General features: G+C 64.1%; 99 protein-coding genes and 6 pseudogenes (1 of these 105 running past the window's edge). 70 read left to right on the top strand and 35 right to left on the bottom strand.

Going from position 1 to position 115343, the window contains the following annotated elements; all coding sequences use genetic code 11:
• The 17 genes and pseudogenes from dinG to DNK34_RS10555 all read left to right on the top strand — a co-directional run.
• A protein-coding gene (dinG, locus tag DNK34_RS10635) for an ATP-dependent DNA helicase DinG (RefSeq protein ID WP_131174692.1) crosses the window boundary here: on the top strand, nt 1–1322 show its 3' portion. 823 nt of this gene lie to the left of the window's left edge; only the last 1322 of its 2145 coding nucleotides appear in the window; its start codon lies off the left edge, out of view; it ends in the stop codon at nt 1320–1322.
• Nucleotides 1323–1723: 401 nt separating this feature from the next.
• Entirely contained in the window at nt 1724–3994 is a 2271-nt protein-coding gene (locus DNK34_RS10630; RefSeq protein WP_131174757.1) for a beta-agarase, read from the top strand.
• Between the two features lie 72 nt (nt 3995–4066).
• Nucleotides 4067–5212, top strand: coding sequence for a serine hydrolase domain-containing protein (locus DNK34_RS10625; RefSeq protein WP_131174691.1), 1146 nt, complete (start codon nt 4067–4069; stop codon nt 5210–5212).
• A gap of 95 nt (nt 5213–5307) precedes the next feature.
• A pseudogene (locus DNK34_RS10620) lies at nt 5308–5988 on the top strand (OmpA family protein); the annotation flags it as partial.
• Between the two features lie 66 nt (nt 5989–6054).
• A complete protein-coding gene (pdxH, locus tag DNK34_RS10615) occupies nt 6055–6702 on the top strand; it encodes a pyridoxamine 5'-phosphate oxidase (RefSeq protein ID WP_131174689.1) in 648 nt (215 codons plus the stop codon).
• 128 nt (nt 6703–6830) lie between these two features.
• Nucleotides 6831–7952, top strand: coding sequence for a sugar diacid recognition domain-containing protein (locus DNK34_RS10610; RefSeq protein ID WP_131174688.1), 1122 nt, complete (start codon nt 6831–6833; stop codon nt 7950–7952).
• A 100-nt stretch (nt 7953–8052) separates the two neighbouring features.
• Complete coding sequence (locus tag DNK34_RS10605) at nt 8053–9411, top strand: GntP family permease (protein WP_131174687.1); 1359 nt, start codon at nt 8053–8055, stop codon at nt 9409–9411.
• Between the two features lie 106 nt (nt 9412–9517).
• Nucleotides 9518–10657 (top strand): glycerate kinase, encoded by a 1140-nt coding sequence (locus DNK34_RS10600; RefSeq protein ID WP_131174686.1) that lies wholly within the window; start codon nt 9518–9520, stop codon nt 10655–10657.
• A 550-nt stretch (nt 10658–11207) separates the two neighbouring features.
• Nucleotides 11208–11672, top strand: a complete 465-nt coding sequence (locus DNK34_RS10595) for an outer membrane lipoprotein (protein ID WP_131174685.1) — start codon at nt 11208–11210, stop codon at nt 11670–11672.
• Between the two features lie 518 nt (nt 11673–12190).
• Nucleotides 12191–14983: a monovalent cation/H+ antiporter subunit A gene (locus tag DNK34_RS10590; protein WP_131174684.1), complete on the top strand. Its 2793-nt coding sequence runs from the start codon at nt 12191–12193 to the stop codon at nt 14981–14983.
• Nucleotides 14983–15309, top strand: coding sequence for a Na+/H+ antiporter subunit C (locus tag DNK34_RS10585; RefSeq protein ID WP_131174683.1), 327 nt, complete (start codon nt 14983–14985; stop codon nt 15307–15309). Before DNK34_RS10590 ends, DNK34_RS10585 begins: the two co-directional genes overlap by 1 nt.
• Nucleotides 15309–16811, top strand: a complete 1503-nt coding sequence (locus DNK34_RS10580; RefSeq protein ID WP_131174682.1) for a monovalent cation/H+ antiporter subunit D — start codon at nt 15309–15311, stop codon at nt 16809–16811. The genes DNK34_RS10585 and DNK34_RS10580 overlap by 1 nt, the downstream gene beginning before the upstream one ends.
• Nucleotides 16808–17311: a Na+/H+ antiporter subunit E gene (locus DNK34_RS10575; RefSeq protein ID WP_131174681.1), complete on the top strand. Its 504-nt coding sequence runs from the start codon at nt 16808–16810 to the stop codon at nt 17309–17311. The genes DNK34_RS10580 and DNK34_RS10575 overlap by 4 nt, the downstream gene beginning before the upstream one ends.
• The gene (locus DNK34_RS10570; protein ID WP_131174680.1) at nt 17296–17565 is read left to right on the top strand and encodes a K+/H+ antiporter subunit F; all 270 of its coding nucleotides are present in this window, start codon (nt 17296–17298) and stop codon (nt 17563–17565) included. Before DNK34_RS10575 ends, DNK34_RS10570 begins: the two co-directional genes overlap by 16 nt.
• A gap of 15 nt (nt 17566–17580) precedes the next feature.
• Complete coding sequence (locus DNK34_RS10565; RefSeq protein WP_131174679.1) at nt 17581–17913, top strand: Na+/H+ antiporter subunit G; 333 nt, start codon at nt 17581–17583, stop codon at nt 17911–17913.
• 67 nt (nt 17914–17980) lie between these two features.
• The gene (locus tag DNK34_RS10560) at nt 17981–18253 is read left to right on the top strand and encodes a CopG family ribbon-helix-helix protein (protein WP_131174678.1); all 273 of its coding nucleotides are present in this window, start codon (nt 17981–17983) and stop codon (nt 18251–18253) included.
• Nucleotides 18253–18528: a type II toxin-antitoxin system RelE/ParE family toxin gene (locus tag DNK34_RS10555; RefSeq protein ID WP_131174677.1), complete on the top strand. Its 276-nt coding sequence runs from the start codon at nt 18253–18255 to the stop codon at nt 18526–18528. Before DNK34_RS10560 ends, DNK34_RS10555 begins: the two co-directional genes overlap by 1 nt.
• A gap of 31 nt (nt 18529–18559) precedes the next feature.
• Here the strand turns inward: DNK34_RS10555 and DNK34_RS10550 are convergent, their stop codons facing one another.
• From DNK34_RS10550 to DNK34_RS10530, 5 genes are all read right to left on the bottom strand, one after another.
• Complete coding sequence (locus tag DNK34_RS10550; protein ID WP_131174676.1) at nt 18560–20182, bottom strand: NAD(P)/FAD-dependent oxidoreductase; 1623 nt, start codon at nt 20180–20182, stop codon at nt 18560–18562.
• 379 nt (nt 20183–20561) lie between these two features.
• Nucleotides 20562–21233 carry a COG3650 family protein gene (locus DNK34_RS10545; protein WP_131174675.1) on the bottom strand — a complete coding sequence of 224 codons (672 nt, stop codon included), beginning with the start codon at nt 21231–21233 and terminating at the stop codon, nt 20562–20564.
• Nucleotides 21234–21440: 207 nt separating this feature from the next.
• Complete coding sequence (locus DNK34_RS10540) at nt 21441–21755, bottom strand: NIPSNAP family protein (RefSeq protein ID WP_131174674.1); 315 nt, start codon at nt 21753–21755, stop codon at nt 21441–21443.
• A 51-nt stretch (nt 21756–21806) separates the two neighbouring features.
• Nucleotides 21807–22037: a hypothetical protein gene (locus DNK34_RS10535; RefSeq protein WP_131174673.1), complete on the bottom strand. Its 231-nt coding sequence runs from the start codon at nt 22035–22037 to the stop codon at nt 21807–21809.
• A 113-nt stretch (nt 22038–22150) separates the two neighbouring features.
• Complete coding sequence (locus DNK34_RS10530) at nt 22151–23026, bottom strand: LysR family transcriptional regulator (protein ID WP_131174672.1); 876 nt, start codon at nt 23024–23026, stop codon at nt 22151–22153.
• Nucleotides 23027–23113: 87 nt separating this feature from the next.
• On the opposite strand from DNK34_RS10530, the gene DNK34_RS10525 reads away from it, so the two are divergent.
• The 6 genes and pseudogenes from DNK34_RS10525 to DNK34_RS10500 all read left to right on the top strand — a co-directional run bounded on the left by DNK34_RS10525 (nt 23114) and on the right by DNK34_RS10500 (nt 26845).
• Nucleotides 23114–23539 carry a multidrug/biocide efflux PACE transporter gene (locus DNK34_RS10525; RefSeq protein ID WP_131174671.1) on the top strand — a complete coding sequence of 142 codons (426 nt, stop codon included), beginning with the start codon at nt 23114–23116 and terminating at the stop codon, nt 23537–23539.
• Nucleotides 23540–23722: 183 nt separating this feature from the next.
• Nucleotides 23723–23956 (top strand): annotated as a pseudogene (locus DNK34_RS10520) (sugar ABC transporter ATPase); the annotation flags it as partial.
• 202 nt (nt 23957–24158) lie between these two features.
• Entirely contained in the window at nt 24159–24731 is a 573-nt protein-coding gene (locus DNK34_RS10515; protein WP_131174670.1) for a hypothetical protein, read from the top strand.
• A 91-nt stretch (nt 24732–24822) separates the two neighbouring features.
• A complete protein-coding gene (locus DNK34_RS10510) occupies nt 24823–25965 on the top strand; it encodes a hypothetical protein (RefSeq protein WP_131174669.1) in 1143 nt (380 codons plus the stop codon).
• Nucleotides 25965–26330, top strand: a complete 366-nt coding sequence (locus tag DNK34_RS10505; RefSeq protein WP_131174668.1) for a hypothetical protein — start codon at nt 25965–25967, stop codon at nt 26328–26330. Before DNK34_RS10510 ends, DNK34_RS10505 begins: the two co-directional genes overlap by 1 nt.
• An 11-nt stretch (nt 26331–26341) precedes the next feature.
• Nucleotides 26342–26845: a hypothetical protein gene (locus DNK34_RS10500; RefSeq protein ID WP_131174667.1), complete on the top strand. Its 504-nt coding sequence runs from the start codon at nt 26342–26344 to the stop codon at nt 26843–26845.
• A 13-nt stretch (nt 26846–26858) separates the two neighbouring features.
• On the opposite strand, the gene DNK34_RS10495 is transcribed toward DNK34_RS10500, so the two are convergent.
• Complete coding sequence (locus DNK34_RS10495) at nt 26859–28469, bottom strand: hypothetical protein (RefSeq protein ID WP_242675313.1); 1611 nt, start codon at nt 28467–28469, stop codon at nt 26859–26861.
• Nucleotides 28470–29072: 603 nt separating this feature from the next.
• Here DNK34_RS10495 and DNK34_RS10490 point away from each other — a divergent pair.
• The 8 genes and pseudogenes from DNK34_RS10490 (at nt 29073) to DNK34_RS10455 (ending at nt 38608) form a co-directional block, all read left to right on the top strand.
• Nucleotides 29073–29816 carry a hypothetical protein gene (locus DNK34_RS10490; RefSeq protein ID WP_131174666.1) on the top strand — a complete coding sequence of 248 codons (744 nt, stop codon included), beginning with the start codon at nt 29073–29075 and terminating at the stop codon, nt 29814–29816.
• Between the two features lie 39 nt (nt 29817–29855).
• The gene (locus DNK34_RS10485; protein ID WP_131174665.1) at nt 29856–30320 is read left to right on the top strand and encodes a hypothetical protein; all 465 of its coding nucleotides are present in this window, start codon (nt 29856–29858) and stop codon (nt 30318–30320) included.
• 9 nt (nt 30321–30329) lie between these two features.
• Nucleotides 30330–31391, top strand: a complete 1062-nt coding sequence (locus tag DNK34_RS10480) for a hypothetical protein (RefSeq protein ID WP_131174664.1) — start codon at nt 30330–30332, stop codon at nt 31389–31391.
• A 198-nt stretch (nt 31392–31589) separates the two neighbouring features.
• Nucleotides 31590–31898, top strand: a pseudogene (locus tag DNK34_RS10475) (sugar ABC transporter ATPase); the annotation flags it as partial.
• Nucleotides 31899–32139: 241 nt separating this feature from the next.
• Nucleotides 32140–33609, top strand: coding sequence for an IMP dehydrogenase (guaB, locus tag DNK34_RS10470; protein ID WP_131174663.1), 1470 nt, complete (start codon nt 32140–32142; stop codon nt 33607–33609).
• A 105-nt stretch (nt 33610–33714) separates the two neighbouring features.
• On the top strand, nt 33715–35295 hold the full coding sequence (gene guaA, locus DNK34_RS10465; RefSeq protein WP_131174662.1) for a glutamine-hydrolyzing GMP synthase: 1581 nt from the start codon (nt 33715–33717) through the stop codon (nt 35293–35295).
• Nucleotides 35296–35428: 133 nt separating this feature from the next.
• Nucleotides 35429–35773: a DUF3363 domain-containing protein gene (locus DNK34_RS10460; protein ID WP_207401590.1), complete on the top strand. Its 345-nt coding sequence runs from the start codon at nt 35429–35431 to the stop codon at nt 35771–35773.
• Nucleotides 35774–35890: 117 nt separating this feature from the next.
• Nucleotides 35891–38608 (top strand): AAA domain-containing protein, encoded by a 2718-nt coding sequence (locus DNK34_RS10455; protein ID WP_131174661.1) that lies wholly within the window; start codon nt 35891–35893, stop codon nt 38606–38608.
• Between the two features lie 471 nt (nt 38609–39079).
• Here the strand turns inward: DNK34_RS10455 and DNK34_RS10445 are convergent, their stop codons facing one another.
• Nucleotides 39080–40009, bottom strand: a complete 930-nt coding sequence (locus DNK34_RS10445) for a LysR family transcriptional regulator (protein ID WP_131174660.1) — start codon at nt 40007–40009, stop codon at nt 39080–39082.
• 123 nt (nt 40010–40132) lie between these two features.
• Here DNK34_RS10445 and DNK34_RS10440 point away from each other — a divergent pair, with 123 nt between their 5' ends.
• From DNK34_RS10440 to DNK34_RS10430, 3 genes are all read left to right on the top strand, one after another.
• Nucleotides 40133–41362, top strand: a complete 1230-nt coding sequence (locus DNK34_RS10440; protein ID WP_131174659.1) for an MFS transporter — start codon at nt 40133–40135, stop codon at nt 41360–41362.
• Complete coding sequence (locus DNK34_RS10435; RefSeq protein ID WP_207401589.1) at nt 41359–43077, top strand: MFS transporter; 1719 nt, start codon at nt 41359–41361, stop codon at nt 43075–43077. Before DNK34_RS10440 ends, DNK34_RS10435 begins: the two co-directional genes overlap by 4 nt.
• Before the next feature lie 431 nt (nt 43078–43508).
• On the top strand, nt 43509–44144 hold the full coding sequence (locus DNK34_RS10430) for a hypothetical protein (RefSeq protein ID WP_131174658.1): 636 nt from the start codon (nt 43509–43511) through the stop codon (nt 44142–44144).
• 91 nt (nt 44145–44235) lie between these two features.
• Here DNK34_RS10430 and DNK34_RS10425 read toward each other — a convergent pair whose 3' ends face one another.
• On the bottom strand, nt 44236–45138 hold the full coding sequence (locus DNK34_RS10425) for a LysR family transcriptional regulator (protein WP_131174754.1): 903 nt from the start codon (nt 45136–45138) through the stop codon (nt 44236–44238).
• A 123-nt stretch (nt 45139–45261) separates the two neighbouring features.
• Here DNK34_RS10425 and DNK34_RS10420 point away from each other — a divergent pair, with 123 nt between their 5' ends.
• The 8 genes from DNK34_RS10420 to DNK34_RS10385 all read left to right on the top strand — a co-directional run bounded on the left by DNK34_RS10420 (nt 45262) and on the right by DNK34_RS10385 (nt 54068).
• Nucleotides 45262–46128 (top strand): pirin family protein, encoded by an 867-nt coding sequence (locus DNK34_RS10420; protein WP_131174657.1) that lies wholly within the window; start codon nt 45262–45264, stop codon nt 46126–46128.
• Nucleotides 46129–46472: 344 nt separating this feature from the next.
• Nucleotides 46473–47492 carry an extracellular solute-binding protein gene (locus tag DNK34_RS10415; RefSeq protein ID WP_131174656.1) on the top strand — a complete coding sequence of 340 codons (1020 nt, stop codon included), beginning with the start codon at nt 46473–46475 and terminating at the stop codon, nt 47490–47492.
• A gap of 2 nt (nt 47493–47494) precedes the next feature.
• On the top strand, nt 47495–49069 hold the full coding sequence (locus DNK34_RS10410; RefSeq protein ID WP_131174655.1) for an ABC transporter permease: 1575 nt from the start codon (nt 47495–47497) through the stop codon (nt 49067–49069).
• 568 nt (nt 49070–49637) lie between these two features.
• On the top strand, nt 49638–51011 hold the full coding sequence (locus DNK34_RS10405) for a multicopper oxidase family protein (protein ID WP_131174654.1): 1374 nt from the start codon (nt 49638–49640) through the stop codon (nt 51009–51011).
• 1 nt (nt 51012) lies between these two features.
• On the top strand, nt 51013–51489 hold the full coding sequence (gene tadA / locus DNK34_RS10400) for a tRNA adenosine(34) deaminase TadA (protein WP_131174653.1): 477 nt from the start codon (nt 51013–51015) through the stop codon (nt 51487–51489).
• Nucleotides 51490–51723: 234 nt separating this feature from the next.
• The gene (locus DNK34_RS10395; protein WP_131174652.1) at nt 51724–52404 is read left to right on the top strand and encodes a hypothetical protein; all 681 of its coding nucleotides are present in this window, start codon (nt 51724–51726) and stop codon (nt 52402–52404) included.
• Nucleotides 52405–52601: 197 nt separating this feature from the next.
• The gene (locus DNK34_RS10390) at nt 52602–53405 is read left to right on the top strand and encodes an AadA family aminoglycoside 3''-O-nucleotidyltransferase (protein ID WP_131174651.1); all 804 of its coding nucleotides are present in this window, start codon (nt 52602–52604) and stop codon (nt 53403–53405) included.
• Nucleotides 53406–53609: 204 nt separating this feature from the next.
• Nucleotides 53610–54068, top strand: coding sequence for a hypothetical protein (locus DNK34_RS10385; RefSeq protein WP_131174650.1), 459 nt, complete (start codon nt 53610–53612; stop codon nt 54066–54068).
• Between the two features lie 90 nt (nt 54069–54158).
• Here the strand turns inward: DNK34_RS10385 and DNK34_RS10380 are convergent, their stop codons facing one another.
• Complete coding sequence (locus tag DNK34_RS10380) at nt 54159–55742, bottom strand: rhodanese-related sulfurtransferase (RefSeq protein ID WP_131174649.1); 1584 nt, start codon at nt 55740–55742, stop codon at nt 54159–54161.
• Nucleotides 55743–55745: 3 nt separating this feature from the next.
• A complete protein-coding gene (locus DNK34_RS10375) occupies nt 55746–56348 on the bottom strand; it encodes a cysteine dioxygenase family protein (RefSeq protein WP_131174648.1) in 603 nt (200 codons plus the stop codon).
• A gap of 398 nt (nt 56349–56746) precedes the next feature.
• On the opposite strand from DNK34_RS10375, the gene DNK34_RS10370 reads away from it, so the two are divergent.
• Nucleotides 56747–57838 (top strand): LLM class flavin-dependent oxidoreductase, encoded by a 1092-nt coding sequence (locus DNK34_RS10370; RefSeq protein WP_131174647.1) that lies wholly within the window; start codon nt 56747–56749, stop codon nt 57836–57838.
• A 160-nt stretch (nt 57839–57998) separates the two neighbouring features.
• Entirely contained in the window at nt 57999–58988 is a 990-nt protein-coding gene (locus DNK34_RS10365; protein WP_131174646.1) for an ABC transporter substrate-binding protein, read from the top strand.
• 66 nt (nt 58989–59054) lie between these two features.
• Here DNK34_RS10365 and DNK34_RS10360 read toward each other — a convergent pair whose 3' ends face one another.
• Both DNK34_RS10360 and mltF read right to left on the bottom strand, forming a co-directional pair.
• A complete protein-coding gene (locus tag DNK34_RS10360) occupies nt 59055–59534 on the bottom strand; it encodes an REP-associated tyrosine transposase (protein ID WP_131174645.1) in 480 nt (159 codons plus the stop codon).
• A 117-nt stretch (nt 59535–59651) separates the two neighbouring features.
• A complete protein-coding gene (gene mltF, locus DNK34_RS10355; RefSeq protein ID WP_131174644.1) occupies nt 59652–61112 on the bottom strand; it encodes a membrane-bound lytic murein transglycosylase MltF in 1461 nt (486 codons plus the stop codon).
• Nucleotides 61113–61318: 206 nt separating this feature from the next.
• Here mltF and purL point away from each other — a divergent pair, with 206 nt between their 5' ends.
• Complete coding sequence (purL, locus tag DNK34_RS10350; RefSeq protein WP_131174643.1) at nt 61319–65215, top strand: phosphoribosylformylglycinamidine synthase; 3897 nt, start codon at nt 61319–61321, stop codon at nt 65213–65215.
• Between the two features lie 268 nt (nt 65216–65483).
• Nucleotides 65484–65801, top strand: a complete 318-nt coding sequence (locus DNK34_RS10345) for a YqfO family protein (RefSeq protein ID WP_131174642.1) — start codon at nt 65484–65486, stop codon at nt 65799–65801.
• A gap of 45 nt (nt 65802–65846) precedes the next feature.
• Here DNK34_RS10345 and tatC read toward each other — a convergent pair whose 3' ends face one another.
• Genes tatC through tatA form a run of 3 tightly spaced genes read right to left on the bottom strand, consistent with a single transcriptional unit; the run spans nt 65847 to nt 67113 of the window.
• Entirely contained in the window at nt 65847–66596 is a 750-nt protein-coding gene (gene tatC, locus DNK34_RS10340; RefSeq protein ID WP_131174641.1) for a twin-arginine translocase subunit TatC, read from the bottom strand.
• Nucleotides 66593–66880 (bottom strand): Sec-independent protein translocase protein TatB, encoded by a 288-nt coding sequence (tatB, locus tag DNK34_RS10335; RefSeq protein WP_042551978.1) that lies wholly within the window; start codon nt 66878–66880, stop codon nt 66593–66595. The genes tatC and tatB overlap by 4 nt, the downstream gene beginning before the upstream one ends.
• Complete coding sequence (gene tatA / locus DNK34_RS10330) at nt 66880–67113, bottom strand: twin-arginine translocase TatA/TatE family subunit (RefSeq protein WP_131174640.1); 234 nt, start codon at nt 67111–67113, stop codon at nt 66880–66882. The genes tatB and tatA overlap by 1 nt, the downstream gene beginning before the upstream one ends.
• Before the next feature lie 138 nt (nt 67114–67251).
• Here tatA and gspK point away from each other — a divergent pair, with 138 nt between their 5' ends.
• Nucleotides 67252–68223, top strand: a complete 972-nt coding sequence (gene gspK / locus DNK34_RS10325; RefSeq protein WP_131174639.1) for a type II secretion system minor pseudopilin GspK — start codon at nt 67252–67254, stop codon at nt 68221–68223.
• A gap of 594 nt (nt 68224–68817) precedes the next feature.
• On the opposite strand, the gene DNK34_RS10320 is transcribed toward gspK, so the two are convergent.
• A complete protein-coding gene (locus tag DNK34_RS10320; RefSeq protein WP_131174638.1) occupies nt 68818–70863 on the bottom strand; it encodes a PhoX family protein in 2046 nt (681 codons plus the stop codon).
• A gap of 244 nt (nt 70864–71107) precedes the next feature.
• Between DNK34_RS10320 and DNK34_RS10315 the strand changes: the two genes are divergently transcribed.
• From DNK34_RS10315 to DNK34_RS10260, 12 genes are all read left to right on the top strand, one after another.
• The gene (locus DNK34_RS10315; protein ID WP_131174637.1) at nt 71108–72745 is read left to right on the top strand and encodes a bifunctional UDP-sugar hydrolase/5'-nucleotidase; all 1638 of its coding nucleotides are present in this window, start codon (nt 71108–71110) and stop codon (nt 72743–72745) included.
• Nucleotides 72742–73167, top strand: a complete 426-nt coding sequence (locus DNK34_RS10310) for a pilus assembly protein PilZ (protein WP_131174636.1) — start codon at nt 72742–72744, stop codon at nt 73165–73167. Before DNK34_RS10315 ends, DNK34_RS10310 begins: the two co-directional genes overlap by 4 nt.
• A gap of 3 nt (nt 73168–73170) precedes the next feature.
• Nucleotides 73171–75123: a type II secretion system secretin GspD gene (gene gspD, locus DNK34_RS10305; RefSeq protein WP_131174635.1), complete on the top strand. Its 1953-nt coding sequence runs from the start codon at nt 73171–73173 to the stop codon at nt 75121–75123.
• 5 nt (nt 75124–75128) lie between these two features.
• A complete protein-coding gene (locus tag DNK34_RS10300; RefSeq protein WP_131174753.1) occupies nt 75129–76577 on the top strand; it encodes a GspE/PulE family protein in 1449 nt (482 codons plus the stop codon).
• A gap of 2 nt (nt 76578–76579) precedes the next feature.
• Nucleotides 76580–77782, top strand: coding sequence for a type II secretion system inner membrane protein GspF (gene gspF / locus DNK34_RS10295; protein ID WP_131174634.1), 1203 nt, complete (start codon nt 76580–76582; stop codon nt 77780–77782).
• A 14-nt stretch (nt 77783–77796) separates the two neighbouring features.
• The gene (gene gspG, locus DNK34_RS10290; RefSeq protein ID WP_131174633.1) at nt 77797–78231 is read left to right on the top strand and encodes a type II secretion system major pseudopilin GspG; all 435 of its coding nucleotides are present in this window, start codon (nt 77797–77799) and stop codon (nt 78229–78231) included.
• A gap of 138 nt (nt 78232–78369) precedes the next feature.
• On the top strand, nt 78370–78819 hold the full coding sequence (gene gspH, locus DNK34_RS10285; RefSeq protein WP_131174632.1) for a type II secretion system minor pseudopilin GspH: 450 nt from the start codon (nt 78370–78372) through the stop codon (nt 78817–78819).
• A complete protein-coding gene (locus DNK34_RS10280) occupies nt 78816–79181 on the top strand; it encodes a type II secretion system protein (RefSeq protein WP_131174631.1) in 366 nt (121 codons plus the stop codon). The genes gspH and DNK34_RS10280 overlap by 4 nt, the downstream gene beginning before the upstream one ends.
• Complete coding sequence (locus DNK34_RS10275; protein ID WP_131174630.1) at nt 79178–79768, top strand: prepilin-type N-terminal cleavage/methylation domain-containing protein; 591 nt, start codon at nt 79178–79180, stop codon at nt 79766–79768. The genes DNK34_RS10280 and DNK34_RS10275 overlap by 4 nt, the downstream gene beginning before the upstream one ends.
• A complete protein-coding gene (locus tag DNK34_RS10270) occupies nt 79765–80871 on the top strand; it encodes a GspL/Epsl periplasmic domain-containing protein (protein WP_131174629.1) in 1107 nt (368 codons plus the stop codon). Before DNK34_RS10275 ends, DNK34_RS10270 begins: the two co-directional genes overlap by 4 nt.
• The gene (gene gspM, locus DNK34_RS10265; RefSeq protein ID WP_131174628.1) at nt 80868–81254 is read left to right on the top strand and encodes a type II secretion system protein GspM; all 387 of its coding nucleotides are present in this window, start codon (nt 80868–80870) and stop codon (nt 81252–81254) included. Before DNK34_RS10270 ends, gspM begins: the two co-directional genes overlap by 4 nt.
• Nucleotides 81251–81910 (top strand): general secretion pathway protein GspN, encoded by a 660-nt coding sequence (locus tag DNK34_RS10260; protein WP_131174627.1) that lies wholly within the window; start codon nt 81251–81253, stop codon nt 81908–81910. Before gspM ends, DNK34_RS10260 begins: the two co-directional genes overlap by 4 nt.
• A 10-nt stretch (nt 81911–81920) precedes the next feature.
• On the opposite strand, the gene DNK34_RS10255 is transcribed toward DNK34_RS10260, so the two are convergent.
• The 3 genes from DNK34_RS10255 to DNK34_RS10245 all read right to left on the bottom strand — a co-directional run bounded on the left by DNK34_RS10255 (nt 81921) and on the right by DNK34_RS10245 (nt 84320).
• The gene (locus DNK34_RS10255; protein WP_131174626.1) at nt 81921–82424 is read right to left on the bottom strand and encodes a L,D-transpeptidase family protein; all 504 of its coding nucleotides are present in this window, start codon (nt 82422–82424) and stop codon (nt 81921–81923) included.
• A 266-nt stretch (nt 82425–82690) separates the two neighbouring features.
• Nucleotides 82691–83422, bottom strand: coding sequence for a pirin family protein (locus DNK34_RS10250; protein ID WP_131174625.1), 732 nt, complete (start codon nt 83420–83422; stop codon nt 82691–82693).
• Between the two features lie 121 nt (nt 83423–83543).
• Nucleotides 83544–84320: an IclR family transcriptional regulator gene (locus DNK34_RS10245; RefSeq protein WP_131174624.1), complete on the bottom strand. Its 777-nt coding sequence runs from the start codon at nt 84318–84320 to the stop codon at nt 83544–83546.
• Nucleotides 84321–84462: 142 nt separating this feature from the next.
• Between DNK34_RS10245 and DNK34_RS10240 the strand changes: the two genes are divergently transcribed.
• The 4 genes and pseudogenes from DNK34_RS10240 to DNK34_RS10230 all read left to right on the top strand — a co-directional run bounded on the left by DNK34_RS10240 (nt 84463) and on the right by DNK34_RS10230 (nt 88050).
• Complete coding sequence (locus DNK34_RS10240; protein WP_165497298.1) at nt 84463–85875, top strand: amidase; 1413 nt, start codon at nt 84463–84465, stop codon at nt 85873–85875.
• Nucleotides 85876–85974: 99 nt separating this feature from the next.
• Entirely contained in the window at nt 85975–87276 is a 1302-nt protein-coding gene (locus DNK34_RS10235) for an MFS transporter (protein WP_131174623.1), read from the top strand.
• Between the two features lie 103 nt (nt 87277–87379).
• A pseudogene (locus tag DNK34_RS25415) lies at nt 87380–87535 on the top strand (IS3 family transposase); the annotation flags it as partial.
• Nucleotides 87536–87654: 119 nt separating this feature from the next.
• Nucleotides 87655–88050, top strand: coding sequence for a DUF4280 domain-containing protein (locus tag DNK34_RS10230; RefSeq protein ID WP_131174622.1), 396 nt, complete (start codon nt 87655–87657; stop codon nt 88048–88050).
• Here the strand turns inward: DNK34_RS10230 and DNK34_RS10225 are convergent, their stop codons facing one another.
• The 12 genes from DNK34_RS10225 to tssB form a co-directional block, all read right to left on the bottom strand.
• Nucleotides 88051–88596, bottom strand: a complete 546-nt coding sequence (locus DNK34_RS10225) for a toxin-antitoxin system YwqK family antitoxin (protein WP_131174621.1) — start codon at nt 88594–88596, stop codon at nt 88051–88053.
• Between the two features lie 10 nt (nt 88597–88606).
• On the bottom strand, nt 88607–90616 hold the full coding sequence (locus tag DNK34_RS10220) for a type VI secretion system Vgr family protein (protein WP_131174620.1): 2010 nt from the start codon (nt 90614–90616) through the stop codon (nt 88607–88609).
• Between the two features lie 43 nt (nt 90617–90659).
• Nucleotides 90660–91445 carry a hypothetical protein gene (locus DNK34_RS10215; protein WP_131174619.1) on the bottom strand — a complete coding sequence of 262 codons (786 nt, stop codon included), beginning with the start codon at nt 91443–91445 and terminating at the stop codon, nt 90660–90662.
• 112 nt (nt 91446–91557) lie between these two features.
• Entirely contained in the window at nt 91558–92112 is a 555-nt protein-coding gene (locus DNK34_RS10210) for a hypothetical protein (protein ID WP_131174618.1), read from the bottom strand.
• 69 nt (nt 92113–92181) lie between these two features.
• Nucleotides 92182–92694 (bottom strand): hypothetical protein, encoded by a 513-nt coding sequence (locus DNK34_RS10205; RefSeq protein WP_131174617.1) that lies wholly within the window; start codon nt 92692–92694, stop codon nt 92182–92184.
• A 64-nt stretch (nt 92695–92758) separates the two neighbouring features.
• Nucleotides 92759–95302: a type VI secretion system ATPase TssH gene (tssH, locus tag DNK34_RS10200; protein WP_131174616.1), complete on the bottom strand. Its 2544-nt coding sequence runs from the start codon at nt 95300–95302 to the stop codon at nt 92759–92761.
• 2 nt (nt 95303–95304) lie between these two features.
• Nucleotides 95305–96324, bottom strand: coding sequence for a type VI secretion system baseplate subunit TssG (gene tssG / locus DNK34_RS10195; RefSeq protein WP_131174615.1), 1020 nt, complete (start codon nt 96322–96324; stop codon nt 95305–95307).
• Entirely contained in the window at nt 96288–98081 is a 1794-nt protein-coding gene (gene tssF / locus DNK34_RS10190; RefSeq protein WP_131174614.1) for a type VI secretion system baseplate subunit TssF, read from the bottom strand. The genes tssG and tssF overlap by 37 nt, the downstream gene beginning before the upstream one ends.
• Nucleotides 98074–98505 carry a type VI secretion system baseplate subunit TssE gene (tssE, locus tag DNK34_RS10185; protein ID WP_131174613.1) on the bottom strand — a complete coding sequence of 144 codons (432 nt, stop codon included), beginning with the start codon at nt 98503–98505 and terminating at the stop codon, nt 98074–98076. The genes tssF and tssE overlap by 8 nt, the downstream gene beginning before the upstream one ends.
• Before the next feature lie 12 nt (nt 98506–98517).
• On the bottom strand, nt 98518–99018 hold the full coding sequence (locus tag DNK34_RS10180) for an Hcp family type VI secretion system effector (protein ID WP_131174612.1): 501 nt from the start codon (nt 99016–99018) through the stop codon (nt 98518–98520).
• Between the two features lie 67 nt (nt 99019–99085).
• Nucleotides 99086–100567 carry a type VI secretion system contractile sheath large subunit gene (tssC, locus tag DNK34_RS10175; protein WP_131174611.1) on the bottom strand — a complete coding sequence of 494 codons (1482 nt, stop codon included), beginning with the start codon at nt 100565–100567 and terminating at the stop codon, nt 99086–99088.
• Nucleotides 100568–100595: 28 nt separating this feature from the next.
• Nucleotides 100596–101150: a type VI secretion system contractile sheath small subunit gene (tssB, locus tag DNK34_RS10170; RefSeq protein ID WP_131174610.1), complete on the bottom strand. Its 555-nt coding sequence runs from the start codon at nt 101148–101150 to the stop codon at nt 100596–100598.
• A gap of 216 nt (nt 101151–101366) precedes the next feature.
• Between tssB and DNK34_RS10165 the strand changes: the two genes are divergently transcribed.
• The 5 genes from DNK34_RS10165 (at nt 101367) to tssA (ending at nt 108930) form a co-directional block, all read left to right on the top strand.
• A complete protein-coding gene (locus DNK34_RS10165) occupies nt 101367–101837 on the top strand; it encodes a type VI secretion protein (protein ID WP_131174609.1) in 471 nt (156 codons plus the stop codon).
• A gap of 45 nt (nt 101838–101882) precedes the next feature.
• On the top strand, nt 101883–103217 hold the full coding sequence (gene tssK / locus DNK34_RS10160; RefSeq protein ID WP_131174608.1) for a type VI secretion system baseplate subunit TssK: 1335 nt from the start codon (nt 101883–101885) through the stop codon (nt 103215–103217).
• Between the two features lie 72 nt (nt 103218–103289).
• The gene (locus tag DNK34_RS10155) at nt 103290–104057 is read left to right on the top strand and encodes a DotU family type IV/VI secretion system protein (RefSeq protein ID WP_131174607.1); all 768 of its coding nucleotides are present in this window, start codon (nt 103290–103292) and stop codon (nt 104055–104057) included.
• Complete coding sequence (locus DNK34_RS10150) at nt 104054–107863, top strand: type VI secretion system protein (protein ID WP_131174606.1); 3810 nt, start codon at nt 104054–104056, stop codon at nt 107861–107863. The genes DNK34_RS10155 and DNK34_RS10150 overlap by 4 nt, the downstream gene beginning before the upstream one ends.
• A complete protein-coding gene (gene tssA / locus DNK34_RS10145; protein ID WP_131174605.1) occupies nt 107860–108930 on the top strand; it encodes a type VI secretion system protein TssA in 1071 nt (356 codons plus the stop codon). Before DNK34_RS10150 ends, tssA begins: the two co-directional genes overlap by 4 nt.
• Nucleotides 108931–108951: 21 nt before the next feature.
• Here tssA and DNK34_RS10140 read toward each other — a convergent pair.
• A pseudogene (locus tag DNK34_RS10140) lies at nt 108952–109123 on the bottom strand (IS5/IS1182 family transposase); the annotation flags it as partial.
• A 284-nt stretch (nt 109124–109407) separates the two neighbouring features.
• On the opposite strand from DNK34_RS10140, the gene DNK34_RS10135 reads away from it, so the two are divergent.
• Complete coding sequence (locus tag DNK34_RS10135) at nt 109408–111603, top strand: glycoside hydrolase (protein ID WP_131174604.1); 2196 nt, start codon at nt 109408–109410, stop codon at nt 111601–111603.
• A 158-nt stretch (nt 111604–111761) separates the two neighbouring features.
• Here DNK34_RS10135 and DNK34_RS25700 read toward each other — a convergent pair whose 3' ends face one another.
• Together DNK34_RS25700 and DNK34_RS10125 are read right to left on the bottom strand one after the other, a co-directional pair.
• A complete protein-coding gene (locus DNK34_RS25700; protein WP_131174603.1) occupies nt 111762–113255 on the bottom strand; it encodes a sensor domain-containing diguanylate cyclase in 1494 nt (497 codons plus the stop codon).
• A 427-nt stretch (nt 113256–113682) separates the two neighbouring features.
• On the bottom strand, nt 113683–113958 hold the full coding sequence (locus DNK34_RS10125; RefSeq protein WP_131174602.1) for a hypothetical protein: 276 nt from the start codon (nt 113956–113958) through the stop codon (nt 113683–113685).
• Nucleotides 113959–114308: 350 nt separating this feature from the next.
• On the opposite strand from DNK34_RS10125, the pseudogene DNK34_RS10120 reads away from it, so the two are divergent.
• Nucleotides 114309–114970, top strand: a pseudogene (locus DNK34_RS10120) (IS5 family transposase); the annotation flags it as partial.
• Between the two features lie 119 nt (nt 114971–115089).
• Here DNK34_RS10120 and DNK34_RS10115 read toward each other — a convergent pair.
• A partial coding sequence (locus DNK34_RS10115; RefSeq protein ID WP_131174601.1) for an IS30 family transposase occupies nt 115090–115343 on the bottom strand: 254 nt, incomplete at its 5' end.

Here is a 115343-nt window from a genome sequence, read left to right as displayed (position 1 = left end):
CCCACTTCACCCGCCTGCGCTCAACGGCCGACTGGCTGGAGCAGACCGCCAAGAACCTGAGCAAGCTGCTTGCCCAGCACCCCCTGCCGGGGGATCTGGGGCGGCTGATCGAACAGGTGCCGGAGTTGGCGCGCGAGCTCAAGAGCCACCAGCAGTTCATGTTCAGCGCCTGCGAACAGCTGGCCGATTTCAAACCCGGCGAGGACATGGAAGGTCGCGAGCGCCCCCGTCACCGGTTCGTCGGCGGCGTGGTGCCCGGGCATCTGATCGAACTGGGCCTGGAGTTGAAGAAGGGTTTCTCCAAGCTCACCGAGCTGTTCACCGGGGTGACCGAGCGCCTCAAGGAGGCCATGGATGGCGAGACCAGCATCGGTATCGCCAGCCACCAGGCCGAAGAGTGGTATCCGTTGTTCGGCAGCCTGCTGGCACGGGCCCAGGGGACCTGGGAGCTGTGGTTGGCGTTCACCGCCGAAGACCCCGAGAACAGCCCGCCCATGGCGCGCTGGTTGACCCTGGCCGAGAGCGGCGCGCTGTTCGATATCGAGGTCAATGCCAGCCCGATCCTGGCGGCGGAGACCTTGCGCCGCAATCTGTGGAACGTGGCCTATGGCGCCCTGGTGACCTCGGCGACGCTGACCGCGCTGGGCACCTTCGACCGTTACCGCATGCGTGCCGGCCTGCCGAAAGGCGCGGTGACGGCGGTGGTGCCCAGCCCCTTCCACCATGCCGATGCCGGCGTGTTGCGGGTGCCCGACCTCAAGGCCGACCCGCGTGACGCCGCGCTGCATACGGCGGCGATCATCCGTGAGCTGCCGGCCTTGGTGCAAGGCTCGCGGGGCACCCTGGTGCTGTTTTCCTCGCGCAAACAGATGCAGGACGTGTTCGACGGCCTGGAGCGCGACTGGCGCAAGCGGGTGTTCATCCAGGGCAACCTGTCCAAGCAGGAGACCCTGAACAAGCACAAGGCGCGGGTCGACAGCGGCGAGGAGAGCGTGCTGTTCGGCCTGGCCAGCTTCGCCGAAGGGGTCGACCTGCCGGGCGCCTATTGCGAGCATGTAGTGATCGCCAAGATCCCCTTCGCCGTGCCGGACGATCCGGTGGAAGCGGCATTGGCCGAGTGGATCGAGGCGCGTGGCGGCAATCCGTTCATGGAGATCGCGGTGCCGGACGCCTCGCTGCGCCTGGTGCAGGCCTGCGGCCGGCTGCTGCGTACCGAAGAGGACCGCGGCACCATCACCTTGCTGGATCGGCGTGTGGTGACCCAGCGTTATGGCAAGGCGATTCTCAACGCCTTGCCGCCGTTTCGTCGGGAGATCGCCTGACGACCCGGGCACAGGCTGGCGGGGAAGTCAGGCCGCCCAGCGTGATCCGCTCGAAAGCCATTGGCCGCCAACGCGCCCCGCGTGCGCAGCGACTCGTGTTCGTGGGGGAGTTCCTCGCCTGTTTCTTGCTCTTGCATGGCGCTGGCTGGCGATACGTCGAGCGGGTTGGCCCGGATCGGGTGCGAGCGGGTCTGGCGGATGTGCGTTGGTCGGCGCCCGCCGGCAGGCTTTGCGGTCAGTCGCTCAACAGGCGCACTATGGCGCCGGCGCGAGCGCCGCTGGCGGCATCGGCAAGTCCGTGGCGATTGCGCCGTGGGTCATCCAGTAACCATGAGTGGCGGGGAGAAGCGGTCTTGAAGGTCAACACCTGGCGGCTGCTAACCGATCGCGCCCAGCACGCGATGCCCGTTCAACGGGTTGCCAAAGTCCTTGCGCCGATCACGCTGGTCGCGTTGCTGGGCCTGTCCCCGGCTGCACTGGCGGTCGAGGACAAGCGGGAACTGTTCAATTTCGTCCGGCCCCTGGATGCGGTTCAGATCACCACCCGCGATGCCGCTCTACCGAGTGTCACGGCCGAGAGCACGCCCGCGGGCGAGGTTTTGCGCCGTGCCACCTTCAACCCCGCCGAGCGGCCCAGCCTGCGCCTGGCGCCACAGCACGGCAGTTGGGACTGGTCGTCACTGAGCGCCGTGAGCCTGCGCGTGCAGAACGCCATGGACTGGGCGCTGACCCTCGACGTGGCGATCGAAAGCGTCGACGGCAAACGTCTGACCACGCAGATCGCGCTGCCCGCCGGGCCGGCGCAGACGCTGCTGATCCCGCTGGGCGCGACGTCGCCAAGGGCCCAGGGCATGCGCGCCGGCGTGCCGATGCCATGGCGGCGGGACGGCCGCCTGCTGTTGCTGGCCGAAACCGTGAATGGCGAACTGGACCGCTCCAGGGTCGCCTCGGTGACCCTCTCCATGCCCCGTCCGCAGGCCGCCCAGCACCTGTTGCTCGGGCGCTTCGACGTGCGTGGCAGCGGCGACCTGGAGCAGGCCTACCTCGCTATCGTCGACCCCTATGGCCAGTTCAGCCGGCGTGACTGGCCGGGCAAGATCGACCGCGACGAGCAGTTGCGCCAGGCCGCGGCCGAGGAACAGCAACTGTTGCGCGGCTGGCTCGCCGACAGGCCACGGCAGGACAGCTATGGCGGCTGGAGCGGCGGGCCCGGCTTCGCGGCCACTGGCTTCTTCCGCACCGAGAAGCGTGCCGGGCGCTGGTTCCTGATCACCCCGGAAGGCAACCCGTTCTATTCCCTGGGGGTGAACACCGTCACCGGTTCGCAAAGCCAGACCTATATCGAGGGCCGTGAAGCGATGTTCGCCGGGCTGCCGGCCACGGGGGAGCCGCTGGCGGCCTTCTATGGCAGCGGCGACAGCCAGGCCGATACCGGCGCCAGTCGCGGGCGGGCCTTTGCCAGTGGCCGCTGGTACGACTTCTACAGCGCCAACCTGCAGCGCAGTTATGGCGCCCAGGAGCCACGGGCCTGGCGGGCGCTGGCCCAGGATCGCCTGCAGGCCTGGGGTTTCAACACCCTGGGCAACTGGAGCGACAGCGCTTTCGCCGAGGATCGGCGCATGCCTTACAGCATCCCGCTGTCCATCCGTGGCGACTACGCCACCATCAGCACCGGCGTCGACTGGTGGGGCGGCATGCCCGATCCGTTCGATCCCCGTTTCGCCATGGCTGCCGAGCGTGCCATCGCCATCGCCGCGCGCGACCACCGTGACGATCCCTGGCTGGTCGGCTATTTCGCCGACAACGAACTGGCCTGGGCGGGCCGTGCGGAAGATCCCCAGGCCCGTTACGCGCTGGCTTATGCGACGCTGCGGCTGAGCACGGACGTGCCGGCCAAGCGCGCCTTCCTCAAGCAACTGCGCGACCAGTACCGCAACCAGGATGGCCTGTCGCAGGCCTGGGGCATCACCCTGGACGCCTGGGAGCTGATGGAGGACCCGGGCTTCGAGGCACCGCCGATCAGTGCCGCGTACCCGGCCATCGAACGCGACATGCAGCGCTTCCTGCGCCTGTTCGCCGATAGCTACTTCAAGACCATCGCCGATTCCCTGAAATGGCATGCGCCGAACCACCTGTTGCTGGGCGGCCGCTTCGCCAACAGCATTCCGGAGGCCGTGGCCGCCTGTGCCGCGTTCTGCGACGTGCTGAGCTTCAACTTCTATACCCGCGAGCCGCAGCATGGCTACGACTTCACCGCCCTGCGCGCGCTGGACAAGCCCTTGATGATCACCGAGTTCCACTTCGGTTCACGGGATCGCGGGCCGTTCTGGGGTGGCGTCTCCGAGGTGGGCAAGGAGGAAGAGCGGGGGCCGGCCTACGCGCATTTCCTGGCAAGGGCGCTGGAAGAACCGCAGATCGTCGGCGTGCACTGGTTCCAGTATCTCGACCAGCCCGTGACCGGGCGCCTGCTCGACGGCGAAAACGGCCACCTGGGGTTGGTGGCGATCACCGACAGACCCTGGGAGGGCTTCGTCAGAGCCGTGCGCACGGCCAATCTGGCGGTGGCTGCGCGGCTGCTCGACGCGGCGGCCCAGGAGGCGCAGCCCGACACGGCCGACGTCGCGCCGGGCGCAGGCGCCCCGGATGCGCCTGCAGAATCGGGCAAACCATGATATTCATGCACCTTCGTTTCGCCCGGGTATTGGGCAGGCCGCTGTTCCGCGGTCGCAACATGGGAGTCTGATGTGCAGATACAGGGATACTTCGATCTCAAGTTCGAGGCCTTGAAGGACGCGTTCGCCGCGCTCTTCGACAATCCACAGGAGCGCGGGGCGGCGCTCTGCGTGCAGATCGGCGGCGAGACCGTGGTCGACATCTGGGCCGGTGCCGCCGATAGGGACGGCCAGCAGGCCTGGCACAGCGATACCATCCTCAACCTGTTTTCCTGCACCAAGACCTTCACGGCCGTCACCGCGCTGCAACTGGTCGGCGAGGGCAAGCTGGAGCTGGATGCCCCCGTGGCGCGCTACTGGCCGGAGTTCGCCGCCGCCGGCAAGGCGCACATCACCCTGCGTCACCTGCTCTGCCACCAGGCCGGCCTGCCGGCGTTGCGCGAACAGCTGCCTGCCGAGGCCCTCTACGACTGGCAGACCATGACCGCGGCGCTGGCGGCCGAGAAGCCCTGGTGGCAACCGGGGGAGGGCCACGGCTATGCGCCGATCACCTATGGCTGGCTGGTCGGCGAGGTGCTGCGCCGTGTCGAAGGTCGTGGCCCGGGGGAGTCGATCGTGGCCCGTACGGCCAGGCCCCTGGGGCTGGACTTCCATATTGGCCTGGACGATGCGGAGTTTCATCGCGTGGCGACCATCGCCCGCGGCAAGGGCAATGTCGGCGACGCCGCTGCCCAGCGCCTGCTCAGGACCATGATGACCGATGCCCAGGCCGTGACCACACGGGCCTTCACCAACCCGCCGTCGATCATGACCAGCACCAACAAGCCCGAGTGGCGGCGCATGCAGCAGCCCGCCGCGAATGGCCATGGCAATGCCCGCAGCCTGGCCGGTTTCTACAGCGGTCTGCTGGACGGGAGCCTGCTGGACAGCGAGCTGCTGGCTGAACTCACCCGCGAACACAGTGTCGGTGAGGACAGGACATTGCTCACCTCGACCCGCTTCGGTCTGGGCTGTATGCTCGACCAGCCCGGCGTCGCCAATGCCACGTACGGCATGGGCCCGGAGGCGTTCGGCCACCCCGGGGCGGGCGGTTCGACCGGTTTCGCCGACCCGCAGCGGGATGTCGCATTCGGCTTCGTCACCAACAATCTTGGGCCGTTCGTCTTAATGGACCCGCGAGCACAGCAACTTGCGGTTATCTTATGCGAGTGTTTTTAGAAACCTCGGCTAAACTCTTGCACAGCATGGCGTTTTGGCCTTCGGTTCCGGATAGCTCCGGTTTTCTTTTGACTGACTGACAATGTGGATGACCGATGTTTTCCAACAAGACTTTCGCGCTCGCACTGTGCGTATTGCTGACAGGTTGCTCCCTGTTCGACAAGAAAAAGGAAGAGCCGGCGCCGATGCCGCCGCCCGCCGTGACCCAGGCCTGGCTGGACGAATACGAGCCGCTGGTGCGCGAAGCCATCAAGGACAGCAACTTCGAGATGGAACGTCGCGAGAATCTGCTGGTGGTCACCGCGCCGGTGCAGGGGTCGTTCAACCCGGATCGCCCGGGCATGCTGCTGCCCGTCACCCTGGGGCCCATCACCCGGGTCGCCAAGGTGCTGGAGAACGACAGCAAGGTCGGTGTGCTGGTGCTCGGCCACGCCGACAGCAGCGGTTCCCTGGAAACGAATCGTGAGCTGAGCCACGAGCGTGCCCGGGCCTTCACTGCCATTTTCCGCCTCAGCGGTCTGAAGCAGGATCGTCTGATGGTTCAGGGCATGGGCCCCGACATGCCGCGTGCGGCCAACGACAGCGCCAAGGGCCGTGAGCTGAACCGCCGCGTGGAAATCCTGCTGACCAGACAGGACACCCTGAAAGCGCTGATCGCCCAGTACAGCAAGCCGGCACCGGCAGCGCCGGACACCGCTACCGCGGTCGCCGCGGCTGACGAGAAAGAGGCGGCCAAGCCGGCGACCAAGCTGGCCGACGGCAGGAAAGTGGTTGTCGCAGATCAAGTCAAGTAGGGAGCGGGCAGTTAAGCTAGGGTCTTCGTCATTCCCGAGGGCTATGTGATGACCCAGACCCTGGCCGATATGCGCCGTGATTACACCCGCGAGGGTTTGAGCGAGCAACAGGCTCCGCTCGAACCCTTCAGCCTGTTCCAGCGCTGGTTCGCCGATGCGGTGAAAACCGAGCAGCTTCCCGTGGAACCCAACGCCATGACCCTGGCTACCGTCGACGCCGACGGCCGCCCGCACTGCCGCGTGCTGCTGCTCAAGGGCGTGGACGGGCAGGGCTTCACCTTCTTCAGCAATTACGACAGTGCCAAGGGCCAGCAGCTCAAGGCCAACCCCTTTGCGGCGATGACCTTCTTCTGGCCGTCCCTGGAGCGTCAGGTGCGTGTCGAGGGGCAGGTCGAGCGGGTGTCCGCGGCCGAATCCGATGCCTATTTCCAGGTGCGTCCGCTGGGCAGCCGTATCGGTGCCTGGGCCTCGCCGCAGAGCCGGGTGATCCAGGATCGCGCCGAACTCGAGGGCCTGCTCGCCCAGACCGAACGGCGTTTTCTCGACCAGGCGCCCAGCTGTCCACCGCACTGGGGCGGTTACCGCCTGCTGGCCGAGCGCATCGAGTTCTGGCAAGGGCGCGCCAGCCGCCTGCACGACCGCCTCGATTACCGCCTGCAGGGCGAAGCGTGGATCCGCCAGCGCCTGGCGCCCTGACAGTGCAACGAGAATGCACAAGGACGCTCTGAAGCTTGAAGCTTGAAGCTTGAAGCTTGAAGCTTGAAGCTTGAAGCTTGAAGCTCCTGTTATACCTACAATGGCGGCTTTCTTTCGGAGGCCGTGCGATGCTCGAACTCGATTCCACCCTGGCCCAGCATATCGTCGACCGCGCCATGGCCATCCTGCCCTACAACATCAATGTGATGGATGCCCAGGGCATGATCATCGGCAGCGGCGATCCGGCGCGCCTGCACACGCGCCACGAAGGCGCGCAACTGGTGCTGGCCAATCGGCGGGTGGTGGAAATCGACGAGCAGGCCGCCGCCTGTCTGCGCGGCGTCAAACCGGGTGTCAATCTGCCCTTGCTGCAGGCCGACGGCTTGATCGGCGTGCTCGGCATCACCGGCGCGCCCGAGGTGGTACGCCCTTACGCCGAACTGGTGCGCATGGCCGCGGAGATGCTGGTCGAGCAGCGCCAGCTGCAGGCCGAGCGGCACTGGCAGCGCCACCAGCTGGATGCCTGGCTGCGTCAGCTGTTCGATCCTGGCGTTGCCCCGGCGACCCTGGCGGCGGATGCCGAACGCCAGGGCCTGAGCCTGACCTGGCCACGCCAGGCCTGCCTGCTGGAGCTGCAGGAGCAGGGCGAGCCACTGGCCCAGCAGGCGCGCCTACTCGGGGCGCTGAGCGGCAAGAGCGAGCACCTGTGCGCCCCCCTGGGCGTGCGTGAACTGCTCTGGTGCCGGCCGTTGCTGCCGGGGCGTAGCGACAGCCAGTGGCTGGAGCTGGCCGACGAGCGCGGCTGGGGCGTCGCCCGCCTGCTGCTCAGCGATCCGCTGCATTCCCTGGAGCAACTGCAGCAGGCCTGCCTGGCGCTGCGCGATCTGCAGGCTTTCGCCCGTGCCCGTTACCCGGCGCAACGCGTCATCCACCTGGCGGAGCACCGCTTGCCGACCCTGTTGTATGCGCAGCGCCATAGCTGGCTGTTGCAAGGCTGGCTGGCCCCGCTGAAGCAGGTGCTGGCGCAGGACGGCAATGGTGTGCTGCGCGCCACCCTCGAGGCCTGGTGTGCCCATGATGGCCAGGTGCAGAGCTGTGCCGCCGCCCTGGGCATTCACCGCAACACCTTGCGCTACCGCCTGGAACGCATTGCCGAACTCAGTGGTGTGGAACTGACGCGCCTGGATCGGCGCCTGCAGCTGTCGCTCGGCTTGGGTCTTATCGAGCCTGATGGTGCGTCTGCACAATAACGACGCATGCTTGTGGCGATCTTGTGGTGCGTTCGAACAGGGCGCTTCCCGGCTGCGCTGAGTGACAATGCCGTGCCATAACAACAATGAGGACACCGGCATGGTTCTGGTTCTGATCCTGGTCGCGCTGATCGCATTCATCGTGCTGTCGACCACCCGTCTCAAGTTGCATCCCTTCCTCGCGCTGCTGGCGGCCGCCCTGATTGCCGGCTTCGCCTACCAACTGCCTCATCAGGACATCCTCAAGACCATCGCCACCGGCTTCGGCGGCATCCTGGGCAATATTGGCATCGTCATCGTGCTCGGCACCATCATCGGGGTGATTCTCGAACGTAGCGGTGCGGCCATCACCATGGCGGAGACGGTGATCAAGCTGCTCGGTGAGCGTTTCCCGACGCTGACCATGTCGATCATCGGCTATATCGTTTCCATCCCGGTGTTCTGCGATTCCGGCTACGTGATCCTCAACTCGTTGAAGAATGCCTTGGCGACGCGTATGAAGATTTCCGTGGTGGCCATGAGTGTGGCCCTGGCGACCGGCCTGTATGCCACTCATACCTTCGTGCCGCCGACCCCTGGCCCGATCGCCGCTGCCGGCAACCTTGGCCTGGGTTCGAGCCTGGGGCTGGTGATCGCCGTCGGTCTGGTGGTGGCCTTGGTCACTGCGCTGGCCGGCATGCTGTGGGCCAATCGCTTCATCGGCAAGGACATTGCGCTGGAGGACGACGGCACGCCGCTGCCGGCCGCCGATGATTTCGCAGTCCTCAAGGCGCAGTACGGAAAGCTGCCCGGCGCCATGCAGGCATTTGCCCCGATCTTCGTACCGATCCTGCTGATCTGCCTGGGCTCCATCGCCGTATTTCCGAGCAAGCCACTGGGCGACGGTGCGCTGCTGTCCGTGCTGAGTTTCCTCGGTCAGCCGGTGATGGCGCTGCTGGTCGGTCTGGTGCTGGCTTGTACCCTGCTCAAGGGCAACGGCAAGCGTCAGCAACTGCACGACCGTGTCGCCGATGGCATTCTCTCCGCGGCGCCGATCATTCTCATCACCGGCGCCGGTGGGGCCTTCGGTGCCGTGCTCAGCGCCACGCCGCTGGGCAGCTACCTGGGCAATACGCTGTCGGCGCTGGGCATCGGGCTGTTCATGCCGTTCCTGGTCGCTGCCGCGCTGAAGACCGCCCAAGGCTCCACCACCGTAGCACTGGTTACCACCTCGGCGATGGTCGCGCCCTTGCTCGGTCAACTCGGTCTGGACAGCGAGATGGGGCGGGTGCTCACGGTGATGGCCATCGGTGCCGGCGGCATGACTGTGTCCCATGCCAACGACAGTTTCTTCTGGGTCGTCACCCAGTTCAGCCGCATGCCGGTGGCCGTGGCCTATCGCGCGCAAACCATGGCGACGCTGATCCAGGGCGTGGTCGGCATCAGTACGGTATGGCTGCTGAGCCTGGTGTTGCTGTAAGAACAGGTTCTAAGAACCTGCTCAGGATCCACTGCGCGTGGATCCGCTTCTGAATCGTTTCCCCCGGGACGCCTGTCGGGCGTCCCGCCGTTACCGAGGTCACCCTATGAAAATCGTCATTGCTCCTGATTCCTTCAAGGAGAGCCTGAGCGCGCCCGACGTCGCCGAGGCGATTGCCCGGGGTTGGGCGAGCGTGTATCCGCAGGCCGAACTCTGTCTCTGCCCGATGGCCGACGGTGGCGAAGGCACGGTGGATGCCGTGCTGGCGGCCACCGGCGGCGAGCGCCGCGAGCTGGCAGTGCGTGGCCCGCTGGGCACGCCGGTCACGGCGCATTGGGGCTGGCTGGACAAGGCCACGGCGGTGATCGAGATGGCCGCCGCCAGCGGCCTGCACTGGGTGCCGAGCGAACAGCGCGACGCCACGCTGACCAGCAGCTACGGCACGGGGGAGCTGATCCGCGCCGCGCTGGATGCCGGTGCCGAACGCATCATCCTCGGCCTGGGCGGCAGCGCGACCAACGACGGTGGCTGCGGTTTGCTGCAGGCGCTGGGCGCGCGTTTCCTCGACAGCCGGGGACAGGAACTGCGGCCGGGCGGCGCTGCGTTGCTCGAGCTGCAGCGGATCGACCTGAGCGCTCTCGACGAGCGCCTGGGGCGCGTGCAGGTCGAAGTGGCCGCCGATGTCGACAACCCGCTTTGCGGGCCTCGTGGGGCGTCGGCGATCTTCGGCCCGCAGAAGGGCGCCAGCCCCGAGCAGGTCAAGCTGCTGGATGCGGCCCTGGCCCGTCTGGCCGAGGTCGTCGGAGCTGCGCTGGGCGAGGACTTCAGCAACGTCCCCGGGGTTGGCGCCGCCGGTGGACTGGGCTTCGCCGCCAAGGCCTTTCTCGGTGCCAGCTTCCGGCCGGGGATCGAACTGGTCGCCGAGCTGTCCGGGCTGGCCACGGCCACGGCGGGGGCCGATCTGGTGATCACCGGTGAGGGGCGTCTGGATGCGCAAAGCCTGCACGGCAAGACGCCGGTCGGCGTGGCGCGGGTGGCGCGTGCCTGCGCAGTGCCGGTGATCGCCCTGGCCGGCAGCCTGGGGGAGGGCTATCAGGCCCTGCGTGAAGCCGGCATCGACGCCGCCTTCAGCCTGGCGCCCGGCCCGATCACCCTGGAACAGGCCTGTGCCGACGCGGCCCTGGAGCTGGAAGCCCGCGCCGCCGATCTCGCCCGCTTCTGGCGCCTGGCGCAGGCGGCCCGCTGAGTGCCGCCCGGCCGCGTGCTTGCGCGGCCGTCGCGGGAGGTCCGCTGGTGTCGTCTTGATCCCTGGCCTGCAAGAGCCCGTTCGCAATCAGGGTTCGCCTGTAGGCGCGTCGACCCCGGCGCGATGCGCTGGCGGCCATGCTGCAAAAACGCGCGATGGCCACGATTCGCCGCGAGGTCGTGACTCCTACACGAATGTGGCCATGCTGCACGCTTATTGCTGAATCCCGTGTAGATACCGCGCGACCGACCTTTGATCGGTGTCGCGACACGAATGCGTGGCTTGTGCGTGGCATGGCCGGGCGGTGACAATGCCCGGCAGGGCAATCGTGTCTGCCATCCCCCCTGGTCGGTCTCGTAAGCAGGCCGTCCACAGCCTGCACGGCTACACTGATAGCAGTGGCTCGCCTCAGGGATGGCACGTCTGCTTGCAAGGCTCGTGGGATGCCGCTGTACCGCTGCTGAACGAGTCGCAATTTATTCGACAATCAGGGTGAGCGTCTTGAAGGCGGCGCGGTCTATACGCTATCAGTCAAGTCTGGAGAATCGTCATGCATAAACCTGGTATTTTCGCCGTCCTGTTTGCCGCAGCGACGCTCACTCTGGGCGGCTGTGCCTCGAGCCTGACCGGTGATACCTATTCACGCGACGAAGCCCGTACCGTACAGACGGTGCGCATGGGCACCATCGAATCCCTGCGGCCGGTGAAGATCGAGGGCACCAAGACCCCGATCGGCGGTGGCGCCGGTGCGATCATCGGCGGTGTCGCCGGCAGTGGCGTCGGCGGCGGTCGCGGTTCGGCCGTGGCGGCTGTCATCGGTGCCGTGGCGGGTGGCTTGCTGGGCGCCGCGTCGGAAGAGGGCCTGACCCGTACCCAGGGCGTCGAGATCACCGTACGTGAAGACGACGGTAGCATGCGTGCCTATGTCCAGGCGGTAGAGAAGGACCAGATCTTCCGGGTGGGCGAGCGTGTGCGCATTCTCACGGTCGATGGTACCAGCCGCGTTACTCATTGAAGCCGCATGGCCTCACTCAGGCATCTATAGCCGGGTAACCTTCCATCGAGCCGGATCAGCCTCGCGTTGATCCGGCTTTTTATTCGTCCTCGGTTCGCTCCGAAGCATCGAGCGAACTCGGCATCTGGTATCCATCGCCATGCTCATGGACAAAGACTAAACGCTCTATCAGTGAATGGCGGACAGGTGATATTTTTTAGTAATAATTCTATTCATGACCTGGTAACGATAGTTAAGGATAATCGACAAGCTTTTGGCTGAAAGGCCCTGAAGGCCTGTTTTAAACGCTGCGGCGCGGTAAAAAGGTGTCGAACGCCTGGGCGTTTCCACAGTCAGTTAGACCGGGCCGCAAGGAATGCCAGTCCGCAGACAATTGCTGTCAGGCTGAGCTGGCCTGTTCGAATCGGCATCACGCACACCATTGCAGGGATAGACCGGCGCACAACGCGGCAGGTCGCTCGTGCAGGCACTGACTGGCCGCCAGGCCGTATGGCGGGCTTGTATAAGGAGTTTAGTGGATGGCGCTTGCGCTGATCATCGCCTTACCCTTTCTAGGAATCTGTTTGCCGCTCCTGGCCGACCGCCTGGGGCGTTCGTTGTGCGCGCTGGCTGCTGCGGTGGGCCCGGCGGCGGCGTTGACGCTGTTGTGGATGCAACAGCCGGCGGTGTTCGCTGGCGAGTTGCAGGTGGTGAGCCTGGAGTGGCTGCCGGCCCTGGGCCTGAATCTGAGCCTGCGCCTGGACGGGCTGGGATTTCTCTTCGCCCTGCTGATTCTCGGCATCGGTCTGCTGGTCATTCTCTACGCGCGCTACTACCTGGCCAAGCATGAGCCCATGGGGCGCTTCTTCGCCTTCCTGTTGCTGTTCATGGGCGCCATGCTGGGCGTGGTGCTGTCGGAAAACCTGTTGCTGATGCTGGTGTTCTGGGAACTGACCAGCCTGTCTTCGTTTCTGCTGATCGGCTTCTGGAACGGCAGCTCCGATGCCCGCCGCGGCGCCCGCATGGCGCTTACCGTGACCGGCGGTGGCGGTCTGGCGCTGCTGGCCGGGATTCTCCTGCTCGGCCACATCGCCGGCAGTTTCGAACTGAGCCAGGTGCTGGCCGCCGGCGATGCGATCCGCGCCCATGCCCTGTATCCGCTGGCGCTGATCCTGGTGCTGCTCGGCGTGTTCACCAAGTCGGCACAGTTTCCCTTCCATTTCTGGCTGCCCCAGGCGATGTCGGCACCGACCCCGGTGTCGGCCTATCTGCATTCGGCGACCATGGTCAAGGCCGGGGTGTTCCTCCTGGCCCGCCTGTACCCGGCGCTGTCCGGCACCGACTGGTGGTTCTACCTGGTCAGCCTGACCGGCATGGCGACCCTGCTGTTCGGTGCCGGCATGGCGCTGTTCCAGCATGACCTCAAGGGCCTGCTGGCCTACTCGACCATCAGCCACCTGGGCCTGATCACCCTGCTGTTCGGCCTGGATACCGAGCTGGCGACCGTGGCGGCGGTGTTCCACATCATCAACCACGCGACCTTCAAGGCATCGCTGTTCATGGCCGCCGGGATCATCGACCATGAAACCGGCAGCCGCGACATGCGCCGTATCGCCGGCTTGTGGAAGTACATGCCGCACACGGCGATTCTGGCCATGGTGGCGGCCTCGGCGATGGCCGGGGTGCCGCTGCTCAACGGCTTCCTGAGCAAGGAGATGTTCTTCAGCGAAACCCTCAGCCAGGATCTGCTGGGCAGTTTCAACTGGATGATTCCGGCGGCGGCGACCCTGGCCGGGGTGTTTTCGGTGGCCTATTCGCTGCGCTTCATCCATGACGTGTTCTTCAATGGCGAGCCGGTCGACCTGCCCAAGTACCCGCCCCACGAGCCGCCGCGCTACATGAAGATCCCGGTCGAGGTGCTGGTGTTCATGTGCCTGCTGGTGGGCATGTTGCCGGCCTATACCGTGGCGCCGCTGCTGGCTTCGGCCGCCTCGGCGAGCCTGGGCGGCGAGCTGCCCTATTACAGCCTGGCGGTCTGGCACGGGCTCAACCTGCCCCTGGCGATGAGCGTGGTCGCCCTGGTTGGCGGGATCATCGTCTATGCCTGCCGCGAACCGTTGTTCCGCTGGTACAACGGCATGCCGGAAATGGACGCCAAAGTGCTGTTCGAGCGTGCCATGGGCCTGTTGGTCAAGAGTGCGCGCTGGCTGACCGGCCTGCTGGAAAGCGGTTCCCTGCAGCGTTACATCGCGCTGATGCTGCTCAGCGCCCTGGTGCTGATCGCCGTGGCCCTGGCGCCGCTGCGGCGCCTGGCCGGCGACCTGCCGCTGACGCCGCTCGATGGCATCACCGTGCTCGGCATGCTGGTGTTGTGCGTGATGGCGGTGCTCACCGTGGTGTTCCACCGCAATCGCCTGAAAGCGCTGATGACCCTCAGTTGCGCGGGGCTGATGGTGGCCCTGGCGTTCGCCCGCTACTCGGCGCCGGATCTGGCCCTGACCCAGCTCTCGGTGGAGGTGGTGACCATCATCCTGCTGGTGCTGGCGCTGTTCTTCATGCCCGACCGCACGCCGATGGAGTCCAGCAGCCTGCGTGGTCTGCGCGACGTGCTGCTGGCCGGCGGCAGTGGCGTCGCCGTGGCCATGCTGGCCTATGCGGTCATGACCCGGCCCTACGACAGCATCGCCTCGTTCTTCCTGGAAAACAGCGTCAGCGGTGGTGGCGGCACCAACGTGGTCAACGTCATCCTGGTCGACTTCCGCGGCTTCGATACCCTGGGCGAGATCAGCGTGCTGGCCATCGCCGCGGTGGGCATCTACGGTTTGCTGGCCGGCCTGCACCTGCCGCATCCGGAGCATGACCCTAACGGCAAGGCCTGGTCGCGCGACAGCCACCCGATGATCCTCGACAGCATCGCCCGGGTCCTGCTGCCGTTGGCGCTGCTGGTGTCGGCGTTCATCTTCCTGCGCGGGCACAACCTGCCAGGTGGCGGTTTCATCGCCGGCCTGATCACCGCCATCGCCCTGATCCTGCAGTACGTGGCCCATGGTGTGGAGTGGACGCAGCGGCGCCTGCCCTGGAGCTTCCACAGCATCGCCGGCCTCGGCGTGATGATCGCCGGGCTCACCGGGCTGGGCAGTCTGGCCTTCGGCTTCCCGTTCCTGACCTCGGCCTTCGATCATTTCCACATTCCACTGCTCGGTGAAATCGAGCTGGCCAGTGCATTGTTCTTCGATCTGGGCGTGTACCTGGCGGTGGTCGGCGCGACGCTGCTGATCCTGTCCAACATCGGTCACGTCAGTCAGGACGAATCGAGCAAGGAGGTACTCTGATGGAAGCGTTGTTCGCCATGACCCTGGGCGTGCTCACCGCCAGCGGCGTGTACCTGTTGATGCGCGCGCGCATCTACCCGGTGGTCATGGGTCTGACCCTGATCTCCTATGCGGTCAACCTGTTCCTGTTCGCCATGGGCCGGCTGGATACCGGGGTGCCGGCGGTGATCGGCAAGAGCGCCGAGTACGGCGATCCGATTCCCCAGGCCCTGGTGCTCACGGCCATCGTCATCGGCTTCGCCATGACCGCCTTCGTCGTGGTGCTGTCGCTGCGGGCCCTCGGTGAGCTGCGTACCGATCACGTGGATGGCGAGGAGCCACGTTGATGAATCATGCGTTGATCCTGCCGATCCTGTTGCCGCTGTTCGTCGGCAGCTTCCTGTTGATCCGTTCGCGGCTGTCGCTGACCAGCAAGCGCTGGATTTCCCTGCTGGCCACCTGGGCCCTGCTGCCGATCAGCGCCTGGCTGGTGCTGCAGGCCGATGGCGGTACGTTGCAGGTGTATGCCCTGGGCAACTGGCAGGCGCCATTCGGCATCGTGCTGATGCTCGATCGCCTGGCGGCGCTGATGCTGCTGGTGACCGCCGTGCTCGCCGGTTTCGCCGTGCTCTACGCGGTGCGTGGCGATGACGAGCGCGGGCCGAACTTTCACGCCTTGCTGCAGTTCCAGCTGTTGGGCATCAACGGCGCCTTCCTGACCGGCGATCTGTTCAACCTGTTCGTGTTCTTCGAGATCCTGCTGATCGCCTCTTACTCGCTGCTGGTATACGGCGGCGGCCCGGCGCGGATCAGGGCAGGGATGCATTACGTGGTACTGAACCTGGTCGGTTCGGCGTTCTTCCTGATCGGCGTAGGCATGCTCTATGGTCTGCTCGGCACCCTGAACATGGCCGACCTGGCGCTGCAGGTCGCCGCCGCCGATGCCGACCGTGCGCCCCTGCTGGCCGCGGCCGGATATCTGCTGCTGATCGTGTTCGGCCTCAAGGGCGCGATCCTGCCGCTGTACTTCTGGCTACCCAATGCCTATGCCGCGGCCACGGCGCCAGTGGCGGCGCTGTTCGCGATCATGACCAAGGTCGGCCTGTACGCGATCATCCGGGTGTTCACCCTGATCTTCGGCGCCGAGGCCGGCGGCCTGGCCAACCTGATCCTGCCCTGGCTGTGGCCGCTGGCCATGCTGACCCTGGCCGCCGGCGTGGTCGGCGCCCTGGCGGCGCGCAACCTGCAGGTGATGCTGGGGTATCTGGTGATCGTCTCGGTCGGCACCCTGCTGGCCGGCGTGTCCCTTGGCAGCGCGCAGGGCCTGAGTGCCACGCTGTTCTACCTGATCCACAGTTCCTGGGTGTGCGGGGCATTGTTCCTGCTGGCCGACCTGCTGGCGCGCCAGCGCGGCGAGCTGGGCGCCGCGTTGCGCAAGGGACCGGCACTGCTGCACCCCTTGTTGCTCGGCGGCCTGTTTTTCGCCGCTGCCATCTCCGTTGCCGGCCTGCCGCCGTTCCCCGGTTTCCTCGGCAAGCTGATGCTGTTGCGCTCGGTGGAAAACTGGCAGCAGGCGCTGCAGCTGTGGCCGGTGGTGCTGGTCGGTGGCCTGGGCATGGTCATCGCCCTGGCGCGTGCCGGCAGCACGCTGTTCTGGCGGTCGACGGGTGAGCCATCGCCGAGCGCCGAGTTCGATCGCGTGCGCGCCCTGGCGGTGCTCGGGCTGCTGGCCTGCAGCCCGCTGCTGGTCGTCGCTGCCCAGCCGGTGCATGACTATGTACAGGCGGCGGCGCAGCAGTTGCTCGATGTCGACAGTTACCTGCAGATCGTCCGTGGAGGTGGCGCATGAGCCTGTCCAGATGGTTGCCGCACCCCATGCTGACCCTGCTGTTGACGGGCGTCTGGCTGTTGCTGGTCAATGCGCCGAGTCTCGGGCACCTGCTGCTGGGGGCCTTTCTCGGCTGGGGCATCGCCCTGCTGTGCAGTGGCTTCATGCTCGAAGTGCCGCGCCTGCGCCGGCCGCTGCGCCTGTGCACCTACATGCTGATGGTGCTGTGGGACATCGTGGTCGCCAACCTGCACGTGGCGCGCCTGGTGCTGGGCAGTACGCGCAAGCTGCGGCCGGCGTTCGTCGAGGTGCCCATGGACATCGAGAACGAGTTCGTGCTGTCGGTACTGGCCTGCATCGTCTCGTTGACGCCGGGTACGGTGTCGTCCGGACTCAGCGCCGATCACAAGACCCTGTTGCTGCACGGCCTGGACGTGGCCGATGACGAGGCGCTGATCGCCCAGGTCAAATCGCGCTACGAAGCCCCGCTGATGGAGATTTTCGAATGCTCGACTACGTGATTCCGCTGTGCCTGACGATGATGGGCGTGGCCGTGCTGCTCAATGTGATCCGCCTGATCCGCGGGCCCGATATGCCGGATCGGGTGCTGGCGCTCGACACCCTGTACATCAACGCCCTGGCGTTGATCGTGGTGTTCGGCATCTGGCTGCGCTCGGATCTGTTCTTCGAGGCGGCGCTGCTGATCGCCGTCATGGGTTTCGTCGGCACGGTGGCGGTGGGCAAGCACCTGCTGCACGGCGAGATCATCGACTGACTGGAGGTATTTCCCATGCCATTGTGGATCGAAGTACTGGTCGCCTTTTTCCTGCTGGTGGGCTGTTCCTTCGCCCTGATCGGGGCCATCGGCCTGTATCGCCTGCCGGATTTCTTCACCCGCCTGCACGGGCCGACCAAGGCCACCACCCTGGGGGTGGGCAGCATGGTCATCGCCTCGATGATCTTCTTCGGCAGCTACAGCGAGGGCCTGAGCTTTCACGAACTGCTGATCACCCTGTTCCTGTTCATCACCGCGCCGGTCAGTGCGCATATGCTGGCCAAATCGGCCATGCAGCAGAAGGTCAAGCTGCTCAAGCGCACCCGGGGGCGCCCCTGGGAGTCTTGATCTCACTCGTTCATGAGATATGATTCATTTTCAATCGTATCTCATAATTTATCGGCAGGAAGGCACCATGACTGCTCCCGCTAAAACGCGATCCGTTACCGCACACGTTCCGGTGCAACTGGCCGATCAGATCGACCTGATGGCGGAGCGTCTCGAGCGCTCCAAGAACTGGATCGTCAGGCAGGCGCTTGTGGCCTGGATCGAGCAGGAAGAGGAGCGCAGCCGTCTCACTCGCGAAGCCTTGGCTGATGTGGATGCGGGGCGAGTGATCGACCATCAGGCTGTTCAGGCCTGGGCCGACAGCCTGAGTACCGACACCCCACTGCCAGCGCCGCGCTGATGGCATTGCGGTGGACGGGCAGGGGACTTTCCGACCTCGCCAGGCTCTATGACTACCTGGCGCTGGTCAATCAGCCCGCTGCTGCAAGAACGGTTCAGCAACTCACTGCCGCACCCGTTATCTTGTTGAGCAACCCGCGTCTCGGCGAACGCTTGGAAGAGTTCGAGCCTCGGGATGTGCGACGCATTCTGGTCGGGCGCTACGAAATGCGTTATGAGATTGTCGATTCGACCCTCTACCTGCTGCGCGTCTGGCACACCCGCGAAGATTGCTGATCGCCGCTGGCCAGCGGGCCGGCGTATCACCTTATGACTCTGGCTGCTCGGCCAGAATTGTCCGCGCCACCCCTTCCGCCACGCGAATGCCATCGACACCCGCCGAGAGGATGCCGCCGGCGTAGCCCGCGCCCTCGCCGGCAGGGAACAGGCCGCGCACGTTGAGGCTCTGCAGGTCTTCGCCACGGGTGATGCGCAGCGGCGACGAGGTGCGCGTTTCGATGCCGGTCAGTACCGCATCGTGCAGGTCGAAGCCCTTGATCTGCTTGCCGAAGGCCGGCAGGGCCTCGCGGATCGCGGCGATGGCGAAGTCCGGCAGCGCCGGCGTCAGGTCGCCCAGCCTGACCCCTGGCTTGTACGACGGCTCGACGCTGCCCAGGGCGCTGCTCGGCCGCCCGGCGATGAAATCACCGACCAGTTGCCCCGGCGCTTCGTAGCTGCTGCCGCCGAGCAGGTACGCCTGGGATTCCAGACGTTCCTGCAGTTCGACCCCGGCCAGCGGGCCGCCGGGATAGTCCTGCTCCGGGGTGATGCCGACGACGATGCCGGCGTTGGCATTGCGCTCGTTGCGCGAGTACTGGCTCATGCCATTGGTCACCACCCGGTGCGGTTCGCTGGTGGCGGCGACCACGGTGCCGCCCGGGCACATGCAGAAGCTGTATACCGAGCGGCCGTTGCTGGCGTGGTGCACCAGCTTGTAGTCGGCGGCGCCGAGCTTCGGATGGCCGGCGTACTTGCCCAGACGGGCACGGTCGATCAGCGTCTGCGGGTGCTCGATGCGGAAGCCCACCGAGAAGGGCTTGGCCTCCATGAACACGCCCCGTGCATGGAGCATGCGGAAGGTATCGCGCGAGCTGTGGCCGAGGGCGAGGATGACGTGGTGGCTGAGGAGCCGCTCGCCGTTCTCCAGTTGCACACCGGTGAGCTGGCCGTCTTCGATGAGGACATCGCTGACCCGTTGCTGGAAGCGTACGTCGCCGCCCAGCGCCTTGATCTCCTCACGCATGCTGGCGACCACGCCGGTGAGGCGGAAGGTGCCGATATGCGGCTTGTTGACGTAGAGGATCTCCTCCGGCGCGCCGGCCTTGACGAACTCCTCCAGCACCTTGCGCCCATAGTGCCTGGGGTCCTTGATCTGGCTGTACAGCTTGCCGTCGGAAAAGGTGCCCGCGCCGCCTTCGCCGAACTGTACGTTGGACTCGGGATCGAGCACGCCCTTGCGCCACAGGCCCCAGGTGTCCTTGGTGCGCTGGCGCACCTCCTTGCCGCGCTCGAGGACGATCGGACGCAGGCCCATCTGCGCCAGCAGCAGCGCGGCGAAGATGCCGCACGGGCCGAAACCGACCACCAGCGGGCGCTGCTCGGGGCGCGCCTCGGCGGGGATGCTCAGGGGCTTGTAGCGGGTATCCGGGGCGATGCCGATCTGCCGGTCATCGGCGAAGCGGGCCAGCAGCGCCGCTTCGTCGCGCACCCGGAAGTCCAGGGTGTAGATGAACGGCATGTCGCCGGACTTCTTGCGCGCATCGTAGCTGCGCTTGAACAGGGTGACGTCGAGCAACTCGTCATCGGCGATGCCCAGGCGCTGCAGCAGGGCAGGGCGGATGGCGTCGTCGGCGTGATCCAGGGGCAGTTTCAGTTCGGTGATGCGCAGCATGGGGAGTCCACCTTTCAGGGCCGGAGGCAACCCGGCAGCTTTTTCGAGGGCGGCGATTATGGACGAAAAAGCGCGCTCAGGCTGCAGGCAGGATGCCTCCGACGGCGGTATCGGTCACGGACGTACGCAGGAATGGCCTGGATCGGGGTGCGTATCACGCCGGCAGAGCTGGCGCCTAATACTGATCGGATAAGGGTTTGCCTTATCTCCCATTGCGCAGAGCGGGCTTTTTGTAGGAGCGCCGACCTCGGCGCGATGCGTTGGTGGCCATTTCACAAAGCGTGTCATGGCCACCAATCGCCGCGGGGTCGCGGCTCCTACAGGGCCCAGGCGCTTAACCGACCGGCATTGGCCCGACGCCCGCTATCCCGAGGCGCGGTCAATCGTCGCGCGCGCCGCCGAAGTAGGCGCAGCCGCGCATCAGTTGGCCGTTGAGGCGCAGCTCGGCGCTCATGTGCTGCACGGCGCCGCTCATGCTGTCGACGCAGTGCTGGGGCGCGATCCACAGTTCGACCCGCTGGCCGTTGGCTTCGCTGCTCAGGTTGAGACGGCCTTCGGGCAACTGTTCTTCCATGTAGGGCAGCGCCAGGGGCTGGCGATCCGGGCCGCTGAGCACCATGCCCTGGTTGCTCACGGTGACGCTCCAGAACGGCTCCTGGCCGCTGGCGCGCAGGATGGTGCGTTTGAAGTTGGGGTCATCGCAGCCATGGCCCTCGAGCTGCAGGCGGTAGACGCGGCTGAGCTCCAGCTGCCCGTCGCTGCCGCTCAACTGGCTGGCGCCCAGGCGCCCGCGTACGTCGGCGAACAAGGGGCCGCTGCCATCCGCCAGCAGCTCGCGACTGTCCTGGGCGATGCCGGTATCGCCTTCGGCGATGACGAAACGGCGCTGTTCCTGGCAGGGCTTGAGCCACAGCTGGCCGCCTTCGCGGCTCAGTTCGCCCTGCAGCCGGGTCTGCTGGCTGGCCGGATCCACCGGTTTGCCCTGGTACACCTGGCAACCGGCGAACAGTGGCAACAGGCTGAGGACTATGAGTTTGCGGCTGATGTGCATCGTGGCTCTCCGATCGGCGAGCGGCCACGTTACCGAGGCGGCGGGGCAATCTCAAGGGAGATGGAGGCGATGATCCAGGGCCGGCGGGTTCGCCGCGAGAAGGTGGACGGTGTGGTCGAACGCCCTGGCCGCAAGAACGCGCTGAAGCATGACGCCTTGGCCATCGTAGTTGCGGCGGCGCTTCGGCCACCGCCGTGAGCTGCAGGCTTAGCGCGACTCGATACCGAGCGGGCGCATGAAGCTGCGTTCATAGCTGAGGATGCAGCGGGTCTGTTCGGCGTAGGCGAAGGCGGCCAGGCATTCCGGGTCGGCCATGGAGAGGCCGCGATAGTGCTCGTAAGCCGCCAGGCTGGGGAAGCTGAACAGCGCCAGGGCGACGTTGTTGCTGCCTTCGCTGGGCAGGAAGTAGCCATGGTGCTGGCCGCCGAACTTCTCCACCAGGGGGATCCACAGCTTGGCGTAGTGTTCGAATTCGGCGAGTCGGTAGGGGTCGATGATGTAACGCAGGTAGCAGGTGATCATGTACGTTTCCTCAGGCGGGGCGGGCAGCATAGCCCAGCTCGCACTTCCTGGTCAGAAGCGGTACTCGGGTTTGCACAGCGCGACGATGAAATACAGGGTGGTCAATAGCCACATGATCACGGCGTACAGGCGAATCTGCTCGGCCGTCCAGTGCGCGGCGAACCAGTCGATGATCAGGTAGGCCTTCCAGCCTTCCAGCCAGCGCGCGCCGCCCCAACTGATCAGCCATTTCCAGAACAGGCTGTTGAGCAGGTAGAACAGAATGAAGGTGTAGGTCTGCATGGTCGATCCATCGCTGCAAGGATTTTCGCCTGTGCGAGTGTGCCTGGCATCGGGCAACGCTACGCGGTCGTGCCGCATATTCCGCTGCAGCCGTTACCGCCTTCGGGGCCGTCTCAGCTGTTCAACAGGCGCTCCAGCAGCCAGGAGGCCGCCGGGCCGAGTGGGCGTTCCCGCGACCAGACCACGTCCACCGGCACCTGCTTGGGCCAGCCGTTGACCGGCAGTTCCCGCAACCGGCCCTCGGCGTAGGTGCTCACCAGGTGCCGCGGCAACGCCGCCCAGCCGAAGCCCAGGGAAGCCATCTCCAGCAGCATCAGGTAATCGGGCGCCGACCAGCAGCGTCCGCCGCTGCCGGGTAGATCGTCCAGCGGCGTTTGCTGATCCGCCACGCTGCTCAGGCGCAGCACGCGCCAGTTGGCCAGATCCGCCAGGCCGACCCGGGGCAGTCGCGCGAGGAGGTGAGTGTGGGCGACGAACAGGCCGAAGTCCGCACAGCCGGCCACGCTGGCGGAAGCCAGCTCCGGCGGGTAGCTGCTCTGCGCGGCGAGCAGGCCAAGGTTGCCGCGGCCCTGGCCAACCAGATCGAGGACGTCGCCCTGTTCGGCGATCACGCACTCGAATTCCAGATCTGGATAGCGCTGGTCCAGTTCCTTCAGGCGCGCTTCGTATTGCCCCGACTGGTAGGCGTCCGAGAGCACCAGGGTGAGCTTCGCTTCCAGCCCCGCGGCCAGTTGCCCCGCCTGGCGGGCCAGGCGATCCGAGGCGGCTAGTACGTCCTGTACCCGGGCCAGCAGGCTGCAGCCGGCGTCGGTCAGGGTCAGTTGGCGGGGGCCACGCACGAACAGCTCGACGCCCAGGTCGATTTCCAGGCGGGCAATGGCTTCGCTGACGGTCGACTGGCTCTTGCCCAGGCGCCGTGCCGCGGCGCTGAACGAGCCGGTGGCGGCGGCCTGGGCGAAGGCCTGGAGAGATTCGGGAGAAAAGTTCATATCGGTTTTACCGATGGCAGTTAACTTTTGGCTGGCAGTTTTTCCGATGAGAATAGCGCCTCGTTCAGCGCCTTGCGAGTAACAGACATGAGTCAGTCCCAACCGATCGCCAAACGCTCCCTGAAGGAGCGCGTACTGCACGCCAGCCTCTTCGAAGTGATCGCCGTGGTGGTCTGTGCGCCCTTGCTGGCCTGGTTGATGGGCAAATCCCTGGCCCATATGGGCGCCCTGACATTGATGTTCTCGGCCATCGCGATGCTGTGGAACATGCTGTTCAACCTGCTGTTCGATGCCGCCCAGCAGCGCATGGGCTTCCAGCGCGGGCTGTGGGCGCGCCTGAGCCATGCCGCGCTGTTCGAGGCGGGGCTGATCCTGGTACTGGTGCCGCTGGCGGCCTGGTGGTTGTCGATCGGCCTGCTGCAGGCGCTGTTGCTGGATATCGGCCTGATCCTGCTCTTCCTGCCCTACACGCTGGGTTTCAACTGGGCCTATGACGTCCTGCGTGCGCGTTAAAAGACAGCCGCAAGCCATAAGCTTCAAGCTTCAAGCGAAATGCGCTTTTATCTGAACCTGTGGCTGGCAGCCCTGCGGCCATGATCGTTGCGACTAGGACTAGACTGAGACAATAGCGCGCAGCTTGACCCGATGCGTTCGAGCGGTAAGCTGCGCGCCCTCGGACCCCGACAAGGTAAGGGCATGGCCAGTCAAAGCATCATCGTTCCACAGATTTCCAGCTTCCCCGGCCACGAAGGCAAGGCGCGGCTGATACTGCGCTGGCTGAGCAAGCGCGAGATCATCGCGCCGCTGGCGTCCACCTGCGGCCGAGGCCCGGGCGGCATGGCCTATGCCATCGCGCCGGGGGCCAGGCGCATCGTCGAACACCCCGAGTTGCTGCCGTTCGGGCAGGCCATCAACGGCCTGGAAATCGTCTATTGCCCGTGACGGTCTCCATGCAGGTCGGAATGTGAAACCAAGAGTCTCACTGGATGACCCGGGTTCGCATCCCGATGATGGGACGTCATGGTAATCGCTATCCTTGGTGGCGTTGACATTTTTTCGGGGAGCGCAGCCAAGCCTTGCCGTTTCCCGGTCGTCCCACACCCGAACGCAACCCGAACCGGCGGCCTCTACAATGATCGATCCCCACTTGCGCACCGCCCTGCAGCCGCTGGCCTTTCCCGCAGCGGCAGCCGGCGTATTCATCGTGGTGGCATGGATGTTCTTTTCGATGGCTGGACAGGTGCGCATCCCCTACGATCCCGAAGCCCTGTTCACCCGGTCCGTCTATGTCGACCGGATCGAAAACCATCGCGAACGGGTCCCGCATAAATCGCAACGGCCGGGATATTTACATCGACCGGCCAGATCCCTTCTGGCCGATGCCTATCCGGGCGTCTCCTTCAGGCTGAGTGGGCCCGCCGTTTCCATTTCCGTGCCGGTGGAGACCTATCTGGACCTGACCCTGACGCGCGATCCGGTCGAAGCCAGCCGCATGCACCGCGAGAATCCCGGCTCCACATTCGTCATCGATGTGGTCGGGGTCCGTCACAATGGCAGCGTGCTCGCCGAACCCGTCGCGGAATACGAGCAGCTGGCCGCCCGCAAGGCGAGCTACGGCAATCTCGGCATCGCGGCCCTGCTGCTGGCGCTTGTCCCGGCCGGCATTCTCGTCCTGCGTATTCGCAGATTTGTCGCGGCCCTCTGAACGCGTGCAGAATCTTCCGGGAATTCTTCGCCCGGGGCCAAGGTCGGCGCGCCTCCGGGCGTCTGGTATGAAAACAGGAAAGGAGAACCCCATGCGTCTTGCCCTCTTCGCCACTGCCATCTTGATGACCACGGGCGCCCTGTGCCACGCCCAGGACAGCACCGCCACCTTGCGCGAGGCGCTCGGCCAGCTTCCCGAGATCGTCCTCACCAATCCCGTTGCGGATCAGGCCTATTTCGTCGACATGGCGGCGCTCTGGCAGTTGAACCCTTCCGCATCGCCTGCCGAGGCCTTGAACCGGCTCAACTTCGGACGCTTCGTCGCGCCGGTCAATGTCATGGCCAGCGCGCTGCCGGGCTTTCCCGAGGAGTGGAAGGAAAAGGCCGGCATAGACGCAAGGGAGATCAGGTATTTTGCCGGTTTCGGGCAGTCGCATTTCGCGGTCAGCTATTGGGGCCTCGCCGATGAGGCGGCCGCCGGCGAGATGATGACCGGGCTCGCCGGCCTTGGTTTCGTTTCCGCGGGCGACGGCGTGCTGGGCAATGGCAAGCCGAACGCCCTCGACCCCTCCGCGATCGATCCGCGCAATCCCTGGCGGGGCGCCGTCGGCCAGGCCAGTTTCGTCGCCCGGCAGGGCAGCGTCCTGATCCAGGCGCCGGCACCCGAGGCGATGGCCAATCTGCTTTTGGGGGAAGGCGATGCCGGCGCCGCCGGCAACATCGTCGTGGCAACGGCACTCGACGGCATCGACGGTGCCTTGACGGACGGCACGCTGATCCAGGCCATGCTGATCTCGCCCGTCCTGGGATTGGCCTCCATCGATCCGGACCGGATGCTGGTCCCCGATGCGCAGAACATCGATGATATGCGCGCGGCGATCGAGGCGCAGATGGAAACCGCACAAAAGGGTATTCCGCCCTATCTGGGCGGCCTTCTGGTTGATGCGCAGGCTGGCGATACGCCTGCATTGGTGGTGTCGCTCGCCTATCAAGACTGCGCCATCGCCGATACGGCGATCGCGCAGATCGAGGCGCGGTGGAACCAGACCATGCAGGAGCGGAACCCGGCGGAAATCTCGGGGACGTCGGTCGAGAGCGGAAGCGGATTGTGCGCCGCGACCGTTACCTTTATCGACGCCGCTCCCGACGCGGCGTCCCCGGTTCTGGCGCGTCGTGTCTTGGACGCTGTCATGCGCCGGGAATTCACGGTGCTACAGATCGGTGAAACGCAGTGATGCGCCTGTCGTCCAGGCTACCAGGCACCATCGTCTTGCTGGGAATGCTGGGAATGGTTGGCGTGACAACTGCGTCTCCTGCCGCCGATCAGGCGATTTTGATGCGCATCGGCGACACGGGCATCCTGTGTGTCAGGGAGCCATGTCCCCGCAGGGGCATCATCGAAGTCCATGAAGACGGCCGGTCTCACCCTTCCGTGCCGCTGTGGTCGGGCACGCAACTGCCGGCCTTGTCCGGCTCGGCCGCGCACAGGCATCTCATCGAGCAGGCATGGCAGACGCCGCAGGGGTCAATCCTTGCCTATGGATACTTCGAGGGCGGCCGGCTTGTGATTGTCGGCCTTGCCGACGGTCAGGGCGAATAGGGAGAAGCGCCATGTGGAAAAAACTGTTCGGCGGAAAGAAGGATGGCGGCGTCACGGCCGGAAACCCGCCGCGCGCCTCCGCGCCCCCCACCGAAATCGAGATCTGCCAGACCGAGCTCGTGCGGGCCGTGGCCGCGAGCATCACGGATCTGTACGACGGTGAATGGGAGGATCGCGACTGGCTACGGATCGTCGTCAATCACGAGGCGCTGTGGGATCAACCGCAAGTTCGCACCAGCAGCCTGAATTTCACCATCGCCAGACGTCCCAACGAATCGCTGGAGAAAATCGGCTTCCGGCTTTCACCCGCGGCTCGTAAAGGCTTCCAGCGGCTGGCCGCGCTCATGCAGGCCCAGAGCGGGAACTGGTGGACGGTCTGCGATCTCGTGATCGAGCGCGACGGCCGCTTCGCCTTCACCTTTTCCTACGATCAGCCCTACCGTATCGACGGCAACCCGAACGATCAGCGGTTCAGGGACTATCTCGAAAGATACCGCGCCGAAACGGGAAACTGATCAGGCTGCCGTCCTATTCCTCTTTGGCCTTGCGGGTCCAGTAGACCACGCCATCTATGATCACATCGTCGGGATCGCTTTTCTCGGCGCTCCCGAACACGGCGAAGAAACGACGTTCCTCTCCCTCCGGATGTGACAGGACGAGCGCGTAATCCTCGAAGCGGTAGGTCGAGGTGACGCTGTTGTCGCGATTGCTGGTGACGATCATGTAGCTGGTGGCGAAATTGCCGGCGACGAAGCCGCCGCGCGCATGGGTGACGGTTCCGTCAGGATTGAACACGAAGGACCGGTCACGCCGGATGCCGCCCATGCCGACATTGAGGAAATAGTAGCTGTGGTCGAGACGCGTATCCGCCGGCAGCGACGCGAGTTCCTGCGCCTTCGAAAGGTCGATTTCGTCTCCGTCCTGCGACAGCGTGACCTTTCCCGTCCAGCCTTTCGACCATGTCATCCAGCGCCCCGGTTCACGCTCTTTCGACGTTGCCACATCGAGGTCCGTGAAGGGGAAGCTCCACGCATGCCGATAGGCCGTCCCGTCCCTCAGCAGGACATAGACATTTTCCTCGCGATGGGTGTAGCCGTTGCCGAAGCCGTCCAGGCGGTTCTCGAATTCCGCCACGTAGAGAACGCGATCGATATCCTTCATGGCCATGCCCTTGCCGGGGCCGGCATAGACCTCGTCGGCTTCCGGCGGCCTGTGTACGAGGCCGGCCTCGTCATCCGTTTCAGCGATGGTCTCCCTCGTTTCCTCCAAGGTGAAGAGCCGGCAGTCGCGAAGGTTTATCCGGGCATTTTCTCCGTCGACCACGCTGCGCGGCTGGCCGACCACGACCATGTTCTGCCCGCGCGCATTCTTCATGCGCGCCTCTTGCGCCTCGTCGCGGAAGCTGCGGCAGGACAGGGAGAAGCGGGATTGCTTGGCTCCGCGCCACTCGCGCAACGCGTCGTCGGAGACCACGCGGCCGTATCCCGCGACAGCCCCTTGCCTTTCGAGGTGGTCTTCCAGCCGGGCTTCACGGGCTCTACGCAGATCGCGATCCTTGAGCGCACCCTCATGGGAGCCGACGGCGGCCATCTCCGCTTCGGCCAGAACCGACAGATGCGCCAGCCCCACAAGCTTCGCCGTCACCTCCGGCGCGTCCGGCTGCGGTGTCGCCATGTCCAGATCGAAGTCGCGCGCCATTCTGCGCAGCGTCCGCACGACCGGCTTGATCGTGTATTTTTCGTCGGCAAGAAAGGCGGTGAGGTCTCCGCAATGCGTCGCATCCTCATCGAGCGCCTGCCCGATCTGCGTGCGCGCACGGGCCAGATTGTCTTCTATCTCCTTTCGCAACCCATCGCTCCTGCGCTCGAGCGCGGCCATGACCGCATCGTAGTCGGCGATATCGTTGCGTTGGGTCCAACTCGCCAGCGCATCGCGCCGGGCGCTTTCGTCGGCAGGGTCCCGCTCGTCGCAAAGCGTCTTGAGCGTACGCGCCGTCACCACCCGGCTGGCCGCCTCCGACAGTGCAGCGTTGAATTCCGCCTCGGTCGTGGCACGTGCCTCAGAGGCTATGAGCGCCAACGAAAAAGCAAGGGCCAGAGCGAGGACCTCGCGCCGCCGTTTTCTTCCGGACATCATCATATCGCTCGTCCTTTCAGTGGTTTCCCCTGCAATGACAGACGCTGACGAAACTCTCAAACTTGGTGGCCACTTGCAATTTCCTTAAAAAAAAGTCGCAAATGGCAAAGGTCGTTACAGTTCCAAACGTCGAAATATCATCAAGGGTCAGGGCGACGGTTACAAGATGTGCCATTGTTCCGAACATCGCGAACACGGGTGGAAAAGCAGATCAGCAATGACGTCATACAGATTGGGAATAGTTTCGCTCACGGTTTTTGCCCTGTTCTCGTTCATCGATCGCGGCATGGCATATGACATGAACACTCTGGACCGGCATCTGGATACCCAGCGGTGGAACCGGCTGCAGGACCACCAGAACAGCCAGAGAACGAAACCTGCGTCACGAAAGAATACCCCGACAAACCGCAAGGCGTCGAAGCCGGCTTGCTCCGCCGACTCCATGCCCCCTGCCGAGCGCCGCAGGATGGAAGCACAGGCCATGCGGATCATGCAGCGGGAAGGGCGGCGGCGGTTGCCTACGCCCGCAAACAGGGCATGGCCTACCACCAGAAGCTCAAGAAGCAGGGTATCTGCCCCTGATCATTCATGATCTGAAGGCCTCACATGGCCGAGACAGGCCTGTTACTGCTGGAATATGAAATGTCTCATTTGAAGAAACCTCTCATTGCCATCATTCTTGCGATCATCCCGTTCTTTGTCTTTCTCGGGTCGCAGGACACGGTCCGGGTCAACGGCGTCGTGACGGCGGACAACCGCTTCAACATCCTCGGCGTCGTTCTGGGCCTGGTTGCCGTCGGCATGGCTTTGTCGATCCTGAAGCCTTCGGCATCCGGCAGCGTGGCGCGAAAGGCGCTCGGGGCATTGGCCGGTTTGCTTGGCGTCGTTCAGGTTGTTGCCGCTTTCGATGTCGTGCGGATAGACCCCTGGGACTGGCTGCTGCCAGACCGGAACCTGCCCGAGCTCACGTACACGCGGCTCGGGCCGGATGCGCGGCCCCAGATCCTCGTTAGACCCGATACTGCCGAAGGCTATTCCGGGGCGCTGCGCAGGAATAAAGTCCTCATGATCATCTATACGCGTTCCCACATGGACTATGCCGACCTGTGCCACGGGGGCCGTTACCGGGTGGATACACAGGAGGCCCTCAGCATTCCCGATTTCCTTCCGCAGGAAGAACAGGACGCGATCGTCGCGGAGACCGAACGCCGCCGATCCGATCCTCCGGCCGAATGCGGCCCAGGGCAAACAGCGCGGCAGATGGGCTCCCTCGTGGACGAGATCAACCGGGATCTCGACGCATCTGTATTCCTGAAGGAGGAGTACCTGAAGCGCGCGCAGGCGCAATGATCCGGCCGAACGGCGAATGAGCATGATGGAGAACCGACCATGCCAATCAAACCCTCAGCCTTCCTGAGCATCATGGCGATGGCGCTCGCCGCCCTCCCTGCCCGTGCGGACTGGGAAACGACACGATGGGGCATGTCGCCCGACGAGGTGCTGTCCGCTTTGGCGAATGCAAAGGCGCATGCGCCTGCGGCGAGCGAACTCTACGAGGAAGGGGATGCGACCTATGCGCCGCTCGTCAAGACCGATTACCGGCTGGCCGGCATCGCGACGACGGTCTCCCTGCTCTTCGACACCGATGACCGGCTGGCTTTTGTCCTGATCAACCCCGTTTCGGCGGATGACTGCAAGGCGTTGCACGACCATCTGGTGCAGGAACATGGCCCTGGAACCAGCATGAGTGCGGGCACCATCACAATCACCGACTGGACCGGCGGGACCGACGACATCAAGCTGACGGCGTTTGAGAATGGCGAATTGTGCAACCTCTCCTACCGGGCCCGGTAAGACAAGCCCATGATTGCCCTCTTCGCGACCCGCCGCCGAAACCCTATTGCGCGCCAGGTGATGCGGGGATTGGCCGTCATTGCCGTGATGGCGCTCGCCAGCGGTTGCGGGGCCGGGCGCGAAGAGGCGGGGCAAGCAGCCATGAAACTGGCCGAAGCGATCTATCCGGGTCAGCTCGAGCTCTACGACACCCATCTGCAAAAGGGCTACTATGACGTCACGCTCGCTGTCAAAGGCGATCCCGTCACCCGCATCCGTTTCGCGATGGACCGCAACCCCGCCGATTGCACGCTCGGAACGCCATGCGAGGAGCGGCTGCGAAAGGCTTATGACAGCGGCATCGCCTTTGGGCAGGAAATCAACGCGCTCGATACGACCTTCCGAAACTGCGGCATTCCCGTTCTTGCCGTACATTGGTACGGCGGCACGTCCGGTCTTGTCCCGATCATCGAGCAACGCCTGACCAACGAAAACCAGCACAAGGTGGTCGACGCGCTCGCCGCCTGCGTCACGACGTTCCGGACGGCGTATCTCGACTCGGCATGGTGGGACCAGCGTTCCGCCATCAGGATCATCATCAGCAGCAACGACACAGGGCGGAAAGCGCAAGCACCCGATCCCCTGAACTTCGAGGCCTCCGTTCCCGACTTCTTGCAAAGCGCCCCGGCTTATTCCGTCACTTTTTCCCTGGATCGGCCCGACGTCGAGGCTGGCGCATTGCGATTTCTGCCGTTCTACGCGCTCAACGACGAACTCAAAAAAGCCATAGGGAAGGAAGCCGAGAGCTTTCTGCGAAAACATGACGATGTGATTCTGGAAACCTTTGTCATGCTTTGGGAGACCGAACTCGACCCGGAGCGGGTGGATGTGATCCGCACCTATGTGCTGGCATGCACGCATGCCACGCGCGACGGAAAGCGTTGCCGAAAGGGCGACGTTGCCCTTCGGGTGCAATATGATCTGAAAAACGAACAGGTGACGGACATTCAACGGATGCCGCTCGCCAGGGATCATCACGGCTCTGCCATTTTTGCGCCTCTCCCGCGTCGGGCCGATCCAACGACTCCCTGACGGCACGATCGCCACGCCCGCGCTCGTCATGTGAAGCTGCCATCGACCTCACCGGCGCAGACGCACGGTGTGATCGAAACGGGATTTATGAGCGGGCGAAACGTATCAGCAGTGATGAGGTACTTGTTCTTCTCACAATCTAAAGACAGCAGAATGATTGAGGAGGAACCAGAATGGTCCGGCTGAGGGCGTTACCGACGCTGTGTCTACACGCCGACCGAGGCTTTTCTCGAGGAGGCCGGTTGTCCCGAGTGCCGCGAGGAAGTCGGCGAGGCGCTGTTCGACAGCCTGGAGGCGTGGATGCCAGGGGAAACCGACAATTTCACCTGCCCCGAGTGCGGCCACGAGGACGACATCAACGGCTTCCTGTTCCTGCAGCCCTGCGCTTTTTCCAACCTGGGCTTCATCTTCAACGACTGGGCCGCGGCACGCCTGCGGCCGGCGTTCATCGAGGAGTTCGCCGAGCGCCTGGGTCATCCGGTGTCGCTGGTGCAGGTGAGGGTATAGCGCTTGAAGGCGCTGAAAGAGGGGAGCTCTTCCCTGAGCCTGAATAGATCAGGCTGCTTTAATCTCATTCGGTTCCCTGTCTGTGGAAGAAAGCTTCAAGCTTCGAGTCGCAGACAGGGCGAGTGAGTGCCGGGCGTCGTCGGCAGCGCAATTGTCGTTGTATCGATTCTTTACATTGAGTGACAAGGGCCGCCTGGGTATAATGGCGCGCTTCCAATTTTCCCGTCTGGGAGCCCCCGCCATGCTGCGTATCAGTCAAGAAGCCCTTACCTTCGACGACGTTTTACTTATTCCCGGTTTCTCCGATGTTCTGCCGAAGGACGTCAGCCTCAAGACTCGCCTCACCCGTGGCATCGAGTTGAACATTCCGCTGCTGTCCGCCGCCATGGATACCGTGACCGAAGCCCGCCTGGCCATCGCCATGGCCCAGGAAGGCGGCATCGGCATCATCCACAAGAACATGACCGTCGAGCAGCAGGCTGCCGAAGTGCGCAAGGTCAAGAAGTTCGAGTCCGGCGTGGTCAAGGATCCGATCACCATCGAAGCCGACGCCACCGTGCGCGACCTGTTCGAGCTGACCCGCCTGCACAACATTTCCGGCGTGCCGGTGCTGAGCAACGGTGACCTAGTCGGTATCGTCACCTCCCGCGACGTGCGTTTCGAGAACCGCCTGGACGCCACCGTGCGTGAAGTGATGACGCCCAAGGAGCGGCTGGTCACGGTCAAGGAAGGCGCCACCAAGGAAGTGGTTCGCGAGCTGCTGCACAAGCACCGCATCGAAAAAGTCCTGATCGTCGACGACGCCTTCACCCTCAAGGGCATGATGACCGTCAAGGACATCGAGAAGGCCAAGGCCTACCCGCTGGCCAGCAAGGACGACCAAGGCCGTCTGCGCGTCGGCGCGGCCGTCGGTACCGGCGCCGATACCGCTGACCGCGTCTCGGCGCTGGTCGCCGCCGGCGTCGACGTGGTGGTGGTGGATACCGCCCACGGCCACTCCAAGGGCGTGATCGACCGCGTACGCTGGGTCAAGCAGACCTTCCCGGACATCCAGGTGATCGGCGGCAACATCGCCACCGGCGACGCCGCCCGCGCCCTGGCCGAAGCCGGCGCCGATGCGGTCAAGGTCGGTATCGGCCCGGGCTCGATCTGCACCACGCGCATCGTCGCCGGTGTCGGCGTGCCGCAGATCTCCGCCGTGGCCAACGTCGCCGCGGCACTGGCAGGCACCGGTATCCCGCTGATCGCCGATGGCGGCATCCGTTTCTCCGGCGACCTGTCCAAGGCCATCGTCGCCGGCGCCTCCTGCGTGATGATCGGTTCCATGCTCGCCGGCACCGAAGAAGCGCCGGGCGAGATCGAACTGTTCCAGGGCCGCTCCTACAAGGCTTACCGCGGCATGGGTTCGCTGGGCGCCATGTCCCAGGCCCAGGGCTCGTCGGATCGCTACTTCCAGGATTCCTCCGCCGGCGCCGAGAAGCTGGTGCCCGAGGGCATCGAAGGCCGCGTGGCCTACAAGGGCGCCATGGGCTCCATCGTCCATCAGTTGATGGGCGGGCTGCGTGCCTCCATGGGGTACACCGGTTGCGCGACCATCGAAGAGATGCGCACCAAGCCCGAATTCGTGCGCATCACCGGTGCCGGCATGGCCGAATCCCACGTGCATGACGTGCAGATCACCAAGGAAGCGCCCAACTATCGCGTCGGCTGAGCGAAGCTCAGCCGACTAGCTGCAAGCTACAAGTCAACGGCCGCTTTTGCTTGCGGCTTGAAGCTTGGAGCTTGTGGCTTAATCTTTTCTTGTGAGAGCCCGAGTATGTCCAGCCCTGACATCCACGCCCACCGCATCCTGATCCTCGATTTCGGTTCCCAGTACACCCAGTTGATCGCCCGCCGCGTGCGCGAGATCGGCGTGTATTGCGAGCTCCATCCTTTCGACATGGACGATGACGCCATCCGCGCCTTCGCTCCGCGCGGCATCATCCTCGCCGGTGGCCCCGAGTCGGTGCATGCGGCCGACAGCCCGCGCGCGCCGCAGGCGGTGTTCGACCTCGGCGTGCCGCTCTTCGGCATCTGCTACGGCATGCAGACCATGGCTGAACAGCTCGGTGGTCGCGTCCAGGGTTCCGATCTGCGCGAGTTCGGCTATGCCCGCGTCGACGTGGTCGGCAAGAGCAAGCTGCTCGATGGCATCGAAGACCATGTCGACGCCGATGGCGTACTGGGCCTGGACGTGTGGATGAGCCACGGCGACAAGGTCACCGAGATTCCGCCGGATTTCCACCTGCTGGCCAGCACCCCGAGCTGCCCGATCGCCGGCATGGCCGACGACAGCCGCAGCTACTACGGCGTGCAGTTCCACCCGGAAGTGACCCACACCAAGCAGGGCGGTCGCATCCTGTCGCGCTTCATCCTCGACATCTGCGGCTGCGAGGCGCTGTGGACCGCTTCGAACATCGTCGAAGACGCCATCGCCCAGGTGCGTGCGCAGGTCGGCGACGCCAACGTGCTGCTCGGCCTGTCCGGCGGGGTCGATTCCTCGGTGGTCGCGGCGCTGCTGCACAAGGCCATCGGCGATCAACTGACCTGCGTGTTCGTCGACAACGGCCTGCTGCGCCTGCACGAAGGCGAGCAGGTGATGGCCATGTTCGCCGAGAACATGGGCGTCAAGGTGATCCGCGCCAACGCCGAAGCGCAGTTCCTCGGCAACCTGGCCGGCGAAGCCGACCCGGAGAAGAAGCGCAAGATCATCGGCCGCACCTTCATCGACGTGTTCGATGCCGAAGCCAGCAAGCTGCAGAACATCCAGTTCCTCGCCCAGGGCACCATCTACCCGGACGTGATCGAGTCGGCCGGCGCCAAGAGCGGCAAGGCCCACGTGATCAAGTCGCACCACAACGTCGGCGGCCTGCCGGAAGAGATGAACCTCAAGCTGGTCGAACCGCTGCGCGAACTGTTCAAGGACGAAGTGCGGCGCATCGGCCTGGAGCTGGGCCTGCCCTACGACATGGTCTACCGGCATCCGTTCCCGGGCCCGGGCCTGGGCGTGCGCATCCTCGGCGAAGTGAAGAAGGAGTACGCCGACCTGCTGCGCCGTGCCGACCACATCTTCATCGAAGAACTGCGCAAGGCCGACTGGTACCACAAGGTCAGCCAGGCCTTCGTGGTGTTCCAGCCGGTGAGATCGGTGGGCGTGGTCGGCGACGGCCGTCGCTACGCCTGGGTCGTGGCCCTGCGTGCGGTGGAAACCATCGACTTCATGACCGCCCGCTGGGCGCACCTGCCCTACGAGTTGCTGGAAACCGTCAGCGGCCGGATCATCAACGAAATCGACGGCATCTCCCGCGTCACCTACGACGTGTCGAGCAAGCCGCCGGCGACCATCGAGTGGGAGTGACGGAACGTCCTTCGCGGACTATCGCCAGCTATCGAAAAATCGTCGTAACGGATTGATTTGAAATAACGGCGTGATGGGGAGCCACCTGGCTCGACCAGCAACTGATCGGTGGCGGCCGAGGGGCGAGCAAGCCTTGCAACAGCGGGCCGGCTTCCTTGAAGAACAAGGGCTGGCCCAGCGGCGCGGGCAGCGCGTGGCCGGTATCTACCAGCGCGACATCATGCTCGCCAGCGGACGCTACGCGATGCTCGATGGCGGCATGGGCTTCTCGCATGCCGTGGCGGTCGGTGATCGAGCAGCGGCTGGGCAGCAGTTCTCCGCGACGGTGCGCTGCGGCCGGATGTCGTGGGAGATTGGACGACAGCCTGGGCCTGCCAGCGCCCGAGCTTCAAGCCAGATGCTGCGTCTCCCGCACGGGCCAAAGTCGCGCAGCATTCCGTCGCGAGTGCTGAAGATTGGCAGATGGCCAATTGCATGAGCCGGCTATCGGCCCTGCACGCAATGATGGCAAGATGTTCCTTATTGGAGAAATAACGGCATTCGATACTCGGCGTGAGGCGCAGCCGGATGCCGTGCGCATACGGATAAGGTATGTATGGTTTCGATTCAGATGGGTGGTGAGGACAAGACCGCCAGGATCAGCGACTGGTCGATTTACTGGAGCGACAAGTACGAAGCCCTGCAACTGACCTGTTATTACCCCTCCAAGAAAACGTACACGCGCCCGCTCAGCGACTGTCGTGTTTCTCCCACCCGCGAGCTGGGCGAGATGTTGCTGACCAAGCCCGGCAGCACGATCGTCACGCCCATCGCCAAGGCGACGATCTACGGCGAGCGGTATGCCGTCGTGCACTATCCGGACGCCGACAAACCCTATGTCTACAAGATGGACGGCATCGGCTTTACCGCGCCGACGGCGATGAAGGACGCACCGGTCTTCCACTATTTCTCAGCCGTGGCGAATGCCCGGCAGGATCGCGCCACTTCGAAAACCGACCGTGAGATCGCCGCCAATGTCGTGCGCCAACTGGAAAAACTGCCCGCCAGTACCGACACCGCCTTGCAGGCCTACTGCACGGGCCGCAACGGCGCGCTGGCGCCGGGCCAGGGGCTGATCTATCCGTTCGGGCTGAACGAGAGCCAACTGGCGGCGGTCGAGCAAGCCTTCCGCGCGCAGGTCAGCGTGATCGAGGGCCCACCGGGAACCGGCAAGACCCAGACCATCCTCAACATCCTCGCCAATATCCTGCTGCGCGGACAGACGGTGGCGGTGCTGTCCAACAACAATGCGGCGGTGGAAAACGTCTACGAGAAGCTGGAGAAATGCGGCCTGGGCCATCTGTTCGCCAGACTCGGCAACCAGGACAACCGCAAGGACTTCTTCGCCGACCTGCCGCCTTGGCCTTCGAGCGAGCCCGAGCCCGCTCCGACGCTGGACGAGATTCAGGCCCTGCTGGCCCGCGTGCAGCAGCACTTGCACGATCACAATCGGGCGGCGCAACTGCAGGTCGAACTCGATGAGCTGAGCATCGAGCGGCGCTACCTGCAGCAATGGCAGGCAGACAGCGGCGTACAGGCCGCCGCCTCGCTGGACAAGTACGGACTGTCGCCGCGCAAGACCTCGGACCTGATGGCCTACCTGGCCTATCTGGGTGAGCAGCGCATCCGCCTCAAGGACCGCATCGAGCTGCTGTTTCACTTCAGGATTTTCCGCGCCAAGCCATTCGCCCAGGGCGATGCGCGCCTGGCCGTTTTCCATGCCCTGCAGATGCACTATTACGACAAGGCGCTGCGAGACAAGGAAGCGCAGCTGCAGGCGTGCCGCGAATCGTTGGCGCGCGGCAATTTCGAGGCCTTGCTGGAGGCATTGAAGACGGCGTCGATGCGCCACCTGAAGCAGCATCTGCACCGTCAGGCGCGGCCGTCGGACAGCCTCGATGCCAAGACGTACCGGCATCCGCAACAGTTCGATGCTTTCGTGCGGCGTTTCCCGGTTCTGGGCAGTGGCACGCACTCTATCGTCAACTCGATCGCGCCAGGGGCGATCCTCGACTACGTGATCATCGACGAGGCCTCGTTGCAGGACATCGTGCCGGGCATTCTGGCGCTGGGCTGTGCGAAGAACCTGATCGTCGTCGGCGACAACCGCCAGTTGGCGCACATTCCCGTGAAGCTGGGCCTGCCGGCGCCCGCCGAAGCCTACGATTGCGAGCGCTACAGCCTGCTCGATTCGTGCATCGGCGTGTTCAAGGAGGCGCTGCCCAGAACCCTGCTGAAAGAGCATTACCGCTGCCATCCCAGGATCATCCAGTTCTGCAACCAGCAATTCTACGACAACGCGCTGGTGCCCATGACCAAGGACAAGGGCGAAGCGCCATTGCGCCTGGTGGTAACCGCCAAGGGCAACCACGCCCGCCAGAACACCAACTTGCGTGAGCTGGACTCCCTGCTCAAGCTGCTCGACGACGAGGGCGAGCCGATCGGCGTGGATGGCGACGGACGCGGGTTCATCGCGCCGTTCCGGGATCAGGTCAACCTCTCCGGTACGCGCCTGCCGGCGGATTTCGCCAAGGACACCGTGCACAAGTTCCAGGGCCGGGAGTGCGACGAGATCATCTTCTCCACCGTGCTGGACAAGAAACGCTACAACCAGGAGAGCAAGCGCATGGACTTCGTCGATGACCCACGCATGATCAACGTGGCGGTATCGCGGGCCAAGCACCGCTTCACCCTGGTGACGGGCGACGAGGTGTTCACCGCCAATAACGGCCACATCGCGGCGCTGATGCGCTACGTCACCTATTACGCGCAGGACGAGCAGATCGTGCGCGCGCCCGTGGTATCGGCCTTCGACCTGCTGTACCGGGAATTTGACCAATCCCTGGCGCGCTTGAACGCCCGTTTGCGGCCCGAGGATTCACGCTACAGATCCGAGCAGATCGTGGCGCAGCTGCTGCGCGAGGCGCTGTCCGATCCGTCGTGCCAGGCGTTGATGTGTCACGACCAGGTCAAGCTGGATCAGGTCGCATCACCGAGCAACCCGGATTTGACGCAACGCGAGCGGGCCTTCATGAAGCGCGCCAGTTGCGATTTCGTGATCTATTTCAAGGTGGGCAAGACCCCGGTGGGGGTAATCGAGGTCGATGGCGGCTCCCACGACCGCCCCGATCAGGCGGCGCGGGACGCCTTGAAGAACGACATCCTGGCGAAAAGCGGCATTCCCATCCTGCGTCTGCGCACCGTCGACAGTCGCATCGAAGAGAGAATCGCCGACTTTATCGCCCTGTGGGCGAGCCCGGTGCTCGGCGCGTAAGGCGGCGTCGGAGCGCCCCATCCTCGGCAGTTTCCTCGTAGATGGGGGCCGAGCAGCATCGCGTCTAGCCGTCAAGGCGTCTTCATTGAGGGACCTGGCGCAGAGTGGCCGTCCGGGGCGAGGCTCTGGTAGCAGCCCCGGGCGTCGATGTGCGTGTCCTCGTACTTCAGGCGTGCATTGGCGGCCTGGAAGGCAATGCTCTCCGGGGGGCGGCGTGCCGATGACGTGGACATCGCTTCCACCATCAGCGTGGCGGCGGCAAATGCCGGCATTGCGCTTGGCGCTGTCATCGGTGGGTTTCCCGCCTGGGCCTGGGCGCGACGCCGTGGGTCGCGCGATCATGGTCGGCATTGGCCTGCTGCTGACGGTGTGGAGTGGCTGGCTGGACCAAAGAGAGACAGGTGCAGGCTCAGTGCTCTCGAGCGCTGTTCGAGAGCACTGAGCTCAGGAGGCGGCATGGGCCACGCCTCGTTATCGATTGCGCTGACTTCTGGGTTCGGGTGTCGTGCTCTTCGTGGCTGGGAACACCCGTGCGCACAGGAAATCGACCAGCGCCCGGACCTTTGGCGAGGGATGCTTGCTCGCCGGCCACAGCACATGGAAAACCCCGCTGCGCTCCACATGCTCGGCCAGGATCGGCTTGAGTCGACCATCGGCCAATGGCTCGCGGATGGCGAAGTCCGGCAGGTAGGCGATCCCCAGTCCCTGCAGTGCGAAACATACGCGCGTCTCGATGTTGTTGCAGATCATCGAGGTGGGCAGTTGCAACTCGGGTTCGCCGGGCGTTTGCCGCAGCGCCCAGATCTCCAGCTTGCCGCTGTTGGGAAAGCGATAGTGCAGGCAGCTGTGCTGCCGCAGATCGGCCGGTGTCCGCGGTGTACCCCAGCGTGCCAGGTAGTCCGGCGAGGCCACCAGCCGCATCTGGAAGGAGCCCAGACGACGGGCCGACAGCCGCGAGTCGGCCGGTTCGCCCGTACGCACCACGGCATCGAAGCCTTCCTCGATGACATCGACCAGCCGGTCGGTGAAGTCCAGGTCCAGCTCGATCTCGGGGTACTCGCGCATGAACTCGCCGAGCACTGGCAGCACCAGCGAGCTGACCAGTGGCAGGCTCACCCGCAGGCGCCCGCGCGGTGCGGCGGTGGCTTGCGACAGCTCCAGTTCCGCCGCCTCGATCTCGGCCAGGATGCGGCGGCTGCGCTCCAGGAACAGCGTGCCCTCGGCGGTCAACGTGACGCTGCGCGTGCTGCGGTGGAACAGGCGCACCCCCAGCTTCTCTTCCAGCCGCGCCACGCTCTTGCCGACGGCCGAGGCCGACACGCCCAGCAGCCGGCCGGCGGCGACAAAGCTGCGCGTTTCGGCGACCTGCACGAACACCACGAAGCCATTCAGGCTGTCCATTGATCGGTTCCTCTCGCAATTGCGGACACTTTGTTCCGCACATCGAGGAACTGTAGCCTGCTTTTTCTTTAATCGAGAGGTTTCTATCGTCGCGGCATTGCCCATTGAATCGAGGCGCTTGCCATGACGAATTCCACCACGGCCCATGACCGCCTGCCGCTGGCCTCGCTGCTGGCGCTGGCCATGGCGGCCTTCATCACCATCCTGACCGAAGCGCTGCCGGCCGGTCTGCTGCCGCAGATGGCGCAGGGCCTGGCGGTGTCCGAGGCCTGGGTCGGTCAGACCGTTACGATCTATGCCATCGGTTCGCTGGTGGCGGCCATTCCGTTGACCGCCGCCACGCAGGGCGTGCGGCGCCGCCCGTTGCTGCTGGCGGCCATCGCGGGCTTCGTCGTCGCCAATACCGTCACCACGTTCTCCGGCAGCTATGCCCTGACCCTGGTGGCGCGCTTCCTGGCGGGTGTGTCGGCCGGGCTGCTGTGGGCGCTGCTGGCGGGTTATGCCGCGCGCATGGTGCCCGAGCATCAGAAGGGCCGGGCCATCGCCATTGCGATGGTCGGCACGCCATTGGCGCTGTCGCTGGGCGTGCCGGCCGGCACCTTCCTTGGCAATCTGCTGGGCTGGCGGATGTGCTTCGGCATCATGAGCGCACTGGCGCTGGTGCTCATGGTGTGGGTGCGCATCAAGTTGCCGGACTTCGCCGGCCAGGCGGCGGGCAAGCGCTTGTCGCTGGGGCAGGTGTTCAGGGTGCCCGGCGTGCGCCCGGTGCTGTTTGTGGTGCTGGCCTTCGTGCTGGCGCACAACATCCTCTATACCTACATCGCACCGTTCCTGTCGGCGGCGGGCATGGCCGAACGGACGGATCTGGTGCTGCTGGTGTTCGGCGTCTCGTCCCTGCTGGGCATCTGGATTGTTGGCGCGCTGATCGACCGCCACCTGCGTGTGCTGACGCTTGCCTGTACGTTCGTGTTCGGCCTGGCCGCGCTGGCACTCGGCGTGGCGGGCGATGCGCCTGGCGTGGTGTATGCGGCGGTGGCCGCCTGGGGCCTGGCCTTCGGCGGCTCGGCGACGCTGTTCCAGACGGCACTGGCGAAAACGACAGGCGACGCTGCGGATGTCGTGCAGTCCATGCTGGTCACCGCCTGGAACACGGCGATTGCCGGTGGCGGCATCGTCGGCGGCGTGCTGCTCGAACGCCTCGGCGTCGGCGCCTTCGCACCTGCCTTGCTGGGTCTGCTGGCGGCAACGCTGGTGGTGGTGTGGGCCGCCAGACGGCATGGCTTTCCCGACCCGGCGCTGGCGGCCGGTACATGCCCGGCGATGCCCGATCGACAGACCGAGGCGCGGCCATGAACGGCACCCGGCCACTGTTCTTCATCGCACTGGGCCTGTTCGGCCTGTATGCGGTCGAGTTCGGCGTGGTCGGCATCCTGCCGGCCGTCGTCGAGCGTTACGGCATCACGGTCGCACAGGCCGGTTGGCTGGTGGCGCTGTTCGCGGGCGTGGTCGCGGTCTGCGGGCCGGCCATGGTGTTGTGGCTGTCGCGCTTCGACCGGCGCAAGGCGCTGACCGCCTCGCTGCTGGTCTTCAGCCTGTGCAGCCTGCTGTCGGCCTGGGCGCCCAGCTTCGGCGTGCTGCTGGCGCTGCGTGTGCCGTCGGCGCTGCTGCACCGGCCGCGCACGGACCAGCGCGTCGCACTTGGCGCCACCGCCGACGGCAGGCTCACGAGCATCATCCACGAAGCCTTCGCCGAGACGAGCCGCTACGAGCAGTTCTTCGAGGGCATCACCAACCAGTCCGAGTTTCTCTATTCCTGCCCGAACGTTCGCACCCGCTACCGGATCGTGCCCACCGATACCTCCACTCCGACGCCAATGCGCGCGCCAGGCGAGGCCAGCGGCGCCTATGCGCTCGAATGCGCCATGGACGAGCTGGCCGTCGCCCTGAACATCGATCCGATCGACCTGCGCCGGCGCAACGAGCCGAAGATGGATGAGCGTTCGGGTCGGCCGTTCTCGAGCCGCTCGCTCCTGCAGTGCCTCGATCTTGGCGCGGAACGCTTCGGCTGGGCGCGCCGGGACCCCATGCCAGGGTCCATGCGCGACGGTCGGCTCCTGATCGGCTGGGGCGTAGCGACCACCACCCGATCGGCCGCGCAAGCGCCATCCGACGCTGTCGCGCGATTGATGCCGGATGGCACGGTGGAGATCGAGGTCGCAACCGCCGACATGGAGCCCGGCACCTACACGTCGATGACCCAGGTCGCGGCGGACACCCTTGGCCTGCCCATGGACCGGGTGCGCTTCACGCTGGGACGTTCGGACCTGCCGACGGCCCCCTCGCATGGCGGATCGTGGACCATGGCGTCGGTCGGCACCGCGATTCGCGCGGCGTGTCTTGCCGTCCAGGCCGAGGCGGCAAGGCAGGCGACTGGCGATCGCCGGTCGCCGTTCTTCGGGATGTCGACCGAACAGCTCGAATGGGCGGGGGGCCGGTTGCGCCGCCGTGGCGAAACCGAGCCCGGCGAAACCTACCGCGATGTCGTCGGCAACCAGGGGCCCATCCAGTCCAGGGCGTCGACCGCAAGATCGCCCGACATTGCGAGCAGGTTCTCGATGTATGGCTTTGGAGCCTTCTTCGCCGAGGTCGCCGTCGATCCCGACGTCCGCACGGTCCGGGTCCGCCGGTTGGTCGGCGTCTATGGCGTGGGGCGGATCATCAATCCGCGCCTGGCAACCAGCCAATGCATCGGCGGCATGGTCGGCGGCATCGGGCAGGCCCTGATGGAGCGCACGGTACTGGATCCGCGCAACGGGCTTCCGGTCAACGCCCACATGGCCGATTACCTGGTGCCGGTGAACCTCGATATCGGCTCGCTCGAAACGCACTTCCTCGAAGAAGAGGATTCGGCGGTCAATCCCCTCGGTGCGAAAGGGATCGGTGAACTTTCCATCGTCGGTGTCGCCCCGGCCATCGCCAATGCCGTCTACCACGCGACAGGCAAACGTGTGCGCGAGCTGCCCATCCGTATTGAAAACCTGCTCGAGACATGGGCCTTGGCGGCTTGACGCTAGCCCGTGTCCTGCACGTCAACGGCATTCCCGCCACGCTCTTCGAGGCCGAGGCTTCGCCCGGACAGGTGCCGAATAGCGCTTGAAACGGTCTGCCGCGGCGGTAACGACGCAACAGTTGGAGATCTTCGTCGGACAGGGGCAGGTCGCGTGTGCGCATTGACAGGGGCATCGGGCAGGCAAGGATAAATGGAGGTCAGTATGGCGCTGGCCCGAACATCGAGGGTCCGTTAACACAATCTCAGTGTAGCGACGGTGAGGGCGACGATGACGCAGGAACACCGTGTCGAATCGAGAGCAGACACGCCTGAAGCCCACTCGGCCCCGTGTCCGACGATGTAAAGGATCGCGTTGAGACGCCAGTGCCGTGCGTTCGCCGCAGGTTTGGCTATGGTTAAGGCGCTGTCCATGGACGAAGGAGAATCCCTATGTTCCGTTACCCACGCTGCAAGGTGACGGCCACCGCCGGCCTCGCTCTACTGGGCGCTGTGCTGCTGAGCCTGGCACCGAGCGCCGGGGCGCAGGATGTACTCGAACGTTTCGGCGAGCGCCCCTACACCGGTCGGGTCGACTTTCACGTTGCGCCGCCCAGCGGCAAACCGAGCACTCTGTACGGCAGGGGTAGCGTGCACCTGGTGCGTACGGAGCCAGGCAAGGCCACCCTGCAATTGCAGGGCAAGGTGCCGGACACCGCCAGCCAGACCGATCTCAACGTCTCCGGTCGCTACGATGCCGACGGCTGGCGCAGCGATCCGGGGGACGTGCAGATACGGATCGACGCGGATGGCCGCATCAGCGGTGGCGGGGCCAGCGCAGGGCGGACCTTCCACTTTGCGGGCAACGCCAGCCCGACCGACCTGCGCCTGGAAATGCGGGTGACGGTGGCGGCGGCCGAGAACGGCGTGCCCGCCGGCACCACCCTGACCTTCGACTACCGCGTCGCGCGCGACCTGCCGCGTGCCGCGGCCGATGACGGCGAGGAGGGCGGCTGCCGCATGGTGATGCGGCCCATCGCCAACTTCGGCGGCGGCATGACCATGGCCCAGGTGCCGGAGTGTGACTGAGCCGTCAGCCGCCTACAGCGGTTGATCGCGCCCCGGTTCCCGCAGGCTGCGCTGTATCGCGCGAACGCCTCCGGGACGCCATCCGGGCCGTTCAGTCCTCGTCCAACTCCCGAAAGCGTTCCGCCAGAAAATCCACCAGCGCCCGGACCGACGGCAACAGCCCCCGGCGCGAAGCGAACACGGCATGAATGATCTCGCGCCGCGGCGCCCAGCCGGGGATCACTTGCACCAGTTCGCCGCGCGCGATCTGCCCGCGCACCATCATCGAAGGTAATTGCACGACGCCCACGCCGGCGACCGCCGCCGTGCGCAGCGCGAGCATGCTGCGGGTGATCAGGCGGGGCTGGTGGCGGATGGCGGCCTGCGTCCCGTCGGGGCCGATCAGGTTCCATACATGTTCGTGCTGGGGCAGGCCCAGATCCATGCTCGGCAGACCCGACAGGTCGGCGGGCACGGTGGGAATGCCGCCTTGCAGCAGGTGCGGACAAACCACCAGACACTGCCGGCGATCGGCGAGCACGCGCATCACCAGATCGCTGTCTTCGAGCGGCGGCGGCCGCACGCGGATGGCAATGTCGATGCCTTCGCCCACCACGTCCACGCGCCGGTTGGTTTCCTCCAGATGGATCTGCACGCGCGGGTACGCGACCATGAACGCCGCCAGCATGTCGGCGATGCGCGCATCGAGCAGCGCCACCGGACAGGTCATGCGCACGGTGCCGCAGGGCTCGGCATGGGTCAGCGCGATGGCCTCGTCGGCGGCGTCGGCTTCCACCAGCATGGCCTTGCAGTGATCGTAGTAGGTCTGGCCGCTGTCAGTGACCGTGAAGCGCCGCGTGGAGCGCTGGATCAGGCGTGTGCCCAGGCGCTCTTCGAGCAGTGCGATGCGCCGGCTCAGCTTGGACTTGGGGATGCCCAGCGCGCGCCCGGCTGGGGCGAAGCCGCCGTGATTCACCACCTGCACGTAGTAGTAGAGATCGTTCAGGTCTCGCATGGCTGCATCGTTCATTCAGTAGGACTCTGAGGCCAAATAATAGCGACTACCGGGTTTATCGTTCCACTTCTATCCTCTCCCCATCGCCAACGCATCCCGCCGCGGCACACGCAGGAGATCGGCATGAAGAAGATCCTCGGTGTCTACAGCGCCCCCCGTCCACATTGGGTAGGGGACGGTTTTCCGGTGCGTTCGCTGTTCGGCTACGATGGCCTCGGCAAACACCTGAGCCCGTTCCTGCTGCTCGACCACGCGGCGCCCACGCACTTCGAGCCGGCCGCGCGCCCGCGCGGCGTCGGCCAGCATCCGCACCGCGGTTTCGAGACCGTGACCGTCGTCTACCAGGGCGAGCTGGAGCACAAGGATTCCACCGGCGCCGGCGGACTGATCGGCCCCGGCGACGTGCAGTGGATGACCGCCGGCGGCGGCATCCTGCACGAGGAGTTCCACTCGCGGGCCTTCACCGAACGTGGCGGCACCATCGAGATGGTGCAGCTCTGGGTCAACCTGCCGGCGAAGGACAAGATGACCGAGCCGGGCTACCAGACCCTGCTGGATGCGCAGATCCCGTCGGTGGAACTGCCTGACGGCGTGGGCCGGGTACGGGTGATCGCCGGCGAGTTCGACGGCCATCGCGGCCCGGCGCGCACCTTCACGCCGATGGATGTATGGGACGTGCGCCTCGGCCAGGGCGGCGTGGGTCGCTTCGAGGCGCAGGACGGCCATACGCTGGCGCTGGTGGTGCTGCACGGCACGCTGCTGATCAACGGCAACGCGGTCGCCAGTGAAGGGCAACTGGTGCATCTCGACCGCGCCGGCAGCGGCGTGGAGCTCGAGGCCAGCAGCGATGCAACCGTACTGTGGCTGTCCGGCGAGCCGATCGACGAGCCCGTGGTGGGCTACGGCCCGTTCGTGATGAACAGCGAGAGCGAAATCCATCAGGCCATGGCCGACTTCAACAGTGGCCGCTTCGGCCGCATGGCGCGCTGAGTCAGGAAGCCCCGATAGCGGGGCTTCTTCAATGCCTGGGGCAACGAGGGTTTCGTCAAGGCGGTGAAAGCCACTGGCAAGAAGCAGCCCATCGTTCGCCCCCTGATACAGACCATGTTCCCTGAAGCGATTCAGAACCACGGGCCTGGGCGCTGAGAGGCTCGGCGCCCGTGAGCGGAGGCATTTCGCTGCGCTCGACGAGTTTTTGAGAACAATGCGCAATTGGCCCGTATAATCACCTGTAACTTTTTGTGACCGCCATCCCTGGCGGCCACCCGGGGGCCGTCGCGAGCGACGACAGACAGCGCTCCCGGCGACTTTTTCGTTTCAGAGGAAAGTGGTTTATGTCGGCACATCGAGTAACCGGTCTGGCGCGCGCGGTCGGCGCCGCTGTTCTGTCTTGCGGCCTGCTGCTGGCCTGCGGCGCACGCGCCGATGATCCGGTGACCCTGACGCTGTACAACGGCCAGCATGAGGCCACCGGCAAGGCCGTGGCCGAGGCCTTCGAGAAGAAGACCGGCATCAGGGTGCTGATCCGCAAGGGCGGTGGCGGCCAGTTGGCCAATCAGATCGCCGAGGAGGGCGAGCGCTCGCCGGCGGACATCATCTACACCGAAGAAGCACCGCCGCTGATCAAGCTGGGCAGCCAGGGCCTGCTGGCCAAGGTGGACGAGAGCACGCTGGCGCAGATCGACGCGAAGTTCTCCGACGACAACGGCAACTGGATCGGCATCACCTCGCGCGTGCGCGTGCTGGCCTACAACCCGGATCTGGTCAGCGAGGCCGAACTGCCGAAAAGCGTGCTGGAAGTGGCCGACCCGGAGTGGGCGGGCAAGATCGCCTTCGTGCCGAGCAGCGGTGAATTCCTCGGGCAGACGGCCGCGGTGATCCGCCTCGATGGCCGCGAGGCTGCCGAGGAATGGCTGACCGGCCTCAAGGCGTTCGGCGCCACCTACACCAACAACGTCATCGCGATGAAGGCGGTGGAGAACGGCGAAGTCGGTGCCGCACTGGTGAACAGCTACTACTGGACGGCGCTGAAGAAAGAGAAGGGCGAACTGAAGTCCAGGCTGCACTACTTCGCCGATGGCGATGCCGGTGGCCTTTCCAGCGTGTCCGGCGCCGCCGTGGTCAAGGCCAGCAAGCATCCGCGAGAAGCCCAGCAGTTCCTTGCCTTCATGATCAGCGAAGAAGGGCAGCAGGCCGTGCTGAGCAAATCCGCCGAGTACCCGGTCAACCCCAAGGTTGCGGCCGACCCGCTGCTCAAGCCCTATGACCAGCTCAAGCCGCCGGCGATCACCGCGGCGCAGATCGGCCTGGCCGAGGATGCGCTGGAGCTGCAACGCGAAGTCGGAATGAACTGACCATGCGGCCCCAGGCGGTAAACCCCGAACTGCCGCTACCCCCGGTAACCGTCACCACGCGGCGGCGCAAGGCACCACCGATCTGGCTGCAGATCCCGGTCCTGGCGTTGCTGCTGCTCGCCGCCTTGCCGCTGTTCTTCGTCGTCGCCCGCGCGGCGCAGACCGGTCTGCAGGAGGCCTTTGCGCTGCTCTGGCGGCCCTTCGTGTTCGGCCTGCTGGCCAACACCCTGAAGCTGATGGTGCTGGTGACCCTGGGTTGCGCGCTGATCGGCCTGGCCCTGGCCTGGCTGGTGGAGCGCAGCGACCTGCGCTGGCGCCGCCACTGGAACGTGCTGCTGTGCCTGCCGTTCGCCATTCCGTCGTTCGTCAGCGGCTTCACCTGGGTGTCGATCAGCCCGCTGTTCGAGGGCCTGGGCGGCACGGTGCTGGTGATGATCCTGTCGAAATACCCGCTGATCTACCTGCCGGTGGTCGCGGTGCTGCGCAACCTCGACCCTGCGCTGGAGGAGTCGGCGCGGATGCTCGGCTGCAGCCGGCGCCAGGTGTTCTGGCGGGTCACGTTGCCGCTGCTGCGTCCGGTGCTGATGGCCACCAGCCTGCTGGTGGCGGTGCACATGCTGGTCGAGTTCGGCGCGCCGTCGATCATGCGTTACCAGACCTTCACCACCGCCATCTACCAGCAGTTCGAGCTGGAGTTCAGCGGCAGCAATGCGGCCATGCTCTCGGCCTTGCTGCTGGCGCTGTGCATGATCCTGCTGTGGGGCGAGTTCCGTCTGCGCGGGCGTGGCTATGCGCGCACGGGGCAGGGCGTGGCGCGCAGTGCGGCGCCGTTGCGCCTGGGCCGCTGGGGTGTGCTGGCGCAAGTGCTGATGCTGGCGCTGGTCGCCATTGGTTGCGGCGTGCCACTGACCATGCTCGGGTTCTGGATCGTCGAAGGCAGTTCGGCCAGCTTCCCGGCAATGGAGATCGCGCAGACGCTGTGGTCGTCGCTGTCCTACTCCTTCGGCGGCGCCTTGCTCAGTTGCCTGCTGGCGCTGCCGGTGTGCCTGGTGGTGGTGCGTTATTACGGGCGCATGGCGGAGCTGGCGGATCGCCTGCCCTACCTGCTGCACGCCTTGCCGGGGCTGGTGATCGCCCTGTCGCTGGTGTTCTTCGCCCTCGGCTACGTGCCCGCGCTATACCAGACCAGCATCCTGTTGCTGGTGGCCTATGCCTTGCTGTTCATGCCGATGGCCCAGGGGCCGATCCGCGTGGCCCTGGAGAAGGCTTCCCCGCAGCTGGAAGAGGCGGCCCGCACCTTGGGGCATACGCCGATCGCGACCTTTCTCAGGGTGACCTTGCCGATCATCTTCCCGGCCATCGGCGCTGGCTTCGTACTGGTGTTTCTCGACTGCATGAAGGAGCTGACCGCGACCCTGATCCTCGGTCCGACCGGCCTGGAGACCCTGGCGACCAAGGTCTGGTCGCATACGGGCAACCTGGAATATGCCGGCGCGGCGCCCTATGCCGCACTGATCGTGCTGGTTTCCGGTTTGCCGGTTTATCTGCTGACTACGCGCGCCTACCGGCGTACGTAACGGCTGTGAGGTACATCTGATCCGAGATACCGTCTTGATCCTTGGCCTGCAAGAGCCCTTTCTGGATCAGGGTTGACCAATAGGAGCGTCGCCCTCGGCGCGATGCGATGGTGGGCATGCCGCAGAAATCGCGGTATGCCCACGATTCGCCGCGAGGTCGCGGCTCCCACACAAATGTGGCAGTTCTACGCGCTTATTGCTGGATCCCGTGTAGGGCGGATCAGGCGCAGGTGTAATCCGCCGAACGTCTCGACAGGCTACGCAATCATCCTTGCCATGCTGCGAGGCGAACGACTTCGCCTTGCGTAGCCCGGGTCGAGCGCAGCGACACCCGGGAAACCGCACCCTCCTGGGTATCGCCGCGCTCAACGCCAGGCTACGGGACAAGCCGTACCCTGTAGGGTGGATGGGGCCGCGTGGGTGAAGTGTCGTCCACCCTACGGCGCAACTGCAGCCCTTAACGCCCCTGCATTCAAGGTGTATCGTTCACACCTCTTCAGCGCCCGTAGAGGCGTTTCGGATCACACCTGATTAGCGTCACCGCAGTCCCGCTTCAGGAGCAGGCTTCATGAGTTTCACCCGCAGGCAGGTACTGGGCGGTCTGGTCGGTCTTGGCATCGTTGGCCTGGGGGCTGGTGGCGCCCGCTACTGGCTCGGTCGTCCGTTCGACCGCAAGACCCACGATTACGAGCTGATCGCCGCGCCCCAGGATGTCGAACTGGTTGCCGGCCATGTCACCCCGGCCTGGGCCTATGGCGGCCAGGCGCCGGGCGTCGAGCTGCGTTGCCGGCAGGGCGACGAGCTGCGGGTGCGTTTCATCAACCACCTGCCCGAACCGACCACCATCCACTGGCACGGCATCCGCCTGCCACTGGAAATGGACGGCGTGCCCTATGTGTCGCAGTTGCCGGTGCTGCCGGGCGAGTATTTCGACTACCGTTTCGTCACCCCGGATGCCGGCAGCTACTGGTACCACCCCCACGAGTCGAGCTCGGTGCAACTGGGCCGTGGCCTGGTCGGTCCGCTGATCGTCGAGGAACGCGAGCCGACCGGTTTCCTGCATGAGCGCACCCTGTGCCTGAAGAGCTGGCACCTGGACGAGCAGGGCGCCTTCACTGAGTTCAGCGTGCCCCGCGAGGCGGCCCGCGAGGGCACCCGTGGTCGCCTGTCGACCATCAATGGCGTATCGCTGCCGGCTCTGGAGTTGCCCGCCGGCCAGGTGGTGCGCCTGCGCCTGCTCAACGTCGACAACACCATCACCTACCGCCTCAACCTGCCCAAGGGCGATGCACGCATCTATGCGCTGGACGGCAACCCGATCCAGCCGCGTCCGCTGGGCAAGGAATACTGGCTGGGACCGGGCATGCGCATCGACCTGGCGCTCAAGGTGCCGGAGGCCGGTAGCGAACTGTCGCTGCGCAATGGCCCGTTGCGCCTGGCCACCCTCAAGTCGGTGGCCAGCGGCGAGCCGGCGGGTGAGTGGCCGCCAGCACTGCCGCCCAATCCGGTGGCCGAGCCGGACCTGGCGCGCGCCGAAACCCTGCGCTTCAACTTCGAGTGGGCGGCCGCGCTGGCATCCCCCGCAGACGAAGCGGCTGGCCGCTACAAGTACTGGCAGATCAACGGCCAGGCCTGGGACATCAACGACAAGACCTGCGCCGATCGCCCCATCGCCCGCCTGGAGAAGGACGGCCACTACATCCTCGTGCTGCGCAACCTGGCCCAGTACCAGCACCCGATCCACCTGCACGGGCTGATCTTCAAGGTGCTGGACTCCAACCGGCGCAAGATCGAGCCCTACTACACCGACACCTTCCTGCTCGGCAAGAACGAAACCGCGCGCATCGCCTTCGTCGCCGATAACCCCGGCGTGTGGATGTTCCACTGCCATGTCATCGACCATATGGAAACCGGCCTCATGGCCGCCATCGAGATCGCCTGACATGAGAGCCCCGTTGATCATCGACCGCAGCCAGGACGAACGCTTCATGCGCGAAGCCCTGCAACTCGCCGCCGAAGGCGCTGCCCGCGGCGAAGTACCGGTCGGCGCCGTGCTGGTGCAAGGCGGCGGCGTGATCGGCCGCGGCTTCAACTGCCCGATCTCTGCCAGCGACCCCAGCGCCCACGCCGAAATGGTCGCCATCCGCGCCGCCGCCCAGGCCGTCAGCAACTACCGCCTGCCCGGCAGTACTCTGTACGTGACCCTGGAACCCTGCGCCATGTGTGCCGGACTGATCGTCCACTCGCGCGTGCAGCGCGTGGTCTTCGGCGCCAGCGAACCACGGGCGGGCATGGCGGTGAGCCGTGGGCAGTTTTTCGAGCAGGGCTTTCTCAACCATCGGGTACTGGTCGAGGGTGGAGTGCTGGCGCAGGAGTGTGGGGCGGTGTTGAAGGCGTTTTTCAAGGCGCGGCGGGGTTAAAGCACGCTGGTGTCCGTTAATGGCGTCCGAGGTTTGGCGTGTCTGGCTGTTACTCCGTTGCCTTGCTGATCCAGCCTGAATACGTTTTTCGTTTTTTTCGTGAGCCGATAGCCGATTGATTCTTGTGCCGTGTCAACCGCGCTATCGTTGTCGAGCCTGCCCGCAACGATAGCGTCCCGTATGTCGGCAGGGTGGCAGGCTCGGGGTCTGGATTTTTTATCAAAGGAGTAGGGTGTGGCGAACGCAGAAAGACGGTGGGACTTGATCGTTCTCTCGTTGGTTGGGGCAATCGCCGCCGCCACGGCGGGGCTTCTGGCGGTGACAGGGCATCAGAACTGGTGGGGGTTGGGCAACGTCGTGTTTTACTTGCCGGTTTGGGCCTTTGGCCTCACTGCGGCGACCAGCCTGGCCACCCGGTTGATCGTGGAAAAAATCTGGCCGGCCTCGACATCGGGTGCTCGCTGGGGCTGGGCGGTATCGATCTGGTGTGGCCTGATGCTCGTCATCTTCCTGTTCGTCGTTCGTTATCCGGTGACGCCCGGCATCGCCTATGACCAGTCGCTGGTGAGCTATGAGGAGCGGGGTATCAAGCTGCGCTTCAATTCGTCGACACCTCGGCAGCCCTTGACCGAGTATCAGCAGGATGGCTACATCGGTTTCTTCGGCTCGATTCGGCGATTTCAGATATTCCCGGTGAAGTCCGCTCTGGGCTGTGGCTATGAGCACCTGCCCGAACGCTGTGCCTGGGTGGAATGCGAGGTTGAATACAGGTTCAAGGTGGCGGGCCTGCACTTCTATCGCCAACCGCCACTCGAGTCGCCCGTGAGCGAGGCTGACGCCCGTCGTTGTCGCAGCCTGTCCTATGCCGACGTGCAGACGAGCGGGGAACGCCATCGGATCGAACGCTGGCCGTGAGCCTGTCGAGAGCGAAAAGAGAGGCGCGACGGCAAGAAAAGAGGACAGATGTATATTGCCGGGAAGGTGCCTCGATAAATAAAGCCGTCCCCTTCTTGTCGGGCTACCTCGGCATCGGAACATGAGCGTAATGCCAGACTCGCTGCAACAGCCATATCATCCGTGCCGTATGACAGTCCATTCAAGCGTCAGACAGCATGACTGACCCCGTACCTGCTGAAATATCGGCGCAGCTGTCACAAGCGCTCCGTCTCATCGAGTGCCATCTGGCATCGACACTGCTGGCCGTACATCTGTACGGTTCCGCGCTGGAGGGTGGCCTCAAGCCCTATAGCGACATCGATTTGCTTGTTACGGTAGCTGCGCGACCCGATCCGGCCATAGGGCAAGCTTTGCTGGTCGATCTGCTGGGCGTCTCCGCGCCGCCTGGTCGAAGCAAAGTGCTTCGCGCCCTGGAAGTCACCGTTGTCGTGCGCAATGACGTTGTGCCGTGGCGTTACCCGGCCATGCGGGCTCTGCAGTTCGGCGAATGGCTGCGCGAGGACATTCTTGCCGGCATCTTTGAGCCGGCCGTGATCGATGCGGATCTGGCGATCCTGCTCACCCAGGTGAGGCAAAGGAGCATTGCCTTGGCAGGTCCGCCAGCGGCGGACTTTTTCGAGCCAGTTCCTGATGGCGATCTGCGCCGGGTTCTATCCGACACCCTGAAGCTGTGGAACTCGCCGCCAGACTGGGCAAATGATGAGCGCAATGTAATGCTGACCCTGGCCCGCATCTGGTATAGCGCGGCAACCGGAAAGCTTGTGCCGAAGGATGTCGCAGCCGACTGGGTGATTGAACGCCTGCCTTTGGAGCATCGATCCGTACTGCTTGAAGCGCGGCAGGCCTACCTTGGGCACGGCGAGGATCGTCTGGCGTCTCGCGCAGAACAAGTGACTGCGTTCATCCTGTTCGTGAAATGCGAAGTCACTGGAGTGCTTGGCTCCGCCTCAATGGTGTAGGGGGATGGGGCCGATTTGGTTTGCCTCGCGCTCAAGACTTTCTCGGCATATGGTTTGGCTGAACGTGATCTGCGACAGCAAACGGCGAAGGTAAGGCATGCTCTGATGAACAGCGTGTCCGGCTGGGCCGGCTAAGCATCAACCCCATGGGCCGAAAGGTCGGCCAGGATATTGTCAGGAGCAGTGCCATTGATCAGAGCAGGGATGTTGGTGTTGGGTGGGCTGATGGCATTAGCGGCTCAGGCGGCCGAGCGGCAGGTCTATCTGCTGGCGACGGTACAGCTGGATGGTTCCAACCTGGCCCAGAGCGTGTTTCTGCATGAGCCGGCTATCACCGAGCTACAGGGCTGTGTCGATGCCGTGCGCCAGGGCCAGCGCGATCGGGATTGGCTCAAGTACCGGCATATCTTCCGCCGTGATCTGTTCAAGGGCTTTACCGGTCATATGCGCTATCGCTGTACTTACAGCGATCTGCAGATCAGTGGCTGGTACGACGGCCCGCGCTACGACCAGCCCTACCTGATCAGTGTCGATGACGACTCCGTGCTCAGCGTGAGCCGGGCGCCGAGCCAGGCCCAATGCACGACGCAACTGCGCGCCTTGCCGGCGAAGAAGCAGGCGCAGAGTTTCTGCGCGATGGGCAACCAGCGCGTTACTCGCTGAACCAAGGGGCAGGCTATCGCGGCTGAAGCCGCTCCCACGGAATAGCGATCATCGAGTGGGGAGCGGTTGGCTCAGGAGCGGCATCCTTGCTCAGATCACCCGGAAGCCATGGGTGCCATCGCGGTCGAGTTGTTCGACCAGGCCGAACTCCCAGTCCAGATACGCCTGCATCGCTTCGCGCGGATTGTCGGTGCCTTCGTAGGGACGGCGGTAGCGGTCGCTGCGGGGCACGGCCAGGTGCCGTTCGCCGGCCTCGGTGGGCAGCCCGGCGGCGATCCAGGCGGCCGTGCCGCCGGCCAGCAGGTACACCGGCTTGCCGGTCAGTACCCGCAGCTCCTCGACCACGAAGCGCGCCAGCAGGCTGCTGCCGCAGGTCAGTACGTAGCGCTCGGCAACCGGCAGGTTTTCCAGGGCTTGTGGCAGTTGCGCGCGGATCGCCCACCAGGCGCCGGCGATATGGCCCTTGACGTGGTTGGCGCTGCTGGTGAAATCCAGCACCAGGGTATCGCCTTGGCCGAGCCAGTCCTGCAGGGTCTGCGGACTGATTGCCTCGGGCTGCGGCAGCGCTGGCAGTGGCGCCTGCCAGGCGCCGCGCTCGCTGAAGGCACTCTGCGGCAGGTCGTCCAGCACATGCACGTCCCAACCCAGCTGCGCCAGCCACGAGGCGCTCATATTGGCGCGCACGCCGTCGTCGTCGACCAGCACGAGGCGTGCGCCGCGCACGCTGGCGAAATGGTCGGTTTCCTGTACCAGCTGGCCGCCCGGCGTCGAGCGCGAGCCGGGCAGGTGGCCGGTTTCGTATTCTTCCGGGGTGCGCACGTCGAACAGGTAGGTGGTGCGCGCCGCTTGTGCCTGCCAGCTCGCCAGATGTTCGAGCGTGGCACGGCCGACGCCGGCCTTGTCGGCCACGGCGCGTGCCGCTTGCGCGGCCTGTTCATGATTGCCCGGGCTGACCTCGCCGAAGCGGCGGCTCTGGCCGTGCTCGAGTTGCTGGCCGGCCAGGGTCCAGCCGATGGTGCCGTTGCGCAGGGCGGCGACCGGATTGGGCAGGCCGGCGTTGACCAGCGACTGGGTGCCGATGATGCTGCGGGTGCGGCCGGCGCAGTTGACGATGATCCGCGTCGCCGGGTTCGGCGCCAGCTCGCGGGCGCGCAGCACCAGTTCGGCGCCGGGCACGCTGATGCCGCCGGGAATGCTCATGGTCTGGTACTCGTCGAAGCGGCGGGCGTCGAGCACCACCACGTCGGCCTTGGCGTCGAGCAGCGCTTGCACCTCCTCGGCGGCCAGCGACGGCGTGTGGCGCCGGCTTTCCACCAGTTCGCCGAAGGCCTTGCTCGGTACGTTGACGTCGCGGAACAGTTCGCCACCGGCGTCGCGCCAGCCGGCCAGTTGCCCTTCCAGCAGCGCCACGTCGCTGTAGCCGAGTTGCAGCAGGCGCTCGGCGGCGACCCGGGCCAGGCCTTCGCCATCGTCATAGACGGTGATCGCCGTGTCGCGGCGCGGCACCCGGGCGTAGATCTCCAGCTCCAGTTTCGACAGCGGAATATTGGCGGCGAACAGCGGGTGCTCTTCGGCGAAGGGCGCTTCCTCGCGCACATCGATCAGGGCGACTTCCTGCTGTTGCAGCAGGGCGGTGCGGATAGCGGCGAAAGAGCGGGTTACGACTTGGCTCATGGGTCAGGACTCGTGTTGGGCTGGCTGCCGTTGGGCGGTGGAGGGAGGCGTGGAGTAGCCGGAGATGAACAGTTTCTCGCTGCCGTCTTCGCGGTAGACGGCACGGTGCACCGCGCCGATGTCGGCGCCGTAGACGTGGATGCTGACGGAGACGCGGTCGTCGAAGGCGTTGCTGACCTGGTGGATGTCGCCAATGCGCGGCGACACCGCCTCGACCTGGCCGGGGTTCAGGCGCACGGCGTTGCCTTCGGCGCGCAGGCTGCCGTCGGCCTGGCGGCTGAACGCCTGGGAATCCTCGGCGCCGCGCAGCATGCCGATCAGCCCCCAGACCCGGTGGTCGTGCACCGGCGTGCGTTGCCCGGGCCCCCAGACGAAGCTGACCACCGAGAAGCGCTGCTGCGGGTCGAGGTGCAGCAGGTATTGCTGGTAGCGCTGCGGATCGGGCTGTGACAGCTCGTCCGGCAGCCAGTCGTCATGGCTGACCAGGCGCTGCAGCAGCTCGCCACCCTGTTCGATCAGGGTGGCTTCGTCGGGTTCGCGGGTCAGCAGGTCGGCGAGACCGCGGACAAAGACGTTCAGGCGATCCGGGGACGCGGAGTGGCTCATGGCAGGTATATCCGTAACGGTTTGGCGCTAAGGTAGCAATCCGCTATTGATTATAAAAATTCAATTTATTCATAAGCTAATATGCAAGTCGAGTAATTCTGGCTGCGACCCTGTTGCCTGCGTCGTACGCGCATTCGCCCGGCTTCATGCCCTTGCGGGATCGTCCTGGCGCTTTTCCCTGGCTGTGCGCTTTCCCTCTGCCGATCGCCAAAGGCGCTGTGGCGCGTTCTTGAGCCTGCTCTTCGGGTTTTGATTATTTTGCATATTAGTTTATGCCTAAAATGAATTTCATTTTCCTGTCGAATGCCTATAAATTTTATAAGAAGTATCCAATAAAGACGTTTTAATTATAAGTCGACGCTGCTTCACGCAGGCAGCAGGCGACGGGAGTGCTTTTTATGAGCGTGCAATTCATCGGCATGATCGGGCATCAACGCGCTTCGGAAACCATCGCGCCGAGTGGGCCTATCTTCGACAAGGCCTATATCGCCCGTTTCGCCCAGGCCCATGAACAGGCCGGCTTCGACCGCATCCTGGTCGGTTACTGGTCGAATCAGCCGGATGGCTTTCTGGTCACGGCGCTGGCCGGGCTGTCCACCTCGCGGATCCAGTTCCTCCTGGCCCACCGTCCCGGCTTCGTCGCCCCGACCCTGGCCGCCCGCAAGCTGGCCACCCTCGATCACTTGCTCGACGGGCGCCTGGCGCTGCACGTGATCAGCGGTGGCAGCGACGTGGAGCAGCGCAAGGACGGCGACTACCTCGATCACGACCAGCGCTATGCCCGCACCGAGGAGTTCCTCGACGTGCTCAAGCGGGTGTGGACGTCGGAGCAGCCGTTCGATCACGCGGGCGCCCTGTATCGCGCCGAAGGTGCGGGCTCGGCGATCAAGCCCCTGCAGCAGCCGCACATCCCGGTGTACTTCGGCGGCGCCTCGCCAGCCGCCCTGCAGGTGGCGGGCAAGCATGCCGACGTCTATGCGCTGTGGGGCGAATCCCTGGAGCAGGTGCGCGAGACCGTGGCCAAGGTCCGTGCCGAGGCGGCCAGACATGGCCGTGAGGTGGCGTTCAGCGTGTCGTTCCGGCCGATCGTCGCCGCCACCGAGGAGCAGGCCTGGGCCAAGGCGCAGACCATTCTGGAGCAGGCCCGGCAGCGCCTGAGCGCTTCCGGCGCGGCCCATCCGCACAAACCCGACAGTGTCGGCGCGCAGCGTCTACGGGAGTTGGCCGAGCGTGGCGAGCGCATCGACAGCCGCCTGTGGACGGGTATCAGCAAGCTGGTCGGCGGCGCCTACAACTCCACCGCCCTGGTCGGCACGCCGGAGCAGGTCGCCGATGCGCTGCTCGAGTACTACGACCTGGGTATCCGCAGCTTCCTGATCCGCGGTTTCGATCCATTGCAGGATGCCATCGACTACGGTCGCGAACTGATCCCGCTGACCCGCGCCAAGGTCGCGCAAAGAGAAGCTGCCGCTACTCGCCAATATGCCTGAATGAGTCAGCGCCAAGGGCCGCGACCGTAACCACGGAACGGCCCCGCACGCCGACCTGCGCCGCGCCGTTGCGGCCGTTCCTGCCTTGCGAACCCTGTGAGCGTATCCGCGCAGCAGTTCTGATCGACGCTATGGCGTCGTACCTTCTGGAGTCCGTTGCATGTCCCGTATCCGTTTCAGTGTCACCACGCTGCTGGCCGCCTTGTCGTTCAGCAGCCTGTTGCAGGCCGCCGAGCCCGTTACCATTCGCCTCGGTGACGTGAAGGGCGACCGCTATGCCGCGTTGCGCGCTTCCGGCGAGTTGCAGAAGCTCGACTACAAGGTCGAACTGACGCCTTTCGCGGCGGGTGCGCCGGTGCTCGAAGCGCTGAACGCCAATGCCCTGGATGTCGGTTTCACCGGCGATATCCCGTTCCTCTTCGTGCATGCCGCCGGCGCCCAGCTGAAAGCCGTGGGCGCCTGGCGCTACAACACCGAGACCGTGGCCCTGGTGGTGCCCAAGGATTCGCCTGCGCAGCAGGTGAGCGATCTCAAAGGCAAGCGCATCGCGGTCAACCGCGGTGGCTGGGGGCATTTCCTGGCGCTGGGCCTGCTCGAGCGCAACGGCCTGAGCGACAAGGACGTGAGCTTTTCCTTCCTCGGTCCGGTGGATGGCCGGGCGGCGCTGGTGCGCGGCTCGGTGGACGCCTGGGTGCCCTGGGAACCCTACACCTCCAATGCCATCCTGCTCGATGATGCGCGGGTGATCGCCGATGGCCGCGGCATCATGAGCGGCTACTCCTATGCCCTGGCCAGCGACAAGGCCCTGGCCGATGCCGACAAGAAAGCCGCCATCGGCGATCTGCTGGTGCGCCTGGCGCGTGCCCAGCAATGGGCACTGGCCCATCCGCAGCAAATGGCCGATGCCTTGTCCGAGGATATGAACATTCCGCAGGCGGTCAGCCGGCGCTGGGTCGAGCAGGCGCGTATCCAGCCGGCGGCGCTGGACGACGAGGTGGCCGCCAGCCTGCAGAAGGCGGCGGACTTCTTCCATCGCCACGGCGTGCTGCCCAAGCAGCTGGATGTGCAGCAGGCCTTCGACTTCAGCCTGGCCGGCGACGTGCGCAAGGCCATCGAGGAGGGGCAGCGGCAGGCGCAGGCGGCGCAATAAGGAGGTGATCGCCCGCAAGCGGGCTCCTACCAAGCGTTTGGCCTGTAGGAGCCGGCTTGCCGGCGATCATTCGTGACTATGCAACCAGTCGGCATCCCACAGGGGATAGTCGCCAAGACGGCGAGTCAGCCCGGCGCGCAGTGGATTGGCCACCACATAGCGGGCCGTCGGCAAGAGTTCTTCCTCGCCACGCAGGGCATGGTCGTGGAACCCCTTTTGCCAGGCGCGACCGCTGCAACCGCGGCTGCTGTTGAGGCTGATGGCGCTTCGTGACTTTACCTGCAGCATCAGCCGCGCCAGTGGCATGCCTTCCAGCCGCACTAGCCAGTGCAGATGATCCGGCATGATCACCCAGGCCAACGAGTACAGGTTGTTGTCATCGTGCAGGCGACGCATCTCGGCCACCAGCAGGCGAGCCAGGTGCCAGTCATGGAAAACAGGCTGTCGATTCAAGGTAACTGCCGTCAGCAGATAGATACGCCCCGGCTCGGAAAAACGTCCCGAACGCAGCGCATGGCCGCGGTGAACCGAGTGTCTGGAGTCCATTCCAGCATCTCCTTGTTAACGTCCTGTTGAAGCCGACTTCCGTAGGAGCCGGCTTGCCGGCGATCCGTGTCGGCAACGAAGAAGCTCGCCCGCAAGCGGGCTCCTGCAGATCAGGGGTCAGAGCGGCGTCTTGTCCTTCTCCGGCTCTTCCTTGGCGACGCCGGGAACGTGCAGGCCGCTCTCGGCGACCTGGCTACCTTCCAGCTGCGGCTGGGTGACCCAGGTGAGGATGTCGTAGTAGCGTCGGATGTTGCGCACGAAATGCACCGGCTCGCCGCCGCGGGCATAGCCGTAGCGGGTCTTGCTGTACCACTGCTTCTGCGACAGGCGTGGCAGGATCTTCTGCACGTCGAGCCATTTGTTCGGGTCGAGGCCTTCGGCCTCGGTCAGCTTGCGGGCGTCTTCCAGGTGCCCGCCGCCGATGTTGTAGGCGGCCAGGGCGAACCAGGTTCGATCCGGTTCCTGGATGCTCTCCGGCAACTGTTCCTTGACATGGACGATGTACTTGGCGCCGCCCTCGATGCTCTGTTTCGGGTCGAGACGGTCGGATACGCCCATGGCCTGCGCCGTGCGCAGGGTCAGCATCATCAGCCCGCGCACGCCGGTCTTGGAGGTGGCGCCCGGTTGCCACAGCGATTCCTGGTAGCCCATGGCGGCGAGCAGGCGCCAGTCGATCGAGTTGGCCTGGGCGGCCTCGCGGAAGTGCTTCTCGTAACGCGGCAGGCGTTTCTGCAGATGCTGGGCGAAGGTGTAGGCGCCGACGTAGCCGAGCACGTCGACATGCCCGTAGTAGCGCTCCTTGAGGCGCTGCAGGCTGCCGTTCTCCTGGGCGCGGCGCAGGAAGTTGTCGACCTCGTTGAGCAGGCTGGTGTCCTCGCCGGGCGCCACGGCCCAGGCCAGGTTGCGCGAGTCGCCGAGGTCGAAGGCCACGCGGACGTTGGGAAAGTACACCTGGTTCATGGCCAGTTCGTTGGAGTCGACCAGGGTCAGGTCGATCTGCCCTTCATCGACCATGCGCAACAGGTCGACCACCTCCACCGCCGAGGATTCCTCGAACTGCAGGTCCGGCAGTTCCACCTTCAGCGCCTCCAGTTGCTCGGCGTGGCTGCTGCCCTTGAGCACCAGGATGCGCTTGCCGAGCAGGTCCTGCGGGCGGGTGGGGCGTTGCTGGCCGTTGCGGTAGATGATCTGCGGCGTCACTTCCAGATAGGGCAGGGAAAACCGAGCGCTCTGCTGACGACCGTCGCTTTCCACCAGACCGGCGGCGGCCAGTACCGGGCCGTCGACCTGGCCGAGGCTGGCGAACAGTTCGTCGAGGTTGTCGGCGGTGTGGATTTCCAGTTTCACATCCAGATCGTCGGCGAAGCGCTTCACCAGTTCGTATTCGAAACCGGTTTCGCCGTTGCGATCCTGGAAATAGGTGGCCGGGCTGTTGCGGGTAATCACGCGCAGCACGCCTTCCTCCTTGACACGCTGGAGGCTGCTGGGAGGTTCCGCGCAGCCACCGAGCAACAGGAGAAATCCGATCGCCGACAGCCAGCCGGCGTAGCGCTTGCCAATCAGGTATGGAGAGGGCATCGGCGCAGTATACGCAAACGCCAGGCCCTTCCATATCTGGACAGCGGCTTCGCGCTCTGCTAAGGGCTTTATCGCGGCGGGTGCACGGCCCGCCGGGCCTGGACGGGCGCCGCCTGGCCCGCTGCGCGAGCGGGCGTGCCGCGCACGGCGCTTTAGGCTAGAATGCACGGCCTCAAAGTACACCCCCTTCCCAGAGGCTGTCCCCGATGTTGATCCTGCGCGGCGCTCCCGCCCTTTCTGCTTTTCGCCACGGTAAATTGCTCGAGCAACTGAGCAGCAAGGTTCCCGCTGTGACCGGCCTGTATGCCGAGTTCGCGCATTTTGCCGAGGTGGACGGCGCCCTTAGCGCCGACGAAGAACAGGTGCTGGCCCGCTTGTTGAAATACGGCCCGAGCGTGCCGGTGCAGGAGCCGAGCGGTCGCCTGCTGCTGACCATCCCGCGTTTCGGCACCATTTCGCCCTGGTCGAGCAAGGCCAGCGACATCGCCCGCAACTGCGGCCTGAGCAAGATCCAGCGCCTGGAGCGCGGCATCGCCTACTACGTCGCCGGCGAGCTGAGCGAGGCCGATGTGCAGCAGGTCGCCGCGCTGCTGCACGACCGCATGACGCAACGGGTGCTGGACAACCTGCAGGGCGCCGCCCGACTGTTCAGCCACGCCGAACCCAGGCCGCTGACCGCGGTGGATGTGCTCGGCGGCGGCCGTGCCGCGCTGGAAACCGCCAACGTCGAGCTGGGCCTGGCCCTGGCCGAGGACGAGATCGACTACCTGGTCAAGGCCTTCCAGGGCCTGCAGCGCAATCCCCACGACATCGAACTGATGATGTTCGCCCAGGCCAACTCCGAGCACTGCCGGCACAAGATCTTCAACGCCAGCTGGGACATCGACGGCCAGAGCCAGGAAAAATCCCTGTTCGGCATGATCAAGAACACCTACCAGATGCACAGCGAAGGCGTGCTCTCCGCCTACAAGGACAACGCCTCGGTGATCGAAGGCCACAGCGCCGGGCGTTTCTTCCCCAACCCGCAGACCCGCCAGTACGGCGCGGTGCAGGAGCCGGTGCATATCCTGATGAAGGTGGAAACCCACAACCACCCGACCGCCATCGCGCCATTCCCCGGCGCCTCCACCGGCTCCGGCGGCGAGATCCGCGACGAAGGCGCCACCGGCCGCGGCGCCAAGCCGAAAGCGGGCCTGACCGGCTTCACCGTCTCCAACCTCAACATCCCCGGCTTCGAGCAGCCTTGGGAGCAGGCCTACGGCAAGCCCGAGCGTATCGTCACGCCGCTGGACATCATGATCGAGGGCCCGCTGGGCGGCGCCGCGTTCAACAACGAATTCGGCCGTCCGGCCCTGACCGGTTACTTCCGCACCTTCGAGCAGGCCATCGACACGCCGCGCGGCGAAGAGGTACGCGGCTACCACAAGCCGATCATGCTCGCCGGCGGCATGGGCAACATCCGCGCCGAACACGTGCAGAAGGGCGAGATCACCGTCGGCGCCAAGCTGATCGTGCTCGGCGGCCCGGCCATGCTCATCGGCCTGGGCGGTGGCGCGGCCTCGTCCATGGCCACTGGCGCCAGCTCGGCCGACCTGGACTTCGCCTCGGTGCAGCGCGAGAACCCGGAAATGGAGCGTCGCTGCCAGGAGGTCATCGACCGCTGCTGGCAACTGGGCGACCAGAACCCCATCGCCTTCATCCATGATGTCGGTGCCGGTGGCCTGTCCAACGCCTTCCCCGAACTGGTCAACGACGGTGGCCGTGGCGGACGCTTCGAACTGCGCAACGTGCCCAACGACGAGCCGGGCATGGCCCCGCACGAGATCTGGAGCAACGAGTCCCAGGAACGTTACGTGCTGGCCGTCAGCGCGGTGGACTTCGAGCGCTTCCAGGCCATCTGCGAGCGTGAGCGCTGCCCGTTCGCCGTGGTCGGCGAAGCCACCGCCGAACCCCAGCTGACCGTGACCGACAGCCATTTCGACAACACCCCGGTGGACATGCCGCTGGAAGTGTTGCTCGGCAAGCCACCGCGCATGCACCGTTCGGTGGCTCGTGAAGCCGAGCTGGGCGATGACTTCGACCCGAGCACGCTGGACATCGGCGAAGCCGCCGAGCGTGTGCTGCACCACCCGGCCGTGGCCAGCAAGAGCTTCCTGATCACCATCGGCGACCGCACCATCACCGGTCTGGTTGCCCGCGACCAGATGGTCGGCCCGTGGCAGGTTCCGGTGGCCGACGTCGCCGTCACCGCCACCAGTTTCGACGTCTATACCGGCGAAGCCATGGCCATGGGCGAGCGCACCCCGCTGGCGCTGCTCGATGCCCCGGCCTCCGGACGCATGGCCATCGGCGAAACCCTGACCAACATCGCCGCCTCGCGCATCGCCAGGCTGTCCGACATCAAGCTGTCGGCCAACTGGATGTCCGCTGCCGGTCACCCGGGCGAAGACGCGCGCCTGTACGACACCGTGCAAGCAGTGGGTATGCAGCTGTGCCCGGAGCTGGGCATCACCATCCCGGTGGGCAAGGACTCGATGTCGATGAAGACCCAGTGGCGCGAAGAGGGCGCCGAGAAGAGCGTGACCTCGCCGCTGTCGCTGATCGTCACCGGCTTCGCCCCGGTCGCCGACATCCGCCAGACCCTGACCCCCGAACTGCGCATGGACAAGGGCGAGACCGACCTGATCCTGATCGACCTCGGCCGCGGCCAGAACCGCATGGGCGCCTCGATCCTCGCCCAGGTCTACGGCAAGCTCGGTAAGCAGGCGCCGGACGTCGACGACGCCGAAGACCTCAAGGCCTTCTTCGCGGTGATCCAGGGCCTCAACGCCGACGGTCACCTGCTGGCCTACCACGACCGCTCCGACGGCGGCCTGCTGGTCAGCGCCCTGGAGATGGCCTTCGCCGGCCATTGTGGGCTGAACCTGCAACTCGACGGCCTGGTCGAGAGCCGCGCGGAGCTGGCCGCCTTCCTGTTCAACGAGGAACTGGGCGCGCTGATCCAGGTGCGCCAGGACGCCACCCCGGACGTGCTGGCGCAGTTCAGCGCCGCCGGCCTGGCCGACTGCGTGGCGGTGATCGGCCAGCCGGTCAACAACGGCGACGTGGCCATCAGTTTCAACGACCAGCCGGTGTTCGCCGGCCAGCGTCGCCTGCTGCAGCGCCAGTGGGCGGAAACCAGCCACCGCATCCAGCGCCTGCGTGACAACGCCGACTGCGCCGACCAGGAATTCGATGCCCTGCTGGAAGAAGACAACCCGGGCCTGAGCGTCAAGCTCGGCTACGACGTCAACGACGACATCGCCGCGCCCTACATCAAGAAGGGCGTGCGTCCGCAGGTCGCGGTGCTGCGCGAACAGGGCGTCAACGGTCAGGTGGAAATGGCCGCGGCCTTCGACCGCGCCGGTTTTACATCGGTTGATGTGCACATGAGCGACATCCTCGCCGGGCGTGTCGACCTCGACGACTTCAAGGGCCTGGTCGCCTGCGGCGGCTTCTCCTACGGCGACGTGCTCGGCGCCGGTGAAGGCTGGGCCAAGTCGGCCCTGTTCAACGCCCGTGCCCGCGATGCCTTCCAGGGCTTCTTCGAGCGCAAGGACAGCTTCACCCTGGGCGTGTGCAACGGTTGCCAGATGCTCTCCAACCTGCACGAGCTGATCCCGGGCAGCGAGTTCTGGCCGCACTTCGTGCGCAACCGCTCCGAGCAGTTCGAGGCCCGTGTGGCCATGGTCCAGGTGCAGGAGTCGGCGTCGATCTTCCTGCGCGGCATGGCCGGTTCGCGCCTGCCGATCGCCATCGCCCACGGCGAAGGGCATGCCGAGTTCGAGAGCGAGGAAGCGCTGCTCGAGGCCGACCTGTCCGGCTGCGTGTCCCTGCGTTTCGTCGACAACCACGGCAAGGTCACCGAGGCCTACCCGGCCAACCCCAACGGCTCGCCGCGCGGGATCACCGGCCTGACCAGCCGCGACGGCCGCGTGACCATCATGATGCCGCACCCCGAGCGGGTGTTCCGCGCCGTGCAGAATTCCTGGCGCCCGGACGAGTGGCAGGAAGACGGCGGCTGGCTGCGCATGTTCCGCAACGCGCGCGTCTGGGTGGATTGAGTCCGCGCAGACTGCTTGCCTGCAGCGTCATCTCCGCCAAAAAACGCCAGGTCGATCCTGGCGTTTTTTGGCCTGTCATCCCTGGTGACCACCCGGCTAGCGCCGTTCGCTTAGCGCTAAATACTGTCTGTGCCTCTGTGAACGGCGTTCGCCCTGGTTAGGTCAAAGGTGCTGGATATGATGCCTTTATCACGCTCCTTGAAGGCCAAGTGCCACTATCTTGTGGCATGATTGGTTCTACTTTCAGCGACTTGCAGCGGAGTGGTTGATGTACAAACTGTGTTTCTACGTCCCGGAAACCCATGTCGATAGCGTCAAGGCGGCGGTATTCGCGGCGGGCGGCGGGCGTGTCGGTCAGTACGACCATTGCTGTTGGCAGACCCTAGGTCGCGGCCAGTTTCGCCCTCTGGAAGGCAGTCAGCCGTTTCTCGGCCAGAACGGCACCCTGGAAACGGTCGCCGAATGGAAGGTCGAGCTGGTGGTGGCCGACGAATTGATCCATAACGCGGTCAAGGCCCTCAAGCAGAGCCACCCCTACGAAGCGCCAGCCTTCGATGTGTGGCGCCTGTCCGATCTGCAGTTCTGACTCGACCCGCCATCTTTCCCGTGCTCGAGGCGCCCGTCTCGAGCTTCACTCGGTGACTGCCAGTTCCTGCTCGCCTTCCTGCTTCGGCCGGCGCTGGATGCTGCCGCAGGCGATCAGGCCGACTTCGAACAGCAGCCACATCGGCACCGCCAGCATGGTTTGCGAGAACACGTCGGGCGGGGTCAGCAGCATGCCGACCACGAAGCAGCCGACGATCACGTAGGGCCGGCTGCGGCGCAGCGTGTCGACGTCCGTCAGTCCGGCCCAGACGATGATGAAGGTGGCCACCGGAATTTCGAAGGCCAGCCCGAAGGCCAGGAACAGGGCGAGGATGAAATCCAGGTACAGGGCGATATCGGTCATCATTTCCACGCCGTCCGGCGTGACGCTGGCGAAGAAGCCGAACATCATCGGGAACACCGCGAAGAACGCGAAGGCCATGCCGGCATAGAACAGCAGGATGCTCGAGACCAGCAGGGGCACCGCGATGCGCCGCTCGCGGCGATACAGCCCCGGTGCCACGAACCCCCACGCCTGATGCAGCAGTACCGGCATGCAGAGGAACACGGCGACCATCATGGTCAGCTTGAATGGCGCCAGGAAAGGCGAGGTCACGCTGGTGGCGATCATGCTCGCGCCTTCGGGCAGGTAGCGGCGCAGCGGCTCGGAGATCAGTGTGTAAAGGGTCTGCGCGAAGGGGAACAGGCCGAGGAACGCCAGCGCAATCACCAGCAGGCAGCGCACCAGTCGCTTGCGCAGTTCGCCCAGGTGCGCCGTCAATGGCATGCTGCTCATGCGCTGCCCTCCGATTTGCCTACGGCTGGTTGCGGCTCCTGCAGGTTGATGCCGCGACGCAGTTCCTGCTCCAGTTGCCGCAACGGCGCGGCGTCCAGTTCCTTGCTCACGGCCTGGGCATCGAGTTCACGTTCTACCTGATCACGCAGCATGCCCATCGCCCGTTTTGCCTGGCCAAGGCCGCGCCCCAGGGTGCGGGCTGCGACCGGCAGGCGTTCCGGGCCGAGCACCAGCAGCGCCACCACGCTCACCAGCAGCAGTTCGGTGAAGCCTATTTCGAACATCAGGCCTGGCGATCCGTGTGGGTGTGGGACTGCTGGGCGGTTCCCGACAGCGGTGCCTGCTGCTGGACCTGTGCTGGCGGCTCGTCCGCTTCGTTGTTGCCGGCCATGGATTTGCGGAAACCCTGAATGGTTTCACCGAGATCGCCACCCAGCGTCTTGAGGCGTTTGCTGCCGAACAACAGAAACACGATCAACAGCACGATGACCAGTTGCCAGATACCGATGCCGCCCATGAAAACTCTCCAACGCGATGAAATTGAAGGGCTAATCTGCCTGGGCTTTATGACGCGTCGATGACGAAAAGAGGTGGCTGCCACCTCTCTGCAACATTCAGCCTGTTGACTGTCGGCTCTTGGTTCGAGGGGTGAGCGATGGGCGGCAGGCAGCAGCGCGGCGCAGCGTTATTGATGGTGCTGGTGGCCTTGGCCATGCTCGCCGGTGGGCTGGCGTGGATGGTGCAGCAAGGACGACAGCAGGTCGATGCGGTGCGCCTGCAACAGCAGCGAATCCAGGCGCGAGCCATGGAGGTCGCCGGCCTGGCGTTCGCCGAACAGGCACTCAGGGATCCTGCTTGGCGGCAGAGCCCGCTGTTCTGGCAAGCCCTGCGTGGGCAGCCGTTGCGTTACGACTTCGCCGGCGGTGCGGCGACCCTGCGCATCCGTGATCTGCACAGCTGCTTCAACGTCAATGCGCTGGCCGGGCAGGAGGCCGAACGGGCCGAGCGCCAGTTGCAATACCTGCTTGGTGACGACCTGGCCGCCGAACAACTGGTGCATGCCCTGGCTGACTGGATCGACAGCGACGGCCAGAGCCGCCTGCACGGTGCCGAAAGCGACCAGTACCTGCGCCAGACGCCGCCTCGGCTCGCCGCCGATCAGCCCATGGTGGACATGAGTGAACTGAACCTGCTGCTCACGCCGCAGCGCGGGCGGCAGCTGCGTTATCCGCAACTCTGTGCACTGCCGCAGACATCGGGCTGGCGCTTGAATGCCAATGCCTTGAGCCTGGAACACCTGCCCCTGCTCGATGCGCTCTACGAGGGCGAGTTCGCGCGTTCCTTGCTGGCTCGTATCATCACCGGACGCCCGGCCAATGGTTACCGCGATGTGGCGGCCTTGCGCGAGGCACTGGGCGCCGTGGACGACCTGACCTTCGAGCGCCTCAGTGAGGGCTTGCTGCTCAACAGCGGCGATTTCATGCTGCAGCTCGCGTTCGAGCAGGATGACCGGCTGATCGGCAGCCAGTTCCAGGTGCAGGCTCAGGGGGTGGTGCGCTGGCACGCACAGGTGCCGGTGCAGCGGGTGCAGGTGATCAGCCGCGAACCCTTGCCGTTCGACTTGTAGCGCGAGTCGTCCGTAGCTGTGTAGGAGCCCGCTTACGGGCGATGCGATTGTAGGTATCCACCAGAGGAAATGTCACAGCCATCAATCGCTGCGGCGCTGCCATACCTGGCGAGTGACGCCTGCTGATGCTGAACCTGGGTATCGCTGCGCTCAACCGCAGGCTACGAAGCGGGTATTCAGATGAATTGACAGTGCGCTCGCGGATCGCCGACAAGCCGGCTCCTGCACTATCGAGTTGTCTGCGAGATGGGCGTCCGACGCTGTTCGTGTAGGAGCGTCCCCCCCCGGCGCGAATGCGATGGTAGCCATTCTGAAAGTCCGCGGTGTTGCCACCATTCGCCGCGGGGTCGCAGCTCCTACAATGCGTGGTGATCTTATCCGTAGGAGCCCGCTTGCGGGCGATGCGATCGTGCTCATCCAGCGGATGGGCATGCCGTTGCCATCAATCGCTGCGCTCAACCGCGGGCTACGCACCGGGTGCTTTTGTAGCCGATGTCGAGCGTGGTGAGATACGGAAAGAGGGGCCTGGATGTCGCGGTGCTCGATCCAGGCGAAGAGATACGGCACGAGATGACCCCGTGCCGCGTGGGCAGGTCAGACGCCGATTTCGCCGCCGTCGTTGCGCTGGATCACCACCGTGGCGGCCCGTGGACGAACGCTGGTGCCGGCTGGCGTTTCGTCCGTAGCGACGTCGGTGGACGGCCAGTTACCCGGATGCTGGATGTTGACGAAGATCGTCTTGTTGTCCGGCGCGAAGGCGATGCCGGTCACTTCGCTGCCGTTGGGGCCGACGAAGAAACGGCGCAGGTCCACCTGGTTCTCGGCGTTGACCGGTACCTGCTCGCCACTGGCGTCGACCAGGTTGCTGGGGATCACTGCCAGCATCTGGTCGTTGGTGTAGCTGGTCACGCTCTCTTCGCCATTGTCGGTCTGGATCCACAGGATCCCGCGGCTGTCGAAGCTCATGCCGTCCGGGCTGGCGAACTGGTTGAGTTCGGTCAGCCCGGAGCGGTTGATATCGGGCGTGCCCGAGGCGTTGGCGCCGAATACGAAGATGTCCCAGTCGAAGCTCAGCTGGTCGTCGCTGTCGTGCCAGCGGATGATGTGGCCATGGTTGTTCGGCCCGCGCGGGTTGGCGGCGTCCACATCGGCGGCGGTGCGGTTGCTGTTGTTGGTCAGGGTCAGGTAGACGTCGCCGTTGAGCGGGTTGACAGCGGTCCACTCCGGTCGGTCCATCGGCGTCGCGCCCACGGCATCGGCGGCGCCACGGGTATTGAGGATGATCCCCTGCAGGTCGGTGAACAGCGCGCCCAGGGTGCTGCCGCTGGTGGTGGGACTGTCCACGGTCAGCGGCAGCCAGTCGCCGGAGCCGTCGTCGTTGAAGCGCGCCACGTACAGGGTACCGTTGTCCATGTACTTGGCACCGGTGGCCAGGCGGTCGCTGGGGTTGGCGTCCGCGGCTTCCCAGAGTGCCGCGGAGACGAACTTGTACAGGTATTCGCCACGGGAATCGTCGCCGCTGTAGAACACCACCGGCTTGCCGACCACCGGCAGCGTCGGCCAGCAACCCTCGTGGCGGAAACGGCCGAGAGCGGTGCGTTTCACCGCGCGGCTGTTGGCGGTGTAGGGGTCGATCTCGACGATGTAGCCGTAGGTGCTGGCCTCGTTGCGATAGTCGTCGGTAGCCGATGCACCGGTCGGGGTGACGTTGAAACGGGCGAATTCATCGTCGATCTCGCTGGCGTCACCGGCGGCGGTTTCCCAGCGGTAATTGCCGCGCGTGGTGCTGATGCCGATGCGTTGCTGATCGGCGGGGAGGGTGCCGGTATTGACGAAGATGCCTGGCCAGTTCTCCTCGCAGGTCAGGTAGGTGCCCCAGGGGGTGTAGCCGTTGCCGCAGTTGTTGTTGGTGCCGCGGGTCTGGGTGCCGTCGGTGGAGAACCTGGTCTTGAGGTGGTCGCTGCCGCGCAGCGGACCGGCGATATCCATCAGCGTGGCGGTGGTGTAGCGACGGTTGAGCGGGTCATTGTCGACGATCTGCCAGCGGCCGTTGACCTTGCTGATGCGCATGACGCCAGCGCCGTGGGCGTTGATTTCCTTGCGCACTTCATCGACCGGGCGCTTGCCACTGGCATCCAGGGTCGGGCCGTTGGGATGCAGTGCGTTGGCATCGATGTATTCATAGTTGACCGCCAGCAGGCCGTCGTCCGAGCTGCCGTTGATGGGGAAGAAGTGCATGCCGTCGTGATGCATGCCGGCCGAGTTGGCCTGTTCCTCGGGGCTGTTGCTGCCATCCGCTTTCCAGGTTCCCCCCGCGCTGTTGAACGGCGTTCCCCAGGGGGCCAGCACATAGGCGCTGTAACCGGCGGCTACCACGCAGGCATCGGTGCGCGAGCCGGCGATGGACTCGAAGCCCAGCGCCAGTTTCGGCTCGGAGGGGGGCTCGGTGGCGGGGCTGTCGTTGCTGGAACCGCCGCTGTCGAAACAGCCGGTGAGGCCGGTGCCCGCGATCATGGCGATCGCGGCGCCCAGGCCACCGCGCATCACGCTACGACGGCTCAGATAGGCGTCCAGAACCGAAGCCATCGGCAGGTTGCCACTGGGGTTGCGATCCAGGTTATCGCCGGTATCTCGACTCATCAGGTCATGTCCTTCTTCTGTTGAAACTGCTTGAGGAAGCCGAGACTTTAGAGACCGAGTGTGATGATTTTTTGGCAGTTCTGTTAACGACTATTGAAGGCTTTATGACGCTATCAGGCTGATTTATCTTATTTTTTTGATTCATGGCCCAGGCAGGGCTGTCGAATAACTGCCATTAAACTGTCACATAAGCTGCCCAGTATTCCGCCCCGAACAATGGATAAAGGTGAGGCGAGCGGGGGCGATGACGAACATCGGCAGACGTGAAGTGATGAGCTGGATGGGCATCGGTGCAATGGCCCCGATGCTCAGCGCCTGCTCGGGCTTCGCGACCCCACGGCAGGACGGGCAATCCGAACTGGAATTGCTGTATTTCGCCGATACCCTGGATGCACGGCAGCCTGGTCAACCGGTGGTTCCGGCCACTCGACTGGGCCCGGTTTCCCACCTCGGGCGAGCGCCCTGGATTAGTGGCAGCAATGCCCACCAGGCACGCGGCGAACTCAATCCGCTGCTCGATGCGCGCCTGGCCGAAGGCGTCAGCACCGGTGGTTATGCCGTACTGGGTGCCTTGCTGGAAGAACTGCGTCAGCACCATGGCGCCGAGCGCTGCCTGACCCTGGAGAACGGCCAGGGCTGGAACGGCAGCGGGCTGGCCTATCTGACCCAGGGGGAGAGTGGCGCGCAGGGTAGCCAACTGCTCGGCAGCGAGGTGCGGGTCAGCAGCGATGAGCGTGTGCTGTGGCCACAACGCTGTGCCGGCCTTTATCGGCATTTCGCTCGGCCCGTCGTCGGCGCCGGCCTTGCAGACGCCCAGGCCCAGGCGCTGGGTAGCGAACCCTTCACCCTCATCCGGCGCGCCGGGGTGCGGATCGCGGTAGTGGGGATTACCGACCCTTATGCCGGGGATCAGAACGCTTCCTTGAAACAGTGGTACCAATCGCTGCTGCCGGCCTTCAAGGAGGCACGTGCCCAGGCCGATCTGGTCATCGCCCTGGCCGATGTCGGGACCGGTCCCGGCCTGTGGCTGGCCGAACGCCTGAGCGATGCCGATCTGCTGTTGTGTGCCCGTGGTCAGGACTTCTGGCCGGCGCCGATCGAGGTACTGCAGAGCAGCGGCAGACGGGTGCCGGTGGTACTTGGCGGCTGTCGGGCCAGCGGTGCCTTTCATATCGGGTGCCAGCGGCAGGCGGGACAATGGACGTTCGTCGCGCGCTTTCACCCGGCGTTCGAACATCTGCTTTCCCCGGCGGGCCAGGTGCATGCGGCGCGCTTGCGTACGCAGTTGCAGGCCCAGCGGGCGCCGCACGCCGCTTGGCTCGATCAGCCACTGGCCAAGGCGCCGCAGGCGCTGTGGCGTCGCGATACCCGGGGTGGCAGCTGGGACCGCCTGCTGCATCAGGCATTGTCCGATGACGGCAAGATGCAGGTGTTGCTGCCTGGGCTGCGTTACGACAGCCCCGTAGCCGCCGGCCAGGCGATTACCCGAGAACAACTGATCAGCCTGACTGGCGGTTATCCGGCTCCCGTCGTGGAGGCGCCGGTAAAACCTCTCGAAGGCGTGCTGGAAAACGCAGCCGAGCAACTGTTCGGTGATCCCCTGTTACTCGACAACAGCCAGGATCTGCCGCGCTGGCAGGGGCAGGCCTGGCAGGTCAACTACAGTCCGACCGGCAAGCGCGTTTCCGGCCTGGCTCCGCTCGACGGCATGTGCCGCAGTGTTTCCATGGCCTACGACGCCAACGCCGATGAACCGCTGTGGCAGCGCGTCGAGGCGTGGTTGGCCACGCAACCGAGCGACTGGCAGCTACCTGCTCTGCATCTGCCCAGCGTGCGCTACGTACAGGGCCATCCCGGCTGGCATCCCAGAGGCGTCAGTTGATCAGCGCACAGCGACTGTGGAGCGGCCTGTGGCTGACCCTCGGCGCCTGGCTGGCGGCGCAGTGCGTATTGCAGCTCAGCCGTGAACCGCAACCGGCCCGTGCCGCTGCCGTCGATGTGGCAGCGCCCCCTGGCCTGCTGGTGGGCCACTGGCAACTGAATGCCGATGGCGACGCACTGCCGCTGACCCGCCTGCCGATCCAGTACCTGGGCGGGCTGCGCGCGGTGCCGCTGAGCGCCACCGTGGTGGTGCTGCGCTACGGCCAGCAGGTGCGCAGCGTCAGCCGTGGGCAACGCCTGGCGCCCGGCATCGTGCTGCAGGACATCGACGAAACCGGGCTGATTTTCGATAACCAGGGGCGGCGCGAGCGCCTGCCCTGGCCGCCACGGCCTGCCGTGACCGGCTTCAAGCGGCAAGGATAAGAGATGATCGTTCGCTACTGCCTGGCCGCTCTGCTGGCCCTGGGATCAGCCCAGACTCTGGCTGATGAAGGGCTGGACCTGCCGGTCGCCGAGTCGCCGCTGTACGAGGTGAATTTCGTCGACACCGAACTCGGCGAGTTCATCGACAGCGTGTCGCAGATCACCGGCACGACCTTTATCGTCGACCCGCGGGTCAAGGGCAAGGTCACCGTGCGCACGGTCGAGCGCCATGACAGCGAAGCGATCTACGACATCTTTCTCGCGCAACTGCGTGCCCAGGGTTTTGCCGCGGTCAATCTGCCCAACGGCAGCGTGAAGATTCTCCCCGATCAGGCGGCGCGCCTGGAACCGGTGCCCGTGGACCCCAGCGGCGCACAGCAGGCCGGCGGCGACGGTATCGCCACCCGGGTATTCAGCGTACGCAACGCCGCCAGCGAACAACTGCTCGGCATCCTCAAGCCGCTGATCGACCCACGGGTGGGCGTCATCACGCCGTATCCCGCCGCCAACCTGCTGGTGGTCACCGACTGGCGCAGCAATCTGGAACGTATCGATCGCCTGCTGGCCGAGCTCGATCAGGTCAGTGACGAGCCGTTGCAGGTGATGCCCCTGCAGCATGCCAGCGCTGCCGACACCAGCGTGCTGATCACTCGCCTGCTGGCCAGCGAGAAGGGCGGCGACAGCGCCCAGGTGATCGCCGATCCGCGCAGCAACGCCTTGCTGGTACGTGGCAGTGCGGCCAGCCGTGAGCGGGTGCGTGCCCTGCTGACACAACTGGATCGGCCGGGTGGCGAGCTGCGTAGCTCCAATACCCAGGTGATCTACCTGCGCCATGCCAACGCCGCTGAGGTGGTGAAGGTGTTGCGCGGTCTCAGTCAGGAGGCCCCCCAGGCCCCCGGCGAGGGCACGGAGGGCGTCCAGGCTGCACGCCTGCCGATCAGTGATTCGGGTGTGCGCCTGGAGTACGAGGAGGGCAGCAACGCAGTGGTGATGGTCGGCCCGGACAGCGAGCTGGCAGCCTACCGCTCCATCGTCGAACAACTGGACATCCGCCGTGCCCAGGTGGTGGTCGAGGCGATCATCGCCGAGGTCTCCGATTCCCGTGCCGAAGAGCTGGGCGTGCAGTGGCTGTTCGCCGACGAGAAACTTGGCGCCGGGGTGGTCAACTTCAGCGCGGGCGGCGCGAACATCGCGGGTATCGCCGGTGCGGCGGCCAGTGGCGACAACGCCGCCCTCGGTGAGCTGCTTTCCGGTGTCAACGGCGCGACCGCCGGCATCGGCCATTTCGGTGGCGGATTCAATTTCGCCGTGCTGCTCAATGCGCTGAAGAGCAAGAGCGGCTTCAACCTGCTTTCCACGCCGACGCTGCTGACCCTGGACAACGCTGAGGCGTCGATTCTGGTTGGCCAGGAAGTACCCTTCGTCACCGGCTCGGTGACCCAGAACAACAGCAACCCGTACCAGACCATCGAGCGCCGCGAAGTCGGTGTGAAGTTGCGCATCAAGCCGCAGATCAATATCGACAACAGCGTGCGCCTGGACATCGTTCAGGAAGTGTCGTCGATCGCCGACTACGCCTCGGCCAGCGATGTGATCACCAACAAGCGCGAGATCAAGACCAAGGTGATGGTCGAGGACAACGGCCTGATCATTCTCGGCGGGCTGATCAGCGACGAAGTCAGCAATGCGGATCAGAAGGTGCCGCTGCTCGGTGACATTCCCGGGCTCGGCCGACTGTTTCGTTCCTCCGGCAAGAGCGGCGTCAAGCAGAACCTGATGGTCTTCATTCGCCCGCGCATCCTGCGTGACGGGCCGAGCATCGCCAGTTTCAGTGCCGAGAAATACCAGAATCTGCAGCGCGAGACGGCGCTCAAGTTGCCCGCGCTGGACGGCGATGCCCGGCTGCAGCAGCTCTTCCCTGCAAGCCGCGCACGCCTCGATGGGGGCGCCTGGTAATGAGCCTGTTGCCCTATCGCCTGGCCCGTCAGGCCGGCCTGGCCTGGGTGCCCAGCGAGGGTAGCTGGAGCCTGTGGCTGTGCGATGACGCCGACAGCGACCAGTTGCAGGAATTGCTGCGTGTCGAGGGTGCGCCCGGCGCGGTGTGTCGCTTGCCGCGGGCCGAGTTCGAGCAACGCCTGGGCCAGCTGTACCAGGCTGGCGAGGGGGCGAATGCGGCGCTGATCGAGGGCATTGGCGAACAGGTCGATCTCGCCAGCCTGATAGACGACATGCCGCGCATCGAGGATCTGCTCGAGAGCGACGACGAGGCGCCGGTGATCCGCCTGATCAATGGTCTGTTCGCCCAGGCGCTGCAGTTGCAGGCCTCGGATATCCATATCGAGACCTTCGAGCAGAGCCTGGTGGTGCGCCTGCGCATCGACGGCCACCTGCGCGAGGTGCTGCGCCCGCCACGGGCGTTGTCGGCCATGCTGGTGTCGCGGATCAAGGTCATGGCACGCCTGGATATTGCCGAAAAACGTCAGCCCCAGGATGGCCGCATCACCCTGCGCGCCGCTGGCCGCGAGGTCGACGTGCGGGTTTCCACGCTGCCGGGCATTCATGGCGAGCGAGTAGTGATGCGCGTGCTCGACAAGCAGGCCAGCCTGCTGGCGCTGCCCAATCTCGGTATGCCGCCAGCCGTGGAGCAGGGCCTGCGTGCCTGCCTGGGCCGCCCCAATGGCATCGTGTTGAGCACCGGGCCAACCGGCTCGGGCAAGACCACCACGCTGTACGCCAGCCTCAACAGCCTGAATGACGGTAGCCGCAACATCCTCACCGTCGAAGACCCGGTGGAATACGCCATCACCGGTATCGGCCAGACCGCCATCAACCCGCGTGCCGGGCTGACCTTCGCCAGTGGCTTGCGGGCGATCCTGCGCCAGGACCCGGACGTGATCATGCTTGGCGAAATCCGTGATCGGGAAACCGCGCAGATTGCCGTGCAGGCCAGTCTCACCGGGCATCTGGTGTTGTCGACCCTGCATACCAACAGTGCAGTGGGTGCCGTGACGCGGCTGCGCGACATGGGCATCGAGCCCTTCCTGATCGCTTCCTGCCTGCGTGGCGTGCTCGCCCAGCGCCTGGTGCGTCGCCTGTGCGGCTGTGCCGAACGTCGACCCCTGCAGGCCGCCGAACGGCAGTTGATGCCGGAGCTGGTCGGCCTCGAATACAGCTTTCATCCGGTCGGCTGCGAAGAGTGCCAGGGTTGCGGTTATCAGGGCCGCCTGGGGCTCTACGAATTCATCGAGCTGGATGCCGGGCTGATCGCACTGCTGTACAGCGGCGCCAGCGAGCCGAGCATGCAGGCCTACCTCGAGGATCGCCGGCAGAGCCTGTCGGCCATGGCCTGCGACTGCCTGGCACGCGGCGACACCAGCCTCGCCGAAGTGCTGCGTGCGGTGCAGGGCTGAGTATGCCGACCTATCGCTATCAGGCCGTCGACCTGGCCGGCAAGCCGCACAAGGCCAGCCTGCAGGCGGACAGCGAGCGCCACGCCCGGCAGTTGCTGCGCGAGAGCGGCTTGTTCGCCCGCGAGTTGCATCGTCACGACCCGCAAAGCCGGCAGCCGCGCCGCCAGCGGGTCAGCCGTGCGCAACTGTGCGAGCTGACCCGGCAACTGGCGACCCTCACCGGCGCAGGCATTGCGCTGGTCGACGCACTGGGTACCCTGGAACGGCAACTGGTCCAGCCAGCCCTGCGCAGCCTGCTGGTGGCGGTGCGCGGCTCCCTCGCCGAGGGCGTTGGCCTGGCCCGCAGCCTGGCGCGTCAGGGCGGGGTGTTCTCGACGCTGTATTGCGCGCTGGTCGAGGCGGGCGAGCGCTCCGGTCGCCTGGCCCAGGTGCTCGAACGTCTGGCCGAGCACCTGGAGCAGGTCCAGCGGCAACAGCACAAGGCCCGCACCGCGCTGATCTATCCGGCCGTGCTGATGGGCGTTTCCCTGGCCGTGGTGATCGGCCTGATGACCTTCGTGGTGCCCAAGCTCACCGAACAGTTCGCCCATGCCGGGCAGAGCCTGCCGTGGATCACCACGCTGCTGATCGGCATCAGCAATACGCTGGTGCTGCTCGGCCCCTGGCTGCTGGGCGCGGCACTGCTGGCGGCGTTGGTCGGCAAGCTGCTGCTGCGCAAGCCGCACTGGTGCCTGCGCCGCGATGATCTGCTGCTGCGTTTGCCCCAGGTCGGCGTGCTCCTGCAGGTGCTGGAGAGCGCCCGGCTGTCGCGCAGCCTGGCGATCCTCGCCGGCAGTGGCGTGCCATTGCTCGAAGCCCTGCAAGTGGCGACCGCCACGGTCAACAACCGGCGCATCCGCCTGGCCCTGGAGCGGGTCGGCAGCGAGGTGAAGGGCGGCGTCAGCCTGCACCGCGCCCTGGAGGCCAGCGGCCATTTTCCACCGTTGCTGCTGAACATGGTCGCCAGTGGCGAAGCCAGCGGCACCCTGCCGGACATGCTCGAACGCGTGGCGGACAACCAGGAGCGTGGCTTCGCCCGCCAGGTGGACACCGCCATGGCGCTATTCGAACCCCTGATGATTCTGGTGATGGGCGGCGTGGTGCTGTTCATCGTAATGGCCGTGCTGCTGCCAATCATGCAGCTCAATCAGGGCCTGACACTGTGAGGAGGAGAGCCATCATGCGCAGCAATCGTTTCACTCAACGGGGCTTCACCCTGATGGAAATCATGGTGGTGATCTTCATCATGGGGCTGTTGATCGCCGTGGTCGCGCCCAGCGTACTGGGTAGCCAGGACAAGGCCATGAAGCAGAAGGTGATGGCCGACCTGTCGACCTTCGAACAGGCCCTGGACATGTACCGCCTCGACAACCTGCGCTTCCCCAGCAACGAGCAGGGGCTGTCGGCACTGGTGATCAAGCCCACCGTCGAACCGCTGCCGCGCGCCTGGCGCGCCGATGGTTACATCCGCCGCTTGCCGCAAGACCCCTGGGGCAACGCCTACCAGTACCGCAGCCCGGGCGAGCATGGTCGGGTCGACGTCTATTCGTTGGGCGCCGATGGCATCGAGGGCGGCGAGGGCATCGATGCCGACCTGGGCAACTGGGCGCTTTGAGACGCTGCCATGAACCGGAATGACAGCAAGGTGGCGGGAGTGCGTAGGGTGGACAACGCTCTTTTTGTCCACCATTGCGATCGTAAGCGGTGGACGGGTAAAGCGTCGTCGACCCTACGTGGCTGGGAGCTCTGGTAGGTGTTCAGGCAGCGCGGGTTCAGCCTGCTGGAGCTGCTGGTGGTGCTGTTCATCGCCGGCTTGCTGACCAGCCTCGGCGTGGCCTGGCTCGACAGTGGCCAGGCGCCGGCGCAGCAGGCGCTGGAGCGCCTTGCCGCGGCCAGCCGCGCCCAGGCTGCAGTGGCGCTGCACGCCGGACAGATTCATGGCCTGCGCTGGAATGGCCAGCGCCCGGAGTTCGTGCGCCAGGTGCGCGACAACGATCGACTGCGCTGGCAGGTCGAGGCGGTAGCGCTGGGCGAGTGGCCGACGATGCTGAGGCCTGACTGGCCGGCTGCCGGTGAGCCGCGCCTGGTCTTCACGCCAAACGGGGTCGGTCGCGCGCAGGCACTGCGCTGGCACTGGCCAGAGGGCGGCGAACAGTGGCAGTGGGACAGCGCCGGTCGCTTGCAACGGACGTCGTTGCCATGAAGCGTCAGCGTGGTTTCACCCTGCTTGAGGTGACGGTCGCTCTGGGTATCGCCGCCACGCTGGCGGTCATGACCAGCCAGGTGCTGCGCCAGCGCCTGGCCGTGCAGCAAAGCGTTCAGCAGCATCAACTCGGCGCGCTGTGTGCCCGCGAGCTGGAAGCACGCTTCGCGGTCGAGCAGCTCTGGCCTGTGCAGAACAGCCTCGCTGGCGTTCTCGCCCAGGGCCACGGCAACTGCCACTGGCAACTGCAGATGCAGGGCACCGGTGTACGGGACCTGCGGCGTGCCGAGCTGAGCCTGTTCGCTGATGGCGATCGCCGCGAGTCGCTGGGACGGTATCAACTGTTTCTGGTGCGCCCGTGAGGGACAGGCAGCGCGGTTTGACTCTGGTGGAACTGCTGGTCGCTCTGGCGCTGACGGCCTTGTTGGGTGTGCTGCTGGCTGCCCTGGTCAATGGCTGGATCAACGTTCGCGAGCGCTTGTCGCAGGGCTCTGCGGGGATGCCGGTACTGGATTTCTGTCTGGCGCTGGAGCGTCGTTTCGATACCACCGTGCTGCGTCAGCTCCATGAGCGGCGCTTGCCGCTGGCCTTGAACTGGCTGGACTGGCAACCGGACGAGCTGCAACTGCAGTGGGTGGCGCTGGGCGCCTGGCCGAGCGCCGAAGGCGGTGCCCGTCTGCAGCGTCAGCGTCTTGCTTACGACCGCCGCAGCCAGCGTCTGCTGATGCACACCTCCAGCGATCTGTACGCCGCAGCCGAACCGGTCTGGACACTGCGCGAGCAGCTGGATCGGGTGCAGTCGGTGAGTTTTACCTTTCGTCAGGACAGCCGCTGGCTGGCCTGGCCATCGACGGACAGGTTGCGCCCGGACAGGGGCGTGCGCCTGACTTTTCAGCGGGATGGAGCACCCTATGTCTGTACGTTCGCCCTGCCGTGGGGCCGTTCATGAAACTTGAGCGCTGGCGTCGCCGCGCGGCACGGCCCTGGCTTTTACTGCGCCCGGGTGCGCATGCCGAGGCCTGGCAATGGGCACGGGTAGAGCAGGGCCGCGTGCAGGCGTCAGGTTCTGGTGCGCCGCCGACGATACCGGGCACACGGGTGGCGCTGGTGCTGCCGGGCGAGCTGTGCAGCCATTTTCAGGTGCCCGCGCCGCCGGGGCTGAAACGTCACGAATGGCCGTTGTTGCTCGAGGATCGCCTGCTGCAGAACGCTCAGGATCTTGCCTGTGGCTGCCTGGCCCGTGAGCCCGGCTCCATGCAACTGGTCTGCGTCGAACAGGCGCTGCTGGATGGCTGGCTGGCCCAGTGCGCCGAGTGGCAACTCGATGTGCAGCGTTGCTGGGCGCAGTTCCAGCTATTACCGGTGCCGTCTCCAGGCTCGGCATGGTACTGGCGACAGGACGCGGGCGCGAGCCTGTTCGTCGGTAGCAGTGCCGAGGCACGCCAGCACTGGCTGGCCTGGCCTGTCGCGCTTCAGGCGGCAACGCCTGCCGGTGTTTGGCGCGAGCTCGAGATACAGACGGTCGAGGGCGATTGGCCCGAGTCTCTCGCCGCGCTGGATGACATGCCCAGCCTGTTCGAACGGCGCCGGGCGAAACGCCAGGCCCGGCATATGAGCCCTGGCCTTTGGCGTCTGCCTGCCGTGTGTCTGGCCCTGGCCGTGCTCTGGGCTGGCCTGTGGGCCAGCCAGCAGTGGCGGCAGCAGGGCGTCTATCGGGCACAGGTGGAAGAGGTGGTCGGGCCGGTCGCGTCATTGCGCGAAGCCGCGCAGCGGGTGAAGCAGCAGCGTCTGGGGGCGGATGAGCGACAGCTTCGTTTGCGACAACTGGAACATCTGCAGACCGAACTCGATGGCTGGTTGCGTGCCAACGGTAGCTGGCGATTGAGCGCCGCCCAATTCGATGGTCAGCGCTGGACGCTGCGCCTGCAGGGGCATGAGGTCGTCGACGATTCACCCTGGCAGGCGATGGCCAGCGCCATAGGCGTGGCGGTGCAGGTGACCCAGGCAGGCGACGAACTCAATTTGACCTTCGACCTGGGAGCCGCATCATGAGGCTGAATCTCGAGCGCCGCGGCGTGCGTCTGCTGGCGGTGGCGATCATCGCCGTATTGCTGGCGCTGCTGGCCTGGCGTGAAGGCCAGCAGCGCTGGCAGGCGTTCGGCCAATGGCAGGCGCTGGCTCAGTCGGCCCTGGCCTTGCGAGCCGCCAGGGCACTGACCGCCGATGACCTGCAGCAGGCCGCCAAGGCCCGTGAAATCAGCATCGAAACCCTGGAGCCCGGCAGTGAAGAGTGGCTGGTGCGCGGTCGGTTGAAGGATGAGCGCGTGTTGCAGGACTGGCTCCAGCAGTTGCAGCGAGAGGGTGCACGACCCTTGCGCTGGGGGCTGCGGCGTGACGACTCGGCGCTGCACTTCGAACTGGCGCTGCAGCGATGACGCGGCGCGCTTGGCTGTGGGCGCTGCTGGTCTTCGCCCTGACGCTGCTGGTCGAGTTGCCCGCCCGCTGGCTGTTGGCGCCGCTGCCCGTCCCGCTGGCAGGCATCAGTGGCAGTATCTGGCAAGGGCGGGCCGAGCGCCTGGGCGATCTCGGCCCGTTGCGCTGGCATTGGCAACCCTGGCGGCTGAGGGTGCAAGGGAGTGCCGGTTATCAGGGGCAGCGCTGGCAGTTGCAGGTTTCCGGCTGGCCCTGGCGTTGGCAGGCCTCGCTGCAACCCGCCAATGATCCGCATACCCTGGCTACCGGCTACCGCCTGGCGGGGCACTGGCAGGGCATGATCGAGCTGACAGGCAGCGGGTCGCGCTGCCTGTCGGCAGGCGGACATTTACAGGCCGATGGGCTGGCGCTGCTGGCGCCCTGGCAGTTGGACCTGGGGCAGGCGCGTCTGGCGCTCGATTGCAGTGCTGGCTGGAAACTGGCTGGGCAGTTGAGCCTGGCTGGGCAGCATCATGCCGAATTGGCGGCCGATCTGCTCGCCAGGCAGGCCAGGTTGACGGGGCGAGTCGAGCCTGGCGCGGCACTGCAACCGCTACTGGTCAGTGCACAATGGCTGGCGCCGGGCGGCACGCAGGTAGCGCGCAGCATACGTTGGTAACCGCGCTGCCTCAGGGCCGGATCTCGATCAGCGTGCCGTCCTTGACCAGGGCCCAGACCTCGCGCATGTCGGCGTTCTTCAGGGCGATGCAGCCTTCGGTCCAGTCCAGGGTGTGGAAGAACCACTCGGGGTATTCCTCATCCAAGGGCGTGCCGTGGATCATGATCATGCTGCCCGGCTTCACGCCGGCGGCTTTCGCCTGGGCCTGGTCGCGGGCGTTGGGGTAGGAGATGTGCATGGACAACTGGTACTTCTCGCTGGGGCGGCGCCAGTCGATCCAGTAGAAACCTTCCGGCGTGCGTTTGTCGCCTTCGTACTGCTTGGCGCCGAGCGGCTGCTTGCCCAGGGAAATACGGTAGGACTTGAGCGTTTCACCGCGGCTGATCAGGTGCAGCCGGCGCTGCGCCTTCTCCACCAGCACCTTGTCGACGGTCGCTGCAGTCGAGGCGGGCGCTGTGGCGGCATGACCCGCGCAAGAGAGCGTGAAGCAGAGCAGGGCGAGCAACCAGCGCATAGGGTGTTTCCGACTGAGCAGATGGCCGGTAGGCGGCGGATATTCATTCTAAGGCAGCGACCTGGGAGCGCCTAGAGGCGTGCCAGCAAACCGGCCAATAGCCTCCGAGCCCGTAGCCTGTGGTTGAGCGAAGCGATACCCAGGGAATACGCTCCCGGGTATCGCTTCGCTCAACGCCGGGCTACCGATGTGCGCGTCAGGACAGCCCGTAGCCTGTGGTTGAGCGCAGCGATACCCAGGGAATACGTTCCCGGGTATCGCTTCGCTCAACGCCGGGCTACCGATAGGCGCATCAGGACAGTGATGGCAGCTCGTTGGCGCGCTTCGGCCTGCTCGCCGCCGCGGAGGTCGATCTCGCGGACGCCGCGCAGGCGCGCACCATCACCTGCCTGCAGCCGCTGGCCGTTGAGCTCGACACTGCCAGTGGCCACGTGAACGTAGGCGTAGCGATGCTCGTCCAGGGTCAGGCTGGCCTGCTCGGCGCCGTCGAACAAGCCGGCGTAGACCCGTGCCTGCTGGCGCACCTGCAAGGAACCAGCGGCCCCGTCCGGGGAGATGATCAGGCACAGCCGGCCGCGTTTCTGCTCGGTGCTGAAGTGCTCCTGCTGGTAGCGCGGTTCGGCCTGGCGCACATTGGGCACGATCCAGATCTGCAGGAAGTGCACCGGTTCGCTGGCCGAGTGGTTGTACTCGCTATGGGTCACGCCGCTGCCGGCGCTTATCAACTGCACGTCGCCGGGACGGATCACCGAGCCGTTGCCCAGGCTGTCCTTGTGTTCCAGGGCGCCCTGCAGTACGTAGGAGAAGATTTCCATGTTGCGGTGCGGGTGCTGAGCGAAACCCTTGGCCGGCGCCACGCTGTCGTCGTTGATCACCAGCAGGTCGGAGAAACCCCTTTGCCGCGGATCGTAATAGTCGGCGAAGGAAAAGGTGTGGAAGGACTTGAGCCAGCCATGGTCGGCGTGGCCACGATCGGTCGCTTTACGGATAGCCAGCATGATGAAGCCTCCTATGGATTGAAGCGGCCTTGTCGGCGGCATGGGGCCATCTTACTGACCATCCAGGGGGCGATTGACGAGCCGTTCATCACCTGTCCACGATGGCCTTCGAGCAGGCGCGTCAGCCTACCGTCACTGCCTGCGTAACCTCCAGCAAAATAGGCGCGAGCTCCTCGATTACCTTTTGCTCCGGCCAATTGCTCAACTGCGCCGTGATGTTGACCGACGCGACCGTCTGGAAATGCACGTTGCGAATCGGTGCCGCGATACCGACCTGCCCAATCAACACTTGATCACTGGTGATCGCGTACCCGTTCTGGCGGGCGGCGATGATCTGCTCGAACAACACTTCGCGATCAGTCTGGGTGCGGGGCGTAAACGCGGTGGGCTGGGTGGCGGCGAGGCTGTCGCGAATTTGCTGATCGGGTAGCGCCGACAGTAATACGCGCCCAGCCGACGTGCACCAGGCGGGCATCCGTCGCCCTGGGAGCATTTCAGCGAAGGTCTGGTGATTACCGGGTATGCGCATCACATAAACGATGTCGTGCTCACTGAGCACACTCAAGTTGACGGTGAGGCTGCAGCGTTCGCGGATCTGCTTGAGCAAGGGCAGGGCGCGGCTGATCAGTGGGTCTGCGTTGAGGTATAGGAAGCCCAGTTCGAGAGCCTTGTGCGTCAGGCTGTAACGCCGGGAACGTTCGTCCTTGGTCAGGTAGCCAAGCTCACACCAGGTGTAGGTAAAGCGCTGTGCAGCGCTCTTGGTCATCTGGCTGCTTTCCGCCAGTTCAGTCAGACCGATGGACGCCTGTCCATTGCGAAACATCTCCAGTACCCGAATGCCTTTTTCGAGGGTGGCGATGAACTGTGGATTGAGGTTTTTCAATTCTTTTGTGGACACAGCGTCCCTCCAGTTTTCGGCGTGCCGTGCGTCGAGACAAGCGCGAAACAGGATAACGCATGTTGACCTGGGGCACGCTCAGGGATATAAAAGGTACCACATTACAACATAAAGTATCGTAATTCGATACATTTGAGTGAATATGACAGTATCGAACTCTCCCGAACTCTTGATGAAATCGGCCTGCGAGCAAGCCGCGCAAATCCGCTCCGGACACTTGTCCGCCCGCGAGCTGACCGAAGCCTGCCTGCAGCAGATCGACGCTCTCAATCCCGTCCTCAATGCGCTGGTAACGGTGGATGCCGAGGGCGCCTTGAGAAAAGCTGACGAAGCTGACCGCCGCCAGAGCAGAGGCGAGCCGCTGGGGGCATTGCATGGTTTGCCTCTGGCGCATAAAGACTCTTTTCTGACGGCAGGCATGCGCACCACTTGGGGCTCAAAGGTGTATGCCGATCATGTCCCTCAAGTCGACTCGTTGATCGTTAGTCGCCAGGCCGAGGCAGGGTCGATTCTGCTGGGTAAAACCAACCTCCCGGAGTTCGGGGCCGGTTCGCAGACATTCAACGAGGTCTTCGGTGTCACTCGTAATCCCTATGACCACACGCTGACCTGCGGCGGCAGCAGTGGCGGCGCCGCAGTCGCATTGGCGACCGGCATGGTTGCCTTGGCCGACGGTACCGACATGGGCGGTTCGCTGCGTAACCCGGCGAGCTTCTGCAATATCGTCGGCCTGCGCCCATCGATCGGTCGGGTGCCGATCTGGCCCAATCCCAACAGCTTTGGCCAAGTGACCGCTGCTGGTCCCATGGGGCGCTGCGTTGCCGACGTCGCGCTCTTGCTCAGCGTGATCGCCGGCCCGGATCGTCGAGATCCATTGAGCATCGATCAGCCCGGTACGCTCTATCGTCAAGACTTGAGCGCTGATTTCAAGGGCGCGCGTATTGCCTACAGTCCCGACCTGGGCGGCTTGCCGGTAGCGGCGCCGGTGCGCGCCATCATTGACCAGGGTGCCAAGCGTCTTGCTGACATGGGATGCCTCGTCGAACATGCCGAGCCCGATTTCAGCGGCGCCTCCCACGCTTTCCAAGTCCTGCGGGCCATGACCTACGCCAGCGGTTACGCGAGCCTGTTGCAGACCCACCGTGACCAGCTTAAAGGCACGCTGATCTGGAATATCGAGCTGGCAAGTACCTTCAGCGCACAGGACGTGATCAGCGCTGAGCAACGGCGTGCGCGCTTGTTCCGCGACACTCAACAGTTGCTTGAGACCTATGACTTCATTATCGCCCCGGTCAGTCAGGTATTGCCTTTCCCGGTCGATCAGCCATTCGTTGAGCGAATTGGCGAGCAGGAAATGCACAACTACATCGAGTGGATGGATTCGTGCTCGTTGATCACCTTGACCGGTCACCCGGCGATGTCATTGCCCTGCGGTTTCACTGAGCAGGGGTTGCCGGTGGGCCTGCAAATCATTGGGCGATACCGCGATGAATTGACCCTGCTCAAGCTGGCGCAGGCTTTTGAAACCGCCAGCAAACCGTACACCCAGGGCTAACCGATCTGATCAATCTCAATGCTGGCAACGCGCATATAGACGCCTCGACTCGCCAGCTGGGTTCCTCTTACAAAAATGCCAAAACTATCGGGAGCTTGTATGTCATCCACCTCCATACCGGTGTGCTCTAAGACACGCCAACCTGTCAGAGCCGCGGCTGGTTCATTTCTCGGCACCTTGATCGAATGGTTCGACTTCTACATTTACGCGACGGCTTCGGCGTTGATCTTCAGCCATGTATTTTTCCCTGGAAGTAGCCAACTGGTGGGTACGCTTTCTTCGTTCGCGACGCTGGCGGTGGGTTTTGTCGCGAGACCTCTGGGAGGGATAATTTTCGGCCACTTGGGTGATCGTTATGGGCGCAAGTATTCGCTGATCCTCACGCTGTTTCTGATGGGAGCTTCTACAGTTGGTATCGGCTTGCTGCCGTCTTACGAGCAGGCAGGCATGCTGGCGCCGGTGCTTTTGGTGCTATTGCGCATCTGTCAAGGTATCGCGGTCGGCGGTGAGTGGGGCGGGGCGGTGTTGTTGGCGAGCGAGCACGCGCCAGAGGGGAAAAAGAGCTTCTATGCTTCCTTTGCCCAATTAGGTAGCCCGGCAGGATTGATCTTGGCTCTGATTGCCTTCCGCTACATCAGCGCCATGCCAGAAGAGGACATGTACGCCTGGGGTTGGCGCCTGCCGTTTATAGGCAGTGTGGTGTTGCTGCTGCTGGCGTTTGTGATTCGCCGTGGTGTTCACGAATCGCCGGAGTTCGAAGCCAATAAACTGGCTGCTGATGTACCGCTGCAGTCGCCGGTCAAGGTGGTGCTGCGTGATTCTTGGCCGTTGGTGCTGCTGGTGATGGGCGCGTGCACCATCGGTATTTCGTCCGCCTACTTCACCAACACCTTCATGATTGCTTACAGCACTCAGTACCTGGGGATTAAAAGCTCCGTGATCCTCGAATGCCTGTCGGTGGTTGCCATCGTGCAACTGATCAACCAGCCGATCGCCGCATGGCTAGCCGACAAGGTCGGCGCGGGACGGTTCCTGCTGATCACCTCGGGAATGAGTATGCTGGTGCCGTATGTGATGTTCAGCTTGGTCGAAACCGGGCAGAGTCTGATGATCATCCTGGGGATCTCGTTGACGAAGATTTTCTCGTCAGCGTTCTACGCAGTGATCGCCGGCTACATCGTCAACATTTTCCCGTTGCACCAACGTTACTCGGGTATTTCCTTGGCCTACCAGGCTTGCGGCGCTCTGATCGGCGGCACAACGCCCATGCTCGGGACGCTGATCGCCGGGCAAGCCGGAGGACTCTGGTGGCCGTTGGCGGTGTTCTATTCGGTGCTGGCATTCACCTCGTTCATATGCGTGCTGATGTTGGTATGGCGCAAAGAAGCCATTGTGCGTTGACTTGAATCAGCCTGGCCTTCCCGGAGGCTCCAGTTCTTGAGCGGATGGAGCCATGAAGACAGCAACGGAGTATTCCCCGTGAGTCCGCGAGCGAACGCTTGGTTTGCTGCTGGAGCATCAAGACGAGCATGGGGCGGCGTGGACGGTGATCTGCTCAATTGCCGCCAGGATTGGTTGTACCGCCGCAACACTGCGCCGCTGGATGCGCCAGGCCGAACGCGACAATCGCAAGCGTGAAGGTCAGGCCAGCAGCAAACGCTAGCGGATTAAGGGACTGGAGCGTGAGATGCGTAAGCTGCGTCAGGCCAGCGAAATGAGGCTCGCGCCAGGCAACTTGTACTATGTTTAGACAGCCTTTCCCTACCAGGACGTTGCTCCATGGGCTGCCCACAAGTGTGTGCGTGCGCGGTGATGCAATGCAGCTTCGGTGCCGCACCTGCGGTGCTGAACGTATTGCCCGGCAACCGGATGCTCACGGCAGGCATGCCTGCGGCGAACATCATGGATCATATCCCGCTGGTGAATATTTCTACCTTCGGCCTGTGCCAGAGCCTGGCCAATCCGATGGTGGCCGCCGCCACGGCGGCCGCACTGGGCGTATTGACGCCCATGCCGTGCCTTCCGGCCACGGCCACGCCCTGGATTCCCGGCGGGCCGCCGACCCTGCTGCTGGGTAACATGCCGGCGCTGGATGCCAACAGCACGCTGATGTGCACCTGGGGCGGGGTGATCAAGATCCAGATGCCGGGCCAGGTGCAGATGCTGATTCCCTGATCAGGCTTCGCTCGATTCGCTGCGCTGCTTCAACCACCAGCGCAGCCTGGAGAGCGGTTTGCCCTTGGCGTCGAGGGGACGACCGTCGTTGCTGAACGCTTGTCCCGGCTCCAGCAATCGACCATTCACGTATCGGCTGCGCAACGCGACCTGGCCGTTGCCGTGGTAGCGCAGGCAGGCGCCATCCCGGACGCCATCGCGATAGTGTTCGACTTCCGCCAGGCTGCCATCCGGAAAGTAGCTGCTGGCTTCGCCATGCATCAGGCCATGGCGGTAATTCACCTTGCGCTGCAGCCAGCCCTCCACGGCATGATAGGTGGCGACGCCATGCAACCTGCTGCGTGCATAGGGCAATCGCGCCGATACCTGGCCATTGGCATGGAAGAGGGTAACCGGCCCATCCAGCTCGCCCTGGCTGTAGCTCAGCTGCGCCTGGGGCCGGCCCGCTTCCTCGATACGTACACGGCCGTCCAGTCGGCCATCCTGCAACTGGCCCTGCATACGGCTGTCGCCGCGGGTGAGATCGAGCTTGCCGGACTGCCCCATGCCTGACTCCTCAATTCACCTTTACCAGGCCGCCCTTGAGGGTCAGCATGCCGCCGCCATCCACGGTCTGTTCGGCGGCGGCCTTGTTGGTCAGGCTGATGCCGGCGTCGTTGGTCAGGGTGGTGCCGGCCTTGTTGTCCAGGGAGGTGCCCGCCTGGTTGGTGAGCGAAGTGCCGGCCTTGTCGGTCAGGGCCATGCCGGCCTGGGTGGTGAGGTTGGCATCGCTCTTGGCGGTCAGGTCGCCAGTGCTTTGCAAGGTCAGGGTGCCACCGACCTTGATGGTCAGGTTGCCGTCCACGGTCAGCTCGTAGTTGCCGGTCACCCTGTGCGAATAATTGCCGCCGGTGCTGTGGGTCTGGTCGCCACCGACCTTCAGGGTGCGGGAGTCTTTCACATCCAGGCTATCGCTGCCGGTCTGGATGGTCACCGTGCGCTTGCCCTTCTCCAGGGTGATGGTCTCGTCGCCTTCCTTCACCGTGCGGGTGCGGGCGTTCTGCACGGTGAGGGTCTCGTCATGGCCCACGCTGGCGGTGCTGTCGTTGAGTACGTTGATGTTGAAGTCCTTCTGCGCCTGCAGGAACACCTCTTCGCCGTCCTTCCTGTCCTCGAAACGCAGCTCGTTGAAGCCGCCGCCACCCTTGGACGACTGGGTCTTGATCCCCGATTGCGTCTGGTTGGCCGGCAGGGCATAGGGCAGGGCGTTGTCGCCGTTGTAGACGCAACCCGTGACCAGCGGCCGATCCGGGTCGCCGTCGATAAAGGTCACGATCACTTCCTGGCCGATGCGCGGGATGAACTGCATGCCGAAGCCCTTGCCGCTCCAGGGCAATACCACGCGCACCCAGCAGGAACTGGTTTCATCGTTCTTGCCGTCGCGGTCCCAGGGGAACTGGATCTTGATGCGGCCGTACTGGTCGGTCCAGATATCCTCGCCGGACTTGCCCACGACGATTGCAGTCTGTGAATGCGTCCGTGGTTTCGGTGTGCTGCGTTGCGGACGAAACGGCGTGGCTTTGGGGATCGCTTCGAAGCGGTTGCGATAGCTTTCATGGCTGACGTCATGGGTGACCCGCGTCACCACCCAGTCGATATTCAGGCTCGCATCGTCGTGACCGTCGAGGGTGAACCAGTGCCCCGGAACCAGCCAGCGGCAGTCGCTTTCGCCGACAAAACGCTTTTCCTCGCTGCGCAAACCATCGACGCGCTGTTTGGTCAACGCATCGCCGCGCGCCTTGGCGTTGTAACCACCCGGATGCTCATAGATCGAACGCGGCCCGGCCACCGCTTCGGCCTGGCCGTACAACGAGGTGGTCGGCGTGGTGAACTCATAATCCGTCGCCCGATAAACCCCGGCCACCGCTTGCAGGCACACCTGTCCAGAGCGAATCCCATGCAGCTCCCGCTCGCCCAGTCTTTGTCCCAGATACTTGACTGTTGGCCCGTTGGGGATCTGCACGAAGGCGTCGTTGCTGTCGCCGAGCACCAGCGTGTGCTTGCCATCGTCGTGGGTGAAGAACCAGAAAATGCCTTCTTCCTCCAGCAGCCGCGAGACGAAGGCGAAGTCTGTTTCGCCGTATTGCACGCAGTATTCGCGTGGGGTATAGCTGGCGTTGAGCTCGAGCTGGTAGTCGCTGAAGCCGTGGAGGTCGAAGATGGCGGTGACGATCTCGTCGGTGGTCTTGTTCTGGAATACCCGGTTATTGCTCGCCAGGGTCAGCCACCACAGCCATGGCCTTAGCACAAGTTGATAGCGCTCGGCGGTGGCGTCGGCGGGGAGTTGGCGGACTTCGGCGACCAGCGCATCAAACGGGCGCAGTTGCGTGTCGTTGTGCAGGGTAGTAGTGACGTGGGTGGCGATAGCGCTGGTCAGGGTGAGAGAGGCACCGTCGTTCAGACCGTAGAGGGTTTGTGCGCCCAGCGTGTTGAGCACCTCATCGCCGGACAGCGATTCAGGGAAAAGCGCCGACAGCGAGGGGGCGGTAAGGGAGAGGGTGGTATTGCTGTCGGTGGATCGGGTCATTGAAGCGCCCTCAGTCAGAGGAACTCAGTGTGTGGTTATTGAATTAAACATTGTGGATTTCCACATCCTGATCGAAGTTATTGGCGTTGGGGACGTGCAGAGCAGGAGCACCTGCGATGTAATTACCGGTATTTTGATGGGCTGCTAGCGCACCAGGCACGTTGTAGGGAGGGAATCCGCCAAAGTTCACGGGTAGTACGGGTAACCCTATTCGATTGGCCACCGCATGGGCAATTACGATGTGGATGGCTCCTGCTATCTTCGGAAATCTGACGGCTCGCCATCTGGCCACAATATGAGACGGTACGAAGGTATAAAGGTCGTTGGGATTGGCTGGCGGGATTGCAAAGGTGTCGACCGATCTGACGACTTGATACTCCACGCCGACCCAGTAATTTGGCATCGGATTTTGCAAGTCAAATTTGTAGCAGGCGTTCAGAAAGTTACGAATATGGTTTTCAATGCCTTTGTGCCAACTGTTGGCCTGTGAGCTAAGAATTGTCAGGTTGCTCCATTGGTTACCAGGCCCACCCCATTCTCCGTTGATCAAGTGTGCTCGTTTCCAGCTGACCACATCTTGAATAAGAGTGTGAGCAGGAAACCCCATGCCAACCCACGGGGTATTCCAGCCTTCACCACCAATACTGGGTTGGTTGTTGACCTGGATACCACCGGGGGCGGCGATGTCTGGTCCCAGAATGCAGTGGGCCCAGGTTGCCCCCATGGATTTGCCGTGCACCTGATAAATGGGACCGTATTGGTCTGCCGCCAGCATAAACACTGTCTGATCAGGAGAAACGGAGCCGTATTGATTAGTCCAGCGTGTCATGGTGTCTCCTGCTGTATAAATAAATCTGTTCCGTTACTATAGGCAAACTATGGAGCCGGGGGAGATTTGTGAGGATGCCTCAGAGTTTGATCGATGCTTTTTAGCTCTATATTTATTTTGACTCTTCTTCTGTAGCGGCGGCTGCAGTGTCCTTGTTCTTTTGATAAAAAATCAAAGTGTTCAGCTTGGTGTCTTTTTCGAGAGCAGAAGTATGTGAGGGATAATGGAGGAGTATTTTGGTTCCCATTGCTGAGATCCAATCCTCAGGTGCCTTCGTTTCGGAGTAGTTACTGGCCAAGACTGAAGGATGGAAGGAATGCTCTAGTTTGATGTAACGATTGTTTTTGTTGCCGGCAATCAGAACAATCCCTCCTACCTTTAAACAGCGATCAGTTGTTGCGTCGATCAGTGAAAAGCCAAATGGCGATATGCCGATGATGAGGTCGAGGCTCTTTGGTTCGAGCGTCGAGTAGAAATTGGCTGAGTGGCTATAGTTGAAGTAGGGCTCTGGCGCACTCACCATCCCGGCAAATATCCCCAGCATTACACCGTCCAGCTCATTTTTTATAGAAGTCAATGGGTCATAATTAAAAACTGTGCATGGTGTTGAGAAATCTTCAGCGGCCAAGGGCAATAATCCTGCTGCTACGTTCAATACTTTTTTCATGTCTCCTCCATGAGGGAAATTCTACTCTGTCCTTTCAGTTCGAACTCTTTGAGCCTTTTGAACGGCGGTTCATTTTTTTGAAGGTTCCGGGATGCCGAAATAAGGGCACCACCGTACCGGGCCCCAGACAGTAATTTTATGGGTTTGACCTATTCGACTGTGGTACGGTGAGTTGGGATTTTCCGCATTATTCCCTGCTACTCCCAATCCTCCGCTTTTAATGATGCAGAATGCATGTCCGACTGTACTCGGGCTTTCATTGAATTTATTAATGCCGGTGTTGACCGCTAGATATCGTCCATCTAGATCTTTTGCCATTGCGGTTTTAAGTTCAGCCCAGGGCTTGTCGGAATATATTTTTTTCATACTAAGGTGCACGGCAATTGCTTCAACAATTTTGTCGTTCTCGAGTTTTTTTGCCGAATCAATCCAGCCCTTTTGCAAGAAGAAATTTATAGCAGCGTGTGCATTTATTCCCAATACTTTGGAAAAGGACATGGCTACGCAGTTTTTATCTTCAGCCAACCTATCTTGTGGTTTTTTGCTGTCTAGGTTGTCGATTTTAAATGGGTTGTAAGGCATTGGAGAACTCCCGTTTCTAAAGCAAAAATCGACGTTTTTCAGCGTGACAGACGAGCAATTCAGATCACTCCAACACCCACTCCGCCAACTTCCCCGTCACCTGCGTCATCAATACATTCTCGATATCCCGCGCGCCCGCCGCGCTGCACTTGGCGAGCACTGCCTTGACAATCCCGGCATCGAACTCGAACTGCTTGCCAGTCGCAGCCTTGTAGCGCTCCCGCAGTTTTTCCAGCTTGGCCAGGACAATCTCTTCCAGCGTCGCTTCGTCCAGTGGGCGGTAGGGCACCACGGTCATACGGGCGAGGAAGGCGGGGCGGAAGGCTTGTAGCAGCACCTTGCGCAGGCGTTCGTTGAAGGCGTCGCTGCCGAGCTGGTCGGTGGCGGTGTCCAGCAACAGTTCGGCGCCGACATTGCTGGTGGCCAGCATCACGGTGTTCTTGAAGTCCACCACCAGACCTGTGCCGTCCTCCATCAGGCCCTTGTCGAAGACGTTGTAGAAGGCTTCCAGCACGTCGGGGTGGGCCTTTTCGATCTCATCCAGCAGCACCACCGAATAGGGTTTGCGCCGTACCGCTTCCGTCAGCACGCCGCCACTGCCGTAACCGACGTAGCCGGGCGGGGCGCCCTTGAGCTGGCTGACGGTGTGGGCTTCCTGGTATTCCGAAAGGTTGATGCTGATCAGGTTGCGTTCGCCGCCATACAGCGCGTCGGCCAGTGCGTAGGCGGTTTCGGTCTTGCCGACCCCGGTGGGGCCGACCAGCAGGAACACGCCCACCGGCTTGGCCGGATCGGTCAGCCCGGCGCGGTAAGCCTGCAAACGCTGGGCGATGGTATCGAGCGCGGCGCGCTGGCCCATCACCCGTTGCCCCATGCGCTGGCCGAGTGTGCGCACGGCGTGGGCTTCGTCGGCGAGCATCTTGCCGACGGGGATACCGGTCCAGCCTGCTATCACGGCGGCGACGGTTTTCGCGTCGACCTGCTCGGGCACCAGGGGATCGTCCTGGCGGATCGCATCCAGTCCGGCTTCGAGGCGCAGCAGTTCGGCGGCCAGATGGTCGATGTGGCTGTCGGTGGCCTCATCGGGGTTGTCGCTGTCGGCGCGCTCGCTCAAGTCGAGCAGTTCGCGGCGGGTGTCGAGCAGTTCGCGCACCGCCACGCGCTCTTCACCCCAGCGGGTTTCCAGTTCGCGGATCGCTTGCACATTGCTGGCGGATTCGCTTTCCAGCAGGGTGATGCGTTCGCGGTGATCGAGGCCGGTGGCCTGTTCGCGGCGCAGGCGTTCGACTTCGTCCTTGAGGCTGTTCTGGCGGTGGCGCAGGCTCTCCAGCGGTGGCGGCACGTCGTGCTGGCCGAGGGCGACCCGGGCGCACGCGGTGTCGAGCACGCTGATGGCCTTGTCCGGCAACTGGCGGCCGGAGATGTAGCGGTGCGAGAGTTTCACCGCTTCATGGATCGCCGCGTCGAGTACCTGCACGCCGTGGTGCTGTTCGAGTTTGGCGGCGACGCCGCGGAGCATTTCCACGGCAGTGATTTCGTCCGGCTCTTCGACCTGCACCAGTTGGAAGCGGCGGGCGAGGGCCGGGTCTTTCTCGAAGTACTTCTTGTATTCCATCCAGGTCGTGGCGGCGAGGGTGCGCAACTCGCCACGGGCCAATGCCGGTTTCAGCAGGTTGGCGGCATCGCTGCCGCCCTCGCTGCCGCCTGCGCCGATCAGGGTGTGGGCTTCGTCGATGAACAGGATGATCGGTTGGTCGGCGCCGCGAACCGCGTCGATCACGCCCTTGAGTCGCTGTTCGAACTCGCCCTTGACCCCGGCGCCGGCCTGCAGCAGACCGAGGTCGAGCACGCGCAAACTGACTTCCTGCAACGACGGCGGCACGTCCCCGGCAGCGATGCGCAGGGCCAGGCCTTCGGCCACGGCGGTCTTGCCCACGCCCGGCGCGCCGACCAGGATCGGGTTGTTCTGCCGCCGTCTCAATAGGATGTCGATGCACTGGCGGATTTCGCCATCACGCCCGACGATGGGGTCGATGCGCCCGGCGCGGGCGTCGGCGGTGAGATCCTGGGTGTACTGATCCAGTACCGAGTCCTGCTTCGGTTGCGCCTTGTCGGTTGTCGCGGGCGGCCTCGCATCGAGGTTTTCGCGGGAGCTTGCCGTCCATTCCATCCAGTTCGCGCGCAGGGCCTCGCGGGGGATGCGCAGCAGCGAGGAGGCGCTGTTGAGCAGCAGGCTGCGGCGTTCTTCACGGTCGAGCAGGGCCAGCAGCAACAGGCCGGAGCGGATGCTGCCGTGGCCGATCACGCTGGCTTGCACCACTGCGTCTTCCAGCAGGCCGACGGTCTGGCTGGAAAGGGCTGGCGTACGCGTGCTGCCGGCCTTGAACAGCTCCAGCGCCTGGTTGATTTCGGCGCCGAGGGCATCGCGTTCCACGCCACAGCGGGGCAGCAGGCAGGCAAGGTCGCCGCCGTCTATCTCCATCAGTTCCAGCAGCAGGTGTTCGATTTCCACGTAGTGGTGGGTGCGCTGCAGGCAGCGTTGCGCGGAGCGCTCCAGGGCACGTCGGCAGTCACCGTTGAGGCGGTTGATCAGAGTGCCGAGCTCCATATTCAGACCTCCGCAGTGTCGTGCAGGCGGATATCGACACGGAACAGCGCGGGGCTGGCGTGAACCTGCAGCCCGCTATTCCAACGCAAACGCGCCGCGCTCTGGCGGCTCAGCCGCAGGGGGCCGGCCCCCTTGATCAGCAGGCTCAGGGAGCAGTCCATATCCGGGCCGAAGTAGAAGCGGGCCAGGCTGGCGAGTTGCCCATGGGCCTCGCCATTGGGCAGGAAGGACGCCGCGTGCTCTTGCTCCAGCGGGCCCAGGGTCAGGCGGATACCCGCATGTTCATCCCATACCCGCGTGCCGGCCACGGCGTTGCGCCCCAGTTTCAGGTTGCCTGCGGCGCGCCCCAGGCGGCTGCGGCTGGCGGGTGGAATGCTGCGCCAGGCGCCCGCGTAGGCACCGGCCTGAATCGGCAGGCCGAAGTGGCGACGAAACACACTGGTGAAGCCCGCCAGCGAGCGGCGCCCGCCCATGAACAAGGCACTGCGCGAGAGGATCGCCGAGTCGTTGAGCAGTTGGCGTTCCTGCAGGGCCTTTGGCAGCAGCCCGGTGAGTGCGCGCAACTGGTTCTGTACCGGGCTTGCGTTGGGCACGCCGAAGCCCAGCGCGATACGGTGCTTGCGCAGCACGCGATAGAGAATGCTCAGCAGCCGGTGCTGGAACAGGTCGAGGAAGGCGGCGGGCGCATGGTCTTTCTGTCGGGTGCGTTGTTGCAGCCACTCCTGGTAGGCGTATGGCAATGGGCCGTCGGGGCCGCCGAGGCCGAACACCGGCGTGGTCAGTTGCGCCTTGCCGTCGGCCTCGATCACTAGGCTCTCGACCTGGCTGGCCGAGAAGGTGGGCGTCAGCGGGCCGCGCAGGCTTATCGCCTCGGCCTGGGGCGAGGTGCCACAGCCCAGGGACGTTGCGCGCGGCTGTTCGCGCTCCAGCAACAGCAGCGCTTGCAGCAGCTCGAAGGCTTGCGGCTCCTGGCGCAGGCGCGCACTCAGAGTGCGAGCGGCATTCCGGCTTGTGGTTGCCACGTTTTGATTTCCTTGTCGGCTTGAACCAGTACGGTGCTGACGAAACGGTTGGCGGTGGCGTACAGCGAGAAGAATTGCGCCAGCACGCCGGAGAACAGCACGGCGCTGTTCCCGACGAAATGTTGCGGGTCGAGGCGCAGACGCACCTCCAGGCCATTGCGCCAGCCACGCCAGGCGTCCTCGCCAACCCGGGCGACGACCCGTGTGCTGTCGATCGCCAGCAAGCCCTCGATCTGGCGCTGCGCACTGGCTTCATCGCGCAGGTTGTGCAGGCCGAGCATCTCCTTGAGTGCGCTCAGGGCCTGCGTGCCTTCGACCAGCGACAGGTGGTTGAGCGTCAGTTGCGAGACCAGGCGCCAGCGCGACTCGCCGCTGAGCCGGGGCAGGCTTTGCGGGGTGGGCGGATTGCGCAGGTGGGCGTGGGCGATCGGGCCCGGACGCTCGAAGTTCAGGCGGGTTCCCGCGCCGAGCGATTCGGCGAGGTGACGATTGGTGCACAGCAGTTCGGCCGTCAGGCTGTATTCCGGCGCGTCCTGCAGCGGGTCGAAGTGGGTGTCGACCAGGCTCAGCAGCAGGTCGCTGCCCAGCCGGTTGGGGGTCAGGCCGGTGATCCGCCGGGCGTGCCAGTACAGGCGATTGTCGGCGCCGCCATGCTGATAGCCATAGTAGGCCGGCACCCGCCGTACGCCGCTGGGCGAGCTGGCGCGCAGGGTGTGAATGCTGTGGATCTCCACGCTGTTTTCACGGTGGCTGTCGGCGACCAGGCGATATTCGCTGCGCGTACCGTCCGGCCGCAAGGGTTCCGAGGTGCGTGGGAACAGGTTGATGACCGGCGTGCAGCCCAGCGCGATGTCGCTCGGCTGCAGGTGGATGCGATTGCCGGGCGGGCGGTCGAAGACGATGTACAGGTAGACGTCTTCCTGCTCGGTACTCGGCGCGCGCAGGGGGATGTCGAAGAAGGCGAATTTCTCCGGAAAGGCGAAGTATTCCGCCAGTAAGCGCAGGCCTGGATGTTGCCCGTTTTCATCCGGCAGCAGCGCTTCGTCGCCTGCGAAACCGACCACTTCGGGCAACCCTGCCTGTGCTTGGGGCGTACTGCCGACCGGGCCGCAGAGCACCTGCAGCGAATGGGCGCACAGCAAATCGTAGAGAGCGGCGTTGACCACTGGCGATGCCGTCAGATGCAGGCGCAGGCTGGCGATGGACAGTTCCCGCCAGGTGACGCCGGCCAGGCAGCGCAGGTTCAGGCGCAGGGCCGAGCGGGCATGGGCCACGCCGGTCAGCGCCAGTGTCTCGTCGCTGTCGAGCAGCACGGCTTCGCTGATCGTCAATGGCCATAGGGTGGTCTCGGCGGTACTGCGGAAATGGATGCTGGCGCCGCTGTCGGTTGTGACGAACAGCGGGGTATCCCTCGGCAGGCGGTAGCCCTCGCTCAGGTTCCCCTTGCTCGGATCGGCTGCGAACTGGACGATGGCGCAGGATGGCAAGGGGCGCAGCGCCAGGGGGTAGAGCTGTTCGAGCAGGGCGTCGCTGAACTCGGCGTAGTCGTCGTCGAGGCGCCGCTGCAGGCGCGCGGCGAGCAGCGAGAAGCCCTCGAGCAGACGCTCCACATGGGGATCGGGGCATTCGCCGGGCGCCAGCTCCAGGCGCCTCGCGACCTTGGGATAGCGTGTGGCGAAACTGGCTCCAGCGTGGCGTAACCAGGTCAGTTCACGCTGGTAATAGTCGAGCAACCGGTCATCTATCGAATCACTCATGGCGCACCTCCAGTGTGCCTGCCCGGTCTTCGATGACGAAGGTCACCGGCCAGTGGCTGGTGCCGCCACGCAGTACGCCACCCAGGCGGATACGCAGGCGTTGCGGCTGATCGGCCAGCGGCTGTACATCCACTTCGAGCAGTTGCAGGCGAGGCTCGAAGTGGCCGATGGCATTGCGTATCTCCCGTGTCAGCAGGCGTCGGTCATCCAGTCGATGGGGCTGCAGGGCCGTCCAGTCGCCAATGCCGTAGTCGAGGATGGTCAGGGCGCTACCCGGCGCGCGAGGCGCTCGCCGGGTATTGAGCAGGCGCGACAGCTCGTTGCGCACGGAGTCCGCCAGTGCCGCCTGGTCGAAATCCGTCTCCTCGCCCGCGGCCAACCGATCGAGCAATGGCGGCCGAATGGCTGAACCGACGAAGCCCATGGCGATGCCGGATCAGGACTTGATGAGTTTGTTGGCGGCCAGGTCCCAGGTCGAGGCGGCCGTGCCTTCCTTGGTGCCGTCGTCCTTCTGGGCGGTGAGTTCCCACTTGATCTTGGTGAAGTTCAGGGAAAGGGTTTCCACCGGCTTGCCTCCAGCTCCGCCGCTGACACTGACGTTCGAAATCACCACGTTGTTGAGGGTGTAGATGATGAAGGGCAGCAGCTTGCCATCGCCCTCCGCGGCGTTACGGCCGATGATGATCTTGGCTTCCGGCAGGGGCTTGCCGGCGCAGCAGAACTCGTTGAGCGACGGGGTCGAGGTGTCGACGAACTTGGTCAGGGTGAACTCGCCGATGTGCGGCTTGCCGGAGGTGCGCTCCGAGTTGCTGACGTCGTTGGTGACCTGCATGGCCACGTTGTGGCTGTAGGACATCACTTCGATCTTGTCCTGGTAGCCCTCGAGCAGGCTGTCGCCTTTGATGTCGCCACCGAGGTCGAGAATGATCGCATCCATTGCCTGGTACTCCTGAAAAGTGGATTCGCGCTAATGCGTGTCGGCTCCCGCCTGGGCGGGGCCGGTCTTATGCCGCGACGGGCGGTGGCAGGGTGGCGACCAGGCGGATCGAGGCGGTCAGTTCCTCCAACTGGAAGTGCGGCCTCAGGAACACCGTGGCGCGGTATGCGCCGGGCTTTCCTGCCACTTCCGATACGTCGATCCGGGCTTCGCGCAGCGGGTACTGGGCCTTGATGGCCTGTGGCGCGTTGTCGTTGATCAGGACGTAGTCGGCGATCCAGTTGTTCAGGTAGGTCTGTACGTTGTCGCGGGTCATGAAGCTGCCGACCTTGTCGCGCATGATCACCTTGAGGTAGTGGGCGAAGCGCGAGGCCGCGAGCACGTAGGGCAGCATGGCGGAGATGCGGGCATTGGCGTTCGCTTCGTTGGTGTTGTAGAGCCTGGCCTTGTTGGTGGTCTGGCCACCGAAGAACACCGCGATGTCGCTGTTCTTCTTGTGGCACAGGGCGATGAAACCCAGGTCGTTCAGTTCCTTTTCGCGGCGATCGGTGATCGCCACTTCGGTCGGGCACTTCAGGGAAATATCCCCCGAGCTGGTGCGGAAGGTGTGGGCCGGCAGGCCTTCCACGGCGCCACCGCCCTCGGCGCCACGAATCGCCGCACACCAGCCATACAGGGCGAAGGCTTCGGTAATGCGCTGGGTCAGGGCCCAGGCCGCATTGCCCCAGAGGTATTTGCCGTGATCCGTTCCATTGACGTCCTCGAGGTAATTCATGCCCTCCACCGGCAGCGTCTCCGGCCCATAGGGCAGGCGCAGAAGGAATTGCGGCAGCACCAGGGACACGTAGCGCGAGTCTTCGCTTTCGCGGAAGGAGCGCCATTTGATCAGTTCCTGGCTCTCGAACACTTTCGCCAGGTCGCGCGGTACCGCCAGCTCGGTGAAGCTGTTCATGTCGAACAGGCGCGGGCTCGCGGCGGCGATGAAGGGCGCGTGGGCCGCGGCGGCAACGTTCGACAGTTTTTCCAGCAGGCCGATGTCCTGCGGGTGACGGCCGAAGGTGTAGTCACCGACCAGCAGGCTGAACGGGTGGCCGCCGAAGGTGCCGTACTCTTCTTCGTAGATTTTCTTGAACAGTGCGCTCTGGTCGAACTCGACGGCCTTCTCCAGATCGGTCTGCAGTTCTTTCTGGGTGACGTTGAGCAGGCGCAATTTCAGGCGGGTGCTGGTTTCGGTGTTCTGCACCAGCATGTGCAGGCCGCGCCAGGAGGCTTCCAGCTTCTGCACGTCCGGGTGGTGGAGTATCTGGTTGAGCTGGTCGCTGATCAGTACGTCGATCTGGCTGATCCGGTCGTTGATCATCGCCACGGTGTCCTTGTCGACGGCCATGCCCTCGTCGAGAACCTGGGTGGCGAACTCCGCCAGCATGTCGCGGGCATAGCCCTGCTGGCTGTCATCGTGGGCCATGCGTCCTTCGGCGATGATACGGTCGAGCAGTGACAGGGTTTCGGTTGTGCTTTCGCTGGTTTGTGCGGCGCTGGACTTGGGCACGGCGGTTCCTCCTTGAAAACGGTGACGATCAGGCTTGGGGTTCGGCTGGCGACTCGCTATCCGATTCGGCCGAGGGTGTGTCTGCCGTGGCTTCTGGCCGTGCCGATCGGATTTCTTTCAGCCCTTCGGTATTGGCCACGACATCCTGCAGCAACTGGTCGAGGTCGTCGTTGCCATCGAGCTTGGTCAGCAGATCGCGCAGACGCTGACGCGCTTCGTAGAGGCGCCGTAGCGGGGTTACCTGATTGACGATGTTGACCGGGTCGAAGTCGTCGATATGGTTGAAACGCAGTTCTACGTTCAACTTGCTGTCGTCGCCGGAAATGGTGTTGTCGACCTGCACCGCCGCGCGCGGTGCGATGGAGCCGAGCACGTCATTGAAGTTGTCCCGGTCGATCTCGATGAAACGGCGTTCGCCCAGTTTGGCCAGGGGGACATCCGGCTTGCCGGAAAGATCGGCGAGGATGCCGACTACCAGCGGCAATTCCTTTTTCTCGATGGCGTCGCCGATTTCGACGTCGTACGTGATCTGGACTCGGGGAGGGCGGACTCGATCCAACTTGTGCTGAGTGCTTTCGGCCATGACGGTGGGCTCCGATGCGTTTTACGGGTGCGATGCATCGGTTTCCCTAGTCATGGCACTCCTTTGCTGGATCGACGGATTGACGGTTTTTACGGAAACACGGCTCCGTCGTCGGCGATCCCTCTGATTCGCCGGCCCTGGGGATAGCGACCTGGCGAACTACCAAAGACGCTAGAACAGGTCTATAAAAATGCAAACCGAATTTTCTGGATGCGCATGAAACAGGGACGTTCTTCTTTTTTCGGGGTTCTTATCGGTGGGCTAGGGGTGCTGCTGCTGGCCGCATGCGCGTGGCGCGAGCCCAGGATCGGGCTGGATGAAGTGACCCTGGACGTGGCTCCGCGCGCCAATGACGACACGCCCATTGCGGTGGATTTCGTCGCCGTGGGGGACGGCGAGTTACTCAAGCTGCTCTCCGCCATACCGGCCAGGCAGTGGTTTGCCGAGCGGGAACAGTTCCGGCGCGATTATCGCCACCTCATGTCGATCTGGAGTCTGGAACTGGTGCCAGGCCAGTTCATGGAATCGGGTGACTTTCCGCTGCGAGGCGAGGCGGCCGCTGGACTTTTGGTTTTCGCCGGCTATAACACTCCCGGTGTCCATCGCTTGCGCCTGGGCGAACAGCGCAAGATATGGCTGCGCTTCGAAAGCAGGGACATGCGATTGCTGGGAGAGGGTTCGCACTGATGATCGGTGCCGCCACGGCACGACAGCGGATGTTGAGGGGCGGGGATGAGTGGTCTACCTGATGCGGTTTGCTGGCACGAGGGCATGCAGTTGCTGCCCCAGCATTTCCAACTGCAAAGTTTGCGCGCCGAGGCCTTCAGCGCGCACCTGGCCAGTGCGGGCAATCCCCGGTTCTGGGGGGTGTCCGAACTCGATGTCGACGCCATGGCGCTCAGCGCGGGACGCATTCGAATACTGTCGCTCAAGGCGATATTGCCCGATGGTCTGCCGGTCGAATTGACCGCCGGTGTCGATGCACCGCTCGAACTGGACGTAGCCCCGGCCATTGGGCGCGCCGCCGATGCCATGGTTACGGTCTGTCTGGCGGTCAATCCACTTTGGCGTGGCGGGCGCATCGTGCCCCTGAGCGGCCGCCTGCGGTCCGTGATCGGCGAAGCGCTTCCGGACCTGGCCAGTGGCGAGTACCCCGAGCCCATCACGGTCTGGCGACCCAACCTGCGGCTCATAACCGAGGAGCAAAAGGCCGACGCCATTTGCCTGCCCGTGCTCAGAATCGGCAAGGAGGGCGGGGGCTACATCCGCCTGCCGTACACCTGCCCCGTGTCGCGGGTGCTACCCGAGTCCGCATTGGGCCTGAAGGTCATGGCGCTGTGTGCCCGGGCGCGTGAGAAGTGCGTTTTCCTCGCCGGGCGTCTGCGCCATGCGCAGCAAGCCGGGCACGATGACGATATCGATGAAATTCGTCGGCAACTGACGGCCTTGTGGGCGCGCTTGCCGGAAGTGGAGGCGGCGCTGAACAGTCGTACCAGCTCCCCGGATACCCTCTATGGCTTGCTCACCGGCATGGCCGGGAGTTGGTGCGCGCTGGATCCGGTGTCCGGTGTGCCGCCCTTTCCCGGGCTGGATTACCTGGATCTGCAAAAGGGCTACGACCAGGTGCTGGGCTGGCTGAGCACGACGCTGGAGGTGATCCGCGCCGGTTACCGGAGTCTGCCGTTCGATCAGGAGGGTCAGAGTTTCAGCATCCGCTTGCCCGATACCGAACAGCGTGTTCAGCGCTTGGTGATCGGCTTGCGCATGCCTGGCGGTAGCCATGAACAGGCTGCGTCGGAGTGGCTCGCCAGGGCGATCATCGCTTCGAGTCCCTGCATCCCCACGCTGGTCAGGCAACGCATGAGCGGTCTGCCGCATCAGGCCATGAGCCGTCAGGAACAGGTGGCTTACGGGGTGGGCGACGACACGCGAATGTTTGTCGTGCAGGCATCGGGTCAATGGTTCGACCCTGCCCAGGCACTGCGTGTGGTCGCGCCGGGACATGGACCGGGCAGCGGCCCCTGGCAGGTCGTCCTGTTCGTCGCCAATGAGGACGATGTGGCCTAGCCTGGCGAGATATCTCGCGGCAACGCGGCTTGCGCTGGAACGTCAACGGACCCTCGCGATAAAGGATGTCGTATGCCTGAAGGGATGAAAGGTTCACCTTTGCCAGGGCTGCACGAGTCCCCCTTGAGTGTGTCGTTTCGTCAGGCCTGGCAGGATTGGCTGGCCGTCTGGGAAACGCTGGAAAAGGATGACGACAGTGATGGGCAACTGATCTTCCGCACGGTGGAGGCGGCGGACCGGATAACCCGCGGGTTGTGGCGCAGGGCGTTCGCCGGTGTGGGCGATTCGTCTGGGGTTCAGGTCAAGGCGACGGTCTACGCCTTCGTGGCGTTACTGGATGAGACGCTGCTGTTCACCCCCTGGGCCGGGCAGGCTGCCTGGCAGGAAAAACCTCTCGAAGCGCGTTTGTATGGCAGCCGCAATGCCGGTGAACGGTTACCGGTGGCCATGAAGAAGGTACTGGATGAGCGCGCGCCGGCCAGCCGTGACCTGGCCAACGTCTATCTGCAATGCCTGATCCTCGGCTTTCATGGACGCTTGCGGGGTGGCCGTGGCCAGGCCATTCACGAAAAATGGCGGCACGCGTTGTTCACCTTTGCCTGGCAGCGCGACCCTTCCCATGCCGATGTGGCCGAAACCCTGGAAGCCCCCGCGCGGGTAACACCATTACGCCTGCCGGTGCGGCGCGTGCTACCCGACGGCGTGCGTCTTGGTCTGGCGATCCTCGGTGGGGTGCTGCTGTTGTCGGCAGGGGGGCATCTGTTCTGGCGTGATATCACCCAGGAACTGGAGCCGGTGCTGCACCTCGCTTCCCCGGCACGCGTGGAGCAGGGCTCATGAGCGCCGTGGCCGTCGCCCTATGGGCGCTGGGCATTGTCATGCTGTTGCTGGCGCTGGGTCTGTCGATCTGGTGGCTGCGTACCCGGTCAGGTTCTGCAACGCGCAGTTTCTACGGCTCCTTGCGCCAGATGGAGCGTGATCTGGCGGTCAATGATCGTTATGAAAGGCCCTGGTTCCTGATGCTCGGCGATGACGAGCACGGGACACAGCTATGCGCCGACTGGCGTCTCAAGCCCATGGCGAAGTCCGCCTGGTTCGGCCGTTGGTGGGCGGACCCCGAGGGGGCCGTGCTGGTCGTGCCGGATACCCTGTTCATCCCGGATGAGGGCGTCACCGCGCAGGTGGGGGCCTGGTGGCACCTGCTCGGTCTGCTGCTGCGTCTGCGTTCGCAACGGCCGCTGGATGGCGTCGTGTGGAATATCCCGGCTGCCCGTCTGTGGAACAGCGAGCAGGCCTTGAGCCATGGCTTGGCCGCGCGTCGCAAGTTCATCGACCTGTTGCAGCGCCTCGGCTTGAGCCTGCCGGTGTATGTCGTGGTGACCGGCATGGAAGAGGTGCCCGGCTTCCAGGCGTTTCTCGCCGCGCTGCCCGAGGAGAGTCGCGGTTGTACCCTGGGCTGGGCTTCGCCCACTGGGGCTGACGCCATCTGGCAGGCGCAGTGGAGCGAGCGCGCCTTGAGCCGGATAACCCAGGCGGTGACCGAGGCGGTGCTCGAGCTTGGCGCGTTGTCGGGTGAACTGAGCGAGGCGCTGTATCGGCTGCCGCAGCAATTCGAAGGCCTGCACGACAACCTGCATGTGATGCTGGACCCGGTATTTCAGGGCAATGCCTTGGGTGAGGCGCCACGTTTCCGGGGCTTGTACTTTACCGCCAGCCAGGCCTCGATCGGCGACGATGACTGGGGCGCTGTCCCGGCTGCCGCAGCCGAGCGTCAAAGCCTGTTGTCCCGGCAGATCTGGCAGCAGAAGATCATTGCCGAGCAGGGACTGGCACAAGCGGTGCCGCGCATTCTGCGGCTACGGCGTCGCGGGCATCAGGTGGTGGGCGCTGGCGCGCTGGTCATGGCGCTGGTCTGGATCGCGGCAATGGTATGGGTCTGGCGCGACGCCGTGGACGATGCCGACCGGTTGGCCGCCCTGTTGCAACAGGCCCAGGCCCGCTATGTGGTCGTGACCGATGAGGCGCGGCGGCGTGAGCTGACCAGGCACAATGTGCTGACGTTCTGGGAGGTTCTGGAACAGGCGCCGCGCTGGCACTACGCTTCCCTCGCGTACCCGACCTCCTGGTTCTCCTCGCTCGATGGTCGTCTTGCCGACATCCTGCGCAGCAGGGCGCTGAATCATCTCTACCTGCCACTGCATGAGCTGATGGTGGCCGACTACCAGGGCTTGAGCCGCATCCAGTCCGGTGAGCGCCGATCCACCGCCGAGGCTACCGAGCCCGAACTATGGCCCAATTACCTGGGCGCCAAGGCCCTGGTCGAGGGTGCGCTCAGGGTCGAGCAGCAGAACAGATGGTTCGCTCAAGCCCTGAGTAACCCCAAGGGGCCACTTGAGGATCTGGCGCAGATGAGTAACAGCGCCTTTGGCAGCAACCTCAATATCGCAACGTTACGCCGTGAAGCCTATTACAACCGGGTGCTATCGACAGCGGCCCCTCCCACCTTGCAGCCGATCGACCTGCAGAGCGATCGCGCACGGATCAACGAGCATTTCCAGCGACTCATGCAACTGTGGCTGGTGCAGTACTCATTGGGCGACAACTTTGTCCGTCCGGCTGGCTATCTGCGTGTCCAAACGGACAAGTTACGGGAGGGATACGGCAACTCCATGCCGGAGTTGGAGGAGGTCAGAGCGCTCATCGGCGACTTGCAGGAGACCATAGCCCTGACCAACTCCACATGGAGCCGCAGCAATGGCCGTGATCTGGTACCGGGCTACCGGGCGTTACTCGACGATGTGAGCAAGAGCAGCCTGCTCGGCCCATCGACGGCCCAGGCGGTGGATAATCAAGCGGCGCGTCTGCAGAAGAGCTTTCGTGATCAGTGGGTGACCCAGACCGGCACCCACGGCAATCTGCTGGTGCAGCAGAGTGGCGGAGCGCTCGCGCTGCGGGAGGACATCGTCGGGCTGGACAAGGCCATAGACAGCCTGCTGCGATACGATTTCGCGGGCGTCGCCTTGCGCCAGGAGGATAGCGATGGTCGAGCCCTGTCGGTGGACAGCGAGGGCTTGAGAGCGGCACTCAATTACTTCGACAGCTACAGCAACTACGCTGGCCGCGAACTGCCGCGGATTCCACCCGCTTTTCGCGCAGCCCTGCTTGACGCTGCGCAGAGCGCAGCAGCCACGGCCATGTGGTTCGGCCTGGAAGCCCGAGAGCCGCCACGCCTGGGGGGCGAGCGGGTCTTCGATGTACCAGCCGATAAAGCACAGCTTTTGCAGAAGGCCTTTAGCGAACTCAAGCGCCCGGACCTGGCGACGACTTTTCAGCACGTTCTCAATCAGCGCGCGGTGGCCGATGTGCTAGGTGCGCTGAGCGAGGTCGAGGCACTGCCGCTGTTCCAGCAGCGCTATGCCATCGAACAGTGGGAGGGCGGCCAGAACCTGGGGCTGCACCTGTTCCGCGCCAGTGATAGCCAGGACCTCAAGCAGAGCCTGGCGCAGCAGTTCACCATCATGCAGGACACCACGGCAAAGCACCTGGCGGCTCTGGAATGGTTGAGGGGGCAGCAGCCCAATCTGTCGATGGCCGATAACGAACAGGTCACCAGGTTGCTCGCCCTGAATGAGGAAATGCTCAAGTACAAAGCGCAGAACCCCAGCGGTTCCGCGGCCTTGTTCGAGCAGTTGGTCAGCCGTGATTTCATCGAGATGGACGCACGATCCTGTGCCGCCATCCTGCAAGCGTCCAGCCTTCCTCGGGGCTACGATGACCTCTCCCGACGCGGCCAGGAACTCTGGAACAAGGCACAGCAGCGTTGTACGGCTTTACAGCAACAACTGGGTGCAGTGGCCTGGGGCCGGCTGGCCGATTATTTCAATCAGTACCTCGCCGATCGCTTTCCGTTTTCCCACGACCTCCAGGCTGACGATGCGGACCCTGAGCGAGTGCGCCACATGGTGCAGTTGATCGACTCCAGTCTGGCCCAGGCCGAAAGCGCACTGGCCTACAGCCTTTCAGAAGACAAACCCGCCGCCCAGGACTTTCTGGATCGCCTGAAACAGGCACGCGCCTGGCTGGGTCCGTTGTTCGTGCGTGACGAAGACGGCGTCGTGGGCCTGGACATAGAAGTCACCTGGCGTACGGATCGCGGGGATGAGCGAGGGGCGGAACAGATCATTGCCTGGGGCCTGCAGGCGGGTCACCAGTCCATCGCTTATCCCGGCGATGAACAGAGGCGTTTGCACTGGATCGTCGGCGAGCCCGTCAGGCTGGTGCTGCGCTGGGCAAAAAACGGTTCGCAACGTCCCGCCAGCGACCCGCTCCAACCCAGCTTGGCGGTGGCCGACCTGGAGGCCGGCTGGGAATACACCGGGCCCTGGTCGTTGCTGCGATTGATGCGCTCGCATGTTTCCGTACAGCGCCAGCCCAACGTCGACTACACCCAGTTCCCCCTGACCCTGCAACTGCCTGTTCACGCGCCTTACACCAGCGATACCCGGGCACAGATGTTCATGCGGCTGTCATTGCTGAACCAGGGGGGCAAGTTGCCATTGTCTGTGCAGCCTTTGCCGGTGCGTGCTCCGCAGTCGCCGTTCAATGTGGCCACTGCAACGTTGTTCAGTGCGAAGGAGAGTCCATGAGTATCTTGCTGCCGTCAGCCCCCGATCTGCTCGATGAACTGTTGGCGCCCCTATCCGACGACGCACCTTGCGGGCGCAGCCTGCGTTACGAACCTGCGTTCGATCGTCTGCGCGAGCTACGCAGGGAGGATGACGCCAGCTTGCCAGCCGGCGTATGGCAGAGTGAGGCCAAGCGAGGAGAATGGCCAGCGGTGGAGAAGCTTGCCACCCAGGTTCTCAAGACCCGCAGCAAGGATCTGATGGTTGCCGCCTGGCTGGGCGAGGCCTGGTTGCATCGTTACGGATACCCAGGGCTGGCACCGGCTTTGGCATTGCTGGCGGGGTTGTGCGAACGCTACCCGGAGGACCTGCATCCGCAAGCCGAAGAGGGGGACCAATCCTGGCGGGCGACCCCACTGGACTGGATGGCCCGGCACTATGCGCAAATACTTCATACCCGCATACCGTTACCCGGTGACCTGGGTGGCGATTTCAGTGCGTTCACGCTGTACGAGTGGCAGCAGTTGCAGCGTCGACAGGTGGTGAAGTCCGACAGCAAAGCAGCCAAGAGCGAAGCGGAACTGGCGTTTTCGCTGCAACAGAAGTTGAACGAACGTGTGCGTGAAACGCCACTTGGCTTGTGGCAGCAGTGTGCTGACACGCTTGAATCGAGTTTCCGATATTTGCAGCAGCTGGATACATGGAGCGATACCCACCTCGCCGATCTCGCGCCCAGCTACAGCCCTTTGCGCGAAACCATGACCTCGATGACTTCGCTCGTGCAGGCGTTCATCGCCTTGCATCCAGCGCAACCTGTTCAGGTCGAGCCGGCGTTGACGGGCGCCGCATACCCGGAAGAGAAGGAGGAGCCAGCCTTGCAGACCCTGAACAATCGTGAGGACGCCTATCGACAATTGGCGTTGATCGCCGATTTCCTGGCCAAGACAGAGCCGCACAGCCCGGTTCCGTACCTGATACGGCGCGCCGTCGAATGGGGCAACAAGCCTCTCAATGAACTGCTGACGGAACTGATTTCCGCCGATGCGGAGGCTCGGCGCGTGTGGTCGTTGCTGGGGGTGCTCAAGTAATCCAGAAACATCCCTACCAGTTCTCAGCATCGCCATCAACGGATCAGCCGGACGACTCATCACCCCTCGGGTAATGCGGCTCGATCAGGGCGATCAGATCTTTCCATGGCACCATCTAATCCATCTCGATCAGGCCCGATTCCTTGCGGGGCTGCTTGCGCTTGCCGGCGTACTCGGTGCCAGTGATGTCCATCTGCTTCACCGAAAACTCGGCGGGTATATTGCACCGATGGATTATGAAGTGGATCGCTTCGCGATGCCCTGGATAGGCTCTGAAACAGTCGGATCACTGTCGTAACGAAAATATTTGTCGAGCGGTGGAACGGAAAACCTGAGTCATCGGTCAGCTGGAAAGACCAACTGCTTTCAATGGGCAGGAACTGCCTCCCGCCGAATCCGATCATGTCATCCGGGATTCCCAGCCCATGGAGCATATCGTCAAGCTGACATTTCTTTTCCATAGGACAACTTCACCTTATGGCAAAACCATTTGCATGTGCCGTGCTGTTGGCCAGTCTGGCCCTGTTTGCCAGTTATCCCGCCAGTGCCGTGCGGCTGCAGCAAGGAGACGCGCAGTTCGATATTGACCCGGCTACCTTGCAGATCAGCACTGGCGATACCGTGCTGAATCAGCCACAAACGCCCCAGCAAGTCGGTGAATTGCAACAGTCCCCGGCCCAGGCAAGCTGGCGATGGTCGGAACGTGACATGCAGATTATCGCCAGGCTGGAAGGCCGCGATCTTCGTCTGCGCTTCACGAGTGGACGGCCGCAGGTATTGGACTGGTTCACGCTGCCGCCACAGGCCAGCACGCTACTGCTTCCGCTCGGCGAAGGCAGCCGTATTCCACTGGATAACAGGGGCTGGCAAGAGTATCTGGTGAAGGAGCAGGCCCTGGTGGACACTAACTGGGACCTCAAACTGCCTCTGTGGAGTCAGGAGCAGGAAGGTAAGGTCTACAGTTGGCTGCTGCTCACACCCTTCAGCAATCAGGTCGCCTTCAGCATCAACAAGACTCATTTACGGATGCAAAGCCACCACCAATTCAATCGTTTCAACCAGCGGCAGCCATTCGAGGTATTGCTGCATGTTGGCGACACGCCACTCTCAGGCGCCATCCGCTACCGCGAATACTTACAGCAAAGCGGCCAGTTCAGTACTCTACGGGATAAAATCCAGATCGCCCCCGAAGGTGAGAAACTGATTGGCGCCACTCACATCTATCTGTGGGGCAGCATGTTGCTGGATCAGGCGGATGTAAAGGACTGGGCGGGGCTGGCCAGTTACCTGCAATCGCCGGCCGGTATCGGACTGTGGCAACGGATGGGAACTGAGGCGCAGAGAACTGTAAAACAGTTGAATGGCCGGGCGCCCGAAAGCTGGCAGCGGCAGTCGATCATCGAGGCGCTGAATCAGGCCTTGGTGGCGCAAGCACCACTGGACAGTTCGCCGGATCAGGATACTTTCCTGCAGGCACAGCAACAGCAGGCCGTGAAAGTGCGCCAACTGGCGCAGCAGCAACTTGCTGATTATCTCGCACTGCCAGAAAGCTGGGGGCAGGGGCTGTCCAAGCCGCTAATCGAATCATTGTCTCAAGCTGGGTTGCCCCGCTTATGGCTAGGCACGGATAACTGGACCGCCGAGTTCCTGCACCCACAGGCGGTAGCCAGCGCGAAGGAATCAGGTTACCTGATCGCCAGTTACGACTCCTATGACACCGCAATCCCTCGCGGCATCAACGATAGCTGGCTCACTGCTCAATTGCCCAGTGAGCTACGGGGAAAGTGTGCGATCGTACAGGCCGACGGCAGTAAGAAACCCGGTTTCGGTGGCGAAGGCTATTACCTAAACCCCGGTTGTGTGCTGCCCTATTCCAAGCAGCGCATGGAGGAACTGATACGACTGGCTGGGCTGAACAGTCTGTTCCTGGATGTCGACGGTACAGGTATGGTTTCTGACGACTATCACGCGGACCATCCGACAGGGGCAGCTCAGATGGCGGAAGCACGCAACGAACGGTTGGCCTGGTTCAGTAATACCCTGAAATTGCCGTTGGGTTCCGAGGATGGCAATGCGGTGACGGCACGCCACATCATGTTTGCACATGGCATGGAAACCTGGGGGTTCGGCTGGGGCGACAAAGACATGCACCAGAACAAAACGTCGCCTTACTACCTTGGAACTTGGTGGCCCAATGCCCAACCGGCCACATTCTTTAGTCCGGCGAAAGTGAAACAGCCTTATCTTACTGTCGTGTTCGATCCGCGCTACCGCCTGCCGCTGTATCAGGCGGTCTTTCATGATGCGGTGATCAGTAGCCACCACTGGACTTACGACAATCTCAAGTTCACCGATGTCAAAACTACGCGTGGATTGCTCAGTCAGCTATATAACACCCCGCCGTTGTTCAATCTCAGCCGCAGTACCCTGCAAACCCGGTTGCCTGAAATCATGAGAGCAGACGCGGCGTTTCGTCCCCTGCATCAGGCACTGTGGGATAAAGCGCTAACCGACTTCCGCTGGCTGGATCAGGCTGGCTGGGTACAGCAAACGACTTTCAGCGACGGCTCAGTGCTGACAGCGAACTTCGCCGACCAGCCATTCAACGGTATGGCTGGCCACAGTCTGCGAGCCAAACTGGCCGACGGTCGTACTCTGGATATCACGGAGTGAAGGCTCCAGCCTGCCTGTCCTATTTCAAATCATGAGGTGCGGTTATTTGAGGTGGTAGATATCGGCAACCTTTGCCGGGACGAATTGGGGATCTTTCATATGTCTACACGCCAACAACTAAAGAATTGTGAGTGGTGGGTCATCATGTTTGGGCGGAATCAGGCCGATATGGCACGGTTGCGCCCTTGTGCCTTGGCTCGGTAGAGCGCCTCGTCCGCTACTTTCATCAATGCGTCGGGCGTCTGGGCGCTATCCGGCACCATCGCGGCGACGCCGATGCTTGCGGTCACTCTGCCCAACGGCGATGCCTCGTGGGGTATCTCTTGCGCATGCAGGGCATCGCAGAGCCTTTGCGCAATCGCCAGGGCATCGTCCTGCGAGGTGTTGGGGGCGAGGAATACGAACTCTTCGCCGCCGTAACGCGCCACCTGATCGCCAGTACGGCAGACAGTCAGGCCCAGGGTCTGTGCCACGCTGCGCAAGCACTGGTCGCCGGCCAGGTGGCCATAGTGGTCGTTGTATTTCTTGAACCAGTCAACGTCGATCATGGCCAGCGCCAGCGGTGTTCCCGTGCGTTCTGCACGCTGCCATTCGGCGGCCAGCACCTCGTCGAAGTAGCGACGGTTGGCCAGCCCGGTCAGTCCATCGTTGTTGGAAAGTATCTCAAGGCGCTTGTTCGCGGCATTCAGCTCCTGCGTCCGCTCTATCACCTTGTTTTCCAGATCGAGCTTGGATTGCACCAGCTCGTAGCGATTGACCGTCAGCAAATAGATGGGCACGCCCAGGCCGAAGACGAACATGAGCAGCTCCATCATCGAGCTGAAGTTGTTCGTGGATACGAATGGACCGACCTGGTTCGCGGTCGCGATCGTAAAGGCCAGCGATATGCATAGCACGAAGCTGGTGGCCGCCCGCAGGCCCCAGTTCATCGCCACCAGCACGCCAAGCGTGGTGATGAGATACACCATCGCATCGTTCCAGAATATGCTGGTGGCCAGCAGTACGATGAGCAGGGCCAGCGCCGACAAGGTTCGGCGGTCGAGGCGGATCCGCTTGACCTCCACTGTGGTCTTGCCCAACCAGACGATGCCGAGCAGACCCACGACGAAGTAGCCGTGATAATCAGCCAGTGTGCCGGCTAGCCATACTGACACGAAACCTTCGAGGGTATCGTGCCGTATGTAGCCACCCGCCCCATAAAGCAGCACTAACAGCAGTATGTTCAGCACGCAGGGCAGTGAGGTGACCTTGACGAGGAAGTTCAGGATGCCTTGTGTCGAATGCAGGTGCCCGTCGGGAATGGCCCTTCGGAACAACGCATAGGCGAGCAACGCTTGCGTACCGGTATTGATGGTTGCTGCGCAGGCGCCGAATACCAGCCCCTTGAGCACGAGAGACAATGGCTCTGCCTGCTCAATCAGATACGGGACGTTGGTGGCGAATGATCCCAGCCAGATGACGGGCCAGATACGCACGCCGTAGATGACGCAGGCCGCCAGGCTGATGCCCGAAGGTAGCCAGAGCAAGGTGAGTGAGTTGCCCCCCATAATGGTGCCGTACTCGATGCCCAGCCCCCCACATATCAGGTAGATGAGAAATACGCCGGCCATGCTGCGCAGTCTCATTGGCCGTTGTGGGTTAAGTGTCGGCATGGTGGTACCTCTTGCAGGGGAGATGGGGCTGAAGAGTGGTGATGAAGGGGGTTAAGCGTTTGTGTCCGATGGCCTGGCCGCTGTGTCGTGACACCCCACACCGAAACTGGCTCATGCCTGCGGGTCGTGCGACAAATGGCGAGGCCGGATATGGCTATGGCCTGTTCAGGCGGGAGGTCCGTACCGGGCCGACCCACCTATAGCCTGGCTCGCGATCCTGCTGGGACTCCACCAGCAGGGCGCAGCTATCCGGTTCCTGGCGCACCTGCAGCAACGCCCGCTGCAAGGGTACGAGGCGCAGCCGGTAAGGCGTTTTGGTGCGGCGCCTCGACAAACTCCGGCACCAGCCCCCGCTGCGGTCGTCCGCGGGTCACCAGTGATGAACGTCCCGTACAGCAGCTCGGCCAGCAACGGCAGCATCAGCAGACTAATCCCTCGCATGCAGGGCCTCCTCGCAGGGCAGGGGCCAGCCCGGCAGGCGTTCGTCGGTCAGCGCCGGCCAGGCCGCGCCCTCCCACCGCAGCCAGTAGTCGGGGCCGCGCGGCGCATTCAGGCGCGGCGCGCACAGTAGGCTCCGCGCCTCTTTGGCATCCACTACGGTACTGTCCGGCCGGGTGAAGGCGTCGGAGAAGGCGGTGTGGCAGAACACCTGCTGGGCGATATCGCCCCGGGCGGCCACCTTCCCACCCTGGATGGAACCCATTTGCAGCGCCTCCGGCGGCGCGTAGTGATTGATCCGGTCGATGTAGCGGCGCGAGGAGGTTGGCCTCGTACCAGCGGGTGTCGATGTTCTCGGCGATGACGCGGATCTGCATACCCTGGAACGGTTTGGCCGCCTCGACGAGCCAAGCCAGCTTGGCGGCGCTCAGGGTGCTGGGCTGCAACTCGCCAAGGGCGGCCTGCATGGGTTCGATTGCCTGTGCGGCGGCACATAGCAGCCCGGTCAGAAAAATGACAATGTGCATACACGATCCTCGGTATACGCATTACTCTAGGTTCTGTACGAAAAGTCGATATGAGTAGAATAGCCGCCATGATTGGCTGGAGGCCCACATGGCAAGGCGCTACGAACTCCCAGATGCGGCCTGGGATTTAATCAAGGATCTGCTTTCCCCGGAACAGAGGATGGGCCGACCTCGCAGAGATGATCGGCTGATGCTCAATGGCATCTTCTGGGTTCTTTACTCCGGAGCTGCTTGGCGCGATCTTCCGGAGCGTTCGGCCCATGGTCGACGGCGTATCAACGGTTTCGCGACTGGCGAGACGACGGCACGTTCGAGCGGGTTCTTGAGCGATTGCACATCCGGTTGAATCAGGAGGGTCTGATTGATCTGGACACTTGGATGATTGACTCCACCGCAGTGCGCGCAACCCGAGCCTCCTCAGGCGCCGGGAAAAAGGGGTCAGAAGAACCGCTAGATCATGCCTTGGGGCGCAGCCGTGGTGGCCTGACCACCAAGATTCACCTGATCTGCGACGCCAATGGAGTTCCCCTGCGCTTCATGTTGTCGCCGGGGCAAGCCAGCGATATTGCACATGCTCAGCCGCTCCTGGATCAAGTGCGTATCCCCGGCAAGCCTGGCCGGCCGCGCAAACGTTGTCGCTGGTTATTGGCAGACAAGGGCTACGATGCTGAGCACCTACGCAGGTACTGTGACCGCTATCGCATGCAGCCAGTAATCCCTCAGCGCACGATGAAGCGCAAACCCAAACCTTGCCCCTGAGCATTTACACGATGTGATCAGGCTTTGGGCCAATGTCCGGGCTATCCCTCTAGATTATTCCCTCATTTTATTTATATGCTGGGCGGTTGCAGTAGCTGAGTGCAACACGGTTATTGAATTGAAGTGGGCGCATCGTGCCGCATAACCATGGCCTTTTGCATCACCTCACTCATCATTTCGATCGGACATTTGAAGTCGAAGCGTTTACGGGGGCGCATATTCAGTTGCAAGGCAATAGCATCCAACTGTTCTTGGCTGTGTCCCGACAAGTCCATCCCCTTGGGAAGGTACTGACGGATCAGGCCGTTGATATTTTCGTTGCTGCCGCGTTGCCAAGGGCTATGAGGGTCGCAGAAGAATATCG

The sequence above is a fragment of the Phytopseudomonas dryadis genome (assembly GCF_004327355.1).
Lineage (GTDB): Bacteria > Pseudomonadota > Gammaproteobacteria > Pseudomonadales > Pseudomonadaceae > Aquipseudomonas > Aquipseudomonas dryadis.
This window is presented reverse-complemented; position numbering and strand designations above follow the sequence as displayed.

Excerpts from the sequence above, each read along its gene's own strand:
- DNK34_RS10270 (WP_131174629.1), top strand. The coding sequence starts at position 79,765 with ATGAAACTTGAGCGCTGGCGTCGCCGCGCGGCACGGCCCTGGCTTTTA.
- DNK34_RS10425 (WP_131174754.1), bottom strand. The coding sequence starts at position 45,138 with ATGCGAGACCTGAACGATCTCTACTACTACGTGCAGGTGGTGAATCAC.
- DNK34_RS10550 (WP_131174676.1), bottom strand. The coding sequence starts at position 20,182 with ATGCTGCGCATCACCGAACTGAAACTGCCCCTGGATCACGCCGACGAC.
- DNK34_RS10455 (WP_131174661.1), top strand. The coding sequence starts at position 35,891 with ATGGTTTCGATTCAGATGGGTGGTGAGGACAAGACCGCCAGGATCAGC.
- tadA (WP_131174653.1), top strand. The coding sequence starts at position 51,013 with ATGAGAGCCCCGTTGATCATCGACCGCAGCCAGGACGAACGCTTCATG.
- tssK (WP_131174608.1), top strand. The coding sequence starts at position 101,883 with ATGAGTGGTCTACCTGATGCGGTTTGCTGGCACGAGGGCATGCAGTTG.
- DNK34_RS10530 (WP_131174672.1), bottom strand. The coding sequence starts at position 23,026 with ATGAACTTTTCTCCCGAATCTCTCCAGGCCTTCGCCCAGGCCGCCGCC.
- DNK34_RS10495 (WP_242675313.1), bottom strand. The coding sequence starts at position 28,469 with ATGATGATGTCCGGAAGAAAACGGCGGCGCGAGGTCCTCGCTCTGGCC.
- DNK34_RS10515 (WP_131174670.1), top strand. The coding sequence starts at position 24,159 with ATGATCGATCCCCACTTGCGCACCGCCCTGCAGCCGCTGGCCTTTCCC.
- gspF (WP_131174634.1), top strand. The coding sequence starts at position 76,580 with ATGCCGACCTATCGCTATCAGGCCGTCGACCTGGCCGGCAAGCCGCAC.
- DNK34_RS10610 (WP_131174688.1), top strand. The coding sequence starts at position 6,831 with ATGCTCGAACTCGATTCCACCCTGGCCCAGCATATCGTCGACCGCGCC.
- tssH (WP_131174616.1), bottom strand. The coding sequence starts at position 95,302 with ATGGAGCTCGGCACTCTGATCAACCGCCTCAACGGTGACTGCCGACGT.
- DNK34_RS10590 (WP_131174684.1), top strand. The coding sequence starts at position 12,191 with ATGGCGCTTGCGCTGATCATCGCCTTACCCTTTCTAGGAATCTGTTTG.
- DNK34_RS10165 (WP_131174609.1), top strand. The coding sequence starts at position 101,367 with ATGAAACAGGGACGTTCTTCTTTTTTCGGGGTTCTTATCGGTGGGCTA.
- pdxH (WP_131174689.1), top strand. The coding sequence starts at position 6,055 with ATGACCCAGACCCTGGCCGATATGCGCCGTGATTACACCCGCGAGGGT.
- DNK34_RS10510 (WP_131174669.1), top strand. The coding sequence starts at position 24,823 with ATGCGTCTTGCCCTCTTCGCCACTGCCATCTTGATGACCACGGGCGCC.
- DNK34_RS10280 (WP_131174631.1), top strand. The coding sequence starts at position 78,816 with ATGAAGCGTCAGCGTGGTTTCACCCTGCTTGAGGTGACGGTCGCTCTG.
- DNK34_RS10320 (WP_131174638.1), bottom strand. The coding sequence starts at position 70,863 with ATGAGTCGAGATACCGGCGATAACCTGGATCGCAACCCCAGTGGCAAC.
- DNK34_RS10225 (WP_131174621.1), bottom strand. The coding sequence starts at position 88,596 with ATGGGGCAGTCCGGCAAGCTCGATCTCACCCGCGGCGACAGCCGTATG.
- DNK34_RS10445 (WP_131174660.1), bottom strand. The coding sequence starts at position 40,009 with ATGGACAGCCTGAATGGCTTCGTGGTGTTCGTGCAGGTCGCCGAAACG.
- DNK34_RS10250 (WP_131174625.1), bottom strand. The coding sequence starts at position 83,422 with ATGCTGGCTATCCGTAAAGCGACCGATCGTGGCCACGCCGACCATGGC.
- purL (WP_131174643.1), top strand. The coding sequence starts at position 61,319 with ATGTTGATCCTGCGCGGCGCTCCCGCCCTTTCTGCTTTTCGCCACGGT.
- DNK34_RS10570 (WP_131174680.1), top strand. The coding sequence starts at position 17,296 with ATGCTCGACTACGTGATTCCGCTGTGCCTGACGATGATGGGCGTGGCC.
- DNK34_RS10435 (WP_207401589.1), top strand. The coding sequence starts at position 41,359 with ATGAACGGCACCCGGCCACTGTTCTTCATCGCACTGGGCCTGTTCGGC.
- DNK34_RS10505 (WP_131174668.1), top strand. The coding sequence starts at position 25,965 with ATGCGCCTGTCGTCCAGGCTACCAGGCACCATCGTCTTGCTGGGAATG.
- DNK34_RS10420 (WP_131174657.1), top strand. The coding sequence starts at position 45,262 with ATGAAGAAGATCCTCGGTGTCTACAGCGCCCCCCGTCCACATTGGGTA.
- DNK34_RS10210 (WP_131174618.1), bottom strand. The coding sequence starts at position 92,112 with ATGAAAAAAGTATTGAACGTAGCAGCAGGATTATTGCCCTTGGCCGCT.
- DNK34_RS10565 (WP_131174679.1), top strand. The coding sequence starts at position 17,581 with ATGCCATTGTGGATCGAAGTACTGGTCGCCTTTTTCCTGCTGGTGGGC.
- DNK34_RS10230 (WP_131174622.1), top strand. The coding sequence starts at position 87,655 with ATGGGCTGCCCACAAGTGTGTGCGTGCGCGGTGATGCAATGCAGCTTC.
- DNK34_RS25700 (WP_131174603.1), bottom strand. The coding sequence starts at position 113,255 with ATGCCGACACTTAACCCACAACGGCCAATGAGACTGCGCAGCATGGCC.
- gspK (WP_131174639.1), top strand. The coding sequence starts at position 67,252 with ATGGGCGGCAGGCAGCAGCGCGGCGCAGCGTTATTGATGGTGCTGGTG.
- gspG (WP_131174633.1), top strand. The coding sequence starts at position 77,797 with ATGCGCAGCAATCGTTTCACTCAACGGGGCTTCACCCTGATGGAAATC.
- DNK34_RS10375 (WP_131174648.1), bottom strand. The coding sequence starts at position 56,348 with ATGAGCCACTCCGCGTCCCCGGATCGCCTGAACGTCTTTGTCCGCGGT.
- DNK34_RS10535 (WP_131174673.1), bottom strand. The coding sequence starts at position 22,037 with ATGCAGACCTACACCTTCATTCTGTTCTACCTGCTCAACAGCCTGTTC.
- gspM (WP_131174628.1), top strand. The coding sequence starts at position 80,868 with ATGAGGCTGAATCTCGAGCGCCGCGGCGTGCGTCTGCTGGCGGTGGCG.
- DNK34_RS10235 (WP_131174623.1), top strand. The coding sequence starts at position 85,975 with ATGTCATCCACCTCCATACCGGTGTGCTCTAAGACACGCCAACCTGTC.
- DNK34_RS10485 (WP_131174665.1), top strand. The coding sequence starts at position 29,856 with ATGCCAATCAAACCCTCAGCCTTCCTGAGCATCATGGCGATGGCGCTC.
- DNK34_RS10500 (WP_131174667.1), top strand. The coding sequence starts at position 26,342 with ATGTGGAAAAAACTGTTCGGCGGAAAGAAGGATGGCGGCGTCACGGCC.
- DNK34_RS10135 (WP_131174604.1), top strand. The coding sequence starts at position 109,408 with ATGGCAAAACCATTTGCATGTGCCGTGCTGTTGGCCAGTCTGGCCCTG.
- DNK34_RS10545 (WP_131174675.1), bottom strand. The coding sequence starts at position 21,233 with ATGCACATCAGCCGCAAACTCATAGTCCTCAGCCTGTTGCCACTGTTC.
- DNK34_RS10255 (WP_131174626.1), bottom strand. The coding sequence starts at position 82,424 with ATGCGCTGGTTGCTCGCCCTGCTCTGCTTCACGCTCTCTTGCGCGGGT.
- tatC (WP_131174641.1), bottom strand. The coding sequence starts at position 66,596 with ATGAGCAGCATGCCATTGACGGCGCACCTGGGCGAACTGCGCAAGCGA.
- DNK34_RS10595 (WP_131174685.1), top strand. The coding sequence starts at position 11,208 with ATGCATAAACCTGGTATTTTCGCCGTCCTGTTTGCCGCAGCGACGCTC.
- DNK34_RS10390 (WP_131174651.1), top strand. The coding sequence starts at position 52,602 with ATGACTGACCCCGTACCTGCTGAAATATCGGCGCAGCTGTCACAAGCG.
- DNK34_RS10525 (WP_131174671.1), top strand. The coding sequence starts at position 23,114 with ATGAGTCAGTCCCAACCGATCGCCAAACGCTCCCTGAAGGAGCGCGTA.
- tssA (WP_131174605.1), top strand. The coding sequence starts at position 107,860 with ATGAGTATCTTGCTGCCGTCAGCCCCCGATCTGCTCGATGAACTGTTG.
- tatA (WP_131174640.1), bottom strand. The coding sequence starts at position 67,113 with ATGGGCGGCATCGGTATCTGGCAACTGGTCATCGTGCTGTTGATCGTG.
- DNK34_RS10555 (WP_131174677.1), top strand. The coding sequence starts at position 18,253 with ATGGCATTGCGGTGGACGGGCAGGGGACTTTCCGACCTCGCCAGGCTC.
- DNK34_RS10585 (WP_131174683.1), top strand. The coding sequence starts at position 14,983 with ATGGAAGCGTTGTTCGCCATGACCCTGGGCGTGCTCACCGCCAGCGGC.
- tssF (WP_131174614.1), bottom strand. The coding sequence starts at position 98,081 with ATGAGTGATTCGATAGATGACCGGTTGCTCGACTATTACCAGCGTGAA.
- DNK34_RS10315 (WP_131174637.1), top strand. The coding sequence starts at position 71,108 with ATGACGAACATCGGCAGACGTGAAGTGATGAGCTGGATGGGCATCGGT.
- DNK34_RS10600 (WP_131174686.1), top strand. The coding sequence starts at position 9,518 with ATGAAAATCGTCATTGCTCCTGATTCCTTCAAGGAGAGCCTGAGCGCG.
- DNK34_RS10260 (WP_131174627.1), top strand. The coding sequence starts at position 81,251 with ATGACGCGGCGCGCTTGGCTGTGGGCGCTGCTGGTCTTCGCCCTGACG.
- DNK34_RS10430 (WP_131174658.1), top strand. The coding sequence starts at position 43,509 with ATGTTCCGTTACCCACGCTGCAAGGTGACGGCCACCGCCGGCCTCGCT.
- tssB (WP_131174610.1), bottom strand. The coding sequence starts at position 101,150 with ATGGCCGAAAGCACTCAGCACAAGTTGGATCGAGTCCGCCCTCCCCGA.
- DNK34_RS10345 (WP_131174642.1), top strand. The coding sequence starts at position 65,484 with ATGTACAAACTGTGTTTCTACGTCCCGGAAACCCATGTCGATAGCGTC.
- tatB (WP_042551978.1), bottom strand. The coding sequence starts at position 66,880 with ATGTTCGAAATAGGCTTCACCGAACTGCTGCTGGTGAGCGTGGTGGCG.
- DNK34_RS10540 (WP_131174674.1), bottom strand. The coding sequence starts at position 21,755 with ATGATCACCTGCTACCTGCGTTACATCATCGACCCCTACCGACTCGCC.
- guaB (WP_131174663.1), top strand. The coding sequence starts at position 32,140 with ATGCTGCGTATCAGTCAAGAAGCCCTTACCTTCGACGACGTTTTACTT.
- gspD (WP_131174635.1), top strand. The coding sequence starts at position 73,171 with ATGATCGTTCGCTACTGCCTGGCCGCTCTGCTGGCCCTGGGATCAGCC.
- DNK34_RS10480 (WP_131174664.1), top strand. The coding sequence starts at position 30,330 with ATGATTGCCCTCTTCGCGACCCGCCGCCGAAACCCTATTGCGCGCCAG.
- DNK34_RS10240 (WP_165497298.1), top strand. The coding sequence starts at position 84,463 with ATGACAGTATCGAACTCTCCCGAACTCTTGATGAAATCGGCCTGCGAG.
- DNK34_RS10150 (WP_131174606.1), top strand. The coding sequence starts at position 104,054 with ATGAGCGCCGTGGCCGTCGCCCTATGGGCGCTGGGCATTGTCATGCTG.
- mltF (WP_131174644.1), bottom strand. The coding sequence starts at position 61,112 with ATGCCCTCTCCATACCTGATTGGCAAGCGCTACGCCGGCTGGCTGTCG.
- DNK34_RS10385 (WP_131174650.1), top strand. The coding sequence starts at position 53,610 with ATGTTGGTGTTGGGTGGGCTGATGGCATTAGCGGCTCAGGCGGCCGAG.
- DNK34_RS10630 (WP_131174757.1), top strand. The coding sequence starts at position 1,724 with ATGCCCGTTCAACGGGTTGCCAAAGTCCTTGCGCCGATCACGCTGGTC.
- DNK34_RS10415 (WP_131174656.1), top strand. The coding sequence starts at position 46,473 with ATGTCGGCACATCGAGTAACCGGTCTGGCGCGCGCGGTCGGCGCCGCT.
- DNK34_RS10180 (WP_131174612.1), bottom strand. The coding sequence starts at position 99,018 with ATGGATGCGATCATTCTCGACCTCGGTGGCGACATCAAAGGCGACAGC.
- DNK34_RS10155 (WP_131174607.1), top strand. The coding sequence starts at position 103,290 with ATGCCTGAAGGGATGAAAGGTTCACCTTTGCCAGGGCTGCACGAGTCC.
- DNK34_RS10575 (WP_131174681.1), top strand. The coding sequence starts at position 16,808 with ATGAGCCTGTCCAGATGGTTGCCGCACCCCATGCTGACCCTGCTGTTG.
- DNK34_RS10560 (WP_131174678.1), top strand. The coding sequence starts at position 17,981 with ATGACTGCTCCCGCTAAAACGCGATCCGTTACCGCACACGTTCCGGTG.
- DNK34_RS10490 (WP_131174666.1), top strand. The coding sequence starts at position 29,073 with ATGGCCGAGACAGGCCTGTTACTGCTGGAATATGAAATGTCTCATTTG.
- DNK34_RS10125 (WP_131174602.1), bottom strand. The coding sequence starts at position 113,958 with ATGGGTTCCATCCAGGGTGGGAAGGTGGCCGCCCGGGGCGATATCGCC.
- DNK34_RS10605 (WP_131174687.1), top strand. The coding sequence starts at position 8,053 with ATGGTTCTGGTTCTGATCCTGGTCGCGCTGATCGCATTCATCGTGCTG.
- DNK34_RS10440 (WP_131174659.1), top strand. The coding sequence starts at position 40,133 with ATGACGAATTCCACCACGGCCCATGACCGCCTGCCGCTGGCCTCGCTG.
- DNK34_RS10580 (WP_131174682.1), top strand. The coding sequence starts at position 15,309 with ATGAATCATGCGTTGATCCTGCCGATCCTGTTGCCGCTGTTCGTCGGC.
- DNK34_RS10380 (WP_131174649.1), bottom strand. The coding sequence starts at position 55,742 with ATGAGCCAAGTCGTAACCCGCTCTTTCGCCGCTATCCGCACCGCCCTG.
- tssE (WP_131174613.1), bottom strand. The coding sequence starts at position 98,505 with ATGGGCTTCGTCGGTTCAGCCATTCGGCCGCCATTGCTCGATCGGTTG.
- DNK34_RS10365 (WP_131174646.1), top strand. The coding sequence starts at position 57,999 with ATGTCCCGTATCCGTTTCAGTGTCACCACGCTGCTGGCCGCCTTGTCG.
- DNK34_RS10215 (WP_131174619.1), bottom strand. The coding sequence starts at position 91,445 with ATGACACGCTGGACTAATCAATACGGCTCCGTTTCTCCTGATCAGACA.
- DNK34_RS10360 (WP_131174645.1), bottom strand. The coding sequence starts at position 59,534 with ATGGACTCCAGACACTCGGTTCACCGCGGCCATGCGCTGCGTTCGGGA.
- DNK34_RS10220 (WP_131174620.1), bottom strand. The coding sequence starts at position 90,616 with ATGACCCGATCCACCGACAGCAATACCACCCTCTCCCTTACCGCCCCC.
- DNK34_RS10410 (WP_131174655.1), top strand. The coding sequence starts at position 47,495 with ATGCGGCCCCAGGCGGTAAACCCCGAACTGCCGCTACCCCCGGTAACC.
- DNK34_RS10370 (WP_131174647.1), top strand. The coding sequence starts at position 56,747 with ATGAGCGTGCAATTCATCGGCATGATCGGGCATCAACGCGCTTCGGAA.
- DNK34_RS10405 (WP_131174654.1), top strand. The coding sequence starts at position 49,638 with ATGAGTTTCACCCGCAGGCAGGTACTGGGCGGTCTGGTCGGTCTTGGC.
- DNK34_RS10205 (WP_131174617.1), bottom strand. The coding sequence starts at position 92,694 with ATGCCTTACAACCCATTTAAAATCGACAACCTAGACAGCAAAAAACCA.
- guaA (WP_131174662.1), top strand. The coding sequence starts at position 33,715 with ATGTCCAGCCCTGACATCCACGCCCACCGCATCCTGATCCTCGATTTC.